Consider the following 115,343-nt stretch of genomic DNA (forward strand, 5'->3'; position numbering starts at 1 on the left):
CACCGGTAAATCCAAGTACACCGACAACCCCTACCACACCGACAACCCCTACAACTCCGATAAGAGTGGCAACCCCAAGCCAGATCACTATACCGGGAAGAGATGAGGATGTAGTTATAAGACCTACAAGACCTGTAGCGACCCCGTCAATAGCGACAAGCTCAAACACAAGCAGAGGTGGAAGCGGCAGTTCAAGTTCAGGTGGAAGCACAAGTGTAAGACCGGGAAAGGCAACTGTAAACAATAATACAACATCAATGAATGCAATCGAGAAGCCGGTAATCGTAACAGATGAGCCGAAAACTCCACAGCCACAGAAGGCACAACTGAGCAAGGATACAACAAAATCCATTTCAGATACAAGAGTGGCGCTGTCAGTTCCAAAGACTGAAGACAAAGATGCAACTCCGGTTTACGGTTTGATGTTGATTATGTCAAGTGCACTTGCTGCACTATGTATCTTCAAAAAGAGAAGAACTGAATAGTTTTATTTAGATAACAGAAGTTATCGAAAGATAAAATCAGGTCCGGAAGAAATACTTTGTATGACTTCCGGACTTTTTGATTGAAATATATTGAAAAAAATATATTTTGTATTATAATTTTAATATAAAGAAAATTCCTGAGGTGAGCGATAACTTTGCCAATTTTGAACCTACATTTTGATTTATGGGATTCCAAATAACCTTCGATGGATGTCAAGCTTCTATAGGTAGAAGGCAGATATCAAGGTGAGGTAACCCACCTAGCTTCGCTAGGCGTCAATAAGCAGAGCCGTCACTTTGGGGTTTAAAAAAGAGTAGTTTTTACTACTCTTTTGTTTTATATAAAAAAGTATATGGATGGTTTTATGGCAGAGACGCTTACAAGAGATGATATTAAAAAGATAGAGGCTGAGATAGAAGAAAGAAAACTTGTGCTTAGACCGAAACTTATAGAGGCTGTAAAGGAAGCCAGAGCACATGGAGATTTGTCTGAAAATTTTGAATATTATGCCGCAAAAAGAGAGAAAAACAAGAATGAGAGCAGAATCAATTATTTAGAGAGAATGCTTAGATTCTGTCATGTATATGAAGATAAGACAAAAGAAGATCAGGTCGGAATTGACAAGGTTGTAGAACTCTATTTTGAAGATGATGACGAGTGTGAAAAGTTCAAGATAGTTACTTCAATCAGAGGAGATTCACTGGAAGGCAGACTCAGTATAGAGTCACCGATAGGTAAGGCCATAATAGGTAAGAAAAAAGGTGACAGAGTACTTGTGCCTGTAGGCGACGGAGGATATTATGTAAAAATAATGTCCATAGAAATAAGCAATGAAGAAGACGAGATAAGATCGTTTTAGGAGGAAATATGAAGCTTGTAATACAAAGAGTAAATCATGCAAATGTAAAAATAGACGGTGAAGAAGTAGGAAAGATAAATAAAGGTCTTTTGGTTTTGGTAGGTGTAGCGGCAGATGATGATGAAAGAATCGTTGAAAAGTATTTTAATAAGCTTATCAAACTTAGAATATTTGAAGATGAAAACGGAAAAACAAACCTTTCATTAAAAGATGTGGGCGGTGAGCTTTTACTTGTATCACAGTTTACGCTGCTGGCAAATTGCAAAGAGGGAAACAGACCGAGCTTTATAGGTGCAGGCTCACCGGATGAGGCAAAGAGACTTTATGAGTATATGGTGGAACTTGGCAAGAAGTCGGATATTCATACAGAATGCGGAGTATTCGGTGCGGATATGAAGGTAAGCCTTGAAAATGACGGACCTTTCACTATAGTATTGGAACTTTAATATGAGAGAACTTTACAAAATTTTACTTGTGGATGACGAAGAAGAAGTCAGAAAAAGTATTATAAAAAAAATCAACTGGGAAGAAGAAGGTTTTTTAGTTGTTGGAGATGCCGAAAACGGTGTTGAAGCACTGGAGAAAATAGAAAATTTAAATCCGGACCTGGTATTTACCGATATCAGAATGCCATATATGGACGGACTTGAGCTGATAAATGAAATAAATATAAGATATCCTCTTATAAAGTCCATTATTTTTTCGGGATTTGATGATTTTGACTATGCAAAAGAAGCCATTAAGATGGGCGTAATAGAGTATGTGCTTAAGCCTGTTTCCGCCGTTGAGCTTACGGAGATCCTCAGAAAAGTACATAAAAGTATGGATGAGGAACTTGATAAAAAGAGAGATATTGAAAGACTCAGAAGAGGATACCAAGCCAGTATTCCTATACTCAGGGAGCAGTTTTTAAACGGTATTATACATGGAAGTATAAGTGCTTCGGAGATAGATTATGCTATGTCCGAATATGATATAAATTTAAACAATGCAGACAGATATATAGTTGCCGCCGTTCACATAGATGATATGGACAGCAGCATAGTGGATAAAGAACTTATACCTATATCTGTAAAGGTCAACCTCCTTGAAAACCTGAAATATAAATTACAGGCGGAGGTCTTTTCCATGTATTCGGAAACAAGTATAGTTATATTGACAGGACTTCCTGAGAAGATGTCAAAAAACTATATAATGTCCATACTTACAGAGGCGATACGAGATGTAAACAGAGCCATAGGTGTAAACCTTACCATAGGTCTGGGTATCAGTGTAAAGGATATCACAGATCTCCACAGGTCATATACTCTTGCAAAGGAGGCTCTCGGATACAGAGGTATTGTAGGAAGCGGCGAAGTTATTTATATAAAAGATATGGAGCCTGTAAAGTCTGATAAGCTGAAGTTTGAAGATATTGAAGCAAAGGAATATATCAATATATTAAAGTTCGGAAGTGATGAAAGTATAGCAGAATATGTGGAAAAAATAGCATCAAAGCTTAAGGAATCAAAGGTACATTCAAGTCAGTATCAGTCCTATATGATAAATGTTATAAATATTATTATAAGTCTGGTACAGGATTACGGACTTGAGCTTTCAGTACTTACAAAGACGGCTACAGATTATATAGATCTTTTGGATAAGATAAAGGATACAGGCGGTTTCAGAGAGTGGCTGCTTGAGGCAAGCATAAATATCGCTCATAAGATAAGAGAAGATCGAGCTTTCACATCAAAAAAGGTACTTGAAGAGGCTAAGGCCTATATAGAAGAGAACTTTGCGGATATGGATTTGTCGCTTGAAAAACTTTGTAAACATTTACATGTCTCCGTTGCCAGGTTTTCCACAAACTTTAAAAAGGATATGGGGATATCCTATGTAAATTTCCTGACCAATGTAAGATTGCAAAAGGCTGTGGAGCTTTTAAAGACTACAGATGAAAAGACATATATTATAGCGGAAATGGTGGGTTATGCGGATCAGAATTATTTCAGCTATGTGTTTAAGAAAAAGTATGGGGTTTCACCTTCAAAGTACAGACAGCAAGGTTAGTATATGGAAAAAGGGAAATTCAGTTTAAAAAACTTGAGTATAAAAAATTTGAGCATACAAAGCTCTATTTTCATGTACTTTACAGTTACAGCGATTATAGCCATAGCACTTATAAGCCTTATAATATTTCAAAGATTTACAAACAGCTTAAATGCTACCATTATTGAGGAAAACTCAGGTATTGTAGGACAGCTTGGAGAGTCTGTGGATTCATATCTTAGAAATGCCATGAAGGTATCCGATTCCATTTATTATAATGTTATCAAAAATACAGATATATCAAATGATGATATAAAAAGGGGTATGAACCTTATCTATGTCAACAATGACAATATGATAGATGATATAGCTTTGATATCCGGAAAGGGCGAGCTTATAGAGTCCATGCCTGCATTACGACTTAAAGATAACAGCAATGTTTTGGAAAAGGATTTTTTTAAAAAAAGTATGGCGGAAAGTGAATATATCAACTTTTCCATGCCACATATCAGAGATCTCTTTGACAGGAATGAAAGCAGCTATTCATGGGTGATTTCTCTTTCAAGAGCGGTGGAGGTGACTGATGAGGGTAAGGCCACACAGGCACTTCTTCTTATCAACTTAAACTATATGTATTTTGAGGAGATATTTTCAAATGTAAATTTGGGAAACGGAGGTTATGTGTATCTGACCAATGATAGTGGTGATATCATATGGCATCCGAAACAAAATGAGATATATTCGGGACGATTTAAGGAAGACAATAAATATGCCGCCACTTTAAAAGACGGAATAACAGTTGAAAATCTTGGCGGTAAAAATATTACACTCAATGTAAGGACAATAGGATATACAGGTTGGAAGCTTGTGGGGGTGACACCAAGTGCGGCACTTGGCGTAGACGGAATAAAATTCAGATTCTTTGTACTCTTCGTTGCCGATCTTTTCTTATTTTTACTGGCTATGATAAATGCCTTTATTTCCGATAAGATATCAAATCCTATAAAGAGTCTTGACGGCAGTGTAAGAGAGATTGAGAGCGGAAATCTGAATGTGGAGATAGTACCTAGCGGTTCTTATGAGGTGGAACATCTCGGCAAGTCAATTAAAAATATGCTTGGCAGGATAAAGGTATTGATGTCGGATCTTGTGGCTGAGCACAATGCCAAGAGAAAGAGCGAGTTTGATACATTGCAGTCTCAGATAAATCCGCATTTCTTATACAATACTTTGGACATTATCGTTTGGATGATTGAAAACGAGAACTCCGACAAGGCTGTAAATATTGTGACGGCACTTGCAAAGTTTTTCAGGATTTCATTAAGCAAGGGAAAGAATATAATCACTGTAAAAGATGAGGTGGAGCATGTAAGAAACTATCTGATGATACAGAATATGCGTTTCAAAAACAGGTTTGAATATAGCATAGATGTGGATGAGGAAGTGCTTTCTTATTCATCTTTAAAGCTTATGCTTCAGCCATTGGTGGAAAATGCGATATATCACGGAATGGAGTTTATGGACGGTGACGGTGAGATAGACGTAAAAGTATTTAAAGAGGATGACAGTCTTTATTTTACGATAACGGACAACGGACTTGGAATGAGTGAAGATATGGTTGAAACTTTACTGAGTAAAGACTTTGTTCCAAGTAAAAAAGGATCCGGTATCGGTGTAAAAAATGTAAATGAAAGAATAAAGCTGTATTTTGGAAGTGAATACGGGTTGAAAGTTGAATCGGAACCTGATGAAGGTACAAAGATTACAATTCATTTGCCTGCTGTAGTATATGGAGAGAATGATGAAGACAGATAAAATATATATATGGATAATATGGTTTGTATCAATTATCTTACTCTTTGTAATTTCGCAGACAAATTTGATATTAAAAGAAGAAACACCGAGAGTTTATCAGGTATCTTTGATACTTGACGGTGAGGATGAAAGTAAATACGCCAATCTTAAAAAGGGTGTGGATGATGCCGCAAAGAAATACAATATAGATATAAACCTGATTACATTAAATAATATAAATCAGAAGACGCTTATAGAATCCGAGGAGGAAAACGGTGCCGACGGTATTATTGTGCTGGCAAAAAATGATTTAAAAATCAATCTTATAAAGTCACCGGTGGTTGTATTAAAGTCAAAGGATACGGATGTATTTGATACGACTAAGATAGGAAGTGCAAATCCAAGTATAAATATCTCAAAGAGGACTATAAATATTGACTATACAGATATGATTGAAAGGCTTTACACGGCATTTGAAGAAAAGTATGACGGAAGTTCACCGGTTTATGTATTTGTAAATGATTTGAATCTTGCAGGTGTGTCAAAGGAAACAGATTTCTTGAAATCAAAACAATCTTCTAATATAATTCTTGTAGAGGGAGATGAAAAGGAGTTTCGGACGGCAATAGAAGATTTGGTGCACAGTAAGAAAAGCGCTTTTATATTCTCACTTGATAAGAAAAGCACTGAGAATATATGTAAGATACTTGGAGGCAGCAGCGTTTATAAGGAACATATACACGGGTTTTATTGCATAGGAGCCACCACATTCTTTTTAAATAAATTAAGTGAGGGCAGTATAGATGCAATAGCTACTTTAAATGAGTATGAAGAAGGATATTCGGCAGTGGAGATGCTTATGGCGGATTTAAAAAAGACAAATTATATGTCAAATATCGATATGGAAAATATGCTGGTGGATAAGGAAAGCCTGGAAAATGAGGATATAATAAAACAGCTTTTCCCTATTGACTAGCACTGTGGGAGGAAGATGAAAAAACATGGTTTTATAATAAGCATGGCGATTTTGGTAATTGTTCTTGTCGTCGGCTGTATATCTATGATGAGCAGGGTTGCATCGCCTAAGAAAAATGTCATCAAGATAGGACTTTGTCTGTACAGATTTGACGATACATTTATCTCAAATGTCAGGCAGGAAATAGAAGAGTATGTAAAGGAATATGAAAAAGAACATGATATCAAGATAAATCTTGAGGTGGTGGATGCCAGAGACAATCAAAATACTCAAAATCATCAGGTGGATAGATTTGTATCTCTTGACTATGATGTACTTCTTATAAATGTCGTTGACAGATTTGCCGCTTCAAATATGATTGAAACGGCTGTCGGCGCAAAAATACCGATAGTATTTTTTAACAGAAAACCGGTGGATGATGACTTAAACAGAGCGGACAATATTTATTATGTAGGTGCAGGACCGAAGTCCGCAGGAATCGAGCAGGCCAAGATAATAATAAATGCCTACAATGAAAATCCTCACAGTATAGATATAGACGGTGACGGTGTGATAAATTATGTGCTTTTAGAGGGTGAACCGAGTCATCAGGATTCTCTTGTAAGGACAGAATGGGTTATAAAAACTTTGCAGGAGAACAATATTCCGATAAATAAGCTAAACGGTGCTATCGGAAACTGGGAGAGAGCACAGGGCTCCGCGCTTATGGAAGAGTGGCTTAATAATTACGACAATATAGACCTTGTCATATCCAATAATGATGATATGGGACTCGGTGCCATAGATGCGATTGAAAGAAACAATAATATAAAAGGTATAAAGGTTGTCGGTATAGACGGAACAAAGGAGGCCCTTGAAGCAATCAATGAAGGTAAGCTTTTGGGTACTATCGAAAGTGATAAAAAGGAATATGCCAAGGCGGTAGTGGAAATAGCGATGCACAGCATAGGGAAATCGGATTTGCCTGATGATGTAAATGCTAAATTAATGGAGAATAGAACCTATGATGTTAGGCAAATTCCTAGGATAAAATAAATTTTTGTATAAAATTCACATTTATTCCATATATAAATTGTATATGAAATATTGAAAAGAGCATTGACTTTTATGCTCTTTTTTATTATGATAAAAGTCTAAAGATTAGAACACCTTTCTAAGAGGTGTTATGGGGACCTTTCTTTAAATAATTCTATAGGAGTTTTATGAGGCATATTATAGCGGTGATTGATACGGATATACGCTTTGCCTTAAAATTATCTGATTTTCTTTCTAAGGAGGATAGAATTCCTTTCAAAGCGGTCGCTTATACTTCATTCCAAATGTACAGTAATGAAAGCTCTTCTATGGAGACAGTGGCATTTATCACGGATATTGACAATGTGGATGAATGTATAGATACGGGACTTCCGGTCGTTCTCCTGTCAGATGATGCGATGGTAGAGTCTAAATATACCGGTTCTTCAGAACTTTTCTGTTCAATATTCAAATTTTGCGGTGTACATATAATAGTTGATGAACTGCTGGGATTTTTTTCGGGTAATAATTCTTTCGGACTTACGGCAGGTAATAAAAATACAAAAGTCTACGGTGTTTATTCTCCGATAAACAGATGTGGCAGAACAAGTCTTTCGGTGGCATTTCATTCTTACTTCTGTTCACAGGAAAACAGTTCTTTGCTTATTTCCTTTGATGAATATGATTCATTGTTCTCTGTTTTGAGAAAAGAAAACAGTAGAGATCTGTCTGATGTTTTCTATGGTTATAAAACCGGAGATTTAAACTTTGCTAAACTGGGAGAATGTATCAGCAGAGTTGAGGATTTGAATATTGTTCTACCTGCAAGGTACAATGAAGACTTGTTTTATTTATCCGATAATGAGCTTACAAAATTTATGAATGATATTCTTTCGGCAAATCTGTTTGAAGTTATTGTAATCGACTTTGGAAGTATAGGCCGCAGATCCATGCAGATTTTGGATATGTGTGAAAAGATATTCTGCCCGGTGATTGGAGAGAATAACAGTGTGGAGATGACAAAGATAAGTGAATTTAAATCACTTCTGGGGCGAAACGGATATGCTGAGATTATTCACAAAATATATGAGATGAGATTGCCGAAGGAGGATATTTCCGCAGATATATTTAATTTTACAAGATTAAAGCGGCGTGAATATTTTTCACAGGTTTCAAAGACAGCTGAGGGCCTATGATTTATTATATAGTGGGCAGTATGTTATTTGCTGCGGCAATGACGGATATACTTTGGAAGAAGGTTCCGAATATTATTATTTTCGGATATTTTCTTATAGGAGTATATATATTACATGTAGAGTTTGTATTCAGAGTTTTTGCTTCAATTATATTATTTTCAATTCTTTACAGGCTGAGATTTTTTGGGGCCGGAGATATAAAGTTGTTTTCTTTGGTTATAGGATTTTTAGGTACATATGACGGGGTGAATGTGACTGTTATAGCATTGGTGTTGGCAGGAGCGGGCGCATTACTTTATATGATTTTCACTAATCAGTTAGCAATCAGGATTACAATGCTTATAAACTATTGTATGAGAGTGCTTGCTGCCGGAAGAATTGAAAAATATTATGAATACAGAAAAAGTGACAAGCATTTGATACCTGTTTCTCCATATTTTTTGGCAGGCTTTATATTATGGAGGTGCTTTTGTTAAACAGAAAAATAACAGATGATGAGATTTTTAGAATACAGGTGGTTAAACGTGAAGATGAGAGCGCAAATCAGGGTGAAAGTATTTATGAGCAGCTGAAAAGAGAAATAAGAGATGAGCTCTCGGATCTTAGAAATATAGAAGATGAAGAATTATATGAAATAATAGATCGTGAAATAGTACATAAGGAACATTCTTTTTATATTCCTCTTGAAGAAAAAATAAATATAAGAAATTCTCTTTTTGATTCGTTCAGAAGGCTGGATATACTGCAGGAGTTATTGGATTCCAAAGACATTACAGAGATAATGGTAAACGGGAAAGATGATATATTTGTGGAAAAATGTGGAAAAGTCATGAAATGGGATAAGAGCTTTGTGAGTAATGAGGTTTTGGAGGATATGATTCAGCAGATTGTAAGTAAGGTGAACAGAGTTGTAAATGTGTCTTCACCTATTGCAGATGCCAGACTCTCAGATGGTTCAAGAGTACATATTGTATTGCCGCCAATATCTCTTGACGGTCCGATTATTACAATAAGAAAGTTTCCTGAAGTTATCAGTATGGAGAGAATGATATCATACGGAACAATATCTGAAGAATGTGCAAATTTTTTGGAGATGCTGGTTTGCTCAGGATATAATATTTTTATTTCAGGAGGCACAAACTCGGGAAAAACCACTTTTTTAAATGCACTCTCAAGCTATATACCTAAGGGGGAAAGAGTTATTACAATAGAGGATTCGGCGGAATTACAGCTGATGCATATAAAAAATATAGTAAGGCTTGAGACAAAAAATGCGACTTTAAGCGGTGACGGAAGTATCGGCATAGGAGATCTTATAAGGGCATCACTTAGAATGAATCCCGACAGGATAATAGTCGGAGAAGTCAGAGGAAGAGAAGCGCTTGATATGTTGCAGGCTATGAATACCGGACATGACGGTTCGCTCAGTACAGGACATGGTAACAGTGCAAAGGATATGCTCTCAAGACTTGAAACAATGGTGCTAAGCGGTGCGGATCTGCCGCTGGCCGCTATCAGATCGCAGATAGCAAGTGCATTGGATATTTTGATACATCTTGGAAGACTCAGAGAGGGAGAAAGAAGAATGCTTGAGATTTTGGAGGTTTTGCCCTATGAAAATGGGGAGATTGGGCTTAATAAGCTCTATGAGTTCGATATGGAAGAAAAGGTACATAAAAAAGTCGGAGAACTTAAAAACAAACAAAAATTGTTCGCAGCAGGCTATAGACTATAACAGCTACAGATTTAGCGTTTCGGAGTGGCTAAAATACAGCTTTTTAGCCGTATCGGCAGCAGCCATAGGTTCTTATGTATTCTATAAAAGCGTAATAATATTTTTCTGTCTTTTTCCATTCTGTTTTTTATACCCTAATTTAAAAAGAAAAGAATTGATTGCAGCAAAAAAACGCAGACTTGTAGTTGAGTTTAAGGAAGCGATAATGATACTTTCATCACTTTTAAATGCCGGATATTCATTGGAAAACTCCGTAAAAGAAGCTTTGGTGGAGTTAAGACTTTTATATACTAAAGATAATCTGATAATAAAAGAATTTGAATATATAAATCAGCTTATTTACATGAATATCAGTGTTGAAAGGGCATTTAACGATCTGGCTTACAGAAGTCACAGCGAAGATATAAGAAGCTTTGCAAAGGTTTTAAGGATCGCAAAAAGAAGCGGAGGTGAACTTGAAAACATTATCGCTCATACGGTAGGTGTTATAGGTGATAAGGTGAGAATAAAGGAAGAGATAATAACCATGACGACTGCAAAGAGGTTTGAACAGACCGTTATGAATATATTTCCTCTTTTTATAGTTTTATATATTGATATAAGTTCACCGGGTTTTTTCAATATTATGTATACAACCGTTATCGGAAGAGCCTGTATGAGTATAGGACTTATAGTCTATCTGTTTGCTATTTATATCTCGAAGAGACTTTTAAATATAGAGGTATAGCATATGAAAAAGTATTTGAGAGTAATCTTTTTAAATAATTTAAAGTGTTGGCTGATTGTAATAACAGGCTTTGTGATTTTTGGTATCTGCAATTCTTTTTTAAAGGTAAATACGGTAGAAAATAATTACATAAACAGACCGGGTGTGGATGAATATGATACCGAGATGGAAATAGAGGTTGAAGGTTTACTTGATAAGCCGCAAAGAATAGAGATACCTGTAACAAAGAGAACTTATTCAAAAGATGAGGCAAATGAGGCTATAAAGAAAGGTCTGGAAGAGATACTTTTAACACTTCCGGGTGAAAACTCTTCACTGCAAAATATTACCACGGATTTGAATTTGACAAATGAAATAAGCGATTTGGGACTCAGTGTAAGATGGGATTTCGGAGAAAGCGAACTTATAGACATCTTGGGAAGTGTACATAATGAAAACCTCAAAGAAAACAGAAATATTGATATAGAGGTGAGCTTAAGTTATGAAACTTACGAGGAAAGCTATATCATTCCCATAACAGTATGTCCGAAAATATTATCGGATGACGAAAGGCTTTTGAAGGGACTGATTGATAAAATAGCAAATGTCGATAAGGATTCAGTCCAAAAAGACGGTTATATTCTGCCGGATACTTATGAAGGAAAAAGGCTTATATACCACTACGGCGAAGCGTTTAACTTTAATATTATTCCGATTATGGGAGTAATTATAGCGATACTTTTATATTTACAGGAAAAGGAAAAAGAAAGGCGGAGCACAGAAAAGAGAAAAAGGGAGCTTATGAAGGATTATCCGGATATAGTTTCAAAACTGATAGTATTTATAGGTGCGGGACTTTCTGTCAGACAGTCATGGGAAAGCATAGTTATAGATTATGAGAATGAATGTAAAGAGAACAATGAAAGAAGATATGCCTATGAGGAAATGGTAAAGGCTCTGGCAAAGCTGAAAACCGGAATATATGAGAATACTGTATATAAGGATTTCGGCAGGAGCTGTGCTCTTAGGCAATATATGAAATTGGCATCACTTTTAGAACAAAACAGAAGGAACGGACTTGCAAATCTGCACAGTCTCTTGAGTATGGAGTCACAAAGTGCATGGGATGAGAGGATAAATTTGGCAAGAAGAGAAGGCGAGGAGTTAAATACAAAGCTGCTTTTACCGCTTTTTATGATGTTACTTATAGTGATGATGATAATAATTGTACCTGCATTGTTGATATTTTATTGATTTGATAAAAGCAATGTGAATTTTATAAAATTAGAAAGGGGTAGTAAATATGTTGGAGTTTTGGAAAGATTTTATGGAAAATGAAGACGGTGTCGGTGTAGTGGAGATTGTTTTGGTTTTAGTGGTTTTGATAGGTCTGGTACTTATATTTAAAGGAAATATCAGTAAGCTTATGAACAATATCTTCAAGGAAATCAATAAGAAATCAAAAGAGGTATATAATTGAGAAAAAGCGGTTCCGTTACCGTCTTTATATGTCTGATATTTGTCTGTATCAGTGCTTTAATATGCGGGCTTTTGGAGTCTGCAAGGACATCGGGAGCAAGATTTTATTTACAGGTGGCAGGAGACTCAGCAATTGATTCGGTCTTTAGCAGATATCATAGAAAGCTTTGGGAGAATTACAGGATATTCGGTCTGGAAAGTTACAGTGATGAGAATGTAAAAGATATGATGCTTTTATATATGGACCCTTATATAAAAAACAGCGGAATGTACAGGATTCAAAATCCGCACGTGAATTTAAATAAGAAAATATATTTAAATGACAATGGTGGAATGTATCTGGAGCAGGAGATTGTTGATTATATGGGCCTTGGAACTTTTGAATCCATATTTGACAGTTCTCCCGATAAGCTTTGGAAAGATATAGAAGATGCTAAGAGTATGGAAAAGGTTACTTCCGACTATGGTCTCAGTTCAAGGGAAGCAATTGAAGTTGAAAAGGTTTTAAAAAGGCTTTCTGAAAATATTTCGGAGCAGGAGAAAATAAGATCTGAAATGAAATCTTCACTTGGTGCAAGAAATCTCACAGAGATAAAAAAGCTTTGTAAGAATCTGAAAAAGGTATTAAAAAAAGTTCCGGATCTTATAAAAAAGTATGAAAAGAAAGCCGATAAATTATCGAAGAAAATCGGAGAAATAAAAGATAAGAATGCCGAAAGTATTTCAAAACTCTCAGAAAACAATAAGGCGTATATTGAAGGAGAAACGGAAAAGTTTAAAGATTACACAGATAAGGACGGAGAAAGAAGACTTGAGGTGGTAGCACTTGGCGGACTTTCTGAAAGTATGATAAGGGAAATCGAGCATCTGGAAGCCGATATTGAAATTCTTCAGGAAAGAATAGCTGAGGCATCAGATGATGAAGAAGATGACCACAGTAGTGAAATAAGCGAAGGATGGGATAATGTGAGTGATGATATAAATTCACTTACAGAAATGAGAATGAACTTCAGGCATGGAATATCTGATGAAGTTAAGGAAGATCAGCTAAAGCAACTGAAAGAACTGATTTCCGACGGCATATTCTCTCTCGTGATTCCTGAAAACAGAGAGGTTTCAAATAAAAGTATAAACAGACTCGCTCTTCCTTCAAATGCAGTCACAGGAGGATATACAGGCAGAAACCTTGCAGAAAGACTTCTTATAAATGAGTATATCGGAACATACTTTGCCGACTTTACAGATGATATAAAGACTCCGCTTTCATATGAGCTTGAATATATATTAAACGGAAAAGACTCGGACAGGGAGAATCTTGAAAACACGGTGGCGGCTCTTCTTGCAATAAGAGAGGGATTAAACTATATGCATATCATATCCGATGCCGATAAGATGCAAAGAGCCGGAGAGCTTGCCGAGGTAATCAGCGGTGTGATATGTCTGCCTGAAATAACGTTTCTTATCAAGTTTTTGATAATAGCGGTATGGGCTTTGGTGGAATCGGCTATAGATATCAAATGCCTTTTATCAGGGGGCAAGGTGCCTATAATAAAGACGAAAGATGATTGGAAGGCGGATCTTGACACGATATTTGAAGTTTTGGAAAACAGGGCTTTGGGCAATAAGGATTCCGAACGTGGTATTAACTATGAGGGATACTTGAAAATGCTTTTATATATAGAAGATCCCGTAAAAAGAAACTTCAGAATGATGGATATAATGCAGCTTGATATAGGTGTGAGCCAAAACGACTTTTTAATGCAGAATATGATATACGGTATTGATGCAAATATAAGCTGTGGTGCTGGAAGAGTATTCAGTGAAATATCATATTTTTCCAAAGAGTTTGCAGGTCTTAATTCAAGCTATGAGATGCAGGTTAAAGTGGAGAAAATATATTGAAGGGAGGTTTTGTATGTCCTCTTATAATGAAAAATTTGAAAACAAAAAAATGAAAGCTCTCCAAGCATGCAGGTATAAGAGGGCGCACAAAGCCTCTCTCAGTGTAGAGGCGGCCATGTGTTTTGGCCTGTTTATCATAGCTATGGCTGTACTTATAATGCCTTTTGATATGATGAACACCAATAGAAAAATCAGAGGAATTGCCGAAGCTGTATGTAAGGATTCCTGTCAGTATGCATATACATATTACCGATTTACGGGTAATGCAAGAGAAGAAGAAAATGAAAATTATGATCATGAAGCTATGGAAAATGTAAAGGGAGTATTTTCAGGTGGAGCAATAGGAAGCTTTGTGGTTGCGAAAATAAATACCGAGGTGAAAGATAAGAATATAAGTAATATTCACGGACTTTTATCAACCTGTATGTCTGACGGTGAGACTATATGTATAAGAATAGATTATAAATATTCACTTCCGATAGGGATATTTAAAAATTCAATCAATCAGACTGTGGTAGCTTCAAGAAGAGCGTGGATAGGGGCGGATGGTGGAAAAGGATCCGGAAATTCGGATGATGAAGAATATGTTTATATTGGCAGGAACTCGACCAGGTATCATTTAGATTCAAGATGCCACTATCTTTATAATGATTTGCGTTCCGTACCTTTGTCTGAAATAGCAGGTATAAGAAATGATAACGGAGCAAGGTATCAACCATGTGAAAGATGCGGAAACAGAGCAGGAACAACAGTTTATATAATGCCTTCAGGCACGAGATATCACAGTGATCCGGATTGCAGTGCAATCATAGCTTATGTACAAAGAGTTAAGCTCTCGGATGTGGAGCATTTGGGAGTATGTTCTTACTGTGGAGGTAGACATTGAGTATTGAACTTGTGGAAAAGATGATTTTAATAATATTTTTGCTTATTTTTACATTTCAGGATATCAGAAAAAAAGAGATATACACCTTTGGAGTGGTTTTATTTTATATAATGATTATAGATATTCAGATATATAAGTTTATTATGGGGAGCAGTATAGATATTAAGAATACAGTATTTGGAATATTTAGCGGTTTTTTATTATTGCCGCTTTCAAAGTTTAATATTTTGGGAGAGGGAGATGCTCTTGTATTTATAGGCTGCGGAGCGATTCTGGGGCTTAAAGGAAATATACTTTTGTTTTTTGTATCGGTTTTTATAGTTTCAATATATGCTCTTTTTATGAGCCTATATTACATGGTAAAAAAGCGTAGAATAAAAGGAGTCAGAGTGGCAATGCTTCCTTTTATAACTATGGCAAATTGCATTATATGGTTATGTGTATGAAGAAGATTTTGAGAGCAAGTTTTACAGTGGAGATAACTTATATTATATTTTTTATATTTATAGGTATCGCTTTTATAATAGGATACAGCATAGATAAACATACGGAAACAGTTGACAGTATTGAGATGCATCTACTGCTTGAGAGATTGGCACATGATGAGAAAAATATGGGATATGATACGGAAAGGTTAAAGTCTTTAGTTGAGTTAAAGGGCAATAAAGCTGTAAAAATAAAGGAACATAAATTTTCCGTGGAAGGAGAGCAGGGAAATCAGAGTATCAGAGTGGCTGTCTATGATCCCGAGGGCTATATAAGAGCGACTACAGCATTGGAGGGGATATATGAAAGACTTAAAGGTCAGTTATCAGAGGAATCTAAAGAGTAATCAGCTTATATTTGAGCCGGAGGAAAGTTTTTTGCTTGAGTTAAAAAGTAAATATGCCTTTGAACTGGGTATGATAGAGCATAACAATATTAAAAATTTCTTGAAGCCTTTTATAAAAAGGCTGAACTCTAAAATAGAGATTTGTTATGATATAAGCTCACTACAGCCGGTATCAAGAATTTTTGAAGTAAAAACATTGAATGTAGAAGAAATAAAATCATTTATTATCGAAATAATAACAGCCACAAAATCATTGGAAGAATTTTTACTTGAAGCATCATCAATAGTACTGGATCCCGAATATATTTTTTCAGATTTGGACCTTAAGAGATTCTCATTTCTATATATTCCAAGAAACGAAGATAATAAGGATGAGATGCAAGTATTATTGGAAAATATTTTAAATAATATCAATAAAGAAGATAAAGACTGTTTGATAACGGTATACGGGATGCTGAAGGAATGTCAAAAAAGAGATTTCACTATAAATGATTTAGAAGGAATTTTGGACTCTAATATAAAGAAAGCGGATAAGGAGCAGGTTACCTTTAAAGAAATAATTCCTGAGAATATTGATGAAAAAGAGAGGAATAAAACTAAATTCAATATCTTCGGAGGCATTTTTAAGAATCAAAAAGTGAAGTCTCAGGATGAGGAATCAAAATTCCTTGAAAAGGTATTTGAGGGTTATGAGTCAAATGTGAATGCAGCATATATAAATGAAGATAAGGCTTTATTTACAGTACCTGATGAAGAAATAGGAAGTACCGTACTGCTCACGGATATAAAGATAAAAAGTTCGGGAAGATTTTTAAGAACGGTAAACGGGAAGGAAGATATAGAGCTTTCATATTTACCGTTTATTATAGGAAAACAGGAAAGAGTATGTGATTATGTTCTTGATACGGACGGAGTAAGCAGAATGCATCTCAAATTCTTTGAAAAAGATAATGAAATTTATGCAAGAGATCTAAACTCAAGAAACGGAACATATGTCAACGGAAGGAAACTTGAAAATGAAGAAAATATAAGGCTGTATAATGGTGATTCCGTCAATATCTGCGGTATAAGTTATATATTGGAGATATAATTATTCTTGATAGTTTTCGTATCTATGTTATACTTTATAAAATCATTAAGAAAGTTGTTATGGCTTTTTATTTGTAAAGGGAATAATATTGTAAAAGGCTGTATAGTGATGATTAGGAGAAGAAAGTGAAGAACAAGATACGAATAGTGCTATGCTGTATATTTTTATCAATAGCGGTATATGCAGGATATAATATTATTAAGATACAAAGTGAATATAAAAAAGGTGTGGATACCTATAAGGAAATAGATAAGTATACCATAGAGCAGACAGCGACCCGGTCAAGTGACAATACGGAAGAGACTGTAGAGAAAACCGAAGAAGAAAAGCCTTATCCGCAGGTTGATTTTGCAGGATTAAAGTCTATAAACAGTGATGTTATAGGTTGGATTTATGTACCTGATACAGAAATAAATTATCCTATAGTACATACAACAGATAATGAATATTATCTGGATCATATGGTGGACAGAACCGAGAATCCGGCAGGTGCTATATTCTTAGATACCAGAAACCCAAGTGATTTGAGTGATCTGCACAGCATAATATACGGACATCATATGAAAAACGGAAGTATGTTTGCGGCACTAAAGGGCTATAAAAAGCAGGATTTCTTTGATGAACATAAGAACGGATATTTGATAACCGAAGATGCGGTATATAGAATTGATTTCTTTGCCGGACATGTGGCAAATGTGGAAGAGAACGCATGGCAGCTTGATTTTAGCGACGGTACGGAATTTGATAACTGGATAAAGTCATTAAAGGAAGTATCTGCATTTAAATCGGATGTGAATCCGGAATATGGTGACAAGGTATTTACCCTGTCAACCTGTAGTTATGAGTTTGATGATGCAAGATTTGTACTAAGCGGTAAGCTTACAAAAATTGAATAGCTTAAAAATCAATATAAAGGGTTAAGAGCATAAACTGTTCTTGACCCTTTTTTTAAAAGGTGGTAGTATAAATTAAAATCCTACTAATAGAGTAGGGATAAAGGGATAAAATGAAAAGAGGACTTTATGGATATATTAAATGAAGTAAAAGAGATACATGAAACTTTGGTGGAGCTTAGAAGAGATTTCCATTTACATCCGGAACTCAGTATGAAGGAGTATCGAACAGCTAAAAGAATAGAAGAAGAGCTTGATAAGCTGGGTATAGATCATTACAGAAGTGCCGAAACAGGAGTTATAGGAATTATTAAAGGAACAGGAAAGTCGGAGCCTGCAAAGAATACGGGAGTAGATGAATCTGAGAGCAATATAGGACATCAGGGCAGTACCAGAGAAGGTAAGGACAGAGTTGTGGCACTCAGAGCCGATATAGATGCTCTTCCAATACTTGAAAGAGATGACAGAGTTTATTGCTCAAAAACAGAAGGTGTTATGCATGCCTGCGGACATGATGTTCATAATGCGTCTTTACTGGGTGCGGCTATAATACTTGCCAATAACAGAGAAAAGTTTGCAGGAACAGTAAAACTTATCTTCCAGCCGGGTGAAGAAATAGGTGCAGGTGCACAAGCTATGATTGCAAACGGTGAAGTAAAAGGAGTTGAAAGAATTTTCGGACTCCATGTAGCTCCTGATTTAAGATGTGGAGAGGTCGGAGTGACTACAGGCATAAACAATGCGTCTGTGGATCATTTCAGGATAGAGATAGAGGGAAAGGCTACTCATGTATCAACTCCTCAGATGGGTATAGATGCACTTTATATAGCAGCACAGACTGTTGTGGCATTACAGGCATTGGTTACAAGGACCACATCACCGATAGACCCTGTGGTTATAGGTGTGGGAATATTAAACTCCGGAACATCTTACAATATAGTGTCAGGCAGCGGAGTTATAGAGGGTACAACAAGAACCACCTCTGCAAAAACCAGACAGGAAGTAAGAGACAAGGTGCAAGAGACTGCTGAAAATATTGCAAAGATTTACGGTGGAAGCGCAAAGGTTATCTGGACAGATTATACATCCGCACTTATAAATGATGAGAGGGTTTCAGAAGAAGTCAGAGGCATTGTAAAGGATATTTTTGGAGAAAAGGCGGCAAAGGTAAGACCGATATCTTTAGGCGGTGATAATTTTGCGGAATTTATTATGGAAATTCCGGGGGCATATGCTTATCTCGGAACTTCAAATGAGAGCATTCCAAACAGTTTGATTCAGCTTCATAATGAAGGTTTTGATGTAGATGAGAACGCTTTGGACATAGGAGCAACACTTTATGCGGAGTATGCGCTAAGGTGGTTGAATGATAAATTTTAAACGAAGATGTGCTTATTTAGGGCGTTTTTAAACTTTTTTTAACAGCGATATTATATTATTATTAAAGATTACTTACAAATAGATAACTTCTTTAATAAATCGTTGACATTTAGTCGCTCAATTAATATAATTCAAAAAATTAACAATTGTGTTAAAAAAGGAGAGACTTTATGCCAAGAATAACATCGCTTTTAAAGTCCATTTGTGGGAAGATTATGTCAATACCTATGAGGCTCACAAAGAAAATGTACAGACAGATGGCTCTGCTCACAATAGGTGGTGCAGTGATCAGTGTAGTTGCATTTTCAAGCAATGGATTTGCCGGAAGCGGAAAAAATGCTGTCAGTGCTAATGTCATAAATTCCGGAGAAAGTGAAAACTTTGAGGATGATATGGAAGACGAGGCAGACGATATTTTGGATAACGCCGGATTAGATAATACAACTGTTGATGAAGATATTGCAAATTTGCCCCGAATAGAGCAAAAGGAGACCGGAAATGAAAAGATGGAAAGACTTCTTGAGGAACGTAGGGTAGCACTTGGATTATCTTCACTTACAGTAGAGGATTATAATAATCTGCTAAGGATTGTTGAAGCTGAGGTAGGTGACAATGATGTCTATGGTAGAACGATAGTAGCCAATGTGGTTTTAAACAGGGTTCGTTCAAGCCATTTTGAAAACACTATAACAGAAGTTATATTCAGCAAGGGACAGTTTTCACCTATAAGGGATAAGAGATTTTTTAAAGTTAAGGTGAGCGAAGCCACTATCAAAGGTGTAAATAATGCACTGATGGGAGAGGATTATTCAAGAGGTGCACTTTACTTTATGGACAGAGCTTATTCTTCAAGCCATGCGGTAGGATGGTTTGATTCATCTTTAACTTATTTGTTTTCTTATGGAGGTCACGAATATTTTAAATAAATTATAGTTGAGCAGGTATATTTATGGGATTTAAGTTTTACAGTTCCCGATGGTAATAAAAGAGTTACCCGGGGATTGTAAAATTAAGCCTATATACTGCTGTTTGAGCTTTAGCTTTGAAACGATTTTTTATTTGAAAAAATCAAAAAAATGCTTGACATTGCAATGCCGCTCATATATAATGCTGTATGTGTCTGAGAGAGACATGTAAATAATCATCGGGGTGTGGCTCAGTTTGGCTAGAGTACCTGGTTTGGGACCAGGGGGTCGCAGGTTCGAATCCTGTCACCCCGATTTGTTTTCTAAAAACATAATATATGAGTCTGTAGCTCAGCTGGATAGAGCATCGGCCTTCTAAGCCGAGGGTCAGGGGTTCGAATCCCTTCAGGCTCACTGATATGCAGGTGTGGTTCAATGGTAGAACATCAGCCTTCCAAGCTGAATACGTGGGTTCGATTCCCATCACCTGCTTTTTATCATAATATATGATATATTATGGTGGGTATAGCGCAGTTGGTTAGCGCGCCAGATTGTGGCTCTGGAGGCCGTGGGTTCGAATCCCATTACCCACCCTTTAATGGGTCATCGCCAAGCGGTAAGGCACAGGACTTTGACTCCTGCATTCGCTGGTTCAAATCCAGCTGGCCCAGTTATATGGAATTGTTACGTAACACCTAAAGGGTGTTATTTTTAGAATAAGCGGTTATGCTTTGGGAGGTGCTTATGGACATTATGCCGATTTTTGCAGGTATTGTAGGACTTGTTATAGTAGTGGCGGTTGCGGTATCGGCCGGTACGATGGGGGCTGTATTCGGTGTCATAGCGGAAGAAGATGAAGACGATGAGTTTTAAAAAGTGGGGCAGAGATAAAAATCTCTGCTCTTTTTGATTTCCCTTAACTAAATGTTATGGCAAGTATAGAAAATATATATGCATAAAATAAAGAATAGTTAACAGTAAAGTTGAAAAAAGTTTTATTTTAAAGTATTATGATAAGAAAATCTTTTAAAATAAGGAAAGATGGAATATGAAAGCAAATATAACATTGATAAACGGTGACGGTATCGGACCTGAGATAGTAAGAGAAGCAAAAAAGGTTTTGGAGGCTGTCTCACAAAAATATAGTCATGAATTTATATATACGGATATAGATATGGGAGGATGCTCTATAGATAAATATGGAGTGCCTTTGACAGATGAAGCAATAGAGATTGCAAAGAGCAGCGATGCGGTACTTTTGGGAGCGGTCGGCGGCAATGTAGGAAATTCGAAATGGTATGACGTTGCGCCTAATCTAAGACCTGAGGCCGGACTTTTAAAGATAAGAAAAGAGCTTGGACTTTTTGCAAACTTAAGACCTGCACTTTTATATAAGGAACTTGCCGATGCCTGTCCTTTAAAGACAGAGATAAGCAAAGCAGGTTTTGATATGGTAATAGTCAGAGAGCTTACAGGAGGATTATATTTCGGAGAGAGATATACCAAAGAAACGGATGGTGTAAGAACTGCGGTGGATACTCTTGTTTACAATGAAAATGAGATAAGAAGAGTGGCTAAGGTTGCCTTTGATATCGCTTCAAAAAGAAGAAAGAAAGTGATAAGCGTAGACAAGGCAAATGTACTTGACAGCTCAAGGCTTTGGAGAAATGTGGTCGAAGAGGTGGCAAAGGATTATAAGGACATTACTTTAGAACATATGCTTGTAGATAATGCGGCCATGCAGCTTGTAATGAATCCGGGACAGTTTGATGTGGTGCTTACAGAAAATATGTTTGGTGATATTTTATCGGATGAAGCCAGTATGATCACAGGCTCAATAGGAATGCTGCCAAGCGCAAGCTTAAATGAGAGTAAGCTTGGACTTTATGAACCGAGTCACGGTTCAGCACCTGATATTGCAGGAAAGAATATTGCAAATCCTATAGCAACTATACTTTCGGCGGCAATGCTTTTAAAGTATTCACTTGGTCTTGATAAAGAAGCGGGTGATATTGAAAATGCGGTGGAGAAGGTATTAAAGGACGGATTCAGAACTGTAGATATTTATACTGAAGGAATGAATAAGCTTAGCACCTCTCAGATGGGTGACAAGATAGTTGAATATATAAAATGATTTCACAAAAGCAGATTGTGATAGAAAGAGGAAATATGGAAAATTTACGCTCAAATAATATGAAGTCGGGTATGCAGCAGGCACCGAGCAGATCGCTTTTAAATGCTGTAGGTATGACACCTGAGGAAATGAGAAAACCTATAATAGGTATTGTAAGTTCATTTAATGAGATAGTACCGGGACATATAAACCTAGATAAAATATCGGATGCCGTAAAGCTCGGCGTAGCGGAAGCCGGAGGAACACCTGTTGTATTCCCTGCGATTGCAGTATGCGACGGTATAGCAATGGGACATATAGGAATGAAGTACTCCCTTTGTTCAAGAGATTTGATAGCCGACTCTACAGAGACGGTAGCAATGGCACATCAGTTTGATGCGCTTGTAATGATCCCGAACTGTGACAAGACAGTACCGGGAATGCTGATGGCAGCGGCCAGACTAAATATACCGACAGTATTTGTATCGGGCGGCCCAATGCTTTCAGGACGAGTTAAGGGAAAGAATACATCACTTTCAAGTATGTTTGAAGCGGTTGGAGCATACGCGGCAGGTAAGATAAGTGAAGATGATGTAATGGAATTTGAGAATAAGACCTGTCCAACCTGCGGTTCATGTTCAGGTATGTACACTGCCAATTCAATGAACTGCCTTACAGAAGTTCTTGGAATGGGACTTAGAGGAAACGGTACAATACCTGCGGTATATTCGGAGAGAATCCGTCTTGCAAAAAGAGCGGGATATGCCGTAATGGAAATGTTAAAGAGAGATATCCGCCCAAGAGATATTATGACAAAAGAAGCATTTATAAATGCACTTACAATGGATATGGCACTCGGATGTTCCACAAACTCCATGCTTCACCTTCCTGCAATTGCTTATGAGGCGGGAGTTGAGCTGAATGTGGACATTGCAAATGAAATAAGTGCAAAGACACCGAACCTTTGTCACCTTGCGCCTGCAGGACATACTTATATAGAAGAGTTAGATGAGGCCGGCGGTATCTATGCGGTTATGAAGGAGATATCAAAGCTTGGACTTTTAAACCTTGACTGTATGACGGTTACAGGTAAGACAGTCGGTGAGAATATAAAGAATGCAGTAAATCTGGATACAGATGTTATAAGACCTGCCGAGAACCCATATTCAAAGGTTGGAGGAATTGCAGTACTTAAAGGTAATATAGCACCTGATTCATGTGTGGTAAAAAGAAGTGCCGTACTTCCTGAAATGCTTAAGCACTCAGGACCTGCAAGAGTATTTGATTGTGAGGAAGATGCAATTGCGGCAATCAAAGGCGGAAAGATAGTACCGGGAGATGTTGTGGTTATCAGATACGAGGGACCAAAGGGAGGTCCGGGTATGAGAGAAATGTTAAATCCTACATCTGCAATCGCCGGAATGGGACTTGATACTACCGTAGCACTTATAACTGACGGTAGATTTTCAGGCGCGTCCAGAGGCGCATCAATCGGACATGCTTCACCTGAGGCGGCTGTAGGCGGACCGATAGGACTTTTACAAGACGGTGATATTATTGATATTGATATCAATGCAAATACAATAAATGCCAGAGTAAGTGAAGAAGAGTTTGCAAAGAGAAGAGAAAACTGGAAGCCAAGAATTAATGAGGTAACAGGTTACCTGGCAAGATACAGAAAGCTTGTTTCAGGTGCTCCAAGGGGTGCGGTTTTAACAGTGGACGAGTTATAGGAGGATAGATGGCAAAATTAAGCGGATCACAAATAATAGTTGAATGTCTTTTAGAGCAGGGTGTTGATACCGTATTCGGATATCCGGGCGGCGCAATACTTAATCTATATGACGAATTATATAAAAATCAGGACAGAATAAGACATATACTTACCAGTCATGAGCAGGGAGCCTCACATGCCGCTGACGGATATGCAAGAGCAAGCGGAAAAGTAGGTGTTTGTCTGGCAACAAGCGGACCGGGAGCTACAAATCTGGTAACCGGTATTGCAAGTGCATATATGGATTCAATACCGGTAGTTGCCATCACCTGTAATGTAGGCAATAATCTTCTTGGAAAAGACTCTTTCCAGGAGGTGGATATATCAGGCATTGTAATGCCTGTGACCAAGTACAGCTTTATTGTAAGAGACGGAAACAAGCTTGCGGAGACTATAAGAAGAGCCTTTAAAATAGCTGTAAGCGGCAGACCGGGGCCTGTACTTATAGATATTACAAAGGATGTTACCGGAGACAGCTTTGAATACGAATATCAAAAGCCTGAAAAGGTAATGCCGACTACAAGTGTAAGTGAAGAAGAGATATTAAATGCCGTTTCACTTATAAGAGCTTCAAAGAAGCCATATGTTTTGGTAGGTGGCGGAGCAATCCTTTCAGGAGCAAGCGAAGAACTTAGAACCTTTGTTTCAAAGATAGATGCACCGGTAGCCGACACACTTATGGGTAAGGGAGCATTTGACGGCTCAGACCCGAAATATACCGGAATGGTGGGAATGCACGGAACAAAGACAAGTAATCTCGGAATAACCGAGTGCGACCTGCTTATTGTAATCGGAGCGAGATTCTCAGATCGAGTAATCGGTAATGCTAAGAAATTTGCAAAAAATGCAAAAATCCTTCATATAGATGTGGATGCGGCTGAAATAAGTAAAAACATCAAGGCACATTACAGTCTTATCGGTGATGCAAGATTGATTTTAAGAAAGCTTAACTCAAGACTTGATCCTATGCATCATGATGAATGGGTAGCACATATTGAAAGATTGAATGATATGTACCCTGTAAGAACAAATAAGACCGGACTTACAGGTGAGTACATAATAGAGACCATAGATGAAAAGACTGCAGATGATACAATAATCAGTACTGAAGTAGGACAGCATCAGATGTGGGCGGCACAGTTTTATAAGTTTAAGAATCCGAGAACATTCCTTACATCAGGCGGACTTGGAACTATGGGATACGGACTTGGTGCGGCTATCGGTGCAAAGATGGCAGAGCCTGATAAGACTGTAATAAATATAGCCGGTGACGGATGCTTCAGAATGAATATGAATGAAATAGCTACAGCCACAAGATATGATATTCCTCTTATTCAGGTTATTATAAATAACCATGTACTTGGAATGGTTAGACAGTGGCAGAATTTATTCTATGGAAAAAGATACTCACAAACAGTGTTAAGAGATAAGGTAGACTTTGTAAAATTGGCAGAGGCCATGGGAGCCAAGGCCAAAAGAGTTACTACAAAAGAGGAGTTTGATGCCGCTTTTGAAGAGGCATTAAAATCGAATACAACTTTTGTTATTGAGTGTGAAATTGATTCTGATGAAAAGGTATTTCCGATGGTATCGCCGGGAGCGGCTATATCAGATGCTTTTGATGAGAAGGATTTGAAATTAAATCCGGTTAAGTAAACAAAACGGTATTTTGCGAAAAGCAGATTGAAAATATTGTATTATAAGGAGATTATCATGGGTAGAGTATATAATTTTAGTGCGGGTCCCGCAGTACTTCCTGAAGAGGTTTTAAGAGATGCAGCTGCAGAAATGCTTGATTACAACGGTAGCGGAATGTCCGTTATGGAAATGAGCCATCGTTCCAAGGTATATGAAGAGATAATAGAGGAAGCCGAGAAGGATATAAGAGACCTTTTAAATATCCCTGATAATTATAAAGTGCTTTTCTTACAGGGCGGCGGACATACACAGTTTGCAATGGTTCCTATGAACCTTATGAAGAATAAAAAAGCGGATTACATAATCACAGGACAGTGGGCAAAAAAAGCCTTCCAGGAAGCAAAGATGTACGGCGATGTAGTAGCGGTGGCATCAAGCGAGGATGAGACTTACTCATACATTCCGGATTGCTCAGATTTACCTATAAGAGAAGATGCGGATTATGTATATATTTGCGAGAACAATACAATCTACGGAACAAAGTTTAAAACATTGCCGAACACCAAAGGCAAGGATTTGGTTGCAGATGTATCATCATGCTTTTTATCAGAGCCTATGGATATCAGCAAGTATGCTTTGGTTTGGGGAGGAGTTCAAAAGAATATCGGACCTGCAGGAGTGGTTATTGCAATTATAAGAGATGACCTTGTTACAGATGATGTACTTGAAGGCACACCTTCAATGCTCAGATATAAGATTCATGGGGACAACAAGTCACTTTATAATACACCTCCGACATACAATATTTATATTTGCGGCAAGGTATTTAAATGGATTAAATCTCTTGGCGGACTGGCCGCAATGAAGGAAAGAAATGAAGAGAAGGCAAAGATTCTTTATGATTTTCTTGATTCATCAAAGCTCTTTAAAGGAACTGTAAGAAAAGAGGACCGTTCACTTATGAATGTACCTTTTATTACAGGAGACAAAGAACTTGATGCGAAGTTTATCAAAGAGGCTGAGGCAAACGGATTTGTAAACTTAAAAGGCCACAGAAGTGTCGGCGGAATGAGAGCCAGCATCTACAATGCCATGCCGAAGGAAGGCGTAGAAAAACTGGTTGAGTTTATGAGAAATTTTGAGAAAGAGAATGCATAAGGAGTTATCATGAGAAAAATACATTGCTTAAATGCTATCGCAAATGTCGGAACGGATATATTTGACGAAAATTATAAGCTTACAGACAATATTGAAGAAGCGGATGCTATTATGGTAAGATCTGCCGCAATGGGTGACATGGACTTCTCAGAAAATCTTCTTGCTATAGCCAGAGCAGGTGCAGGTGTAAACAATATACCGCTTGAGCGATGTGCAGATGCCGGAATCGTGGTATTTAATACACCGGGAGCAAATGCAAACGGTGTAAAGGAACTTGTAATCTGCGGTATGCTTTTGGCTGCAAGAGATGTAGTCGGAGGTATCGAGTGGACAAGAAGCATTAAAGATTCGGATACTATTGCAAAGGATGTTGAAAAGGGAAAGAAAAACTTTGCAGGTGGTGAGATAAAGGGAAAGAAACTCGGAGTAATAGGACTCGGTGCGATAGGTGCCGAAGTTGCAAATGCCGCAGCCTCACTGGGGCTTGAAGTTTTGGGATACGACCCGTTTATTTCCGTAAATGCCGCATGGAGACTTTCAAGAAAGATAAAGCATATAACAGATATAAATGAAATATTCAAAGAGTGTGATTATATTACATTGCATGTTCCGCTCACAGATGATAACAGGGGCATGATAGGAAAAAATTCAATTCCTCAGATGAAGGACGGAGTTGTGATTTTAAACTTTGCAAGAGACCTGCTTGTAGATGATGATGAGATGGAAAAAGCGCTTGAGAGCGGTAAGGTTGCAAGATATGTTACAGACTTCCCGAACACAAAGTCTGCAAGGATGGAAAAGGCTATAGTTATACCTCATCTTGGTGCTTCCACACAGGAGAGTGAGGATAATTGTGCGGTTATGGCTGCAAATGAACTTGTAGACTATCTTGAGAACGGTAATATAAAAAATTCCGTAAATTTCCCAAGCTGTGATATGGGAGTATGTCAGGTAGAGGGAAGAGTCGCTCTTTTGCATCAGAATATTCCAAATATGATAGGTCAGATTACTTCAGCATTTGCAAAGAACGGATATAATATTTCTGATCTTACAAATAAATCAAAGGGCTCAAAGGCATATACTCTTATAGACATAGAAAACAAGGCAAGCGAAAGCCTTATAAATGAGTTAAATGCTATTGAAGGTATTTTAAAGGTAAGAGTTATAAAATAATAATGTAAAAAACGGTAAAGTCATTTCGACCTTGCCGTTTTTGCTTATTATTGAGATAATAAGAGCTATATGTAATGCGGTATTTATGATAGAATTATCTAATCAAGCAAAATGGAGGGTAAGATGGCAGTAGTAAAATCTTTCAAATGTGTCAGACCGGTTAAGGAACTTGCAGAGCAGGTGGCATCTTTGCCATATGATGTATATGACAGAAAAGAAGCAAAGGCTGCGGTATCAGGTAAGCCTTATGCATTTTTAAATATTGACAGACCTGAGACGGCTTTTGACGACAGCTTTGACATGTATTCAAAGGAAGCTTATGAAAAGGCAAAAAATCTCTATGAAGAATTTAAAAACAAGGGCATATATGAGAAGGACAATGAAGACGGTTATTATCTTTATGAGTTGACTATGAACGGCAGAAGCCAAACAGGTATAGTGGGACTTGCGAGTGTAGATGATTATTTAAACGATATTATAAAGAAACATGAGAATACCAGAGAAGAAAAAGAAATCGACAGGATAAAACATGTGGACACTGTAAATGCGCAGACCGGACCGATATTTTTGGCATATAAGAAAAATGACGATTTGAAAAAAATAATCTCAGATAATATTTCGGATGTCCCTATATATGATTTTGTATCGGATGACGGAATAGGCCATAGAGTATGGAAGGTGGATAAAGCTTATAATGAGCAGATAAGAGAATGCTTTGAAAATATAGAGTCTCTTTATATAGCTGACGGACATCACAGAGCCGCTTCCGCCGTAAAAGTGGCTCTAAAGAGAAGGCAAAATGAAAACAATCCGAATGCGGAGTACAATTATTTCCTGTCTGTAATATTTGATGAGAGACAGCTGCATATTTTGCCTTATAACAGAATAGTAATTGATCTTAACAAAAAAAGTGTGGAAGAAGTTATAAGCCTTATAGCCGAAAATTTTGATATAACAGAGAGTCCCGTACTTGAAGAGATAGGCGACAGAGGTGAGTTCGGAATGCTTGTTAAGGACAAATTCTATATTTTAAGTGCAAAGAAAAAAGTACTTGATTCGGTATCGGGTGATGTTATAAAGAGCCTTGATGTGTCAATATTGCAGGATTTGGTACTTGAACCCATATTCGGAATAAAAGACCCGAGAACGGACGAAAGAATAAAATTTGCAGGCGGAATAAGAGGAGTAGGATATTTAAAGTCCGAGATAGATAATGACAGAGGCAAGGTTGCCTTTTTGATGTATCCTACATCAATGGAAGAATTGTTTGCTGTAGCTGATGAAAATAAGCTTATGCCTCCGAAATCCACATGGTTTGAGCCTAAGCTTAGAAGCGGAATTTTTATACATGAAATTTGATGAAAATTATCATATTATTTTGCAGACTGACAAATATGAGGATATGGTAAGGCTTTGGATGCATTCTGACGGAAATAAAATATTTAAAGAGAAGTTGAATGATTTTGCAAAACAGATGAATGTTCATTTTAATATGGTTAGGATAAAAAATGTAAAGACTATATGGGGGAGCTGTTCCTCAAAGAAGAATCTTAATTTTAATTTTAGGTTATTCTTTTTACCTGAGGCATTGATAGATTATGTATTTGTACATGAACTTGCACATCTAAAACATATGAATCATTCCAAAGCTTTTTGGAGTGAGGTGGAAAAGCAGATACCTGATTACAAGAAAAGAAGAGAAGAACTGAAAAGATATATTTGATATGGAGTAAGATATGACAAAAGAGGAATTTTTGGACGGACTTATGAAAGCTCTGGCTTCCACAGGTTCACAATCTCTTATAACGGAAAATATAAGATTTTATTCGTCATATATTGATGATGAGCTTTCAAAGGGAAGAAGCATAGGTGAAATAATGGAAGAACTGGGAGAACCCAGACTTATTGCCAATTCTATAAAGGTTGCCGCGAGATATGACGATGTATTTGTAGGCATTGATAATGAGACGTATGAAAATACAGTCGAAAAAAACGGAAGTTATGAAGAGAATGAAAACTATAGTGACAGAAAAGATAACAGCTTTAAAACATATAACTTTTCAGGTAACAGCCTGATAATACCTATAATTATTGCGATAGCGGTTTTAGTAGTGATTGTAGCTGTGGTTGCTGCGGTATTTTCATTTTTGGCACCGGTATTGCTACCTGTGATAGGAGTACTGCTTTTGGTGGCTATAATAAAGGGGATTTTCGGAAAAGGGAATTATAAATTTTGAATTGTTACAAAAGTATTACAAAAATTAACTTTTGAAATAAAATCAAAACGTAAAAGTCACTTTACAAAATCTGCATTATCTTTGTTATAGCAGAAAAAAACAAAAAATATAAATATTTATTTCAAGTGAATAATTACTTCTTAACAACTTTGAGAGATTTAAAAAACTTCAAAATGGACTTTTATAGGATAAAACTTGTAAGAGATTAACAAATAAAGGTTATAAATACGATATTTACATGGTATTTATAACCTTTTTGCCATTATAAAAAGGTATAGGAAAAAGATATTAAAGCTTGAATAAAAAGCTTGACATATTCTCTTAGTGAGTTTATACTAAGTTTCGTAACATTTACTTAACAAACATAAATCGTTTGTAATTATTAAAGATTTAAATGCCGGACGGACCGGGTTTAGCATAGAAGAGATTTAAGGAGCCGAAAATGAAGAACACAAAAAGAATTATAATTGGAATATTATCAGCATTGACTATCAGCACAATTTCACCTGTTACATCTTTTGCAACAACATCAGTCAGAAAAGTTGCAAACTTTCATGAGGAAGTGTTGAGAGGACCGGCTCTTAAAAGCGGTACATATATAGTTACAGTACAGGCAAATACACTTGATATATATAAGAGCATGACATCAAACGATACAATCGGTAAGGCAAATAAGGGTGACGTATTCCAGATACTTGAGGATATGGGTGGCGGATACGCAAAAGTTTCATACAATGATGTAGAGGGATATATTTCTATAAAGGATGGAGATACTTCTATAGATGAGATGGATTCAGCGGAAGAGGCTGCCGCTTCAGCAACAAAGAGCATAGTTCAGGCTACAGCTTCAAATAAGAGAGAAGAAATCGCAAACTTTGCAAAGACTTTTGTAGGCGGTAGATATATCTACGGAGGAACAAATCCTTATATAGGTGCAGATTGCTCAGGATTTGTAAAATATATTCTTGCAAACGCTGCCGGTGTTTCACTTCCAAGAACATCTTCAGAGCAGTCAACAAGAGGTACTACAGTTGCAAGCGCAGACCAGCTTCAGCCGGGCGACCTTCTTTTCTACGGTTCAGGCAGATCTGTAAGTCATGTTGCTATGTATATCGGAGACGGTAAGGTGGTACATGCTTCATCATCAAGAACAGGAATAATTATTTCAAACTATAACTACAGACCTGTAATTCGTATGGCTAATGTTATAGGATAATGTTTGTATAATAAGAATCGGCTATCCATTGTAAAAGGCTTTGGGTAGCTTTTTTCGTCTAAATTTAAGAAAGAGATTCATATTTTTACTAATGTTATTGTAGTATTAACCAATTCTTTGTGTTAAACTATGCTTATGAAAGATAAAAAGAAAGAGTAGGCGAGGAAAGGTTATGATTGAACTTGGTTTAAATGAGAGGGAAGGTCTGTCGGAATTGGCCACAGATGATATATTGGTCAGGCTTGCACTTGCCGGCAAATGCGGAAAAGTATGGATACCGGCCACAGGCACAGCTTCATACTGTGTTATAAAGGTATATCACTATATGTATATAGTAGGAGTTACTCCAAAGAAGGACAGAGCGGTTTCTTTGTGGGGAACTATTGCAAGGCATGGAGACGGGGCTTATATAATTCCCACTTCAGAGTCATGGATAGACTGGCTTGTAGAAAATATAGATTGCAGATATAGAAATTTCTCAAGATATCTTTTGGCTTTTAAAGGTGTTGAGAACAGAGCACTGTTGGAAGAGTTAAACGGAGCGCTTGAGGAAGGTTTGAATATTGATAATGTCAGACCGGATGATTATGATGCCTTGTTAAAGGATATGTGGAGCGAAGATTTCGCCGCATGCTTTGATAACAGAGATGAATTTGCTAAAGATGCGATAGGATATATGGTTTATAAGGATGGAGTCGCGGTAAGCGGCTGCATGGGAAGATCATACGGTAAAGAATTTATGGAGCTTGTATTTGCTACAAATCCTGAGTATAGGAGAAGAAATCTTGCTCTGACAGCAGCATCAAATGTATCGCTTTATCTGGACGATGAAAAGATAAATCCCTATATAGATGTTAGAAATCAGCACTCTGTAGAGTTGGCTTCAAGACTTGGATTTGAATTTATAAAAGAATATCAGGTATACCAAATTTATAACACAGAGGATGAAATTTAAGTAAAAAAACTATAGAATATAGGGGTGGCGAAAGTCATCCCTATATTGATGTCAAAAGGTGGTAGTATGGACAAGATAAGCCTTGCAAAACGTCTTAATAATAATAAGAGAGGCTATTTGATAATTAATGCAAATCAGGGAAAACATAAGATTGCATTGATCGGGGATGTGAAAAATGAGTATGATACTCTTGCGAATTTATCAAGTGAAATTTTAAAGAACTCACTTGTAATCGGATTTGCAGAGACCGCAATAGCGATAGGTGCCTCTCTTGCAAGCAGTGCGGGAGCCTTTTTCATGCAGACAACCAGAGAAAATATATGCGCTCAAAATGAGTATATACATTTTACAGAGGCACACAGTCATGCTATGGAGCAAAGACTGGTACTTGCGGATATGGAAAAGATATATGGTCAGGTAGACAGAATAGTATTTGTTGAAGATGAGATCACCACAGGAAATACTATATGGCATTGTATAGAGGAGATAGAGAGCATATTTAATGGTGGAAAAAAATATGCCATAGCACCTCTTACAAACACATTGTCAGAGGAAAGAAGAAAATTCTTTAAAGAAAAGAATGTGGATATAGTTTATATAAGAGATATAGACAAAGAAGGCTTTGAAGATGAAGTGGTTGATACTTTGACCAATGGTGATGTGTACACAATCAACTCTACACCAAGGAATGATGATGTAAAAATAATAAATTTCAAGACGGATATCAGGACCAGAGGACTTTTAAATATAAAGGATCTGGATGCAGAGACTGACAGGCTTGGAGAGTTTTTAAAAGAAAAGATTGACCTAAAGAATTTGCTGAAAGATAAAAAGAGTGTCACCGTACTTGGAACTGAAGAATTTATTTATGTCCCGATAAAACTGGCAGAGTATATAGACACTTTTTCAGATGCAGATGTATATGTGCACTCATCCACAAGAAGCCCAATTGAGGTGTCAAAGTTAGAAGATTACCCTCTTCATACCAGATATGAGGTCAGAAGTATATACGATAAAAACAGACAGACCTATATATACGATTTGAAAGAATCGGATGTATTCTTTCTTGTTACAGACGGAAAAGAAACGGAGGGAGAGGCTGATATCCTGGAGGCAATCAGAATTTCAGGAAATAAAAATATATATTTGATCAGGTGGGATAATGAAGAGTAGTTACAAAGAAAGCGATGTCATTTTTCTCTTAAAGGATGTTACAGGACTTGTAGAGCCCTTGCCAAGCTTGGAGAGGGAAAAGCTTATACAATCAGGAATGCATTACAGTGAAATGCTGCCGATAGAATATATACCCACCGAGGAATATATGAAAATATATTTTGATTCATTCAAGGTTTTCGGACAGAAAATGGCGGATGCTCTTGCATCTTTGGCAGATAAAGTAATAGAAAAAAGAGGTAAAGATGTAGTTTTAGTCTCTCTGGCAAGAGCCGGTACCCCGATAGGAGTGCTGCTTAAAAGATATATAAAATGGAAGTATGAAACCGATGTGGCACATTATTCGGTTTCCATAATAAGAGACAGAGGCATTGATGACAATGCTATGAAGCATATACTTGCGCGTCACAAGGCCAAAGATATCCTGTTTGTTGACGGTTGGATAGGTAAGGGCGCAATACTTAAAGAACTGAAAACAGCCTGTGAAAATTATGAAGGGGTATCTGAGGAACTGGCAGTGGTATCGGATCCTGCAGGTGAAACTGAGTTGGCAGGTACTTATGATGATATATTTATTCCAAGCTCCGCACTAAATGCTACGGTATGCGGACTGGTAAGCAGAACATTTTTAAGAGATGATATAATCGGTAAAGATGACTTCCACGGTGCTATATACTACAAGGAATATGAAGACAATGATTTGAGCTATCATTTCATTGACAATATAGAAAAGCTCTTTAAAAAGGATGCAAGGGATGAGAGTATCAGAGGAGCAAGAGGAATTATTGAAGTAAAAAAGCAGGCGGAAAAATACGGTATAAAGGATATAAATCTTATAAAACCTGGGATAGGTGAGACTACCAGAGTGCTTCTTAGAAGAGTTCCGTGGAAGATACTTATAGATGAAAGATATAAAGATGATAAAGAACTTAGACATATAATAAAGCTTGCCGGTGAAAGAGAAAGTGAAATAGAATATACATGCTTAAATAATTATAAATGTATGGGAATAATAAAGAAAATGAAGGACATTTAAAAAATGTGTGAGTTGGAAAGACTCACACATTTTTAATATTTTTTTACACCGAAGTACTGCGCAAGTAAGATAACTTCCATTGCCCAACTGTAATGAATCTTCGGCTCATTTATTCTGGTATTGTTAACATTGGGACAGGAACGATACATTTTCTTGTCATCAAGTACACTTAAAGCATCATCATAGTCAATACTGGGAACTTTATAGGCATCGTTTACCACAAGTATCTGTTTCGGATGCACAACCGTTTTACCGACAAAACCGTTTAATTTATCCAGTTCAATTTCCTTTCCTAAACCTTCCTGCCAGCCGATACCGGCATAGTATTCATAGGCAGGTGCCGATATTATATAATCACTTGAAAGAGCCGAAATAATGTCGGACAGAAGTCCTGCAACCGGACTGCTTTGATATATGCTTTCATCAACTCTGTGCCTGACGCAGAGTATATTGAGTATACTGCCTGCCGCAACCAGAATATTTAAAACATAGTCCTCATAGGTGGCAAGTTTTTCTTTAATTGCATACAGATAATTATATCTGTTTCGAAGGTCAAGAAGTGATACGCAATCAAGCTCAGGTAATATATAAACAGGAGTGGAAAGAACCGAATTTATTCTTTGCATTTCATAAATATATATATCGGCATTTGATACGGAAAAATCGGGTAAAATAAAGCCGGTAATCATATCCAGTAAGCTGCCGAATTTTTTATATAAATGGGCTATATGTGAGGTGGAAAGCACTTTTATAAACAGTTTGGGTATATAGAATTCTCTCTCTTTTTTTGAAACAAACAGTTTATCCAAGGTCTTTATAAGTAAATTCTCAGCTTTATCCGCTTCGGCATCATTACTTGCCATGTCAAATGAAAAAGCTAAAGAAAATGGAATATTAAATCTTTCAAACATTATATCGTCTATAATACCCGTGTTATTTGCATCGGTATAAAGCAGTGCGCCCACGCTATAGTAAATACTGGAATCTTTCATGACTAACCCCTGTCAAAAAATATTGAATATAGGCTTATATTTTTCGCTAATATTGATATAATTATACCATATAATATATAATAAAAGAAAGACAGATTTTAATGGAGCAAGTATGCCAAAATACAGATTGAATCCTATAAATATAAACAGTATTACAGAGTTTGGAAGAGTAAGGGGTAACAGAGCAGGTGAAATAAGAAACACCTACATGGTAAAGTTTACAGGTGCAAATGCAAATACAAATAAGGAAATAAATGAATTAAGAAAATATTTGAGATCTGAGATGAAGCAGGGAAGGATATACTATAAATATCTTGACTCGCCGGATATAAAGAGTGATTGTATGGAGCAAAAAAGGGCTTATGAAGCTTTTATATCCACATGTCATTTTGATACGGCTTTAGTAAGACAAAATAATATAAGCGAAGATGAGCTTATAGAAGCGGTAAAGGAAATGCAAAAACTCCTGCAAAAGTACAAGAAGAATATTTCGGATACAATAGAAAAGAATATAATGGTAAAGCTCTTATATTGGCTTGAAAATAATTTTTCAGATATCAAAATAAACGGAGATAAGAATATAAAGGTAGTAGCGGAGAATATACAAAAGGAATCGGAAATCTATTTTTTTATTTTTCTTAATTTACTCGGTATGGATGTATGTTTGCTGCAGTACTCAAAAGATATCTCTGTACCGGATGAATATTATTACACAAAAAAACTTGGTGATTTTTATGACGGCAAGATGATATATGAACCGGATGAACCTGCACAAAATCATCAGATTCAACAGCCTGCCGATACCGGAGCAAACGGAATGAATGCAGCACCGGTAAATACCGGAGGCGAGAGAAAAACGGTTACCATAAGTCTGGAATCCACCAGAAGAAAAGACAGAGATTCTAAAACTAAAGCGGTTAGTGTTTCACCTGCAGTCGCACCGGTTAACAATCAACCGAATACAGGTACAAGGTCTTCGGGGAGCGCTCAGATACCTGCGGTAAATGTGAGCAGAGATAGAGAGTTAAGCTATGTGGAGCTTGCAAGACTGTCAACATCAATTGTAATGATAGCTGTATTTGACAACCGTAAGAAGCTTCTTGGTACAGGCTCGGGTATAATGATCGGAAGAGACGGTTTTATACTTACCAATAATCATGTTATAAGAGGCGGATATTATTTTGAGGTAAGAATAGAAGATGATGAGAGAATATATGAGACAAATGAGGTTATAAAATATCATAATCATCTGGACTTGGCAATAATAAGAATTTCAAGAGTGTTAAATCCGTTGAGGCTGTATAGCGGAAAAGAAAGTCTTGTAAGAGGGCAAAAGGTAGTGGCAATAGGAAGCCCTCTGGGTCTTTTTAATTCGGTTTCCGACGGTATTATATCAGGCTTTAGAAATATAGATAATGTGGATATGATACAGTTCAGCGCACCTACATCGCCGGGGTCATCAGGTGGAGCGGTACTAAACATGTACGGAGAGGTAATCGGCATAAGCACTTCAGGTTTCAGCGAGGGGCAAAATATAAATCTGGCTGTACCGTATGATGCAGTATATAATTTTACAAAGAGCTTTATAAGATAAGAAAAGTTTTGACTTGAAAGGGGATGAATGCATGTTATTGCATCAGAAGATAAAAGGGCTTGAAGACTTTTTTAAAAGGCAAAATGAAAGAAAACCGAAGGGAGTATATTTTTACAGAATAAATTCCTATGATGAAACAATACTTGAATTTATCAGAAAATACTATGATTTGGCCAAGAGAGAAGGGGCAATCATAGATAAAAATATAGAAAATCCCACTGCGGACAATATAGCATATTTTAATGAAATAATCGGAGATAAATATGTTCACGGTCCGGGATTTATGGCGGAGGCTTTAAAGAAATGGTTGCCGAGAATAAAAGATTATCAGAGGGCATCGATAGCCGACGGAATCTATGATACCTTGGAAGTTTTAAGGCGTCAGGGTAAAAATATAGATATCTTAAAGAATAATTTTATAAGGATAATGTGCTGGCTCTACTATAATTTTTATAATATTATGGAAAGACTCGGAAACGATGATGTACCTAAGATTATATTTTGGGGAAATGTAAATTTTTCAGAGCTGTCTACCTTAAAAATACTTTCTAATGCCGGTGCGGATATTATTCTGGTTCAACCGGGTGGTGATTCAAAGTATATGACAATAGATCCGAAATCCGAATACTCAATAGATTTGGGTATGGGAAGCGAGAGCTTCCCGGCAGGGTTTGATCTGCAGTGGCTTTTAAAGCAGCATGAGGAAGACAAAAGTAAAAGACTTTTGTACAGCAATAAAGCAAATGCAAAAGCCAATACAAATACATGGCTTAGCGGGGATCTATTTGAGGATTTAAAGAATACGAGAAGAGGTGAGAATACAAGCTTTTTCTACAATATGTTTGCAAGAATAAACGGTTGTGACAATAGAAACACCTATGTAAACAATCTGTATTTGCTGTATCAGGATTTGAAAAAAGCAAACAGAAGCATAAAGGTGATAAACAATAAAATAACAAATCCGAGTGTGGACGAGATTTCAAAAATAAAAAGGGGCAATTATGCCAATGAAAATCAGCTTATCATGGATCTGAAGAAGAATATCAATCTAAAGAGTAATACTTTTATAGATGTGGCAAGGGATGCCTTTGTGGATACCATGATAGAGACCGGCAAACTGATGAATATGGATCTCAATAAAATGATGAATAAGGGAATATATATTCTATGCTGGTTCCAAAGATATATACCGGATTTGCTTGGAAATACCGATATTCATTCACCTGCTCCCATACTTATATATTTCGGAAATGTGGAAACCGATACCGAGAGTCTGTTCTTAAATATGGTGGCAAAACTGCCGATAGATGTAATTATCTTTAATCCGGAGAAAAAGGGAGATAAACTTACCGGGGAAAGATTATATGAGGTACATTTTGAAGAGACTTTGAAAGTAAATGAGTATCCTACGGACGGAAACAATCTTTCAATGGGTACAATGGCATATAATGCGGAAAGAGATTTGGATACCATGATGTATTCGGATACCGGAATGTACAGAGATATGCAATTTTCGAAAGCAAATATTATAAAGCTTTCAACTACATATGAAGAGATTAACATTTACTGGAAGCAGGAGGCGAGGTTTAGACCGAACTTTTCAACAGTCGATGATATTGTAAATATCCCTGTAATGTTTGCCAAGATATCGGGTGTGGCAAACTCGGATACGAATACATATTTTCAAAATATTAAAGATCTTCTGACAGATACGACATTGATATATAAGAATGAAAATATTTATGACAGAAACTGCACTGTGGCAGCCGGTGTACCGTCTTTTTTTAAGAACGGAAGACTTGACAGAGAGGGCATAAAGCATTCACAAATCTACAAATACGACTATTTAAGAGCTGAGACTCAGGAGTATATTCTTGATAAATTATCGGAGCTTTTAAGAAGGAAGACTATAGCGGGAACAGGACAAAACGGTACAGAATACAAGATAATTACAATTGTTTTAGATTTACCTAAGGAAATTTTAAGATTTATACAAAGCTTTGATTTTACAAAATGTCCGCCAAAGCTTATAATAGTAAATACAACGGAAACAGTTATTTCGTTGGAAGACAGCATAATTGTTGCTTTTTTGAATCTGATAGGATTTGATATAGTATTTTTTATACCTACGGGATATGACAATGTAAATAAATACTTTAACAATCAGATAATGGAAGAGCATATAATCGGCAATTATCTTTATGATATAGCCATACCGGATTTCAATAGACTGAGGTCTGTGAAGGAAAAGAAAAAATCGTTTTTTTCAAGACTTTTTGGTTAATGAAAACTAATATTGAGCCTTTGTGACATTTTGAAACGGGGCATAGGAGGAAAGATGGGACTTGATTTTTCAAAAGCAAAAACCGTAGAAGCTGAAGCGGTGACAAGTGATGTTGCAGAGAATGAAGCATTACCTACCGTTCAAACCTTTGATATTGCAGTAGAGTCTGCAAAAATCAAGAATGAATTGGCGGATTCGGCAGAGGTTGATGCACTTGTAAGCAAGATAGAACTTGACAATCTTGACAGTATTGTTACATTTGGTGGCGAGGTTGCTACAGAGATATCAAAATCTTCAGATTTGGTACTCAACAGTATGAACATCGCTCAGATTGAAGAAACTTCAAAGATGTTGGGTGTCCTTACCAATATCATGAGCAAATTCGATATTGAAGAGATCAAACAGGAACCGGGTCTTTTTGACAAGCTGTTCGGCGGTATAAAAAAACAGCTGGATAAGATAATGACAAAATATCAGACCATGGGCGGTGAGATTGACAAGGTGTATGTGGAGCTTAAGGGCTATGAGGGTGAGATCAAAGAGACCAATAAAAAGCTCAATACCATGTTTGAATCAAATGTAAATTATTATCATGATCTTTTAAAATATATCATGGCAGGTGAGCAGGGATGTAAGGAACTGGAAGGTGCTATAGCAGAGAGAACTGCCGAGATGGAGCGTACAGGTGATAAGTCAATGCAATTTGAGCTTACAACTCTCAACAATGCACTTATGATGCTTGAGCAAAGAACACAGGACTTAAGAGTGGCTGAGAATGTGGCTATGCAGACTATTCCTATGTTAAAGACTATGGAGTTCAGTAATATAAATCTTATAAGAAAGATAAATTCGGCTTTTATTATTACATTGCCTATTTTCAAGCAGAGTCTTGCACAGGCTATTATGCTCAAACGTCAGAGATTACAGGCTGAGGCATTATCTGAGCTTGATAAAAAGACCAATGAAATGATATTAAAGAATGCCACAAATACTGTTGAGCAGGCAAAGCTTACAGCTCAGATGGCTTCGGGAAGTTCTATAAAGGTGGATACTTTGGAGAAGTCTTGGAGAACTATTGTAAACGGTATCGAAGAAACAAAGAGAATTCAGGACGATGCCAGAAGACAAAGAGTTGAAGATAAAGCTAAACTTGAAAATATTAAAAACGAATTTTATAAGAAATTCGGTGTATAATAAAGGAGGATTTTATGCCAATAAATTTATCTAAAGGACAAAAAGTAGATCTTACAAAGACAAATCCGGGACTTAAGAAAGTTATCGTAGGTCTTGGATGGGATGTAAATGCATTTGATTCAGGTGCGGACTTTGACTTGGATGCTGCGGCATTCATGGTAGATGCAAGTGGAAAATGCCCTACAGAAAAAGATTTTATTTTCTACGGCAACTTGGCTCATCCGTCAGAGAGTGTTACTCATATGGGTGATAACCTTACAGGAGAAGGTGACGGTGATGATGAGCAGATTAAGATAGATCTTTCAAAGGTGCCTGCAAATATTGAGAAGATTGCATTTACAGTTACTATATATGATGCAGATTCAAGAAGACAGAACTTCGGTCAGGTTTCAAATGCCTATATCAGAATTTTGGATGAAGTGACCGGCGCTGAAATCATCAGATATGACCTTGGTGAGGATTTCTCTATCGAAACAGCGGTAGTTGTAGGTGAGCTTTACAAGCATGCGGGCGAGTGGAAGTTCAATGCTATTGGAAGCGGATTCGGTGGCGGACTTGCCGCACTTTGCAATCATTACGGTATAGCGGTAGCTTAAGCCCTATACGCAGACATTAGGAGGATATATGTCTATCAGTTTACAAAAAGGACAAAAGGTAAGCCTGTCAAAGGAGAATGCAGGTTTAAAGAGAATAGTAGTCGGACTCGGATGGGATGAGGCTCCAAAGGGAGGCGGAGGATTTTTATCATCACTCTTTGGCAGCGGTCAAAGCCAGGAAGGCAATATAGACTGTGACGCATCAGCTTTCCTTTTACAGGGAGGCAAGATAGTAAATAAAGGTGATGTGATTTATTACGGAAACCTTCGCCACTCTTCAGGCACCGTTATGCATATGGGTGATAACCTGACAGGTGCGGGTGACGGGGACGACGAGCAGATAACTATCGATCTTGAAAATATACCTGCAGTTTATGACAGAATAGTTATTGTTGTAAATATTTATCAGGCGGTACAGAGACGTCAAGAATTTGGAATGATCAGAAATGCATTTATAAGACTTGTAGATGCTTCAACCAATAAAGAGATTCTTAAGTACAATCTTACAGAAAATTATTCAGGAATGACTGCAATGATCTTCGGTGAGGTATACAGACATAATGGCGAGTGGAAGTTCTCAGCTGTAGGACAGGGAACCACAGATCCGGGTCTTGGAGAATTGGCAAGTAGATATATGTAATTGGCAGTATAAAAATTAATACTTTAAATTATTATCTATTTGATATAAAATATCATTTGTAATAAATATTACGGGAGAGAGCATTTGCTGTCTCCCCAAAATTTTGAAAGAGGAAATTATATGAAATTTACCGGTTTGACTGAAAAGGAAGTTGAAAAGTCAAGGCAGGATCATGGCTCAAATGTAATACCTGATTCGGAACCTACCACCTTTTGGCAGGAGTTCAAGGAGACATTCAATGATCCTATGATCAGGATACTTCTTGCTATCGCAGTACTGATGATAGTGATGTTTTTCTTTGGCTATGCTGAAATTTATGAGCCGCTTGGAACTATTATTGCGGTAATAATAGTAGCCATTGTATCTGCAAAGACAGGTGTGGCAAGTGATACAAAGTATCGTGAGTTAAAGGACAACACAAAGAAGGATACTTGTAAGGTCTACAGAAACGGTCTTGTAACTGTTATAGATGTGGATGATGTGGTAGTAGGAGACTTTGTACTTTTACAATCGGGAGATAAGATACCTGCTGACGGTATTTTAATAGACGGAGATTTAAGAGTAGACAACTCAGCCCTAAACGGTGAGGCCGAGGAGTGCAAGAAAACTGCAGCAAAAGAGGGATTTGAGTTAAAAGAGGATATCACAGGTGATACATTTGTAGATGCTCATTCACTCTTTAGAGGTGCTGTAGTATTTGACGGAGAAGGTGTTTTAGAAGTTAAGAGAGTCGGACTTAAGTCAATGATGGGTAAGATGGCTCTTGAAATGAACGAAGACGATCCTGATTCACCACTTAAGGTAAAGCTTGGAAAGCTTGCGAATCAGATATCAATTTTCGGATATGTGGGTGCTACAGTAATAGCGATACTTTACTTTGCTTATTTTATAGTAAGAGCGGGGGGATTCGGCAACTATTTTGCTCTTGGAGCACAGACAATCGTGCAGGATCTTATAAGAGCTGTTACTCTTGCAATAGTTATTATCGTATGTGCCGTTCCTGAAGGATTGCCTTTAATGATATCCTTGGTACTTATGCAAAATACCAGCAGAATGCTTGATCATAATGTACTTGTAAGAAAGGCTGAAGGTATCGAGACTGCTGGCTCACTGAATATACTTTTCAGTGATAAGACAGGAACTATTACAAAGGGAAGTCTTGAAGTAGTGGATTTCTTCCTTGCAAACGGAAACTCCATTTCCATACCGGATCTTAGCAATCACAGCAAGGTAAAAGGTCTTATAGATATCGCAATCGGTAAGAATACTCAGTCATTGTTTGATGACAGAGGTGTGGTAATAGGTGGTAATGCAACAGATCAGGCATTGATGAAATTTATAGGACATGCTACTTTTGATGCATTGCAAAATGAAAAGAGTCTGGTAGTAGGAGCACATCAGGGATTTAACTCAACAAATAAATTCAGCCAGGCAAGAATAGATTCTATTGATAAGACATTCTATAAGGGTGCGCCTGAGAGACTTCTTGCAAAGGCTAAGAAGTTCTTGGATGAGAACGGAGAAGTAAAGACAATTGATAAGGCGGTTCTTGACAGAAAGATTGACGAGCTTGCAGCAAGAGCTATGAGAGTTTTGGCATTCGGATATTCGGAGAAGGCTCTTGTAGAAAATACTATAAATGATGATATAGTTATCATAGGTCTGGTAGGTATCAGAGATGATGTAAGACCTGAGGCTAAGGATGCTATAGCCGAGGTTATGGGAGCAGGTATCCAGGTAGTAATGATTACAGGTGACAGACTTGAAACAGCTATTGCTATCGCAAAAGATGCAGGTCTTATACAATCTAATTCAGACAGAGCACTTTCATCGGCAGAACTCAATGAAATGAGTGATGATGAAGTAAAGAAACTTATACCTCATATCAGAGTTATCGCAAGAGCTCTTCCTACAGATAAGTCAAGAATGGTAAGACTTTGCCAGGAGATGAACCTTGTTGTAGGTATGACGGGAGACGGAGTAAACGATTCACCTGCACTTAAGAGAGCAGATGTAGGATTTGCTATGGGTAACGGTACAGAGGCTGCCAAGGAAGCAGGTGAGATAGTAATTCTTGATGACAACTTCAGATCTATAAAGGACGCTATACTCTATGGTAGAACTATCTATCACAATATCCTTAAGTTCTGTAAGTTCCAGTTGGTTATAAATGTTACTGCGGTTATAGTAAGTGCTATCGCCCCGTTCTTCGGAGTGGAAGAGCCGCTTAAAGTAACTCACCTTCTTTTTGTAAACCTTGTAATGGACGGTCTTGGCGCAATAATGCTTGGAAATGAGCCGGCTAAAGAAAGCTACATGATGGAAAAGCCAAGAAGAAGAGATGAGAATATCATCAGCAAAAATATGGCTGTTCAAATTTTAAGTATGGGACTCTGGCTTACAGTACTCAGTTTTATATATCTTAAGGTTCCGTTCTTTGCAAATCTGTTTGACGGCAATGAGGAAGAACTTCTTACAGGATATTTTGTACTCTTTATAGCAAGTGCACTCTTTAACGGATTTAATGTAAGAGATGAAGGCTTCGGAATATTTAAGGGACTTAATGAAAATACAGGCTTCCTTAAAGTGTTCTTTGCAATCATCATAGTTCAGGCGCTTATCGTAAATGCAGGTGCCGTACCTTTTGCACCTTTCCAATTTATCGGAAAGATGTTTAGCTGTGTACCGTTTAGTATACAGGGATGGATAGTAATATTCATACTTGCATTCACAATGATACCTGTAGATATACTCAGAAAAGTTGTAATGAAAACATATAAGGATGCTTAATAAGTAATATGGGGCTGTCGCTTGCGACAGTCCTTTTTTATTGGAATATAAGTATATCCGTTATTGTATTTTAGACATATATACGGTAAAATGAGATTATTATATACAATCTAAATTCTAAAAGTTCTAAATTTCAAAAATGATCAAAGAATAATCCAACAGTAAAAATTTTTGGTATAATGAAGAACTTCTGACATTAATTTCTGCAATGACCGGTGATAACAGATTTGAAGAAACTATAAACGAATTGAAAGGGAAGGAGAAAGTTAATATGTGCGAAGTGCTGGATAGAGTAGAGGCCAGAGGATTAGAAAAAGGAATGGAAAAAGGAATGGAAAAAGGAATGGAGAAAGGTAGGGCGGTAGGAAGACAGGAAGGTGTTATAAGCATACTTGCATCTTTGGTCAATGACGGAATACTAAGTATTGATGAGGCTGCTGTCAGAGCAAATATGAGTGTTAAAGATTTTGAGGAGTTTATAAAGTGATATTTCTAAACACAATCTGTATACAATCCTTAGCGACTTTACTTTTTGTTCATTTTTTGTTAAAATTAAAATGTTGTTTTGAACAATGAAAATTGAATAAGGAGGTGCTTTTATGTCACAACTGGGAAGTATAATAATAGCGGTAATACTCTCAATAGTTGTTGTGGCGCCTCTAAGTTGGAGTTTAGCGATTGCTCATCGTAAGAAGTCATATGAAGATAAGATCGGATCAGCAGAGATTAAATCCAGAGAAATAATAGAGGAAGCCTTAAAAACAGCCGAGACAAAGAAACGTGAAGCTCTCTTGGAAGCAAAAGAAGAGTCTATAAAGACAAAAAATGAGCTTGATAGAGAGGTGAAAGAAAGAAGGGCAGAGTTAGCCCGCTATGAGAAAAGAGTACTTAGTAAAGAAGAGAACTTGGACAAGAAGCAGGATCTACTTGAAAAGAAAGAAGAGAGTGTTCTTGCAAGAGAGGAGAAGATATTGGCAAGGAGCAAGGAAGTTGAATCCCTGTATGATAAGGGAATTGCCGAGCTTGAGAAAATATCCGGACTCACAAGTGACCAGGCTAAGGAATTTTTGTTACAATCAGTTGAAGATGAAGTAAAACATGACAAGGCAAAGCTTATTAAAGAGCTTGAGAATGCCGCAAAGGATGAAGCCGAGAAAAAGGCTAAGGAATATGTGGTCACTGCAATTCAAAGATGTGCGGCAGACCATGTAGCGGAAACGACGGTTTCAGTAGTGGCTTTACCTAACGACGATATGAAGGGTAGAATCATAGGTCGTGAGGGTAGAAATATACGTACACTGGAACAGCTTACAGGAGTAGAGCTTATCATTGACGATACCCCTGAGGCGGTAGTTTTATCCTGTTTTGATCCTGTAAGAAGAGAAGTGGCCAGAGTAGCACTTGAGAAGTTGATTGTTGACGGTCGTATTCACCCTGCAAGAATTGAAGAGATGGTGGATAGGGCAAAGAAAGAAGTTGACGGTATTATGAGAGAGGAAGGCGAGAATGCGGCACTCGAAGTAGGTGTGCACGGTATACATCCTGAGCTCATAAAATTACTTGGAAGAATGAAATTTAGGACCAGTTATGGTCAGAATGCTTTAAAACATTCTATTGAAGTGGCACAATTGTCAGGACTTTTGGCAGCAGAAGTTGGAGTGGATATCAGATTGGCGAAGAGAGCCGGTTTACTACATGATATTGGAAAAGCCATCGACCATGAGGTGGAGGGTTCACATGTACAGATTGGTGTGGAGCTTTGTAAGAAGTACAAGGAACATCCGGTTGTAATCAATTCTGTAGAATCACATCATGGAGATGTTGATCCGGATTCACTTATTGCATGTTTGGTACAGGCGGCAGATACTATTTCCGCAGCAAGACCGGGTGCAAGAAGAGAAACACTGGAGACATATACTAACAGACTGAGTCAGCTTGAGGAAATCACTACATCATTTGACGGAGTTGAGAAGTCATTTGCTATCCAAGCAGGCCGTGAGGTAAGAATCATGGTATTGCCTGAGAAAGTAAGTGATGACGATATGGTTATTTTAGCCAGAAACATCTCAAAGAGGATAGAAGAAGATATGCAATATCCGGGTCAAATAAAAGTAAATGTAATCAGAGAATCAAGAGTGGCAGATGTTGCAAGATAATAATAGGGCGATAGCGGGTAGCTGTCGCCTTTTTTAGTGTAAAATTACAAATTTTGATTGTAACCTTTTGGTAAGGATTTTAAAGAAAATATCATATAATAGTAATTGACTGAAACTCTAATATAGTATTTAATAGTATGAAGAGAATAATATATAAACATATAGATATGAGTGAAAGGAAATATATGAGAAATTTTGGAAGAAAATTTGCCGTAGCGGCAATAAGCGGAATAATAAGTTTGGCGGCATCTATGACTGCATTTGCAGCATCGGGAATCAAATCTGTAAAGATAAATATAAAATCGGATGCTATTACAGTAGGTAAAGAAAGAGATATAAATGATATTACGGTAAATGTATCAGGCAGCAGCTACAGTATTGACGGCGTTGATTTTATGGATATGGGTACTACATGGGAGATTACAGATACTCCTAAGATTACAGTGCATTTGGCTGCAGACGACAATTATTACTTCAGTGTGTATAAGGCTGAAGATTTTAAAATAACAGGTGGAGAGCTTATAGAAGCAAGAAGAGAGAACAGCTCAAATGATTTATACGTAGATATTCAGTTACCGGCGTTGATAAATCAGGTATCACCTATAGAAACGGTAAATTTAAGTAATAACGGTCAGGCTGCATGGAGTATATCTCAGGGAGCTTCAGGTTATCAGGTGAAGCTTATAAGAGACAACACATCCACAGTCGGTGGAGTGCAGAGTTTTACTACAAACAGTGCAAACTTTAAGTCACTTATGACAAAGTCGGGTACATACACATTGAAGGTTAGAGCTGTAAACAGTGACGGTACAAAGAACAGTGCATGGGTATCATCAAGCACGGTAACAATAAGTCAGGCTGAGGCTGCAAACAATTACAATGAGAGTAAGAATGCTACAACACTTCAAGGCACATGGCAGAGAAATGCTACAGGTTGGTGGTATGCATTCTCTGACGGTACATATGTAACTTCATCATGGAAGCAGATAGGCGGTGAATGGTACTATTTCAATGCTGACGGATATATGCTTGTAGGCTGGCAGAATATCGGCGGCAACTGGTACTATATGGATCTTAACAGAGGAAACATGCTTTCAAATACCACAACACCTGACGGATACTTTGTAAATGAGTCAGGCGTATATGTTGCAAGATAATAAATAATATATTGTATAGAAAAAGAAACTCCGAACTGTAAGACAGTTTAGAGTTTCTTTTTAAGTTAATGTGAATTTACTTTAATATCGGCAAATCTCCTTGAAATATTTATATTCCCTTTATAACAAAGCTGAATTTCAAATTGCCTTCACCCTTTATCAGGTAATCTTCAAGAGTAGGTGCGCCCCAGGTATCATCACCTCCAATACCAATCTGTGCAAGATTTACACGAAGTACAGTCTTTGTAACAGGCGGTAATTCAAAATCATGTCTTGCCTCTTCAATCTCACTCGGAGTATAGGCAAGAGCTGAAACATTAATACAATTTCCTGCAACTATAAGGCCGCGTCCCTTCTTATCGGTAAGCTTTGCAAATCTTACATGAGATTTATTGCCGCTCTCCTGTGGTGAGAGATATTTAGCAAGCTGATTTGCTACCTTACCTTCAAAAAGGTCAATCTTTGCACCCGGTAATCTGTCTGAGTAAGTTTCCATAGGACCTGCACCATACCATGAAATATTTTCATATTCTGGCTTTAACTTAAACATTGTACCGAACTCAGGTAAATCATAGTGACCTGTTTCACTCTTATAGTCCATGTTTATCTTTATACTGCCGTCACCATAAACTTCATATTCCACAGTGAGCTCATCGGCACAAGCAGGCAGGGCATATTTATAAGTAACAGATACATAAGTATCATATTCCTTTATAACAGGTCTGAATGCAGGCCAGTAAGTACTGTCTTCACGTGGAACTTTTGTAGTGGCATACAGTGAAGCGGTTTTCCATTTGGAATACCTGAAAGGCATATTGTTGCCGAAATCATTGTCTGTAGGCGGTCTCCAGAAATTAGGTCTTGGTATAGCTTTAAGCAACTCTTTTCCTGCATATCTGTAAGAAACAAGTCCGCCGAAATTCTGAGAGAACAGAGCCTCAAAATTATCCCCCTTTATTCCGAAGTTCATAACTCCCATTGTGAGTTTATAGGGTTTATTTTCACAGAGAGGAGTATCGCAAATAACGGTATTATCAAATTTTGAGAAAAGAGCATCATATGCCTTATTACCTTCTCTTAAAACAACTTCTGTAAATGAAACTTCGCCAAGGTTATATAAGGTTTCAATATTAAAAACGGCCTTAACACCTATAACTAGCTCATCACCATATATATCAAAAAGCTTTCCGGCTTTTTCTTTTATATTTAGAGAATGCTCAGTCTTTGACAATCCTTCACCTTTCAAAGAAAAACTGTTTTCATATAAAGTCTTTCCGAATTTCTTTATATAAATAACAAATTTATAGTCATTCAAATCTCTGAAAAGATTTCTGTTATGTACATATAATAAGTCTTTGTCAAAATCTATCTTTAAATCAACAGGTCTGTAATTATATCTTACCGCCTGAATTTTAGGAGATATATCCCTGTCGCCTCCGTACACTATACCGTTTCCGCTGAAGTTATAGTCGGTAGGAGAGTCATCAAAATCTCCTCCGTAGTACTGAGTGTCATTGCCGAAAGGATCCTTACCGGTAATGCTTTGATCGATGTAGTCCCAGATAAATCCACCTTGGAAAAGCTCCTCTTCCCATGCAAGCTCGGTATAAAGCTGCATACCTCCACATGAGTTGCCCATCGCATGAGTATATTCACATTCAATAAAAGGTTTATCTCTGTGAGTTTTCAAAAATTCCTTTACATCAGCTACCTTGGCATACATTCTGCTTTCGATATCTGAGGTATCATTATAGCGACGGTCATTAAAAACTCCCTCATAGTGGACAAGTCTGCTTGAATCTTTTTTCCTGAAGAACTCGCTCATCTCATATATATCGCTACCGCCATAACTCTCATTTCCACATGACCAGATAAGAATTGAAGAGTGATTTCTGTCCCTCATATACATGGAGTTTGCTCTGTCAAGAAGTAGAGGCATCCACTCTTTTTTATCGCCCGGAACCACCATATTATAGTCTGAAACACCGCTAAGAAGACCGTCCCAGCTGCCGTGAGACTCAAGATTACATTCATCCATAAGATAGATGCCGTAGATATCACAGAGCTCATATAGTGCGGAGCAGTTTGGATAATGGCTTGTTCTTATAGCATTGATATTGTTTTCCTTCATTGTAACTATATCTTTTTTAACTTCCGCATAGCTTATTGCACGACCTGATTTGGAGCTGAAATCATGTCTGTCCACACCGGCAAACACAATTCTTTTACCGTTAACAGTCATTATATTAGCTGAATTTTTTTCAAATAATCTAATACCGATTTTCACAGAGGTTACTTCAAGTAAATTATCACCGTCATATATTTCAATATACAGAGTATAAAGATTAGGAATTTCGGCACTCCAAAGCTTCGGATTATTTATCTCAAGGAAAACGTTATTTTCACCGGAAACCTGATCCTTATCAAGCTCTGCCACAACAGTTTCATCAAAGAAGCACTTAAACTCGTTTGACTTTAAAGTCATATCAAAAGCGTCATATAATCTGAGTTTGACTTTGGCACTTTGGCTTAGAGTCAATGATATATTAAGTTTGACTTTATCAAGATTATTATTTTCAAATATCTGATTTACACCTATATCCTGTAAATGGCATTTCGGCCTTGCATATAGACAGATATCTCTAAAAATTCCTGAGAATCTGAAGAAATCCTGATCCTCAAGCCAGCTGCCTGAACACCATTTTGCAACCTGTATTGCAAGTTTGTTCTCACCCTTAACTATATATTTACTTAAATCAAACTCGGAAGGAGTAAAACTGTCCTCACAGTAGCCTATATAGTGTCCGTTTAACCATACGGCGGCCGCACTCTCAACACCTTCCATTCTTAAAACAATATCCTTGCCTGTGAAACTTTCAGGTAATGTAAAGTATTTTACATAGCTTGCAACAGGATTAAAGTCCACAGGAGACTGACCTGATTTAAGCTCCTGTCTACCGTCCCATGGGTATGCAACATTGGCATAGTGAGGTCTGTCATAGCCTTCCATTTGTATATGTGCAGGAACTCGGATATCCTCCCAGTTTCTGCAGTCAAAGCTTAAAAGTTCAAATCCGTCAGGAGTGGAATCGGGATTGATGGAGTAATCAAATTTCCATATACCTTTCAAATCATAGTATAAAGAAGACTCGCCCCGTATAAGTTCATTCCTATTTGCAAATACCTTATGATCTGAATGTGCCGGAAGTCTGTTTTCCTCAAAAACAGTGGGTTCTAAAAGGTTTTTTAAAATATCTTTATTCATTTTTACCTCTCTTAAAATTATATTTTATCAATAAAAGGTATGAAATCTTGATACAAGTTTTCACACCTTTAAAAAAGCATATTATATATTACTTTACAGCACCTGTAATTCCTTCAGCAAATTGCTTTTGGAGTACGAAGAATATGATAACTGTAGGTATACTGCAAAGAAGTACAGCAAGCATCAGTACACCGTAGTCGGTTACATAACCTTCTTTTAAGTTTGCTACAAGCATAGGCATTGTAATGGATGTTTTCTCAGTCATTATTACCTTTGGCCAAAGATATGAGTTCCATGCACCCATGAATGTAATGATGGCTGCAGAAGCATAGGTGGACTTCATAGTAGGAATAAATATTCTAAGGAATATATTAAATTCATTTAATCCGTCAAGTCTTGCAGCTTCAAGAATATCATGTGGGAATGATCTGGCACTCTGTCTAAACAGCATTATCAAAAACGGAGTGGACAATGTAGGAAGTAAAAATCCTAAAGTTGTGTTTAAAAGTCCCCATTTTGAAAACATCTGAAAGAGCGGGATCATAATGGCTACAAAAGGAACCATCATTGCCAACAAAAGTACAGCCATGATAGCATCCTTTGCCTTATCATGATAGATTTCAAAACCGTATCCGGCAAGTGAGCAAATAAATAGTGCCAATATTGTCATCATTATTGAGTATTTAAATGAGTTTATCATAGCACCTCTTACATCACTTGCTGCAAGCAGGTTTGAAAGGTTTTTAAAGAGATAGTTTCCGGGAAGGAGAGCACCTCTTATTACATCTATACTGGCATGAGTGGCACTGACTGCCATCCAGTACAGAGGGAAAATCGATATAAGTGAAACAATGGTCAAAAATACATATTTTGCAACAGTTCTTATCTTAGTCACGCTTGTCACCTACTTTCATCTGTATTGCGGCGAGTACCGCCACCAAAATCAAAATAAAGAATGACATGGCGGCTGAATAGCCGAAATTAGGTACATACTTAAACGAAGAGTTATAAATATAATGAGACATTGTTATAGTTGCATTAGCCGGACCGCCGCTTGTAAGGTTGACGGACTCGTCAAACAACTGCAATGTACCGTTTGTTGACATGATAGCAGTAAGTAAAATCATCGGCTTTAAAAGCGGGATGGTTATCTTTCTGAGTATCTGGAAATATGTTGCACCGTCAATCTTTGCGGCTTCATATATGGAATACTCTATATTTTGAAGTCCTGCAAGATAGAAAACCATATTGTAGCCTGTCCATCTCCAAAGCAGAGCGATTATAATAACAATTCTCGCCGCAAAAGGATTTGAAAGGAAATTATAGCCTGTGTGCAAAATTCCAAGATTGACAAGAGCGGTATTTATATATCCGTCAACGGCAAAGAGCGATCTGAATATAATGGCATATGATACAAGAGATGTAGCACATGGCAGGAAAATACAGGTTCTGAAAAGCCCCTTAAATCTTAAATGCTTATCATTAAGTAAAGATGCCAAAAGAAGAGCAAATAAAAGCATTATAGGTACCTGAACTATCAGGTATATAAAGGTGTTTTTCAAAGACTGCATAAAGATTGCATCAGCAAACATTCTCTTATAATTTGTCAATCCGGCAAAAGAAATTTTTGCGCCCACACCGCTTTGCATAGACAAAATTATGGCTCTTATCATAGGATAAAAACTCATAACGGCTATAAGCACGGTAGCAGGAGTCAAAAATATCCAACCTGATATATTTTGTTTTTGTGAGAGTGAAAGTTTTTTCTTATTCCCCATAAATTTCTCCTTCGATTAAACAAGGGGCAGACTTGACCATGGCCAAACCTACCCCCTGACAAAATCTTAAAATATTATTTACCCATTGCAAAATTAACAGTGTCCTGTACAGTTTTAAGCTCGCTGTCAACATCAGCGCCTGCAATGATATTTGTTGCAGCAGCAGCTACGGCATCTCTTGCTTCATAGTAGTAAACACCTGTATTGTTCTTTGGTGTCTTTGAGGCGAAGTCTGTAAGGAGTTTATAAACTTCCTGTCCGCCGAAGAACTCAACCTTCTCTGAATAAGCCGCTGTACCTCCTGCAGGTAACCATGTAGCCAATGCACCGCTTGGAAGAATGTTGTCATAAAGATCTGTGCTTCCGGCAAATGTCTTTGCAAGGAAATCAACTGCCAAATCTTTCTTCTTTGAACCTGCATTTACAGCCCAGCTTGAACCACCGTTGTTTGAATAGTTTGTCTGCTCGCCTACGCCTGCAAGTTTAGGCAGATTTGTCACAGCCCATTTTCCCGATTGATCCTTTGCAGCTCTGATAGAACCCATAATCCAACAACCGTTTATTGTTCCGGCTACAGTTTCTGTATTCATTGTGGTGATATACTGATCCCAGTCGTTTACAAGAACCATAACACCTGATTCTTTAAGCTTTTTATATGTCTCAAGAGCCTTCTTCAATGTTTCGTTTCCTACGATATTCGGGTCACCCTTGTCATCAAAAAGTGAAGCACCTGTAGACTGAAGTATGATCATTATAATGTCGGATTCATTAGCCATAGATGAAAGTAAAGGCTTTCCTGTCTTTGCAAGCACATCTTTACCGATTTCTATATATCTGTCCCAGTCGATATCTGTAAGATCGTCTACAGTATAGCCTGCCTGCTCAAGGATATCTGTTCTGTAAGCCGATATAACGGTTCCGTTATCAAAAGGAACACCGTAGTTTACATTGTTTACTGTTGAATAAGCTAACTTACCCGGTGCAAACTGTGTAAAGTCAAAAGCCTTTGTTTCAGTCAAGTTTGCAAAAACATCAGGGAATGAAATCTGATTCTTCCAGAATGCGTTATCCTGCATAAGGAAAATATCAGGCAATGTGGATAAATCACCGGCAACACCAGCAGTGTTTAGCTTTGTCTGTAAATCAGCCCATGGAGTTTCCACTACATTGAGCTTGAAATCAGGGTGATCTTTCTGATAAACTTTTGCCGCCTCATTCATTGCATTGATATTGAATGCCGGGTCCCAACACCATACTGTAAGAGTATTGTCATCTGTAGCGGTTGCCGCATTGTTTGCAGCTGCTGAATCGCCTGTGGAAGCTTCTTTGCCGCCGCCACATCCTGCAAGTAAGCCTGTGCACAATGCACCTGCCATAAGAACACTTAAAATTTTCTTTTTCACAAAAAGTCCTCCTTATCGTTACAATCAGTTGAGTCAGCTATAAAAAGTGGGCTGAAAGCCTGTAAAACTCAACCTGAATTGTCATCATTTTCAAAAATTATACAATATTGTGAAAATAATTGTCTATGGTAGTTTTATACTATTATAAAATATAAAATTGTTTATATTGTATATCAAAAAAAGTAAAAACAATAGAATAAGCTAAAACAATTAAGTAATTAAAAAATATGTATTTGATATATAGAAAAGCTCTCTGAAAATTGAAAAAACTTTCAAAGAGCTTAAGTATTTGTGATTATAGAATCTTAAGTAGACGCTTTGTCGGGTTTGGATGAAAATTCTAGCTATACTGCTTTATCAAATTGATAATATTTTCCACACCGTTTGTGGCATCCGAGTTTGACATGGCATCTATATACTTTTGTCTGTTTTTATAAAGTTCCGATATTTCCACGGCAAGTGAAATATTTGTAAGTGCCTCTTCATCTATGACTTTAGAATAACCGGCATTTTCAAAAGATTCGGCATTAAGTATCTGATCACCTCTTGAAGCGGCACCTGAGAGCGGTATCAAAAGATTCGGCTTTCTGAGTGCCAAAAGCTCGCATATTGTATTTGCACCCGCTCTTGATACGACCACATCGGCAAGAGCAAAGAAATCCTTCAGCTCCTTATCCACATATTCATATTGAAGATAACCTTCTCTTCCCACAAGTTTTTCGTCTACATTACCTTTGCCGCAGATATGTATTACATTAAACTCTTTCAATATATCATCCAGAGATTTTCTGATTGCCGTATTTACTATAACGGAGCCGAGACTTCCTCCTATGATAAGAAGAGTCGGTTTGTTGTCAAATCCTGTCAGTTTGAGAGCTTCTTCTTTGTTACCGCTTAAAAGCTCTTTCCTAATTGGAGAACCTGTAAGTACAGCCTTGTTTTTAGGAAGATACTGCAATGTTTCAGGGAAATTGGTACATATCCTTGTAGCAAACTTGGTGGCTATTTTATTTGCAAGTCCCGGTGTAATATCCGATTCATGTATAATAACCGGAATCTTTAAAAAAGCCGCAGCCATTACTACAGGAACACTGACAAAGCCACCCTTTGAAAAGACAATATCGGGTGAGTATTTTTTTATTATACTTTTTGCTTCAAAGAGTCCTTTAAGGACCTTGAAAGGATCGCTGAAGTTTTTTAAGTCAAAGTATCTTCTGAGCTTTCCGGAAGATATTCCTTCATATGGAATATTCTGAGCTTTTATAAGACCTTCTTCCATACCGTTTTTACTGCCTATATATTTGATATCAAATCCGGCTTCTTTTAATGCAGGCAAGAGAGCGATGTTCGGTGTGATATGTCCTGCGGTACCGCCACCTGTTAATATTATTTTTTTCATATTATTTCCATTCTTTATGTTATAATTAAACCTATATATTAAGTATAATTTAACAAGTATAAATATTCAAGTGAGGAGAATGTAATGATTGGTATAATCGGTGCTATGGAAGAGGAAATCTCAAAGTTAAAAGAAATTATGGAAAATAAAGAGACAAAAGTCATAGCCGGTATGGAGTTTGTACAGGGAAAGATAAGCGGAAAGTCTGTCACCGTGGTACGCTCAGGTATAGGAAAAGTGAATGCGGCGGCATGTACTCAGATACTGGCGGACAGATTCGGAGTGGGAACGGTAATAAATACCGGAATTGCCGGTTCACTGAAGAATGAGATAAATATAGGAGATATAGTGCTCTCCACAGATACCGTAATTCATGATATGAATGTTGAAGGCTTCGGATATCCGAGAGGACAGGTACCGAGAATGGATGTATTTGCATTCCCTACAGATGACGGACTTAGAAGTATCGCAAAGGAAATCTGTGAGAAAGAGCTTAAAGATATTTCAGTGTTTGAAGGAAGAGTACTCAGCGGTGATATTTTTGTATCGGATAAAGAGACAAAGGAAGATTTGAAAAAAACTTTTGGCGGATACTGTACGGAGATGGAGGGTGCTGCAATAGCACAGGTTGCATATTTGAACGGAATGAAAGCACTTATAGTGAGAGCCATATCCGATAAGGCGGATGACAGTGCAAGTATGGACTATGCCGAGTTTGAAAGAAAGGCAATAGAAAATTGTGTGAAGCTTACTACAAGATTAATAGAAACTATTGATACTTCCTACTATTGCCAATAGTATATAGTTGTTATAAAATAAAAACAATATATTGTTTTAGAACATTACGGTTATATATGACCGTAACACATTATAAATACAGAAAGGCGTGTAATATGAACAAGACAGTAAGTTTTGATTATTCAAAAGCAATGGCATTTTTGGGGGAGGATGAGCTTCAAAATTTTAAAACAACCACATTGAATGCCAGAGATACATTATTATCAAAGTCGGGAGCAGGATCAGATTTTCTTGGTTGGATCGATCTTCCTATATACTATGATAAGGAAGAGTTTGAGAGAATAAAGACTACAGCAAAGAAGATACAAAATGATTCCGATGTACTTTTGGTAGTGGGAATCGGAGGCTCATACCTTGGTGCCAGAGCCGCAATAGAGTTTTTGAGTCACAGCTTCTATAACTGCTTGGATAAATCACAGAGAAAAACACCACAGATAATATTCTGCGGAAATTCAATATCATCAAAGTATATAGCAGATTTGAAGGATGTTTTGAAAGATAAGGATTTTTCTATAAATATAATATCAAAGTCGGGAACTACAACAGAACCTGCTATCAGTTTTAGAGTATTTAAAGAACTTCTTATAGAAAAGTATGGAAGAGAAGAAGCAAATAAAAGAATTTATGCAACTACAGATAAGGCAAGGGGTGCACTTAAATCACTTGCTAACGAAGAAGGGTATGAGAGCTTCGTAGTACCTGATGATATAGGTGGAAGATTCTCGGTACTTACAGCTGTAGGCCTGCTTCCGATAGCTGTTGCGGGAATAGATATTGATGAGCTTATGGCAGGTGCCGCAGCTATGAGAGAAGAAGTAATCGGAAAGCCTTTTGAGGAAAATCCTTCACTTTTATATGCAGCAATCAGAAATATATTCCTTAGAAAAGGAAAGAATGTGGAAGTTACGGCAAATTATGAGCCGAGTCTTCACTATGTTTCTGAATGGGTAAAGCAGCTCTTTGGTGAGAGTGAGGGTAAGGACGGAAGAGGTATTTTCCCTGCTGCTGTGGATTTGACAACAGACTTACATTCTATGGGACAGTATATTCAGGACGGTGGAAGAATGTTGTTTGAAACCGTACTTGATATTGAAGAGTCACCTGTAGAGATTCTTTTAAAAGAAGAAAAGACGGATACAGACGGCATGAATTACCTGGCAGGAAAGAGTGTGGATTTTGTAAACAAGTCTGCAATGAACGGAACAATACTTGCACATACAGACGGTGACGTTCCGAATCTTAAAATAAATATACCTGATGAGAGTCCGTTCTCACTTGGAAGTTTGTTCTATTTCTATGAGTTCGCATGCGGAGTAAGCGGATATATACTCGGTGTAAATCCGTTCAATCAGCCGGGAGTTGAAAGCTATAAGAGCAATATGTTTGCACTGCTTGGAAAACCGGGATATGAAAGTCAGAGAGAAGAACTTCTAAAGAGGCTTAACTAAATATGTTCAGGCTTTGGGGCAAGATATTCACAGACAACCGTATGGAAAAAGACCATGTTGCAACAGATGGAGATTACAGTAAAGACAGAAAGACAATGGTATTTGATGCGATTAGAGAGATATGTCATGAATTTGATATAGCAGAACCTATATGGCTTTTGCCGAATATAGATGACTTTGCTTATAGAGGTAAAGTCAGATTTAATGCTGACAACTTTATAGAACAAATAGATTTTGACTATCTGGAAATACAAATAATAGAAGAATAATAAAATGGAGAGTGTATTATGGCAGAACCTATTTTAGACTATGACAGTTTTTTTGAAGGTGCAAAAAGTGCCCTGCTGGAGCTTGATACATTAAGCACGGAAGAGGAAAGGCTCAGAGCGGAAGGCGAGAGGATATCAAAAGCTATAGAAGCTGAAAAGAAAGCTGTGGAAGGCAGAATATCCGAGACCACATCTAAAAGATTAAAAGAGATAACTTCCACATATGATGCCGAGATTAAAAAGGCTGAAGATATCCGAAAATCTTTGGAGGCAAAGAAGGGTAAGGCAAAGAGTAAAAAGGTAAGCGAAAGAATTGCCGACGAAACCAAAGAACTGCACGATCATATAGCGAATACAAAATCTGAAATAAAAAGTGAGATAAAAAAAGAAAAATTGCCGGGATTTTGCGGAGGAAGATTGTATCACACATTTTATTTTCCACACAAATTCTTTGATTTTGTAAAAATAGTTTTAGCGGTACTTGTAACATTCCTTGCAATACCTATGGTGATTTATAAATTGATACCGAATCACAGAACTATATATTTACCTTTTATTTGCTTTGCGGTTATTATTTTGATAGGCGGATTGTATATTTTGATAGGAAATCTCACAAAAGCAAGACATAGAGACAGCTTACTTAGGATAAGAGCCATGAGAGATACTATCGACAATGATTTTAAGAGAATCAAGTTGATAACAAAAGAGATAAATAACGACTCGTCAGAGGAAAAGTATGATTTGGGAGCTTATGATGCCGAGATAGAAGAAGCAAAGATTAATGTACAGAGTATAAAGGATAAGAAAACTGCAGCTGTAAGCGAGTTTGAAAACAGCACAAAGAAAATTATTGCAGATGAGATAACGAATAATTCAAGAGAAAAACTTGAGAGTCTGAACAATGAACTTGAAGTCGCAAAGCAAAGTCTTGGGAATATAGCTGCAAGAAGATCTGAGATAAACTTGGACATATCCGATAAGTATGAATCATATCTTGGAAGAGACTTTTTACAGCCGTCAAAGATAGAGGCTTTACAAAAGCTTATAAATGACAAAGAGGCGTCCAATCTGATTGAGGCTATAGATCTGTACCAAAGAAGACAAAACGGATAAGAGATGATAGAAGATAAGGAAATAAAGAAGCGGGAGCTTAAAGACAGAATAATAGTAACTGCCGATCTTGATGAGAAAGATGCTCCAAGATCCAGAAGAAGACAAAATGTCAACTTTTTTGTAGAAAGGGGGAGGTTTATCCTCCTCCTGCTTGCTTTAATAACTGCTTTCACAGTTGTATTTGCATTAATAAACCGCTATAAGAGTTATGATAAATTTAAACTGAAATGGATTCATGAACTCAGTGAGGGCAGCCTTGTAGGTTATGAAAAGCTTGATAATGGTTTTTTAAAGTATTCAAAAGACGGTGCATTGTATTTAAAGCCCGGCGGAAAAGAAGTGTGGATAGAAAGCTATGAGATGTCAAATCCAAAGACTGATAATAACGGTAAATATGTGATAATATTTGATGTCGGAGGAAATGATCTTGAAAGCTATACAAAAGACGGCAGGGTGGCGACGATAGGTACCGATTTACCGATACTTAAGGCTGTCGTATCAAAAACCGGTATAATTACCATATTGGTAGAAGATTCAAATTCCACATATATATTTTTCTATAACAAGGAGGGGGAACTGCTTAACATAAGTATAAAGTCAAAGCTTGCCGGAGACGGCTTTCCTACAGATATAGCATTGTCGCCTGACGGAACCGCGCTTATGGCAACATTCCAGTACTTAAAGGGCAGCTCAATGATGGGAAGAGTCGTTTTTTATGATTTCTCGGATATCGGACAAAATATGCCGAATAGAGTCGTAGGCGGCTTTGATGAAGAGTTTGTTTCTTCAATGGTGGCAAGAGTAAGGTATTTTGATAAAATAAATTCGGTAGCAATTGCATCTGACGGACTTTATTTCTTCTCGTCAAAGAATGTTGCTTCTCCGAAGCTTATTAAGACAATAAAGGCCGAAGAAGATATTGAAGCTGTGGACTTTGAGGGAAATAAACTTTGTGTAGTATATAAAAACACATCGGAAAAATTTAATCACACATTATATATATACTCGAAAACCGGAGATGTTATCTTGAAAAAAGAGTTTTTGGGAGATTTTTCAAATCTTGATATGCAAAAAGGGTATATTTATCTGACAAAGGATGATAAGGCGATAATAATGAACACGGCAGGTGTAATAAAATACAGCGGCAGCCTTGATTCAAATATACATAAGATCGTAAAAAGAGGTTTGTTATCAGGATTTACAATACTTGGAGATAATGACTTTAGAGGAATAGTACTTAAGTAATATAAAGGAGAAAATATGGAACAGGTATGCGTAGGAGTTGACATTGGAGGAACAAGTGTAAAGCTGGGTATATTCACACTTAACGGAAATCTTTTAAAAAAGTGGGAAATACCTACGGAGCCTAAAAACGATCCTAAGGCACTTATCGAAAAAATAGGAAAGTCTATAAAAGAAACATTGAAAGAGGCAAGACTTACTCTTACAGATTGTGTAGGTGTAGGAATGGGGGTTCCGGGACCTGTAATGCCGAACGGATTTATAGAGGTAGTGGTAAATATAGGATGGAGAGAAGTTTTTCCTGCCAGAATACTGTCAGATTTACTTGCAGGTATGCCTGTGGCACTTGGTAACGATGCAAATGTGGCGGCACTTGGAGAAGCATGGATGGGAGGCGCAAAGCATCAGCAGGATTCCGTAATGGTAACTCTTGGAACCGGAGTAGGTGGAGGAATTATAATAGACGGGAAAATTGTTCCGGGAAAGCACGGTCTTGGCGGAGAGATAGGGCATATGCATGTCAGAGAGTCTGAGACTGAAAAATGCAATTGTGGCGGAAAGGGTTGTCTTGAACAGATATCAAGTGCTACAGGAATAGTAAGAGAGGCAAAAAGGCTTCTTGCAACAAAGAAAGTTGCATCAAGACTTGCTTTACTGGAGGATATAACCGCAAAGGACGTACTTGATGCGGCCAAGGCGGGTGATGCTATAGCACTTGAAGTTGTGGATACGGTTTCAAAGTATCTCGGAATAGCGCTTTCACACTTGGCAATGACTGTAGATCCGGAAGTATTTGTTATAGGTGGCGGAGTATCAAAAGCAGGAGATTTCCTTATAGATAAAATAAGAGAAAAATTTGAGTATTATACACCTATAACAAAGAACAAGGCGGATATAGTTCTTGCAAAGCTTGGAAACGACGCCGGAATATACGGTGCGGCAAAGTTGGTATTGGGATAAAAGAATATAAATCATTTCTTAAAAAATACTTTCATATTAAAAACTTGTTTTTATAAGTTTCAAGTGATATAGTGTCAGATATCAAAATGATGTTTAAATAGCATAAAGTCATTTGACTTAGGAGGAATTAGATATGAAGAAAAGATTTTTGATAACAGTTTTAGGATTGACAATGGGAAGTGCATTATTATTCAGTGCATGCGGTTCAAAAAAAGAAACTGCAGAAACAACACAGTCAGTTGCAGAAACCACTACAAAGGCTGAAGAAAGCACTACTGCAGAGACAACTACAGCTGCAAGTGTAAAAGTGGACATAAACTACGATATAGCAAATCACCTTGATGAGTCATTTGATGATGTAGGAAGTGCATTCGGAACAGCCGCATCTGATGAGAAGGCTGAAGCAGGTGAGAGAATTGTAAAGTATGCAGATCCTGAGAGAGTTTTACATTACTATGATGACAAGTCGGGCGGATATGTACTTGAAGCTGTAAGTGCCAAGGCCGGTGATCTTTTAAGCTTCACTGCAGACAGCGTTAAGCTTAATGACATTTTGGAACAGATGGAAGGTGAGAAAGCCGCAGGACTTGAGTCAAACGATGCATACCTTACAGTAGGTGTGAAGGGAGACAGCAATATCGTATTCCAGTCTGAAGGATATTACTTCATAGTATCTGTAGGTAAGGACAATGTGGTTTCAAAGGACAGCGCCGCAGCAATAGTAACAGAGGACAGAGCGGGAGTTGATACTGCAGGTGAAACAACAAAGGCACCTTCAGAAATCAAGACACCGGAAACAACAGCGGCAAAGAAATAATTCTCTTTCAAGAAAAATATAAATAACAAACAAAAAGTCGAAGGAATATTACGAGATATGTCAGGAAAGTATCGTATGTTCTTTCGGCTTTTTTTGCTGCAAAAAGTAATAAAGCAAAAACTCAAAAAAATAAAATGAAGATAAATGAAATTTATCATTGATAAACAATAAAAATATGATAAAATATTAATAAATATATATAATATAACTACTAATCTATGACCACTTGGTTCGGACTCATATATAAAAATAATAAAAATATCTCCCATTCATCGTATTGGCTTATTTGACAAAGACACCATTCAATAATATTATATTGTTGTATTATACCAATTAAAATAGTATAATTAACGCTTAAGTGTAGGGACTTGTTTTTATTACGCACAAAATCGCATATAATACGACATAAGACGAGAAATTGATACGAGTTTTTACATATTAAATACGATATAAATTTCTTTAATGATAATAAGAGACTTACGAAAATATAATGGGCAAATATTTTTGTGGGTTATTTTGTTTGCATTGAAGAAATATATATAAATATTCTGACTGGATATAATAGAGTGACTGATTTAATGACAATACATTAAGCAGTGATATGGGAGTATGCATGTTGAACATAGTATAGGACCTTATATTCCGGCAGACAAACAATCAAGGAGGTAGTTTGATGAACAAAAAGAGCATAGTAAGTCAAGCAGGCTTGCTGGCGGTTTCCGCTCTGTTCCTTTGGGCAAACCCTTCTACTGCACATGCAGAAGGATGGGATAACTCAAACGGTGAGTGGAGATATCTGGACAATGCCAATAACGCAGTGTCTGAGGCTTGGAGAAAGTCGGGTGACGCATGGTATTATCTGGGTGATGACGGCAACATGGTAAAGGATTCAATTGTTACCGTAGGTGACGGCATTTATTATTTGAATGCCGACGGTGTAATGGCAGCTAATCGTTGGGTTCTTGCAAAAGATATCGACGATAATGATGCATGGTATTACTTCGGTGCCGACGGAAAAGCGTACAAGGGCAGAGACGGAAGAGTATATACTCGTGAAATTAACGGAAAGAGATATCTTTTTGATGAAGAGGGAGTAATGCTTACAGGATTCTTCGATGCAGAGGGCAATGCGGTAGAAGATGACAATCCGTTTAAGAGTGCAATATACTACTTCGGTGATGACGGAGCAATGTATGCGGATCAGTGGTTGCTTTATTCACAGGTAGGAGAGAATCCGGGATATTCAGAGCTTGGACAGAGAAACTATAGTGAGTATGATGAGATGTGGCTGTACTTCGGGGCTAACGGAAGAAAGTACGCTGCACGCAGTACAGATCAGTCAAAGCAGAGAGAGATAAACGGTAAGGCATACCTGTTTGATGAGAACGGTGTAATGATACCTCAGCTTTCTGTAACTAACGCAAACATAAGAGCTACAGCAAGCAATGCTAAAGTAAAATACGGTTCACTTGATACAGACGGTGAACTTAAAGATGATTACTGGACATTTACAGTACCGAATGAAGTGATGAGTCAGTATGACTATGATACTGAAGAGCACAGCTGGTTCAGAACAAAGAAAGACGGTAGTGTAATTAAGGATAAAATAGCTACAGTACTTGGAAGAAGATACGCTTTCGATGAGATCGGACGTATGCAGACAGGTTTTGTAATTATGTTGGAAGATGATACTTTCGGTATCAAATATGATGTAGATGAGTGGACAAAGGAAGATTTCCTTACAGACGCAGTTAACTCACCTATAGCTGCAATCGACAGAGGAAGCTTATATCTCTTCGGTACAGATGAGCTTAATGACGGTTCAATGATTACCGGTGAGGTTACAGTATCTCTTAGAGATCAAAATGCGGTATTCGGTTTCAGGGACAACGGTAAGGCTATCGGAGCAAGATGCACACTTGCAAAGAGCGACGGTAAGTTCTACTTCAACGGCTTGAGACTGGATGCTGACGCAAGCCTTAAGTACGGTATTCTTAAGGATACAAGAACAGGTCACGGCGAGTATGTAGTCGTAGACTCAAACGGTAAAGTAGTCAAAGGCACAAAGATTCTTAGAGACGGAGAGGGAAACTGGATAATAGTTTCAAACTCAAAGTTCGTAGCAAGAGTAAGTGATAGTGACAGACCGAGAAAGAAGAACGGAAGATTCTATCACTACGATTCAAGTGCTGACAGACATGACAGATGGGGAGCTGAAATCACATATGCCACAGACGGATTGAACAACTTGGACAGTGATTTTGTTCTCTTTGACAGATAGTTAGAGGAGAGATATGAAGAAAAATAATTTAATAAGGACAATCAAGCAGGCGACTGCCGGATTGCTTGCAGGAGCCATGGTCCTTACAGGGGCTCCGCTGGGCAATATGACGGCGCAGGCGGCAGGATTATCACCGAACTCAAACCTAAGTCCCGGAAATGGACAAAGCAATAAGTGGGTAAGTCAGGTTGACGGATTTACTTACGGTTCGTCAGATTCCACGACCTTTGCATTTGGTAATGCCAACGGGCATAATAGTACAGATGGTTATGGATCTCGAGGTGGAGAAGATACATTTACCTTTGGACTTGGCGGTTTAAAGAGTTCAAAAGACAGAACCAATAATACAAGAGGATATTATCCGGGTGCTACATCTGTTCATTCAGGTGCACCTGGAACAAGACCGGATATATTTACACAGTATGGTAGTAACTGGTGGCATGGATACTACTCATTTGGTAAACCATACCGTATAGGAACTAATGCAGAGCTTACAGATTATGAAGCATCAGGTGCTACTGTATACACAGAGCCGAATGCAGCTAATCCTGCAGTAGGTCCTGCAGATGTATATACAACTGTATGGAACGGCGCTCAGCCACAGACATCAGCCTTCCAGGGTTCTTCAAGAAAGAAGGAACTTCATACAGGACCAAATCATTATAACGGTGAAGTTCTTACATTAACTGACGGTTCCGGAAAGACTGTTGAACTCAGACAGGAGATAAAACCGTCAGATGACGATCAGTATATTGCGGTACAGTATACTGCATACAACCCTAGTGCAACAGATACCATAGATTTTATGGTCGGTAATGAGACAGATACAATGCTTCCGTCTCAGGACAACGTCCCTATTTTCACTACAAGACATGGTGCAGGAGAGAAATTTGAAGGACTTCATTTCCAAAGTCATACATCTTCAACCTATCCATTAACCGTTTTTGATGTATATTCATCAGGAAACGGAGCCGGAATGGTAAAGAGAAATAGTACTGACCCTAGTGAAAACCGTGTTTGGGGTATGAGATATATACAGACAGGAAGTCATTATCATACAGATTGGGTATTTTCACAGGGATTCCCAGGAATGGTAAATGCCGGTGACAGTGCTGCGGCATTTTCAGCATACTTTAACTTAAAGCCGAGAGAGCAAAAAACTGCTACATTTATGATAGCTATCAAGCCGTCAGTGTACTATGTATCGGACAGCTCTGGTAATACAGGTTCAGATCCTTCAACTGGTATTATAGCCGGATTTATGGGTAGACCTATAAACTCTGTAAAGGATGCAATAGCTGATATTGAGAATAGAAATATAAAGAAGGCATATATTTATTTGCAAAGTGATGCACAAATTGGTGAAACATTAACTATTCCAAACGGTACTGAGATAACTATTCAAACAGCAGACTTTAACAATCCGGGATTATCAACTTATAGTGGATATCATAAATTTAATCCATCTATAAAATCGGATACAGCTACTTTAAAGAGAGCTGACGGTTTTACAGGCGAGTTGTTTAAGATGGGTGATGATAACTCAATGCTTAACTTCCGTGACGTTATAGTTGACGGAAATAAGGACCATGCTACAGCCACAGCACCTGCTTTTAAATTAGATAAAGGTAAGGTAAGTGTAAAAGCCGGTACAGTAATACAAAACTTTAAGGTAACCGGTGCAAAGGTTCCTTCAGTATTTGAGATTTCAGGATCGGGTGTTCTTGATATAAATGCTGCGGGCGGAACAGCTGCAATTAAAGACAATATATCTTTGGATGACGGTGCAGCTATTGACTCTACAAAGTCTAATTTACCGGCAGGAAAATATCCTATCACAGTAAACGGAAGTTTGGATGTTACAGGCTCAAAGATGTACAACGGTACATTTGGTACTGCAGATGTAAAGACAAAAGACGGAAACGTTTTAATAAGTAAGAAGCCTATTTTTGTAGAATCGGGAAATTCTATAACAGGAACTATCGGAATAGGAATGACAGGAGATGCACTTCCTACAGCAAACAGTGAGGGTAGTGTATTGGCAGATTATGCGGACAGAGCTTCCGGCGGTTCATTGCCATATTCACCTGCAAACTTCCAATCAGACATTTCAGGTCAGACTATAGGAGCCGGAGACGGTGTAAAGAATGTGGCACATGTAACTGCAGGAACATTAGAGGATGCAAAGGTTATATATCTTCATGCAACTGTATATACATTTGCTTTGACATATTTAAAGCCTGACGGTTCATCATTTAACTTTGCAGATCTTACAATACCTGCACCTGTACCGTCTACAGAAAAATATGTAGATGCAAACCCTTACTCAAAGGGAATACCTGCAGGAGGAGAAGTAAAATACAACATACCTACAATAAACGGATATAAATATGATGTAAGTGCAAATACTGCAATCAACCTTCCGGATTCTATATCAATAGATGCAAACGGAAACTTAACAGGTACAATGCCGGGTGAAAATGTAAGTATTAGAATCAATCTTATTAAAGATGAGGCTACATATAAGTTTGATCCACGAAGTGGTTCGGCAGTACCTGACAGAACAGAGCCTACAGGAGCTACATCAAATGTATCGGTTCCACAAAGTACAAGACTTGGATATGATCTTGTTGGATGGCAGCAGTACAATGATGTAAACGGAAACAATATATTTGATTCAGGTGATACCGATATAGGTCCTGTGATATCTTATCCAAGCGGATCTTTCCCTACACCTGTTGTAACAGGAGTTAAAAAGTTCTATGCAAAGTGGACACCGGGATCGGGAACATTTGCAATTACAAGAAAGTTTACAAACAAGAGTTTGACAACTCCTATTACATTCTTTACAGATGTTGACAACACACATCATGTGAATGACAACTTTACAAAAGACCCTATAGGACCTATACCGGGATATATGTATGACAGTGGAACAAAGACACCTAATACAGCGGCTACAGGAACTATAGCGCCGGCTACCGATGCGCATCCGGGAAGACTTACTATAACAAGTATGCCACCGCTTGCAATAGCACTTTATTATAAGTATTCGGTAGATCCTTCACAGAGATTTACATTTGAAGTAAGACATGAAGATCTTGCAGGTAATGTAATAGCACCTACAACAACGGTAACAAGACTTGCAGAGCAGCAAATCAGTGCGGCAAAGAAGAATGATATTACAGGATTCTCATATTCTACATTTACAGTTACACAGGGTAGAACAGCTCCTTCAACACCGCTATATACAATCGGTATTGATGACGGAGTGAATAACCTTATAATTGATGAAGATTTGGCAAACGGTAACTTTGTTGCAAAGATGCCTAACCAGAATGTAACAATAGTATTTAAGTATACAAATGATTCAGGAAACAACCTGATAAAGAGATACTTTGACAGAGTCGATAATACCGTACTTGCAAGTGAGGTTGTACCACATATGGCGGGAACAACATTTGTAGAGGGATTACCGACATCAGGAACAAATCTTGAAAGAATTTACGGATATGTTTGGGATGCAAGCTCAAGCGTAGATCAAAATCCTACAACACTCGGAAGTATAACAAATAATACAACCGGAGAGTTTACAGGAACAATGCCTGTACTTCCACCTGCAACACCTACAAAGGTAGACTGGATGTTAAGCAGAGATGCATCAAAGTGGACAAGTATCAACTTTGCGGTAGCATCTGCACCATATAACAACGGTAGCGTAGGTGCAGCTACAGCAAACAGCATCTTATTAAGTGACGGAACAAGCGCAGGAGATGCAAGAGCATATAAGTTCAGCAAGATAAAGGCATTAAACTATGTACCAAGTGTAACACCTAACCGTTACTATATGTTTGACGGATGGTATAAAGATGCGGCATGTACACAGCCTGTAGGAGATACAGACTTCTTTAGAACAACAGATCCTACACCTTTAACTGTGTATGCCAAGTTTGTAGAAGACCCAAGTCAGTGGTTTGATATCAACTTTGCGGCAGGAAGCAACGGTTCTATCACAGCTCCTGCAACACTTCATATACCGTTTGATTACACATGGAGTCAGATAACAGGACAACTTCCTACAGCTACACCTGTAGCAAACTACTTGTTTAACGGCTGGAAGGATCCAAACGGTGCCTTCATGCAGGGAAGCAGCACACTTACAAATCACGCAACATATACAGCATACTTCAGCCAGGATCCAAACGTATTCGGTACTATCGGATCTATCACACCGACAGGTCGTATAGGAAATGACGGAAGCGGTGAGATAGTAATAGACGGTACAACACCGGGTAATGTATATGTAATAAGTGATCCTGACGGAAATATCGTAGCAGTGGTACCGGGAGATTCAACAGGAAACAGAACTGTAGTTCCAAACCTTATACCGGGAGCACACTACAATGTACAGGAAGGAAGCCCTGATACAGTAGCAACTGTAGGTCAGCCGATTTCTTCTATAACAGGTACATCCGTATCAACACCACAGGATGTATATGTTCCTACAGTAGATAATAACTACAACATAGGATATGATCCTGAAAATGACGGTATGGCACAGATCATTATAAATCCGGCAGATCCTGACGCAGACTATGCGCTTATAGATGAGAACGGAAATGTAGTGCAGTACCCCGGAAGTGACAACGGATGGATGACTCCTGTAGGAAACAATCCTTCAACAGTTACTTTCAACAACTTAAATCCAAATGAGACCTACACTGTAGTGGCAAGAAAGAAGGGCGACAGCTCAATTCCTAATCCGCTTACAAAGTTACCTGACGGAAATCAGATAATAGCAAATCCGGGAGATATGGCGGACGCACCTAAGTATGTAGTGGAAACAAAGGGCGGAAGCGTAGTAACGGTAGGAACAACAAGTGTAGGAAATGACACATACGATCAGGCAAAAGCAGGAGAAGAAGTGGTAATCCATGCAGATCCTGTAGATGCAAACGGCAAGAACTTCCTTTACTGGCAGGTACTTGCAGGAAGAGCCGTAGGAGTCAGCGGAAATATAACACAGGCTGATTACTCATTCACTCTTTCAAATTCAAACATTGTACTTAAGGCTGTATACGAACCTACCAAGGTAGCGGGAGATGATGCGGATCTTACAGAGACAATAAGAGGCGGTGGAGTAGGAGAGTTCGGATTGACACCTGATCAGATACCGGGACTTGCACATGATCTTACAACACCACTTGACAGATCACTTATCGGAGTGAACGGTGCAACAGTAGAATACAAGGTAGTATTTAACAAGAGAGATGCAAAACCGAATGAGAAAACAGCTGTAAAGCCTGTTTCAGTATCGGGAGTTGATCATCCGGATGCACATACAACAGCATACGGACTTGATATCCAGCTTGAAAGATATGTAAACGGAAGACTTGTAAATAACGGAATACTTGCAACAGCATCAAATGCGACAGTAGATGTTATAGCACAGCTTCCTGCAGAAGACGTTGATCAGCTTGACTATCAGTTATTTGATGTGACACCTGACAGCTTAGGTAATATCAATCCTGTAGATATAACAATTACAACAGATGTAGCAAACAATGCGGGACTTCTTAAGTTCACAGGTAACTTGCAGCATTCATATGTACTTGTTTATTCAAAGACATTTAAGGTAACCTTTGTAGATAATAAGCCTGTACTTGATCATTTACACTTAAATGATACAAGCAGAAACTTCTACAAGAAGTTTAAGGTAAGAAGAAAAGAGAATGTAGAGGATGCTTACTACTCAAGTGATTATGCGGTAGTAACAGCATATGCACAAAATGATGTAGCAAACGGACTTGTAACACCGTTTGAAGATATCTATGGTGTACAGTATGACTATGTTAACTGGTCAAAGAAGGAAGATAAGCTTTCAGTATATGACACAACAAGTCCTGTAACAAAGAGAACAATTGTTTATGCATACTATTCAGACAACAGAAAAGAAGTTGCAAAGGCAAGAGTAGATCTTGGTGATACTATAGAAGAGGCAAAGATCCTCACAGGAGACCCATACCTTAAGGTAGCAGAGGTGGCAGAGCTTAATGAGGCTATAGCACATGCACTTGAGACACTTAGACAGGCAAGAGATCTTGTATCTCCTGACGGAACAACATATCTCAGACAGGCAAACTATGCAGAGCTTCAGCAGGCAATAGATGCACTTAGAAGACTTATTGACAAGTATTCAAAGATAGCAGCCGACAGAGCCGGAGACAGAAACAGAAGAACCGGCGGTGCCAGCGGTGGCGGTAACTCTTCAAGTGGTAGAGGAAGTAGACTTTTGACACCCGGAGAGAAGTCACAGCAAAATACAGCTATCAATGAAAACAGTAATGTAAGAGCATTCGTACTTGGTGTAGACGGTGCTTGGGAGACAAACCCTGTAACAGGCGGATGGTCATTCGTACTTAACGGTGGAACACCACTTAACGATATGTGGGGAATGATTACATTCAACGACAATACAGGTAAGAAGGTATCACGTTGGTATTACTTTGACGGTCGCTCAACAATGGCAACAGGTTGGGTATATGACTCAAAGAACGGCAACTGGTATTATATGAACACAACACCGGGACCTGAGCTTGGCCAGATGGTATTAGGTTGGGTAAAGGATGAAAAGACAAATAAGTGGTATTACATGAATGATAATACGGGTATCCTTAAGACAGGATGGCATAAAGATCCGCAGGACGGAAGATGGTACTATCTGAATTCAAACGGTGAGATGCTTGTCGGATGGCAAAAGATTGACGGAAAGTGGTATTACTTTAATACCAATACTCCGCAAAATACTTATACATGGGATGCCAATGCTTTCAAGTGGAACTACTTGAGCAATAGTGGAAGACCATTTGGATCTATGTATGCAGGAGAGAAAACTCCTGACGGATATAATGTAGATGCAAACGGTGCTTGGTACTAAGTGACGTAGGAGAAAAAATGAAAAGAAAGACAATAAAAGCAAAATTAACTGCCGCATTGTCTGCGAGTATGGCTCTTGCCATACTCGCACCGGCAATGCCGGCATATGCAGCTGCTCCCGGAGCAGGAGAGATACAGTTTAATTTTACTGAGAAAAATGAATCGGTAGATCGCTTTGCAAGTGATTTAACATTGAGTGGAACTGCAGGAGATGTTATTTCTACAGCACCGGCACCTGCAGGACTTCAGGTAAATACCGGAACAGGTGCTATAGCACTGCCATATATGAATGACAGCGGAGCTTTTGATGCAACCAAAACATTCCAGGCAACCGGTGATACATCGGCACTTAACTGGGATCAAAGAGGGTTAACCGGATATTTGATTACAGCATGGTATCCAAGAAAGAATAACGGTATAGCAAGTCCTTATATGAATCAGGTACCTGCAATATATCCTTATGGCGGTCAGACATACTATGCAGAGCTTGGACCTGATAATACAAAGACTTATTATTATAAGGTTAATCATTTAAAGTCAAGTGCAGCAAGCGGATACTATATACCGGGTCTTGATGATGCAAGTGCAACTCCTGCATTTAAGAATGTGCCTGATAGAAATGTACCTGTAATGTCAGGTATATCCGTAGCACCTCTTACAATCCCGGGATATAAAGTAGTAAATGTAAATACTACAGATGACGGAGATGGCGGTAAGACAGTTGTTTTACAGGATAACTTTGACGTATCAAAAACACATATAGCATATGATACGGACTCAAAGTATGTTACAGGAACATCTATAAACAAGGGTGTTGAAATAACATACAAGTATGTTGTTGACCCTACTCAGACAAACGGTATTACAGTACAGGATTCAGTATATAAGTCATCAGCAGCCGTAGCTACATATCATGCAGGATTACCTGCGGGAACAACACAGACAGCTGACAACTCACCATTGTATACAGTGCCACGTACGGTTAGCGAAGTGGCTGCAATTGAGGCCGGAAAGAAGATAGAGACTATCACAAATATACCGGCAACAATATACGGAACAAATCAGAATGTACCGCTTCAGGGTAATTTAAACCTTATCTTACCAAAGAAGGTTCAAGATCCTGCAACAGGAGCAACAAACTATACTCCTGCAAGATATATTCTTGATGCTGCAAACCCTATAACGGTAACATATGGTAACGGAAAACCTAATTCCGACGGATATTTTACATCACCTGCAGTAGGTGGCGGAACACCAACTGTTATAAGAAACTTGATTCCTGCAAAGGATGATGCGGCAAATAATCTTAGAAAGATTACTACCGAAGCAAATATGGTAGGAGATGCCGGACATGATGTAGATGCAAGAAAAGTAGTGGGAACAATGCTTAATCAGCCTGTTACAATTACTTTCAACTACATACCGAACCCTGCATACTTTGTAACATTAAAGGTAAAGTATGAGGATGATCAGGGAAATAACATAACACAGAAGGTACTTGATAAGTTGGCTGATGCCGGAAATGCAGTGCCTGATGCCCCTGCAACAGAAGTAACAGGAACATTCTATAAAGAAGCAAACGGAACAGATCCTGTACAGATGATTTATGCAAAGGCAAACAATACAGGTTCAGCATACAACATGACAATAGAGGCACCTGAGCTTACAAGCTATCTGACTCACCCAAGTATAGAGGTAGATGATGCTGCAAACTGGTCATCATCATATACAACTCCTATATCAAGCTTATACGCCACATGGAGTGCTACAAGCCCTAAGTATGTGGTATCAACAGGCGGACCTACAGACAACTTTGTACTTACAGTGAAGTATACTCAAGATCCTAATGCCGTTACAGAGTTATCGGCAGCATCTTTGGAAGGTGGAGATCTTTATGTAACAAGCGGTGGAAGCAGTGTTACATATGACAACTATCTTACAAACGGAGGAACATTCCCAAGGTTGATAAGAAAGAATATCAATCCTGCTACACTTAAGTACGATCTTGATATAAAGAGAAGCGACTTACCTACACCTGTTCCTAATGCAGGATACTTATTTGATAAATGGACATATAAGGGTCAGGAAGTAAGCTTTGATTCAAACGGTGAGGCAACTTTAACACAGATAACACCGGGAACTACAAATATAATCTCTCTTATAGCTAACTTTAAGAAAGATCAAAATGCATGGTATAAGTTTACTCTCCATGAGGGAGACAGCAATGTAGGTTTGTTAAACGGTAGTGTGGCCGAAATACCTAGAAAAGATGCTTCAGGAGTGGATAGAGTTAATATTCCGTGGAGTGAGATTCAGGATTATACAGAAGAGGCTCATAACGGTATAAGTGTTGCAGCCGGATATACACCGAAGTGGTATGAGGGTACAGTAGATCCTTCAACAGGAAGATTGAACCTTACACCGATAGATACTGCAACTGTAGATCTTTCAACACTTGCAGGAAAAGACTTATATGTTTATGGAGAGAGCACAACACCGGTAGCACCATATGTACCTGATGTTACAGGAAGCTTAAATCCTACTACAGGAGAGCCTACAATAACTATAGATCCTGCAACACCTGCACAGATGGATTCAAGACTTACATATGTTATAACAGATCCTTCAGGAAATGTTGTAGCAACAATATCGGGTGCAGATGTAATGAGAGAGGGCGGTTTGGTTACAGACCCTGCAATACAGGCCGGAAATACTTATCATGTAAGTACAGTTCCTACAACAGATGCGGGAAGTATAGTAGTAGGAGCACCGATACCTTCAAGTATAACAAGTGTAGCAGGACCTTCAGCACCGGCTACAATACCTGTAGCTGTTACACCTACAGTATCACAGGATCCTTCAAATGCGGGACAGGCGATGATAACAATAAATCCTACATCACCTAATACAGACTATGCATTGGTAGATCCTTCAGGAAATGTAGTGCACCCGTTTACAACACCAAGTGCACCGGGAGCACCTATAACATTTAATAACTTAAATCCGAATACAATATACAGAGTTGTACCAAGAACAACAGGAACAAATGCAACACCTGCAGCACGTATAGCTGACGGAGCATCATTACCTGTTGATACATCAAACATCGGATTGGCGGTAAACAGATTTAATATAACAGCTGTTGCAAATGATGCACCGGCAATAAGTAACTTCAAGATAAACGGAGTTGCATCAACAGATCCTGCAGTTTTACAGGGACTGTCAGCAGGTACACAGGTAGAGATAGAGGCAAGCGGTCTTGACAATAACAGCCAATTATTTGATCATTGGAATATCATCAGCGGCGGACCTCTGCCAAATATGAATGCGGCAACAAATCAGCGTTTGACATTTGATATGCCGAACAACCCTGTAACAATACAGGCGGTATATTCAACACCGGGACAGACATGGGCTCCTGTACAGTATAATAATGGAGTAAGTCCAAGCAGAAATGTGGGAATTATCCAGCCGATTATTACAGACTCAGGAAACTTCCGTATAGTAATAGATAAGACACCTGTAGGAAGTACTTTGAGAACTCAGATGGCTGATGCTATAGGAGATGACTCATATAGAGGAGAATTCCAGGTAAGTGCAAGAGTACAAAAGGAAAATCCTTTAACAAGTACATGGGAAGATTATGCTTTACCAAGTGGAACAAAGTTATCAGGAGTAGTTGAGACAGGTGTATTGATGCAGGATAGAGAGTATAAGTTCTATTCAGCAACACCTTCAAATGCAACAGCAACAGCTCCTACATTTAATGAGGAACATGGAGATTATGAGAATGCAGGAAGTGCATACACAGGAGAGTTCAACTTTGAATTTGAGAGTGGAATGAACTATGTATTCGGATATGTTTTACCTGCAAGCACATTTAAGGTAAAAGTAATAGACGGAAGAGATAATCACCTTGTAACAAGACTTACAATAGCAAGTAATAAGGTAGTAAACGATTATGCGTCACTCTATGCAAGCGCAATACAGTCAGACTATGTAGATAATGACGGTATTACATGGCATTATGAAGGATTAAGTAAGGACAGAGGAATGTATGATCCTTATGATCCGACTCTTCGTGTAACAGCGGATGAGACAATCTATGTTTACTATTCAAATGATAAGGCTGAGCGTAGAAAAGCTGAGGCTGATTTAAAGGCGGCTATCAAGAATGCAAACAATCAGTTAAACAGAATCAATGATCCGGCAAAGAGAGCAGCCCTTCAGGCGGCTATCAATGCGGCACAGGCTGTAATTGACAGAATGAACAGAAAGTCATCTACACCTGAGCTTATAGCAGCACTTCAGGCACTTAATGATGCAGTAGTTGATGCAGGCGGAAGAGTACCGAACGGTGGCGGCGGTCGTGGTGGCCGTGGCGGTTCAGGCGGCGGTTCAGGAAATGCAAGCAGAAGATCAAGCGGATATACATCAGGTCTTAGAGTAGGTTACGACGGTAACTGGGAGCTTACAAATCCTGTAGAAGCTACAGCAAATCCTGACAGCAGCAAGTGGGTATTCAACCTTGCAAATGGCGGAAGAGCTAAGGGTTGGGCATACTTAAGCTACACCTACGAAGGAAAGACAAAGTCTGAGTGGTATCACTTCGCTGAGGACGGCATCATGGATTCAGGATGGTTCTTAGACGGAAGTACATGGTATTATCTGTCAATGAATCATAACGGATTCTTTGGTGAGATGATTAAGGGATGGCATCATGACGGCCAGGACGGAAGATGGTATTACCTTGATCCTTCAAGCGGTGCTATGCATACAAACTGGAGCAAGATAGGAGGAGAGTACTACTTCTTGAATCCTACAGCACCTGCACAGACATGGTTCTTTGATAATGCAACAGGTAGATGGAATTTTGGTAATGTAAACTCAAGACCTCTTGGTTCAATGTATCAGAATGAAACCACACCTGACGGTTATCATGTAAATGAAAGCGGAGCTTGGAGATAATCTATAGTTTATAAAACTTGTAGATATTCTCAGTCCGAAAATAATAATGGGGAGTCACACGAAAGTGTGGCTCCCCTATTTACATATATTGGAATAACATGTAATATAGTAATATAAATACAGTACGTAGATAGTGTCAGAATACAATGTAGAAAAACAGTATTTTTAGACAAAACATTAAAATTTAGGAGGGTTTATTATATGAGTAATTTTGAACTTAAAGATTTTGAACAAAAAATGAATGAATTACTTGACTTTGACGGCATTGTGCTTGCTGTATGGGGTATGAAGCCGAATCACAATAAAGAAAAGTTTGCTGTAAGTTTTGATATCGGCATAGATCTGATTTTTGATTTATTATCATTCACAGAGTATGATTTTGAAGAGAAAACTTATGAGCCTAATGTAAGCGATATATTCATAGTAAATACATTCTATGAATGTCTTATGAATTTTTCCGATATGACAGTAGAATATGTATGTGAAAATGAAATAAATATATATGTACCGGTAGGAGATGCGTATGCACAACTTGAGATAAGGGATATAGAGTATCTTACTGTGACTGTTACAAGTTATAAAAAAGTGGCATTTTGTAAAGGTGAAAAGCCGGTCAAGATAGGAATATATGATTTTGATGCAATGAGATATGAAAAGTTCCCTGAAAACTTTGTTAAGGGAGATTCTAAATTTTATTGCTTCGGATAGAAGCAGAACAGAATAAAAAGGTAGCAAAAAGGCTTTTTTAAGCCTTTTTTGCTACACTGTCTCTGATAATCAAGTTTCCGGTAATTAAAGTTTTTACCGATTTATTCTTGGGGTCTTTTTTTATTTTCAAGAGTTGTTCCACAGCAAGTTTTCCTATTTGCTTTCTTTGCACATGAACTGTAGTAAGAGCAGGCGAAGAAACTGCAGAATACGGTATATCATCAAAACCTATTATTGAGATATCTTTCGGTATTTTTACTCCCTTTTCTTTTAAGGCCTTTATAGCGCCGAGAGCAAGAGTATCATTGTCAGCAAAGAAGCAGTCGGGAAGAGTATTTAAATCGCCAAGTTGTTCTAACATATCATTATAAGCTCCGATCATAGTTGGAGAGATCATATAGGTATGCTCTTTTACATAATCCATTTCAAGCCTTTCCACACTCTCTGTGAATCCTTTTTTCCTCAGTTGAAAATTTTCAGAATATATATTTCCACCGATGTATCCTATGCTTGTGTGTCCGCATTTTTTCAGATAATCAAGAGCAATATAGACATTCTCTTCATTATTCATACAAACACTGTTGCAGGTGGTATATGGGCAAACATTGTCTACGACCACATAGGGAATGGAGATGGAATCAAATAGTGGATACAGTTCCGGAGTAAACTCGGTACCTATCAGTATAATACCTTCATACTGACTAAGATCCGTTTCTGACAGAAATTTTTCAAAGCTTTCCTTATGTACTCTCAGAACCATATTTAAATTTTCTTTTTGAAGTCTGCTCTCTATTGCGTCCAGTATTCCGGCTATAAACCCTTGATTTTCTTCAACAAAAACACCGCTTCTGTAATATTTGAGAACCAGTACATTTTTATTTTCTGTAATTCTTTTTCTTTGCTGAGGGTAATAATTATATTCCTTCATTGCCGCCAACACTTTTTCTCTTGTTTCTTCACTGACGCCTTTTTTTTCATTTATTACTATGGAAATAGTGGCAGGAGAAACATTTATCAGTTTTGATAACTCTCTAATGGTCATAGTATTCTCCAAAGAAATATTGTTCACTAAACAATAATTGTTTTCAGTAATCATAATACTATTTCAAAAAAATATTGTCAAATCAGAATATATAAAAAACTGAACATGAGATGTGCAGAACCATGCATGAAAAATTTATCTTTGGTGATTATATACTATAAAAAATATTATTTTTGTTTATAAAAACATGTTAAACAGTTTGAGTTTAAGTTTATTAAACGATAAAAGGAGATTAAAAACAGTTGCTATACAATATGTATAAAAATATTATAATAATATATGCATAAGATAGAAATAATCAGATTGTATTGACATTTAAACATAATAATATTATTGTTTATATAAACGATAGTTATTGATTTGTTAAATATTTAGTAAACAAGGAGGATGATATGAGAAAGGTCAAGAAATTAGTTAGTGCGTTGTTAATCGGTGCAATGGTTAGTGCTCCACTGATCGGATGTGGCGGAGGAGCTACAAAGAGTGCAGATACTACTACTGCAACTGTAGCGGACTCTAAGGCTGAGGAGAGCAAGACAACTGACGGAAGCAATCCTGTAGCGGGCAAGAAGGTAGCGTATATTATGATTATGCCTTCAGCTACTATCTTCCAGATGTGGAAGGATTCATGTAAGAAGCTTTGTGATGAGCTTGGAGTACAGTTTGATTTCTTCTTCTGTGACGGTGATTTTAATAAGTGGCAGGACACTATAAGAACATGTGCATCTGCAGGCTATGACGGACTTATAGTAAGTCATGGAAACCAGGACGGTTCATATGTATTCTTAAAGGGCATCTTGGATGAGTACAAGGATTTAAAGATTGTTACATTCGATACACAGTTCTATGCGGACGGTGAATACAAGAAGCTTGACGGTGTTACTCAGATGTTCCAGCAGGATAAATCTTTGGTAACCGTTCTTCTTGATGAGATGGTAGCTAAGTACGGTGAAGGTGTAAGACTTGTAAAGGTATGGAGAGGCCCTAACTACAACAGCCCGTTTGACAGAAGAGAAGAAGGTTGGCAGGAGTATGAGAAGGCCGGAAAGATCGTAACTGTAGGTGAGGTACAGCCTTTACAGGATTCTGTAGACTCTGCAAACACTGTAACGGCAGCATATCTTCAGAGCTTAAAGAGAGAAGATGTTGACGGTGTTATTGCATACTACGATATGTACGGACAGGGTGTATATAATGCACTTATCGAAAACGACAATATGAACGGTAAGAACGGTGATGCACTTCCTATGGCATCGGTAGATATAGATCCTGTTGATATTACAAATATGCAGACAAGACCTGATATATGGACAGCGGCAGGAACAACAGACTGGACATTAAACGGTGAGATCGCTATGAGACTTCTTTTACTTGAGATGGCAGGAGAGTATGACAAGATCTATGATCCGGCAACAGGAGAAATGGGAGTCGATGTTGTAGAGGTTCCGGGTACAGCTATTAAGGCATCAGACTTAAAGACAGATTCAAATGTAGAGAATCTTGGAAATGTAGCAGGAGAAACTTATGGTAATCTTAACTATCTCTCAGAAGCAGATTGGATGCCAAAGGATCTTTTACACAAATAATAGGGATGTAAATATAAGTCTACCAAAGATTAGCGACTTATAAAATTAATGAATGAGGTGAGTTTATCAGATACATTTACTTTTATTTTTAAAAGTCATTGAAATTTTGATGACTCACCTGTTTTAGATTGGATGATTATGGACAGAATAAAGTTAAGCACAAAAAATGTGTCGATAGAATTCCCGGGAGTAAAGGCCTTAGAGGATATAAACTTTGAGGTAAGTACGGGAGAAATAAGGGCTGTTGTAGGAGCAAATGGTGCCGGAAAGTCCACACTTATGAAGGTATTATCAGGTGCCAATCCTACATATACCGGAGAAGTATTATTAAATGATAAAGATGTGGAGCTTAGAACTCCTGTAGATGCAAAAAAATGTGGTGTTCAGATAGTGTATCAGGAAGTAGATACGGCACTGTTTCCAAACCTTACCGTAGCTGAGAATATCATTCAGGGTGATTTGGTAATGGATAAGGGAAATGCCATCTTAAACTGGGGTGAGGTCTATAAAGAGGGTAGAAAAGCTCTTGACAGACTTCATATCAGTAAGGAAAGGATAAATGAAAGGAATCTGGTTTCGAAGCTTTCACTTGCAGATAAGCAGATGGTACTTATAGCAAAGGCAATCAGAAGAAAGTGTAATTTTCTGATACTTGATGAGCCGACGGCTCCACTTAGTAATCAGGAGACAAAAGAGCTTTTTGAAGTTGTTGAGCATTTACACAAAACGGAGAATATAGCAATACTGTTTATTTCCCACAGATTGAATGAGATACTGGAGATATGTGAAAGTTATACGGTAATGAGAAACGGAAAGTTGATCGGTACATATCCTATAGAAGAGTCAACTACCACAAAAGAAATAGTGGAACTTATGCTTGGAAGAACTTTTGAGGAAGCATACAAAAGAGAAGAAATTTCTATAGGTGACACTATTTTTAAAACAGAGAATTTGAGTGAAATCAACGGAAGAATAAAAGATATAAACTTACATGTAAGAAAAGGTGAAATACTTGGTATAGCAGGGCTTGTCGGAGCGGGTAAGTCTGAACTTTGTAAAACTCTTTTCGGAGCATATAAGAGTACCGGAAAAATCATATTAAACGGTAAAGAACTGAATCTAAAAAATCCTGCACTTGCAGTTAAAAATAAAATAGCACTGGTACCTGAGGAGAGAAGAAAAGAAGGTGTACTTGTAGAAGAGAGTGTAAGCTTTAATTTATCTGCGGCATCTTTGGAAAAGTTTTGTAAATTGTCTTTCATAGACAAGAAAAAGGTAACAGATAATGCAAAGAGTTATATACAAAGCCTTAATATATCAACACCAAGTCCAAGACAGCTTGTAAAGAAACTTTCAGGCGGAAATCAGCAAAAGGTTGCTGTAGGAAAATGGTTGGCTGCAGATTGCGAGCTTTATATATTTGATGAACCTACAAAGGGTGTTGATGTAGGTGCAAAGCAGGATATTTTTGATCTTATTCATGAGATAGCAAAAAAAGGAAATGCAGTTATATATGCAACTTGTGAGAACCAGGAGCTTTTGGCCCTCACAGACAGAATTTATGTAATGTACAATGGCGGTATAAGTGCAGAACTTATTACAAAAAATACAAATGAAGATGAAATAATGTTTTACAGCGTAGGTGGTAAGCAAAGTCAAGAGGAGGTAGTTTGATGGAACGCAAAAAATTAATAAAATTTGGTATAGATTGGGCTGCTATCCTGGCACTTGCTCTATGTTTTATAGCATTTACAGCAATTAAAGGCACTGCGTTCATGTCACAGAGCAATATGGTAAATATTCTAAGAGCAATGGCAATAACCACGGTATTCGGTATTGCAGCTACAATTACCATGGCACCTGACGGATTTGATATGTCGGCCGGTACTTTGGGAAGCTGTTCAGCTTACGCATTTGTATCATCATACCTTTGGTTTGGACAGTCACTGTTTATGTCGGTAGTAATAACTATAGTGACAACTTTGATTTTATATCAGCTTACCATGTTTCTTATTCTGGTTTGTAAGATACCGGATATGCTTGCGACTTGTGCTTTGATGTTTGTTCATCAGGGACTCGGACAGTGGTATATAGGCGGTGGTGCAGTATCCACAGGTATGAGAACACCATGGAATGCAGAACCCCTCAGAACAGCTCTTTCAGATTCGTTTTCGGCAATAGGAAGAGCACCTTGGATTATTATAATTATGCTTGGATGTGTGCTTGCAGCATATATTTTCCTTGATTTTACAAAGTTTGGCAGATATTTGTATGCAATGGGTGGAAATAAGGAAGCTGCAAAACTTTCAGGTATTGATATTAAGAAATACAGATATGTAGCAGGTATGATAACTGCTGTATTTATAGCTATCGGTGGTATTTTAGTTTCATCAAGAGGAAGTTCTGCACAGGTTATGTGTTGTGACAACTATTTGATGCCTTCACTTGCAGCGGTTTTCGTTGGAAGAACTGTAGGAGGTGCTGAAAAACCTAATGCTCTTGGAACAATGATAGGCTCAATGCTTGTATCTACACTCGAAAACGGACTTACTATCTGTGCAGTACCTTTCTTTGTATTGCCGGCGGTAAAGGGTGCGGTACTTGCTTTAGCACTTATAGCGGCATATGCATATAAGAGAGAATAATATAAAAGGGAGTCAGTATGAGTAGATTTGACACATATTTTCAGATGGAAGAAAAGGATATAGTTGAGTATACTTTATTAAAGGCAACATCTATAGACTGGGATAAGGACAGCATGAAGGCTGTTATACCTAAAGAACATGGGAATTTAAACTATGTCTACAGAGTAACGGATGATAAGGGACATTCGATTTATATAAAGCAGGCAGGTACCGAAACAAGAATCTCAAAGGATATGAAGCCTTCCAGAGACAGAAACAGGCTGGAATCGGAGATTTTAATGTTACAGGAAAAATTTGCAAGCGGAATGGTACCATACATTTATTTTTATGATACTGTGATGTGTGCCTGCGGTATGGAGGACTGTTCAGACTTTTTAGTAATGCGTCAGGCAATGCTTGAGCATAAAATATATCCTCATTTTACAGAAAAGATAACGGACTTTTTGATAGAGACATTACTAAAGAGCAGTGATGTGGTAATAGACCATAAAGAGAAGAAGGTAATCGGAGGGAAACTCGTTTCACCTGATCTTTGTGATATTACGGAAAAGCTTGTTTTTATGGAGCCATACAATGATCTCAATCATAGAAATAATGTTTTTCCTCCAAATGCAGACTTTGTAAATAAGGAGCTTTATGAGGATAAGGCATTGCATTTTGAAGTTGCAAAGCTTAAATTCAATTTCATGACAAATGCACAGGCGTTGATTCATGGAGATTTGCATACAGGTTCTATTTTTATAAAAGAAGACGGCTTAAAAGTATTTGATCCGGAGTTCGGTATACTTGGACCTTGTGGATATGATATCGGAAATGTTATAGCAAATCTTATTTTTGCCTATGACAACGGAATTGCTTACGAAAAGAAAGAGTTCACTGATTGGATTCTTAAATCAGTGGAAGAGGTCATAGATTTATTCATAGAAAAGTATAATAAATATTATGACGAGTGGGTAAGTGAGCCGATGGCAATGGTAGAAGGCTTTAAAGAGTACTATCTTGACGGTATTCTTAGAGACACGGCAGGATTTACCGGAACAGAGCTTCACAGAAGAACTGTAGGAATGGCCAATGTTACAGATGTAACTACAATTGAAGATGAGAAAAAGAGACTTGTGGCTGAAAGAATAAATATTTTGGCAGGTAAGGAGTTTATAATGAAAGCGGACAGCTTTAAAAGTGGTAAAGATTATGTAGATACTATACTAAAGTGCAAAGCTTTGGCAGAGGAGTTATAAATGGGTATTGAAGAATTTTTTGATAAAATAATCTCTGTGAAAATGACGGAAGATAAGGAGCTGAATATTATTGACCAAACGCTTCTGCCGGGAGAGATAAAGAGAATAAACTTAAATACAAAGGAAGAAATCTGGGAAGCTATAAAGAAGCTTAGAGTACGTGGGGCTCCTGCAATAGGAGTATGTGCGGCATATGGTATTGCAAAGACGGCTTCACAGATAGAGGCAGACAACTATGCTGATTTTGAAAAAGAGTTTTTGGAATTAAAAGAGTATTTTGCCTCTTCCAGACCTACAGCAGTAAATCTTTTTTGGGCACTTAATAGAATGGAAGATGCCCTGAAAGCAAATAAAGAAAAAAGCATTGATGAGATAAAGGAAGCTTTATTTAAAGAAGCTGAGGATATCAGAAATGAGGATGTTGAAATAAGCCGTGGAATAGGAGCTTTGGGATTTAAGCTTTTAAAAAAGCTTAAAAGAAACGGTAAAGAGATCGGTATAATGACTCACTGCAATGCCGGAACATTGGCGACAGCAAAGTACGGTACGGCGACAGCGCCGATGTATATGGCACTTGAAAACGGATTTAACGGTGATGATATGCATGTCTACTGTGATGAGACCAGACCTCTCTTGCAGGGTGCAAGGCTTACAGCATTTGAGCTTAGTAATGCCGGAATAAAGACGACATTACAATGTGACAATATGGCATCTATTTTAATGAAATCGGGTAAGATAGATATTATATTTGTAGGTTGTGACAGAGTGGCAAGAAACGGTGATGCGGCAAACAAGATCGGTACATCAGGACTCGCTATTATAGCAAAGCATTACGGCATTCCATTCTATGTATGTGCACCTACATCAACTATTGATATGAAGGCTGAAAGTGATAAGGACATCCCTATAGAGATAAGAGATGGGGAAGAGATTACAGATATGTGGTATAAAGAGAGGATGGCACCTGAGAATATAGGTGTATATAATCCTGCATTTGATGTTACCGATCATTCACTTATAACAGGTATTATTACCGAAAAGGGTATTTGTAAATATCCATTTGATAAGGCATTTAAGGAATTGGGACTTTAGGACAGATAGGAGATAATATGAAGAAGATAATCAATGTTCCTGAGAATTATACAGATGATATGTTAAAAGGCATTTATAGTGCACATAAGCAGGTTAAGTATGTAGCAGATGACCTCAGATGCTATTGTATAGCAGATAAAAAACCCGGTAAGGTGGCAATCGTAACAGGTGGAGGTACCGGACATTTACCGCTATTCCTCGGATATGTAGGTGAAAACCTGCTTGACGGTTGTGGTGTGGGAAGCGTTTTCCAGTCACCTTCGGCAGAGCAGATATATGAGATATCAAAGGAAGTGGAAGCGGGAAGCGGAATACTCTATCTATACGGAAATTATACCGGAGATATTATGAACTTTGATATGGCGGCTGAAATGCTTGAGATGGATGATATAAAGACCAGAAGCATTGTAGGTGCCGATGATGTACTCTCAAACAAGCTCCCTGAAACCAGAAGAGGTGTTGCGGGCATATTCTTTATGTATAAGTATGCAGGTGCGGCAGCGGCAAATATGGGAAGCCTTGATGAAGTATATGAGGCGGCAAATACAGCTAAACAAAATACAAGGACTGTGGGATTTGCATTGACACCATGTGTTATACCTGAGCTTGGACATGCCAATTTCTCTTTGGCGGAGAATGAAATGGCATTCGGTATGGGAATTCACGGTGAGCCGGGAGTTTGGAACGGAGATATAAAGAGCGCAAAAGAACTTGCAGATGAAGCCGTGGGAGAAATCCTTGATGATATAGAAATAGGAAACGGTGATGAAGTTGCAGTACTTATAAACGGACTTGGTGCAAGCAGCATAGAAGAGCTTTATATACTTTCAGGAGAAGTGAGCGGGATATTGGCCTCAAAGGGTATAAAGATCTATAAAACATTTGTAGGTGAGTATGCAACAAGTATGGAGATGGCAGGTGCATCCATATCTATTTGTAAGTTAAACAGTGACAAGGAAAAGGCTTGGCTTGATATGGAAGTAAAGACTCCATTTATCAGATTATAGGAGTTGTTATGACAGAGATTAGAATAGAGGATCTTCCGGAATTATTTGAGTCTATAGCTAAGGTGTTTGTCGAGAAAAAAGATGAACTATGTGCAATGGATGCAAATATGGGCGACGGTGATCTTGGGCTTACTATGAGTAAGGGCTACAGTGCAATGCCTGATCTTATAAGAGAAAATACGGTAGAAAATAATGTGGGAAAGACATTGTTTAAGGCAGGCATGAAGATGGCTTCAGTGGTACCCTCAACAATGGGCACATTGATGGCAAGCGGTATAATGGAAGCCGGCAAGTCATTAAATGAAAAGGATAAAATAGACGCCAAAGATTTGGCGGTTTATTTTGAAAGCTTTGCAGCAGGAATCAAGAAAAGAGGAAAATGTGAGGCAGGAGACAGAACAATATATGATGCACTTGTATTGGCAGGTGAAAGAGCAAAAGAAGCAGCAGACGGAAGTTTGCTTGATGTAGCAAGTGCGGCACTAAAGGGTGCGGATGAAGGTGTTGAAGCTACAAAAGATATGTTGCCTAAGTTTGGCAAGGCTGCGGTATTTTCTGCTAAAGCAAAAGGCATTGCAGATCAGGGAGCTGTAGCGGGATACCTGATGGTAAAAGGGGTATGTCTATTTTTAGAAAGTAAGAGTTGATAATGAAGGTACTTAATTTCGGTTCACTAAATCTGGATTATGTATATGATGTAGATCATTTTGTGAGAGAGGGAGAGACCATATCCTCAGCAGACATGAATGTATTTTGTGGAGGAAAAGGGCTTAACCAGTCTGTGGCATTGGCAAAGGCAGGTGTTAAAGTATACCATGCAGGAGCGGTGGGAAGTGCAGACGGAGCTATGCTTTTGGAGGCGCTTTCAGAGGTAGGAGTAGATATATCTTACATAAAAAGGTACGATATGCCATCAGGACATGCCATCATACAAAAAAACAGAGCAGGTAATAATTGCATACTTTTATATGGAGGTGCAAATCAAAATATAGACATTGACTTTATCAAAGAGGTATTAAAGGATTTTGATAAAGGAGATATACTTTTACTTCAAAATGAGGTGAGTAATCTTTCATTTATTATAGATGAGGGATATAAAAGGGGAATGAGCATTGTATTAAACCCTTCACCTATAAATGAAAAGATATTTGAATGTGATTTGGAAAAGGTGGAATACCTTATACTCAATGAGATAGAGGCTGCGGATATACTTGGAGCCTCAGACACCGGTGAAGATGAGCTGATAGAGAAGTTGACAAAAAGATTCCCGGGAATGAAGATAGTGTTGACTTTGGGAGAGAAGGGCTCTGTATATGTGGACAAGACTCAGAAGATAAGACAGGAAATATACAAGGCTGATGTAGTTGACACTACGGCAGCAGGTGATACCTTCACAGGCTATTTTATAGCAGGGCTGGTTGCAGGCACAGATGTTGCAGGAGCACTCAAACAAGCGGCAAAGGCTGCAAGTATTACAGTAAGCAGAAAAGGTGCATCACCAAGTATCCCTTTTGCCAAAGAGGTTTGCGAAAGATAATATATTTCATCGTTGTTGAAGAGCAACGTATTCATGATTCAGATATGGCTTAAAATTTATATAGTGGGTATAGTATAAACGGGTGATAAAATCGTTAAGAAATATGATTTTATCACCCGTTTATCAGTTCCAATATTTTATATAAATTTATTTAGTACATTTACAGGAAATAATATATTAAAACATCACTGCAAAATATTATATTCCATTAACAACTTATATCTGTAATCTTTGTCGGTGTTGGCTCTGCGAAGCTTATCAATATCACCTTCATTTAACAGCAGTTCATTAAGTTTACTGACCATATCGGCACCTTCCTGCCTGCCTTTTTCAAGACCTTTTTCCAATCCTTTTTCTAATCCTTTTTCTAATCCTTTTTCAATTCCTCTATTTTCAATAATATCAAGAACTTCACACATATATTTGGCCTCCTTTTCATTAGCTTCATTTATTGAATTTTCAAATCTTTTATCACCTGTCATAACGGACATAAGGGTAAGCAATTCATTTATATGCTTTATTGTATAATCTTTTGGATTATATGAGTTGTTTGTACGTAATTGATGTAAATAATCCACCAGTATCCTGAAATCACTTTTAAATAATGCTGTCTTCTCTTCATCCAGGTATGCTATCTCAAAAAGATTGATTCTATAATCATTTACAAAAGGTTTTAATCTGTCATCAACTTTAACTATGTCGATTATATTAATCGGATAGTTCCATCTTTTTTTGTATCCTAAATATAATACCAAGGTAATCACAGGGTATTTGGTTTTATATCTGTATCGCTTTTTTGTTTGTCGTCCATACTCGGTACCGTCATAGCTGATTACTCTTAAAGGCATCAGCTTATCCGGCACGGTCTGATTTTCAAAACCGAATAAAGCAATATTTATACGATTGTGTTGCCAAAACTTGGAAACATCTCTATCCTGAGAATGGACGCTACCGTCAATCTTTAACATGCTGCTTGTAGGTGTATCAAGTAGAGAATTTTCATCCACTACATTTTCGCCATTAAATAAAAGTACATTTACTATGTCGGAAAAGACATCATTGAATTGTTCCAACATCTTTTGTGATATATCTTTCTCTTGCATAATCTGCTCCTTTATTATATCAAAGAAATATTTTAGAATCCACGTTACGATAAAACTTAAGAATATAAGTATAGAAATTTTATAAAAAAGCCATGTGGGATTATTGTTAAATCCTTTTATATCTTTATTATACCAATTAAAAATCTTATTACAATACTGTGATTGAAGACTAAAGTTATTTTTATATAGTAAATAAATTACAAGAATAAATATAAATAAAAATATAGAAATGCAGGTATTTTTAAAGGACAGCTAGTGTAGTAAAATAAAATTATAGAAAAAAGATAAGAGGAGGAGATATGCTGGAGGCTTTGTGGGCAAAGAAAGAAGAAAAAGACGGATTAATGTATTGGTTACCGCTCACGGTTCATTTAGAAGATACCGGAAGAATTATGGGACTTTTGTGGGAACATTGGATGAGTGAGGGGCAAAAGATAACTATTGCGGATGATACGGATATTGGAAAGCAGATTGCAATATTTACAGGTGCAATTCATGATATCGGCAAGGCAAGTCCGGCTTTTCAGCTAAAGAAAGGTTTTGCAAATTCTAAAGACTTAGATAATGAGCTGACAGAAAAACTGGTAAGGGCAGGGTTTATAGGCATTGACTCACCTGATTTGCTCTCATCACCTGAAAAAACACCGCACGGACTTGCAGGAGAGGTGATACTAAGTGTATTAAGCGACAGATTTAAAAAGGAAAATGACATAGGTTCTATTGTAGGCGGACATCATGGCAGACCTATAGACAATAAAAGCATTATATCTGAAACACTTGCATCATATAAGAAAAATCTCTTCCAAAGTGAAAATGAGGACAGTGATATATATAAAAAATGGTTAGGTCTGCATACAGAAATTTTAAACAATGCATTAAAAAGCAGCAGTTTTAAAAGATGTGAGGATGTACCGGTACTCTCACAGCCTGCACAGGCAATGCTTCTTGGGCTTTTGACAATGGCAGACTGGATCGCCAGTAATACATACTTCTTCCCACTGATTGGGATTTTTGATGATACTGATATTGATATGGACAAGAGATGCGAGCATGGTTTTACAAAATGGAGATATTCAAATCAAAGTGATATGTGGTTGCCGGAAATATATGCTGATTGTAATGGCTTGTTTAAGGAGAGATTCGGTTTTGAACCAAGAGATGTGCAATCAATATTTGCACAGACAATCAGTGACGCTAAAAATCCGGGGCTTGTAATACTGGAGGCTCCTATGGGACTTGGGAAAACAGAAGCAGCACTTGTGGGTGCTGAAGAGCTTGCTGTAAAGTCAGGAAGATGCGGACTGTTTTTCGGATTACCGACACAGGCGACATCAAATGGTATATTTCCAAGAATAATCAGTTGGCTAAAAAATCAGAGCGTGGAATTAGGTGAAAAAAGAGGATTAAGACTGGTACATGGCAAGGCTTTTTTAAATGAGGAATATAATAATCTTACGAGTGCTTCAAATATAGATGTTGATGGAGATAATGAAGGCAGAGAAGGTTTTGTAGTAAATCAGTGGTTTTGTGGTAAGAAGACAGCTATAATGGATGATTTTGTAGTAGGTACTGTAGATCAGCTTTTGATGATGGCACTGAGACAGAAGCATTTGGCACTAAGGCATCTTGGACTCAGTAAAAAGGTTGTAGTAATTGATGAGGTACATGCTTATGATGCATATATGGATCAATATTTAAATATGGCACTTGAATGGCTTGGAGCTTACAATGTACCGGTAATACTGTTATCGGCAACATTACCGAAGAAGAGTAGAGTGGATTTTATAATGCATTACTTGACGGGTAAGGGGGTTAAGTTTAGCAAAGAGGATATGAGCAGTCTGATGGTAGAAGATTACCCTTTGATTACTTACACTGATAATGATAAAGCATTAAATGTAAAGGACTTTGAACCGATAGAAGATAAGAGAATCGAGATAAAATATACGGATACCGAGAATTTGCCTAAGCTAATGGACTCCCTGCTTGACGGGGGAGGTAATGCCGGTGTTATTGTAAATACAGTGAAAAAAGCACAGGATATTGCCAAAGAGCTGTCGGAAAAGTTTGGTGATGAAAAAGTTATGTTACTTCATTCTTCGTTTATAGCTACGGACAGAGTGAAAAATGAAGAAAAGTTGATGAAATATCTTGGTAAATACGGAGATAGACCAAAGAAGCTAATTGTAGTAGGAACACAGGTTATAGAGCAGTCTTTAGACATTGATTTTGATGTAATGATAAGTGATATTGCACCGGTAGACTTATTGATACAAAGAATGGGAAGACTCCATAGACATACAAGAGATAATAGACCAAAGAAGCATGAAAAACCTGTGATATATGTTGTAGGTAATGACAAGAACCTAGAATTTGAAACAGGCTCAAAAGCAGTATATGGAGGATATTTATTGACAAGGACAGGTTACTTTCTTGGAGATAACATAAGGCTTCCAAGTGATATATCAAGATTTGTACAAGTAGTCTATGATGAGAATATAGAACCGGATCTACCTGATGAATTGAGAGCAAAGTATTATGAATATAAAAAAGAATATGAGGATGTTATAAAAGGCAAAAAGGACAGAGCAACAAGCTATAGACTCAAGAGCCCGAGGCTGAAAAAACATAGAGTCAATGGGATGGATTTGATAGGTTGGCTAGAAAATAACAGTAAGAATTACGGTGATGAAGACGGTAACTCACAAGTCAGAGATACACAGGATACCATAGAAGTAATTGCATTAAAGAAGATTAGAGACGGTTATACTACTTTTGACAGTAGTGAGGACATATCAAATAGTATAGAAGATGTAAAAACAGCAAAAAAACTTGCAAGTTGTACAATAAAACTTCCAAACAGACTCTCAAAGACCTATAATATAGACAAGACTATACGAGAGTTAGAAGATTTTTACATAAACAATTTGCAAAAATGGGATAATTCGGCATGGCTAAAGGGAACTTTATGTGCAATGTTTGATGAGAATAACGAGTGCAGTATAAATGGAGTAAATATGGTATATGACAAAAAATATGGTTTGATATTAAAGGGGGAAGATGATGCCAAGGTATAATTTATTGGATGAAAAATGGATTCAGGTCGTAAGTAAGGATACTGTAGAAAAGATTTCTATAAAAGAACTTTTTGCCGGTGCAGCTAAGTACAAAGAGTTAGCCGGAGATATGAAGACTCAGGATTTCGCAGTAATGAGAGTTATGTTGGCAATCCTTCATACAGTCTTTTCAAGGTTTGATTCAAACGGAGATCCATATGAGTTTTTTGAAATGGATAAGGAGAGCTTTTTACAGATTGGAGAGCTTGAAGAAAATTATTTGGAAGATTATGAAGATGCATTGTATCAGACTTGGATAGATATATGGAATGCAAAAGAGTTTCCCAAAGTGTTGTATGAGTATTTGGAGAAATGGAGAGAAAGGTTTTTCCTATATGATGACAAATATCCTTTCTTTCAAGTAACAAAAGAGGTATTCAAGGAAAATACAGGTATCGACCCTGAGGGTAAAAAATGTGGCGGAAATTTTTTTGGAAAAAATATAAATAGACTTATATCCGAAAGTGATAATAAAACAAAGTATGCAATATTTTCACCTAAAGATGAGTCTTATAAGGAATATATTGATGATGATGAATTGGCAAGATGGCTTATAACATTACAGGGTTATATAGGTACATCTGATAAACAAAAGGTTGGATCTGCAAAGACATATTCCAAGGGGTGGTTATATGATTTGGGAGGAGTATATCTTCAAGGAAATAATGTGTTTGAAACATTGATGCTAAATTTTGTAATTGCTCATAATGAAAACAACAACTTATTGAAAATACAGAAACCATGTTGGGAAGCAGAGACAATAGAGAAAAATATAGAGTTGTATTTTCATAATGGAATTGACAATATTGCTTCACTCTATACTGCTTGGTGTAGAGAGATATTTATAGATCCTAATAGAACAAAGGAAGATAAGTTTGCATGCTTTATAGCAAAGTTGCCTGAGATAGAACATTCAGATGCTTTTTTGGAGCCAATGACAGTTTGGAGGTATAACAAAGATGGAGAGTATAAGGAGAAATACAGGCCAAGAAAACATGATGCAAATAAGGCAATGTGGAGAAATTTCGGATTATTGACAGGAGTGGGAGAGGGTGCAAGAAAGCCTGGAGTTATAGAATGGCTAAATAAACTGGGTGATATATCAGAGTCGGAAGAGTTGGGATTGTATAAAGAAAATATTAAATTATGTGCAGTAAGTATGATTGATGATGGGAATTCTGCATCATGGGTGCCAATAGATGAGGTGAAAGATACTCTTAACCTTAAAGAAAGAGTATTGGTAGACACCAAAGATACAGGTTGGATAATTAGAATAAATAAAACTGTTACAGATACTAAAGTAACCATTGATAGGGCATTAAAAGTATTTATAAAGGATTTGTTAGAGATAAGGAAAATGGAGAAGGCAGATGTATCAAAATATGTTGAACAGTTCTATTTTAGAATAGACCTATCATTTAGAAATTGGATTGAAAGCATTGATATTGATAATGACAAGGATACAAAAGAGATCGAATGGCGGAATATTTTAAAAAAAGCTATGAAAGAGTATGTGGATGAGTTAGTCTCAAATGCCGGTTTAAGAGACTATAAAGGAATAGGAAAAGGTTCCGGTGTAAAGAATATTGCAACGATATATAATTCATTTTTATATAGATTAAATCAAAATTAAGGAGGTTAGATGGAGAGTGTAAAAAGTGTTTGTTGGAGAATTCTTAAAGAGCTGTATGCTATGCAGGAATATTCCATAGGAAAGGCAATACTTTCAAGGCTAAGGAATTCTATTGGAAGAGATTATGCCGATATGGCGGATATAATGCCTATTATTTTTGAGAAATTACCTGAAAGCTTTCTTGGAAACAGTAAGAAGATGACTGATGAAGAAATTTGTATATTGAACTGTCTACAGTTATATGCAATACATCAACAGGGTGAAGATCTTTGTGTCAATACTGCTGAAGACGGATACAGTAATGTAGGAACGAGTCTAAAGTTACTTAGAGTGGGTGATGATACTACAGCAGTGGACAGAAGATTTAATGCAATGATTACATCAACGGATTTTGATGAATTGACAGTACATTTAAGGCATTTGATAAGGTTATTAAAGTCAAAGCAAAAAGGTGCAAGGATTGACTATGGCAGACTTGCAGAAGATTTGTATCGGATAAGGAAGAATAAAAATAAAGACAATATTATTTTAAATTGGGCAAGAGAATATTATAAGTTCAATAGTAAAGGAGAATCAAATGAACAGTAGATTATTTTTGGATATGCATATTATACAGACATTACCACCTTCAAATATTAATAGAGATGATACAGGAAGTCCAAAGACAGCTCTATATGGTGGGGTAAGAAGAGCAAGAGTGAGTTCACAGTCATGGAAGGCTGCAATGAGAAATTACTTCAAGGAAATTGGAGCAGCAGCTAATGTAGGTATAAGAACAAAAGATATAGTAAGCTATGTTGCAAAGAAGATTCTAGAGATAGATAGTACAATTCTTGAGAAAGAAGCACTAGATAAGGCAGCACAGGTTATAGAACTTGCCGGAATAGGTCTAAAAGAAAAGAAAGATAAAAGTGGTAAAGAAGCTAAAGCACTTTTTTTTATTGGAGATAGCCAAGCAACTGAACTTGCAAAAATGGCAGTAGATGCAGAGGAGGGCAATAAAGGTAAATTACTACTTGATGAAAAAGAAGTGAAGAATGTTTTAAAGGATAAAGTGCCTATTGATATAGCTTTGTTTGGAAGAATGGTAGCGTCAGATAAAACAAGTTCAGGTTTAAATGAAGATGCCTCTTCACAGGTAGCACATGCGATTTCTACACATGCTGTGCAGACAGAGTTTGATTACTTTACGGCTACAGATGATTTGTTACCGGAAGATGAAAGTGGCGCAGGTATGATTGGAAATGTTGAGTACAATTCATCAACACTTTATAGGTATGCAAATGTTGCACTTCATGAGTTTTTACATCAACTTAAGGACAAAGGTAGTATGATAAATGCTACAAAGTTATTTTTAGAAGCTTTTGCTAAGTCATTGCCTACAGGTAAGATAAATACATTTGCCAATCAGACATTGCCAAGTATATTGGTGATTAATTTGAGAGAAGATAGACCGGTAAGTCTTGTAAGTGCATTTGAATCTCCTGTAAAATCAGAAGAAGGATATGTTGCAGGTTCTATAAAAAGAATGTCGGATGAGATGGAAAAGATACAAAAGTTCGTACAGAAGCCTATAAAGACACTTTATTTAGCGATAGATAATGTGGATATTGCAGATGGTGAGGAAGTAGATTCACTTGATGAATTACTTGAAAAGCTTGGAGCAGAAATAGAAAATTATCAATTTGTCTAAGAGGTGAAAATGTGAAAACTATATTATTGAAGTTTGCAGGACCTATGCAGTCTTGGGGAACTGACTCACATTTTGAAACCAGACATACAGATTTATATCCGTCAAAAAGTGCTGCTATAGGACTAATAGGGGCAGCTCTTGGAATAAGGAGAGATGATGATATCAAAGAACTGGTAGATATAAAATTTGCAGTGAGAGTTGATCAAGAGGGCGGCCTTTTGAAAGATTACCATATTGCGAGAAAATATAAGACTAGTGGAGATATTGAAGGAACTTATGTTACAGAGAGGTATTATCTTGAAGATGCGGTATTTGTAGTAGCTATATCACATGAGGATGATAATTTTATAGAGAAAATATATGAAGCACTAAAGAGACCATATTTTCAAATGTTCTTAGGAAGAAGATCAATACCGGTTTTGGCGGATTTTATTCTTGGAAATTTTGACTGTGATATAAGGGATGCATTAGAAAAATGTGAGTGGCAGGCAAAAGATTATTATAAGAAAAGATATAATAAAAGTCAGAAATTATTGGATGTATATTGTGACAAGGGTGTTTTTGATAATGCTGACAGAGAAATACTAAGGCAGGATAAGGTTATATCTTTTTCAAATAAACATAGACAATTCAGTTTTAGATACGAAGATCATGCAAAGATTTATGTAAAAAACAGTATGTTTGAAGATGAAGATACAAACCACAATATTTTTGATTTGGTAGGTGAATGATATGTATATTTCAAGAGTTGAGTTAGATATATACAATAGGCAGAAGATAAGAGATTTGACGCATCTGGGAGCTTATCATAATTGGGTAGAACAAAGCTTTAGAGAAGAGAGCGGAGTAAGAAGCAGGAAGCTTTGGAGACTTGATAAGATAAATGATAAGAATTATTTATTGCTGGTAAGTGAAGAAAAGCCAGACTTAAATCTGCTGGAAAAATATGGTGTGGATGGCAGTGCAGTAACAAAGGAGTATGATGCATATATAAGCAAGATAAAAAACGATATGAAGCTACGCTTTAGACTTGTAACAAATCCCGTACATGCAGTGATGGAGGATGGTAAGCGAGGCAGTGAAAAGCCACACATTACAGCAGAGTTTCAAAAGAAATTCTTTATGGAAAGAACTATAAAAAACGGTTTTGAAGTAAATGAAGATGAGGTGAATATTGTAGAGAGGGGATTTGAGCTACTAAGAAAATCCGGTTCAAAACCGGTAAAAGTGGTAAAGGCAACATTTGAAGGGGTGCTAACTGTAGTTGATGAGGATAAGTTCAAATTACTATTGGAGAATGGATTCGGTAAGAAAAAAGCTTATGGATTTGGACTTATGACAGTTATACCGATATGATAGTAGGTGGGAGTATGGAAAAAGCCGAAATAAATGAGCTGCCTAGAATAAGTGACAGGGTTACATTTATCTACATTGAACATGCCAAAGTAAACATACAAGATGGAGCTATAGTGGTATCTGACAGTAGAGGTACTGTCAGAATACCGGTAGCAATGATTGGAGCATTGATGTTGGGACCCGGAACAGACATTACCCATAGAGCAATGGAGCTGATAGGAGATATGGGTACAGGCATAATATGGGTAGGAGAAAAAGGTGTAAGACATTATGCACATGGTAGAGCATTGACTCATTCTACCAGATTTTTAGAAAGTCAGGCAAGATTGGTTACAAATGTGAGAAGTAGAGTAGATGTTGCAAGAAAAATGTATATGATGAGATTTCAAGGAGAAGATGTTTCATCATATACTATGCAGCAGCTTAGAGGACATGAGGGTACAAGAGTCAGGAGATTATATACTGGATTATCAAAAAAATATGATGTTGAATGGACCGGTAGAGATTATAAGGTTGATGATTTTACAGATGGAGATGTGGTGAATCAGGCATTGTCTGCAGGTAATGTAGCATTATATGGACTTGTATACAGTGTAGTATCAGCACTTGGAATATCTCCAGGACTTGGCTTTGTACACACAGGTCATGATCTGTCATTTGTATATGATATTGCAGATTTGTATAAAGCAGATACAACGATTCCATTAGCATTTGAAATAGCAAGTGAGTTTGGAAAAGAAGATGATATTGGAAGCATTACCAGAAAAAAGGCAAGGGATATATTTGAAGAAAAAAAGCTTGTAAAGCAGATTGTATCAGACTTACAGTATTTATTGGATATAGGTGATGACGAAAAGCTTGAAGGGGAATTTTTGGGACTTTGGGATAATAAGGAGCAACTTGTAAGTTATGGTGTAAGTTATACTGAGGTGATGTGATATGCCATTTACAGTAATTACATTAAAAAAGGTACCACAGGCTCTTAGAGGTGATTTGACCAAATGGATGCAGGAGATAACTACAGGGGTTTATATCGGAAATTTCAACACAAAAGTAAGAGAAAAGCTTTGGAAGAGGGTTAAGGAGAATGTAAAGGATGGAGAGGCGACTTTAAGTTTTGCATATAGAAATGAAATTGGATATCAGTTTGATACTCATAATACAAATTTTTCATATATTGATATGGATGGTATACCTTTAGTTTTTATTCCAAATGAGAATGTAAATGAACAAATAGAAATAAAACATGGATTCAGCAATGCGGCAAAGTTTAGAAATGCTAAAAGATATATGGCACATAGGACCAAGCTGGACAGTAAGGACTTTGTGATAATAGATATAGAAACTGATGGCTTGGATAAAGAGAAAGACTATATTATTGAAATAGGTGTGGTAAAGTCTGTAGGTGGAATAATAAGTGAGTTTCAAAGCTTGATAAGCTATGAAGGTACATTGCCAAAGCATATAGTGGCAATGACAGGTATTACCACTAATATGTTACAAAACAATGGGAAGAATTCAAAGTCGGTATTAAAGGAGTTCCTGGATTTTATAGGTGATAGAGATATTATAGGGTATAATGTGAACTTTGATATCGAGTTTATAGATATTGCTCTATCAAAACTTCAGCTTGAAAAATTAAAAAATAAGAGATATGATCTAATGAAGTTTGTAAAAAATGAAAAACTTTTTCTGGCAAATTATAAATTACAAACTGTAATAAAGGAATATGGGGTTGGCAACGAAGTACCACATAGGGCATTGGAAGATGCAAGGTTAATATACAAGCTTGCTGTAAAAGTAAATAAATTCAGGGATTTATATAGTCTGACATAGCGTGTTTAAGGGATCCTATTACTGTGTTCCCCGCGTAGGCGGGGGTGATCCCTATTAAGTTGTTGGTCGAAACCTCTTCGATTTGTGTTCCCCGCGTAGGCGGGGGTGATCCCTACCTGACGGCAGTTTTTTTGCTGTAGCCATTGTGTTCCCCGCGTAGGCGGGGGTGATCCCGGCAATCAGCTTGAGTTTTTCCGTGATAATGCGTGTTCCCTGCGTATGCGAGGGTGATCCTATATCTGAGATAAATTCTGCAAGTGATTTAGCGTGTTCTCCGCATAGGCGGGGGGTGATCCCAGGTATTGAAGAAGTATAAGATTACTTTGGAGGTGTTCCCCGCGTAGGCGAGGGTGATCCCATGATTAAAATTGGACAGGCAAGTAGAGATGAGTGTTCTCCGCGTAGGCGGGGGTGATCCTAAAAATGAACTTGGTATTTTAATGGAGTTTGCGTGTTCCCTGCGTATGCGTGGGTGATCCTGAAGGAGCAGGCCGAACATGATGAACTAATCAGTGTTCCCCGCGTAGGCGGGGGTGATCCCACCTGATGCGCTGAATAATACTTTGACATTTCGTGTTCCCCGCGTAGGCGGGGGTGATCCTGATTTTGATATTGATATGATATCAGAGTGTTCCCCGCGTAGGCGGTGTGATCCCAAATGAAGCTATTGCTTCTGCTGAAAGATATGGTGTTCCACAAGCATGCAGGTGATTTAGTTTTATTGGACTTGGAGAAGTTTTATAGAAGTTACTATTGTATATTATGATGAGAATAAAAAATGATAGGAATATATACCGGAGAAATAGATGAAATTAGGCTTTAAATGGGGAAAATATGAAATTATGGTGGAAGACAAAGATCTTGATATGGTATACAGTAATCTATGAAACAGAAGATGATTATATGTATCATATGAATGATTTTATTATTATTGATAAACAAGATATTCACAATTCAGCTATACGTGGTTCAAAATTCATATAGTAAGTATAAAATAACCGGATAATAAAATCGTTAAGAAATTGGTTTTATTATCCGTTTATTAATTCTAATATTTCATAGAAACACATCGGTTGGACAAAAAATATTAAATTTAAAGGAAATAATAAATTGAAAAATTACTTCAATATATTATATTCCCTTAACAACTTATACCTGTAATCTTTGTCGGTGTTGGCTCTGCGAAGTTTATCAATATTCCCTTCGTTTAACAGTAACTCATTAAGCTTACTTACCATATCGGCACCTTCCTGCCTGCCCTTCTCCAGACCTCTTTCTATTCCTCTATTTTCAATAATATCAAGAACTTCGCACATATATTTAGCCTCCTTTTCATTAGCTTCATTTATTGAATCTTCAAATCTATTATCCCCTGTCATAACGGACATAAGGGTTAGCAGTTCATTTATATGCTTTATTGTATAATCTTTTGGATTATATGAGTTGTTTGTTCGTAATTGATGCAAATAATCAACCAGTATCCGGAAATCACTTTTAAATAATGCTGTCTTTTCATTATCCAAATATGCTATCTCAAAAAGATTGATTTTATAATCATTGACAAAAGGTTTTAATCTGTCATCAACTTTAACAATATCGAGTATATTAATCGGATAGTTCCATCTCTTTTTGTATCCTAAATATAATACCAAGGTAATCACGGGATATTTAGTCTTATATATATGTCGTTTTTTAGTTTGTCTTCCATACTCTATACCGTCATAACTGATTACTCTTAAAGGCATCAGCTTATCGGGTACAGTTTGATTTTCAAAACCGAATAAAGCAATATTTATACGGCTGTGTTGCCAATACTTGGAAACATCTCTATCCTGAGAATGGACGCTACCGTCAATCTTTAGCATGCTGGTTGTAGGTGTATCAAGTAGAGAATTTTCATCCACTACATTTTCGCCATTAAATAAAAGTACATTTACTATGTCGGAAAAGACATCATTGAATTGTTCCAACATCTTTTGTGATATATCTTTCTCTTGCATAATCTGCTCCTTTATTATATCAAAGAAATATTTTAGAATCCACGTTAGGGTGAAACTTAAGAATATAAGTATAGAAATTTTATAAAAAAGCCATGCAGGATTATTGTTAAATCCTTTTATATCTTTATTATACCAATTAAAAATCTTATTACAATACTGTGATTGTCTAAACATAAATGTCCGGTATGTGGAAAATTTGAATTTGAATTATCCCTGCTTTTTTTGATGAACATTTATACCGTCACAAGATATTTTAGATAATATTTATATTATTATATGTTATAATATGGACATGATTCTATATAGAAGGAGGATGATATGGCAAAGTATTTTCCGCTGTTTATTGATATAAGTAAAAAGACATTTTTGGTGGTAGGGGCCGGAAATATAGCTGCAAGAAGAATTCTAAAACTTAAGGAGTTCGGTTGCAAGATAATAGTAGTAGCAAAGTCTATAGCGGTAACTATAATGGATTTGCAGGACGACAGGCTGATTTTAAAGGAAAGAGCTTATGACAGTTCGGATGTTGTAGGTGTTGACTATGTTATAGCCGCTACCAATGACAAGGAGCTGAATGAAAAGATAGTATGGGATTGTAAAAAAGCCGGTGTTATAGTAAATGATGCCTCGAATTATAAGAATTGTGATTTCTATTTTCCGGGGATTGTTACAGAGGAAGAGATGGTGATAGGAGTAACATCATCCGGAAGTAACCATAAATTGGCAAGAAGGGTGGCAAGTGCAATCAGATACAATATAAAAGATATAGTTGAGGAATGCAGGAAAGAACAGGAAGAAAATCCGAAGCAGGAAGATTTTGACTGAAGCAGGGAGGACATATGTTTAGGACCAGAAGACTGAGAGCAAATACGGGTATAAGAAATATGGTCAGAGAAACAAGGATAAGCAAGGATGCCCTTATTTATCCTATGTTTTTTGAAGAGGGAGAAAATATATTTGAAGAAATAGAGTCCATGCCGGGACAGTATAGAATGAGTATAGACCGATGTGACAGTGTAATAGAAGAACTTTTAGATGCAGGAGTCGGTGCCGTAATGCTCTTTGGCATACCGAAGCATAAAGATGAAGTAGGTAGTGAGGCATACCATAACCATGGTATTATTCAGGAGGCAATCAGATATATAAAGAAAAAATATCCGGGGATTTATGTAATAGGTGATGTATGTATGTGTGAGTATACTTCACATGGACATTGCGGAATATTAAACGGAAGTGATGTAGATAACGACACAACTATAAAGTATATTGCAAAGATTGCGCTTTCACAGGTAGAAGCCGGAGCCGACATGGTGGCTCCTTCAGATATGATGGATGGCAGGGTTGAAGAGATAAGAGCAATTTTAGATGATAACGGATATAAAAATATTCCTATAATGGCATATTCAGCAAAGTATGCTTCTGCATTTTATGGTCCGTTCAGAGCGGCGGCAGATTCCGCACCTGCTTTCGGTGACAGGAAGAGCTATCAGATGGATGTGCACAATGTAAGAGAAGCACTAAAGGAAGTGGAAGAGGATATTTTAGAAGGTGCCGATATTGTAATGGTAAAACCGGCTATGAGCTTTTTGGATATAGTGACAAAAGTCAAGGAGATTACGAATGTTCCGGTAGCCGCATATTCTGTAAGCGGTGAGTATTCCATGGTGAAATCCGCGGCAAAGAACGGCTTTATAGATGAAGAAAAGATAATGTGTGAGATGGCGGTATCGGCATTCAGAGCGGGAGCTGATATTTATATTACATATTATGCAAAAGAACTGGCAAAATGTATTGACAAGGGGGTAATCGGATGAAAAAGGGAGTTATAGTTGCAAGTTTTGGAACAACACATGAGGACACCAGAAAAAAGACAATAGATGTGATAGAAAATGATATAAGAGAAGCCTTTAATGACAGTATCTTTATCAGAGCTTGGACAAGCGATATTATCAGAGCAAAATTAAAACGTCGTGAGAACTTACATATCAACAACATAAAAGAGGCACTGGATGAGGCTGTACAAGAAGGTGTGGAAGAATTATTGGTAATAAGTACTCATATTATAAACGGCGTGGAACATAATAAAGTCAAGGATGCAGTATTAAGCTATAAGGATAGATTTAAAAAAATAAGGATTGGCGATGCACTCTTGGAAAAGGATGCTGACTTTAAGTGTATAATAGATGAACTGGATGAGATATACAATAAAGAAGCTGACAGTGCATATCTTTTGATGGGGCATGGTTCAGACCATGAAGCTAATGAAATATATGAACAGCTTAGGAACAGATTTGTAGATACAGGGAGAGATGATATACATATAGCCTGTGTAGAGGGTTATCCGTATATTGAAGATATTCTGCCACAGCTTTCGGAATACAAGTCCGTTCATCTGTCACCTTTTATGATAGTGGCAGGAGATCATGCAAAGAATGATATGGCAGGTGATGAGGACAGCTTCAAAACGATTCTTGAAGAAAGAGGAAAAAATGTAAGTTTTGAACTTAAAGGACTTGGAGAATATGATTTTGTAAGAAGTCTTATACTTAAGCACGCAAATGAGGCGGTATATGTTTCATAAAGATACAATAAGAATAGGTACAAGAAAAAGTGCTCTGGCACTGGCGCAGAGCAAATTGGTGGGGGATGCTATAATAGATAGCTTCCCCCATATAAAAATAGAGTATGTTCCTATGAATACGGTAGGTGATAAAAGGCTTGATATTTCATTACAGGAAATAGGCGGAAAAGGTTTATTTACAAAGGAGCTGGAAGAAGCACTGATAAATGGAGATATAGATCTGGCGGTGCATTCAGCGAAGGATTTGCCTTTAGAGTTTGACAACAGGCTAAAAATTATGCCGGTTTTAAAAAGAGCGGCAGTCAATGATATTCTTGTGGTAAATAAAGATTCAAATACAGATATAAGAAACTTAACAAAGGGTTTTAGAATAGGTACAAGCTCAAAAAGAAGGTCCGAACAGTTGAGGCTTTTAAACAAGGATATTGAAATACTGCCTGTCAGAGGGAATGTAATCACCAGAATAGGAAAGATATTTTCAGGTGAGGTGGATGGTGTTATCTTGGCAGGTGCAGGAATTGACAGACTTCTTGAAGATAATAAATATGCCGCGGAATATAGCGATATTTTTGATAAGATAAGCATTTTTGTTATAAAAGAATGTGATATATTGCCGGCACCTGCACAAGGAATATTATGTGCAGAATATGCAAATGATGATATGGCAGAGATACTTGAAAAAATACAGGATAAAGAATGTGAGTCTTTATTTATTGCAGAGAGAAGGTATTTAAGTGTATTACAGGCCGATTGCCATACAAGTGCAGGTATTTATATATCCGATAACCGAAAAAAATATAGTATAAGAGCTTACTTTGACGGTAAATATATGGAAGCCGATAATATAGAAAAGACATTAGAAAAATTGCTGATTGCCATAGAGGAATTGGCGGGCAAATTAAAGAGGTAAAATGTTTGATAAAAAAATAAATAGTGTATCACTGGTAGGTGTTGGACCCGGAGATGAAAAACTGCTTACATTAAGGGCATGTGAATGTATAGAAACTGCCGATGTTATAGTATATGACAATCTGGTGAATCCAACTATATTAAACAGGGCAAAGATGAGTGCAAAGCTTATATATGCAGGTAAGATATCAGGAAAGCATTATCTTACACAGGATAAAATAAATGAGACTATTGCAGAACATGCTCTTACAGGTGAATATGTAGTAAGACTAAAAGGGGGTGACCCCTATATTTTCGGGCGAGGCGGTGAAGAGGCCGAGTATCTCTTGGAAAGAGGTATTGATTTTGAAATAGTGCATGGAATCAGCTCATTCTATGCAGGTCTTGGCTATGCCGGAATACCTGTTACATTCAGAGGGGAAGCCGCAGAGTTTCATGTCTTTACCGGCCATAAAAAACAGGGAGAAGAACTTGATTTAAATTTTACAAATATAGCAAAGCTTGAGGGAAGTTTGGTATTTTTAATGGGAATATCAAACTTAAGTTTGATAGTACAAGGTCTGCTGTCAAACGGAATGAATCATGATATCGGAGCCGCTGTTATTGAAAACGGAACAAGGTATAATCAAAGAGTATTCAGAGGGAAGCTTTCAAATATAGAAGAGATTGCAAAAAGAGAAAATATTATTTCTCCGGCTCTTATAGTGGTTGGCAATGTATGTGAAAAGAATCTTGCTTTCTTTCAAAAAAATATACTGCCGCTTTCAGGTAAAAATATACTCCTTACTGCAACCAAGGGTTTGGTGGAAAAGATGTCACCTGAATTTAAAAAGCTTGGAGCAAATACTTGTGAGATGAGTCTTATCGCTACAAAAGAGATGGAAATTGATAAGGAAAGATTTGTTTCGGAGCTTGAGCTTGCCACACATGTTTTATTTACAAGCTCAAACGGTGTGGATATATTTTTTGATAAGATAAAAAAATATGATATAGATATCAGAAGCCTATATAATAAAAAAATATGCGTTATAGGTAGCGGAAGCGGTGAAGCTTTGAAAAAGTACGGAGTGAACGCGGACTTTATTCCGAGCAAGTTTGACTCAAAAAGTTTTGTGGAAGAAATTTTGCCAAAGCTTGATAAAAGCAGTAAAGTACTTATGCTAAGAGCCAAGCTTGGAAATGACAATCTTCCAAACGGACTTAAAACGGCAGGTATAGAATTCAGCGATATTCCAATATATGACACAATTATTGACTACAGAAGAAGTTTCGAGCTCAATAAGGAAATAAAGAAATTTGATTATGTGGTAGTGGCAAGTGCCAGTGCGGCAAGGGCTTTGTGTGAGATGATAGAGGATAAATCGGCTCTTTTAAACAGAGTGGTATCTATAGGGCCTGTGACCACAAAGGCTCTTAGGGAATTTGGTATAGAGGAATTGATTACAGCAAAACAATATGATGTAAAGGGGATAGTAGATGCAATCAAGGGATTATAAAAAATCGGAAAAATATTTCGTTATATCTCAAAAGTATATTCCGGGCGGTGTAAACTCACCGGTTCGTGCGGCAAGGGCGGTACACAGGGATCCGGTATTTATAAAGTCGGGCTTAGGATCAAAGATATTTGATGTAGACGGAAATGAATATATAGATTATGTATGCTCATGGGGACCGGCAATACTTGGGCATGCTCATCCGTATGTACTTGAAAAGGTAAAAAAAGCATTAAAAAAAGGCCTCAGCTTCGGTGCTCCTACAAAGAAGGAGTATATACTTGCTGAAATGATAAATGAAGCAATGCCTGTTATGGAGCAGGTAAGACTGGTAAATTCAGGTACGGAAGCTACAATGAGCGCCATTAGACTTGCAAGAGGATATACAAATAAGGATCTTATTTTAAAATTTACAGGTTGCTATCATGGACATTCGGACGGACTTTTGGTAAAAGCCGGAAGCGGTGTACTTACAGAGGCAATTTCTTCAAGCGGTGGAGTACCTAATGACTATGCAAAAAATACTGTTGTTGCGGAGTTTAATGATAAAGAAAGCGTCAAAGCATTATTTGATAAATATAATGACAAGATTGCTGCAGTTATTGTGGAGCCTGTAGCGGCAAATATGGGTGTTATTCCTCCAAAGGACGGATTTCTTGAATTTCTTAGAGAAATCACAAAAAAGAATAATGCTCTTTTGATATTTGATGAAGTAATAACAGGTTTCAGACTGGCAAAGGGAGGAGCCTGTGAATACTTTAAAATAAGGCCTGATTTAGTTACTGTAGGCAAGATAGTAGGTGGAGGTATGCCACTGGCGGCGTATGGTGGAAAGAAAGAGATAATGGCTCATATCAGTCCTCTTGGAGATGTGTATCAGGCGGGTACTCTGAGTGGAAATCCTATAGCGACAACAGCCGGTATTGCAACTCTTGAAGTACTTTTTCAAAATCCTGAGATTTATGCAAATATAGATGAAAATGCTAAACTTTTGGCTGAAGGCATAGAAAAGATAATGAATGAGGGAGAGAAAAAAGTACATATAAACAGAGTGGGTTCTTTGTTATCGGTATTTTTCACATCAAAGAAAGTTGAGTGCTATGAGGATGTATTAAGCTGTGATCTTGACAAATATGCAAGTTATTACAGCTTTTTAAGAGAGAACGGTATTTATGTGGCACCCAGTCAATTTGAGGCGGCATTTATATCCAATGCACATACAGCTGAGGATATAAAGAATACTTTGGATGTAATAGCCGAGTTTGGGGGAAAAGAATGATTTTACTCCTAAGCTTAAGCTTTCGAAATACACCGCAAAAGATAAGAGAGTATTTTGCATTCGGAACTGAGGACAAAAAGAGACTTTTAAAATCATTATGCAGTGAAGAACTGATAGATGAAGCCGCAGTACTTATCACATGTAACAGAACCGAAATATATGTAAGTGCGGGAAATGACAAGAGTACCGGCAGTATAATAAACATTATTTTGGAAAAATGTGAAGAGATAATAGGTATAAATATAGAAAACCTCAGAGATTATTTGCTTTTCTATACCGGAAAGAGTGCAGTTTCTCATCTGTATAAGGTCAGTGCAGGTTTGGATTCAATGCTTATAGGTGAAGACCAGATACTTGGGCAGGTAAAGGATGCTATAGAATTTGCAAGAGAGTGCGATACAGCACATTTATATCTTAATACATTGTTCAGAGACGCCGTCACAGAGGCTAAGAAGATAAAAACAGAAACTTTAATCTCAAAATCAGGAGTATCTACAGCTACATTGGCACTGAGAGCGGCAAAGGATGTACTTAATTCGTTTTCAGGAAAAAATATACTTGTGATAGGTGCATCCGGAAAAATCGGAGATATCGTATTAAAGAATGCGATAAGCTACGATTTTTCACAGATATATGTTACAAGAAGAAGGCATAATATAGATATGTCTCCAAATGTGATGGACAGGGTGAGAATTATAGAATATAACGACAGATATGATTATATAAATGATGCGGATGTTATTGTTTCGGCTACAAGCGGACCTCATTTCACTCTGACAAAAGAACATATTCAGGAGAATATTGTGCCGGGAAGTAAAAAAGTATTCATTGATTTGGCGGTTCCATGTGATATAGATGAAAGAGTAAGAAGCCTTGATAATGTATATTATTACAATATGGATGACATGAAAAAGTTTGCAGATGAAAACAATGAGAAAAAGAAGATAAGTATTGAAAAAGCAAATGCAATGACGGATGAAGGTGTGGAGAAATTTTTAAAATGGGCATTGTTTCAGGAAAATTTAAAAGTGTTTTCAGACGCAACGGAAAATCTTGAAAAAGAGATGGCAAGAATCGGAGAAAAAAAGACTTTGGAACATCTGTTTTATAAGATAAGAGATAACGGAAGTTTGGAAGCATTGCAGTCTATCATTGATGTTCTTTCAACATGATACAGCAGATTGTATAATTGTTTAATAGCTGAACTATAATTTTCCATATTGAACAAATATATCTTATATATATGTTTATATAGTAAAATTACTTTTTTTGAAATCATTTTGTGAATAAAAAAACGCATAAAAAATATAAATCAAATAATAAAATATTGAAAAATAGCCTAAAAGTATGTTATTATAGAGTTGCAGAAGAATTTGCAAATTGACATTAGATTGACTTGATATGTAAAGACAGAAAAGAAGGATTGACCGATCCTTATATCAGAACATTTTTAATGGGACGTAGATGATGTTTTGGTATCAAATTCCATTTGGTTGGGTCACAAAAAAACGTTAGGAGGTATAGTCATGGAGGACTATATTTTATCATGCAGCTCCACCGCAGATATGACTAACGGGTATTACTCTAGTAGGGATATTCATCATATAGACTGTAAATACACTATAGGTGGCAAGACATATGATGAAAGTATGGGAGAGAGCGTGCCTTTGTCGGAGTTCTACGAAAGAATGAGAAACGGTGAAAGTCCGACAACAAGTCAAATCGACATGGCAGAATACAAGGAATACTTTAAAAAATTCTTGGAAGATGGCAAGGATGTATTGCATATTTGCTTATCATCAAGTATATCCGAATCGTATCTATCAGCGATGGCAGCAGTTAAGGAACTTAAAGGGGAGTATCCTGAAAGACAGTTATATGTAGTAGACTCTTTGTCTGCATCAGCCGGTATGGGACTGCTGGTAGACATCCTGGCAGACAAAAGAGATGAGGGAATGCCTATTGACAAGCTGAAAAGTTATGCGGAGAATTCCAAGAAGTATATCAATCACTGGTTCTTTTCCACAGACTTAACTACCTACTTGAGAGAAGAAAGTCTTGCCAATTTTACTTTTAAGATTGGAAAGACATTGAATTTCTGTCCGCTTATGTGTGTTGACGGAGAGGGTAAGTTGGTAGTTATTGAAAAAGTAAAGACCAAGAAAAAGACCATGGAGGCTATAGTTTCAAGAATGGAAACACAGGCCGTAGATGGAAAGAGATATACCGGAAAATGTTTTATCAGCCATGCAGATTCAGAAAAAGAAGCAAACAAGTTGGCAAGTATGCTTGAGGCTCGTTTCCCGAATTTAAAGGGAAATGTAGAAGTAAAAGATATAGGCCATGTGAACGGTGCACACACAGGTCCCGGAACAGTTGCAGTATTTTTTGTCGGTGACAAAAGATAATTAATTAGAATTTTGATGATTTTAAAAGAATGAAAAAGATGCTTATGCCGCTATTGAAAGATTTCTTCTTAGTATGTCGGTATAAGCATTTTTTGTTTATATTAACACTATTGTTCCATTTGCATTTAAGATATATAATTAGATAAGAAATATTATTGAAAGGATATATCATGGAGGCATTTGCGCTTATAAGGAGAAACGAAGCAAAAATTATAGATTTGCCAAGCCCGAAACTTTCAGATCCATATAATGCTATATTGACACCGGTAGCGATATCGGTTTGCACATCTGATGTAAATACCGTATACGGATCCGGATCAAAGAAACCGGATAATCTTATTTTGGGACATGAAGCAGTTGCAAGGATTGTAAAAGTCGGTGAAAAAGTCAAAGACTTTAAAGAAGGGGATGTAGTTGTTGTTCCGTCTATGACACCGAATTTTCATGACAAAGATATACAGGACGGAAATTTTTTACATGCAGGAGCAAACTTCAGTGCAAATACTTTGGGAAGAAGTACGCCGGGAGTTTTTGCAAGAGAATTTGAAGTGGCTGATGCGGATTTAAACTTGGCTATTTTGCCTGAGGGTGTAAGTCTTGGAAACGGGCTTATGTGTACAGATATGGCCACTACAGGCTTTACAGGTGCGGAAACGGTAAATTTCGGAGATACAGTTGTTGTGCTTGGAATCGGTGGTGTAGGGCTTATGGCAATATGCGGTGCCGCCCTTCGAGGTGCCGGAAAAATCATTGCGGTCGGAAGCAGAGGTGTAAGTATTCCACTGGCATATGAGTACGGTGCAAGCGAGGTTATTTCATATAAGGATAACAATGTTACGGAATATGTTCTTAAAGCAACAAAAGGCAAGGGCGCAGATGTGGTAATAATTGCAGGTGGCAATGATAAGTCTTTTTCAGATGCCATAGATATGGTAAGATATGGTGTCGGGAAGGTTGTAAATTTGAAACTTTTTACAGGTGACGGAAGTATGGAGATACCGAAGTTTTCTTCAGGTAGAGGTATGTCAGGAAAAACCGTATATATGGAGCTTGGAAAAGGCGGCAGAGTCAGAATGGAGAGACTTCTTTCAATGGTAAAGCATAAAAGATTTACACCTGAAAAACTGATTACACATACATTTGAAGGCTTTGAAAATGTAGAACAGGCTCTTGAACTTATGAGGGACAAGGGCAATACTGTTATAAAGACAATGATACTTACGGGATGGTAGAATGAAAAAAATAAGTATAGTTGTACCATGTTTTAATGAAGAGGAAAATGTGGTACCTATGGCGGATGCCATAAGAGAAGAGTTTAAGAAAAATCTTTCATCATATGAGTATGAAATTATTTTTATTGATAATGATTCAAAAGATAATACAAGAGAGTTGATAAGAGAACTCTGCAAATCGGATAAGGGTATTAAAGGTATATTTAATGCGAAAAATTTCGGACAGTTTAATTCACCTTATTACGGAATGCTGCAAAGTACCGGAGATGCCACAGTGCTGATGGCTGCAGATTTTCAAGATCCGGTGGAGATGATACCAAAATATGTAAAAGCCTGGGAAGAGGGCTATAAAATAGCTATCGGAATCAAGAAGTCCAGTCAGGAAAATAAGATAATGTATCATCTTAGAAGTCTGTATTACAAAACTATAAAGAAACTTTCAGAAGTTGAGCAGATAGAACATTTTACAGGTTTCGGACTGTATGATAAGGCGTTTATAAATGTTATGAGAAATCTTGACGATCCGGTTCCTTTCCTGAGAGGAATAGTTGCGGAACTTGGATTCAGAAGAAAAGAGATTCCATATGAGCAACCGCAAAGAAGAGCCGGAATTACAAGCAATAATTTATACAGATTGTACGATGCGGCAATGCTTTCGGTTACGGCATATACCAAGGTAGGACTGCGACTTGCCACATTTGCGGGAGTCATACTTTCAGGTATATCAATGATTATTGCGGTAATATATTTGATTTTGAAATTGGTATACTGGGACAGATTTCCGGCAGGTATGGCCCCGATACTTATAGGGATGCTTTTCCTAGGTTCAATACAGATATTCTTTATAGGACTTATAGGCGAGTACATACTTACAATAAATCAAAGAGTGATGAAGAGACCCTTGGTTGTTGAAGAGGAAAGACTCAATTTTGATGAATAAAGGCTGCACTAAAGCACAGAATATTATAAAAAGGATAATACTTTATGAAATATAAGGTGGACTATGTTCGCATACGCGAGAATTATATCACATTAAACGGTTGGGTAGTGGGTAAAAAACCCGGTTCACAGCCTTCTTTTCATGTATATAACAGTAAAATGGAAAGTGTTGACTTCAAATATGTAAAGACCAGAAGAGATGATGTATGTCAGGTATATTTCGGTAAAATATATGATGAAGATTACGGTTTTGATATTAAGTTTGATTATAAAAGGGGTGAAGACTATTATCTTGAGATAAAAGTCGACAATCAAAAGAAGAAAATCAAATATAATGAGGAGCTTATATATAAGCGTTCAAGTGTGGCCTATAAAAGGATGGAAAAACTTAAAGACCTTTGCAATATGGAAACTGTAAGGGTTGCTTTTAACTTCATGAAAAAGAACGGACTGAGAGCTCTTATCAGAAAGTCAAAGAGTAAAATACAGGGAATGGACAATGATTACGAATATACGGAATGGTATGAAAAGACCAAGCCTACAAAGGAAGAGTTGGCAGCACAAAGAGAAGTTAAATTTGACTACTCACCTTTATTTTCAATAGTAATACCTCTTTATGCGACTCCTGATAATTTCCTCAGAGAGTTGCTTGACTCAATTCTTGCACAGACTTATTCAAACTTTGAGATTTGCCTTGCGGACGGAAGTGAAAACGGCAAGGACAAGGAAGATTTCATAAAAAAATATATTGAAGAAAAAAACACGGGAAGCAAGATAAAATATAATAAACTTGGCAAAAACTTGGGCATTGCCGGAAATACAAATGAAGCACTTAAGATGGCAAGCGGTGATTATATAGTACTTGCAGATCATGATGATGTTATTACCGAAAATGCATTGTATGAATGTGCAAAGGCAATAAATGAAGAAAACTGTGACTGCTTATACTCCGATGAGGATAAGCTGGATATGGACGGAGGTTCATTATTCGATCCTCATTTTAAGCCTGATTTTAATATCGACTTACTTGAAAGTGTGAATTATATCTGTCATCTCTTTGTAGTAAAGAAGGAGCTTGTGGATGTAGCAGGAATGTTTGATGCGGCATTTGACGGAGCACAGGACTATGATTTTATATTCAGAGTGACTGAGAATGCAAAAAAGATTGTACATATACCGAAGGTTTTATACCATTGGAGATGCCATATGAATTCAACAGCTTCAAATCCGCAAAGTAAATTATACGCATTTGAAGCGGGAGCAAGAGCAATAAAGGCACATATTGAAAGAGTAGGGATTTCATTACCTTTAGAAAAGATAGAAAAGGGTGTTGATTACGGTATTTATCACAAATACTTTATTATGGAAGATAAACCTTTGCTTTCAATTATTATTCCTAACAAGGACCACAGAGAGGATCTTGATTTGGCGATTCGCTCTATAATGACAAAGAGCAGTTATAAGAATATTGAGTTTATTGTTGTGGAAAATAATTCTACCGATAAAAAGACTTTTGAGTACTATGATAAGATTCAAAAGGAGTTTGACAATGTAAAGGTTGTGCGTTGGGAGAGAGAATTTAACTATTCTCTTATCAATAATTTTGGAGTAAACTTTGCAAACGGTGAATATCTTTTCTTTTTAAACAATGATATAGAACTTATAAATCCGACTTCAATAGAAGAGATGATGTGGTATGCGGTGAGAAAGGATGTCGGTATAGTGGGTGCAAGACTTCTCTACAATGATGATACAATACAGCATGCAGGTGTTGTAGTCGGATTTGGAGGAGTGGCGGGACATACCTTTATAGGACTTTCAGAGGTTGAAAACAGCTATTTCCACAGAGCACTTACATTACAGGATTATTCCGCCGTAACGGCTGCAGCACTTATTACGAAGAAATCGGTGTTTGAAGAAGTTGGCGGATTCAGTGAAGAATTGGCGGTTGCATTTAATGATATCGATTTTTGTATGAAGGTAAGGGATAAAAACTATCTTGTAGTCTATAATCCTTATGCACTTTTCTATCATTATGAGTCAAAGTCAAGAGGACTTGAGGACAGCCCTGAAAAAATCGAAAGATTTAACAGAGAGACCGCTATATTTATGAAAAGATGGCCCAAAATACTGGAAAAGGGAGACCCGTATTATAATCCTAATCTTACATTACGTAAGTCAAACTTTGCACTTAGAGATTTGTTGAATGAAAAAATAGGTGAACCGTTTATTGACGAGAAGATAAAAAAATACCTTTAGGTATCCGGGAGAAAGATGAGTAAAGTAACAATAATAATACCGAACTATAACGGTATAAAGTTTATGAAGGATTGCATTGAATCGCTTAGAACTCAAACTTATAAAAATTTTGAAATTTTGGTGGTAGACAACGGTTCAAAGGATGAGTCCGTAGATTATTTGAGAGATCTTGAAAGTTATGAAAGCAATCTGAATATAAAAGTGATTTATCTGGATGAAAACCTTGGGTTTGCAGGTGGAGTAAATGTAGGACTTGCAGCCTGTGACAGTAAATATGTTATCTTGTTGAACAATGATACCGAAGTATTTCCGGACTATGTGGAAATGCTTGTTAATGCAATAGAAAAGTCTGAAAAGATATTTGCAATAAATCCACTGATGATAAATGCTCATGACAAGGAACTTGTGGATGATGCCGGAGACGGATATTCTCTCCTAGGCTGGGGGTATCAGATAGGTGTCGGAGAAAAGGTAGCGGATTTTACAAAAAGAAGAGCTGTATTTTCGGCATGTGCCGGTGCAAGTATATACAGAAAGAGCATCTTGGATGAAATAGGTTATTTTGATGAAATGCATTTTGCATATTTGGAGGATATGGACTTAAGTTTCAGAGCAAGACTTAGAGGATATATTATCGGTTTTGAGCCAATGGCCAAGGTATATCATCTCGGAAGTGCAACTTCAGGATCAAAATACAATTCCTTTAAGGTAAGACTTGCAGCAAGAAATAATATTTATTTGATTTATAAAAATATGACAAACCTGCAGATTGCATTTAACTTTTTCCCACTTTTACTGGGAACTTTAATTAAAACGGCATTTTTCTTTAAAAAAGGATTTCTGACAGATTATATAAGCGGACTTAAAGAAGGCTTTAAAAATCTTGGAGAATGTGAAAGAGTTGATTTTTCGGAAATCAGAAAAACGGATATATTGGCGCTGGAGGGCGAGATAATAGCCGGAACATTTGAATATGTGTATAGATTTATAAAAAGACATAGCAGTTGAGAACTGTTACTAAAGATTAAGTAAAATGTAATAAATGATTTTGCGTTTGGTTGTAAAATTGATATATGATTTTACGAATAATGAAAAGAAGTCTATCGCATAAGATTGTGATATGGAGCAATATATGATTAAAGAAAACCAGAAGAGATTAAACAGGCTGCATATACTCTTAGATGCTCTGGTTATATTTTTAAGTTATTTAATAGCTTATCTTATAATGTATTATAATGATGATGCCTTGCTTGCATTGTCGGCACAGGAGTATTTCAGTGCTCTGATAATAATTATACCCGGTTTTTTGATATTATATGAATTCTTTGAACTGTATACACCTAAGAGAGTTTCGGGAAGAAGAAGCGAGATAGCAAATATATTCAAAGCCAATTCCATAGGATGGTTGATATTTACATTGACACTCTATTTGGGTGGTAAAAATATGAATATGCATCACTTCTCAAGAAGATTGGTAATTATCTTCTATATTCTGGCAAATGTACTTATGATAGTTGAGAGAACTTCAATACGAATTTTCTTAATGAACATAAGACAGAAGGGGTATAATCAGAAGCATATTTTATTAATCGGGTATTCAAGGGCTGCTGAAGGATATATAGACAGAGTAAAACAAAATCCTGAGTGGGGATATAATATCAGGGGTATCTTGGATGATAATAAAGAACGAGGATTCAGCTATAACGGTGTAAAGGTGATAGGAACTATAGCGAATCTTCATATGATATTAGAGATGAATGTGCTTGATGAAATAGCGATAACTCTCAGTATAAAAGAATATGAACATCTGGAAGCCATAGTAAATGACTGTGAGAAATCCGGTGTTCATACAAAGTTTATACCTGATTACAATAATTTTATTCCTACTATTCCATACATAGAGGACTTACAGGGATTGCCGGTAATAAATATCA

The 115,343-nt window shown here is 37.3% G+C and carries 91 protein-coding genes, 5 tRNA genes, 1 other RNA gene, 2 pseudogenes and 1 CRISPR repeat array (1 of these 100 running past the window's edge); of the genes and pseudogenes, 90 read left to right on the forward strand and 9 right to left on the reverse strand.

Annotation, left to right across the window (positions count from 1 at the left end; translation table 11 throughout):
* From SBH76_RS07255 to SBH76_RS07450, 40 genes and pseudogenes are all read left to right on the forward strand, one after another.
* Positions 1 to 485, forward strand: a pseudogene (locus tag SBH76_RS07255) (hypothetical protein); the annotation flags it as partial.
* A 131-nt stretch (positions 486 to 616) separates the two neighbouring features.
* Positions 617 to 793, forward strand: a non-coding RNA gene (gene ssrS, locus SBH76_RS07260) — 6S RNA.
* A 57-nt stretch (positions 794 to 850) separates the two neighbouring features.
* On the forward strand, positions 851 to 1,345 hold the full coding sequence (greA, locus tag SBH76_RS07265; RefSeq protein WP_009662241.1) for a transcription elongation factor GreA: 495 nt from the start codon (positions 851 to 853) through the stop codon (positions 1,343 to 1,345).
* Between the two features lie 8 nt (positions 1,346 to 1,353).
* On the forward strand, positions 1,354 to 1,791 hold the full coding sequence (gene dtd / locus SBH76_RS07270) for a D-aminoacyl-tRNA deacylase (protein ID WP_007594754.1): 438 nt from the start codon (positions 1,354 to 1,356) through the stop codon (positions 1,789 to 1,791).
* Between the two features lies 1 nt (position 1,792).
* The gene (locus SBH76_RS07275; protein ID WP_317977329.1) at positions 1,793 to 3,397 is read left to right on the forward strand and encodes a response regulator; all 1,605 of its coding nucleotides are present in this window, start codon (positions 1,793 to 1,795) and stop codon (positions 3,395 to 3,397) included.
* Between the two features lie 3 nt (positions 3,398 to 3,400).
* On the forward strand, positions 3,401 to 5,191 hold the full coding sequence (locus SBH76_RS07280) for a cache domain-containing sensor histidine kinase (RefSeq protein ID WP_317977330.1): 1,791 nt from the start codon (positions 3,401 to 3,403) through the stop codon (positions 5,189 to 5,191).
* Positions 5,178 to 6,146 (forward strand): type 1 periplasmic-binding domain-containing protein, encoded by a 969-nt coding sequence (locus SBH76_RS07285; RefSeq protein ID WP_317977331.1) that lies wholly within the window; start codon positions 5,178 to 5,180, stop codon positions 6,144 to 6,146. The genes SBH76_RS07280 and SBH76_RS07285 overlap by 14 nt, the downstream gene beginning before the upstream one ends.
* 15 nt (positions 6,147 to 6,161) lie before the next feature.
* Positions 6,162 to 7,181: a galactose ABC transporter substrate-binding protein gene (locus SBH76_RS07290; RefSeq protein ID WP_317977332.1), complete on the forward strand. Its 1,020-nt coding sequence runs from the start codon at positions 6,162 to 6,164 to the stop codon at positions 7,179 to 7,181.
* Between the two features lie 167 nt (positions 7,182 to 7,348).
* On the forward strand, positions 7,349 to 8,356 hold the full coding sequence (locus SBH76_RS07295; protein WP_317977333.1) for an AAA family ATPase: 1,008 nt from the start codon (positions 7,349 to 7,351) through the stop codon (positions 8,354 to 8,356).
* Positions 8,353 to 8,832 (forward strand): prepilin peptidase, encoded by a 480-nt coding sequence (locus SBH76_RS07300; RefSeq protein ID WP_315035288.1) that lies wholly within the window; start codon positions 8,353 to 8,355, stop codon positions 8,830 to 8,832. Before SBH76_RS07295 ends, SBH76_RS07300 begins: the two co-directional genes overlap by 4 nt.
* Entirely contained in the window at positions 8,826 to 10,091 is a 1,266-nt protein-coding gene (locus SBH76_RS07305) for a TadA family conjugal transfer-associated ATPase (protein ID WP_290648718.1), read from the forward strand. Before SBH76_RS07300 ends, SBH76_RS07305 begins: the two co-directional genes overlap by 7 nt.
* A gap of 154 nt (positions 10,092 to 10,245) precedes the next feature.
* On the forward strand, positions 10,246 to 10,818 hold the full coding sequence (locus SBH76_RS07310; RefSeq protein ID WP_317977334.1) for a type II secretion system F family protein: 573 nt from the start codon (positions 10,246 to 10,248) through the stop codon (positions 10,816 to 10,818).
* Between the two features lie 3 nt (positions 10,819 to 10,821).
* Complete coding sequence (locus tag SBH76_RS07315; RefSeq protein ID WP_317977335.1) at positions 10,822 to 12,051, forward strand: hypothetical protein; 1,230 nt, start codon at positions 10,822 to 10,824, stop codon at positions 12,049 to 12,051.
* A 49-nt stretch (positions 12,052 to 12,100) separates the two neighbouring features.
* On the forward strand, positions 12,101 to 12,277 hold the full coding sequence (locus SBH76_RS07320; RefSeq protein ID WP_007594732.1) for a Flp1 family type IVb pilin: 177 nt from the start codon (positions 12,101 to 12,103) through the stop codon (positions 12,275 to 12,277).
* A complete protein-coding gene (locus SBH76_RS07325; protein WP_317977336.1) occupies positions 12,274 to 14,178 on the forward strand; it encodes a DUF5702 domain-containing protein in 1,905 nt (634 codons plus the stop codon). Before SBH76_RS07320 ends, SBH76_RS07325 begins: the two co-directional genes overlap by 4 nt.
* Before the next feature lie 13 nt (positions 14,179 to 14,191).
* Complete coding sequence (locus tag SBH76_RS07330) at positions 14,192 to 15,064, forward strand: hypothetical protein (RefSeq protein WP_317977337.1); 873 nt, start codon at positions 14,192 to 14,194, stop codon at positions 15,062 to 15,064.
* Positions 15,061 to 15,510 (forward strand): prepilin peptidase, encoded by a 450-nt coding sequence (locus SBH76_RS07335; RefSeq protein ID WP_009662253.1) that lies wholly within the window; start codon positions 15,061 to 15,063, stop codon positions 15,508 to 15,510. Before SBH76_RS07330 ends, SBH76_RS07335 begins: the two co-directional genes overlap by 4 nt.
* On the forward strand, positions 15,507 to 15,896 hold the full coding sequence (locus SBH76_RS07340; protein WP_317977338.1) for a hypothetical protein: 390 nt from the start codon (positions 15,507 to 15,509) through the stop codon (positions 15,894 to 15,896). The genes SBH76_RS07335 and SBH76_RS07340 overlap by 4 nt, the downstream gene beginning before the upstream one ends.
* Complete coding sequence (locus SBH76_RS07345) at positions 15,853 to 16,986, forward strand: DUF6382 and FHA domain-containing protein (protein ID WP_317977339.1); 1,134 nt, start codon at positions 15,853 to 15,855, stop codon at positions 16,984 to 16,986. Before SBH76_RS07340 ends, SBH76_RS07345 begins: the two co-directional genes overlap by 44 nt.
* A gap of 125 nt (positions 16,987 to 17,111) precedes the next feature.
* Positions 17,112 to 17,882, forward strand: a complete 771-nt coding sequence (srtB, locus tag SBH76_RS07350; RefSeq protein ID WP_317977340.1) for a class B sortase — start codon at positions 17,112 to 17,114, stop codon at positions 17,880 to 17,882.
* Positions 17,883 to 18,008: 126 nt separating this feature from the next.
* Complete coding sequence (locus SBH76_RS07355; protein ID WP_317977341.1) at positions 18,009 to 19,259, forward strand: M20 metallopeptidase family protein; 1,251 nt, start codon at positions 18,009 to 18,011, stop codon at positions 19,257 to 19,259.
* Between the two features lie 170 nt (positions 19,260 to 19,429).
* Positions 19,430 to 20,185, forward strand: coding sequence for a cell wall hydrolase (locus SBH76_RS07360; RefSeq protein ID WP_009662257.1), 756 nt, complete (start codon positions 19,430 to 19,432; stop codon positions 20,183 to 20,185).
* A 219-nt stretch (positions 20,186 to 20,404) separates the two neighbouring features.
* Positions 20,405 to 20,479: transfer RNA gene (locus SBH76_RS07365), tRNA-Pro, on the forward strand.
* Between the two features lie 25 nt (positions 20,480 to 20,504).
* Positions 20,505 to 20,578 (forward strand) — tRNA-Arg (locus SBH76_RS07370).
* 7 nt (positions 20,579 to 20,585) lie between these two features.
* Positions 20,586 to 20,656, forward strand: a tRNA-Gly gene (locus tag SBH76_RS07375).
* A gap of 27 nt (positions 20,657 to 20,683) precedes the next feature.
* Positions 20,684 to 20,757 (forward strand) — tRNA-His (locus tag SBH76_RS07380).
* Positions 20,758 to 20,763: 6 nt separating this feature from the next.
* A tRNA-Gln gene (locus SBH76_RS07385) sits at positions 20,764 to 20,835 on the forward strand.
* 73 nt (positions 20,836 to 20,908) lie between these two features.
* Positions 20,909 to 21,037: a hypothetical protein gene (locus SBH76_RS07390; RefSeq protein WP_009662261.1), complete on the forward strand. Its 129-nt coding sequence runs from the start codon at positions 20,909 to 20,911 to the stop codon at positions 21,035 to 21,037.
* A gap of 175 nt (positions 21,038 to 21,212) precedes the next feature.
* Positions 21,213 to 22,298 carry a 3-isopropylmalate dehydrogenase gene (leuB, locus tag SBH76_RS07395; RefSeq protein ID WP_317977342.1) on the forward strand — a complete coding sequence of 362 codons (1,086 nt, stop codon included), beginning with the start codon at positions 21,213 to 21,215 and terminating at the stop codon, positions 22,296 to 22,298.
* A 35-nt stretch (positions 22,299 to 22,333) separates the two neighbouring features.
* Positions 22,334 to 24,010 (forward strand): dihydroxy-acid dehydratase, encoded by a 1,677-nt coding sequence (gene ilvD / locus SBH76_RS07400; protein ID WP_317977343.1) that lies wholly within the window; start codon positions 22,334 to 22,336, stop codon positions 24,008 to 24,010.
* A gap of 8 nt (positions 24,011 to 24,018) precedes the next feature.
* Positions 24,019 to 25,707, forward strand: coding sequence for a biosynthetic-type acetolactate synthase large subunit (gene ilvB, locus SBH76_RS07405; RefSeq protein WP_317977344.1), 1,689 nt, complete (start codon positions 24,019 to 24,021; stop codon positions 25,705 to 25,707).
* Between the two features lie 57 nt (positions 25,708 to 25,764).
* Entirely contained in the window at positions 25,765 to 26,847 is a 1,083-nt protein-coding gene (gene serC / locus SBH76_RS07410) for a 3-phosphoserine/phosphohydroxythreonine transaminase (protein WP_317977345.1), read from the forward strand.
* Positions 26,848 to 26,856: 9 nt separating this feature from the next.
* Positions 26,857 to 28,020: a phosphoglycerate dehydrogenase gene (locus SBH76_RS07415; protein ID WP_317977346.1), complete on the forward strand. Its 1,164-nt coding sequence runs from the start codon at positions 26,857 to 26,859 to the stop codon at positions 28,018 to 28,020.
* 123 nt (positions 28,021 to 28,143) lie between these two features.
* Positions 28,144 to 29,379: a DUF1015 domain-containing protein gene (locus tag SBH76_RS07420; protein WP_317977347.1), complete on the forward strand. Its 1,236-nt coding sequence runs from the start codon at positions 28,144 to 28,146 to the stop codon at positions 29,377 to 29,379.
* Entirely contained in the window at positions 29,369 to 29,743 is a 375-nt protein-coding gene (locus SBH76_RS07425) for a M48 metallopeptidase family protein (protein ID WP_290648778.1), read from the forward strand. The genes SBH76_RS07420 and SBH76_RS07425 overlap by 11 nt, the downstream gene beginning before the upstream one ends.
* Positions 29,744 to 29,756: 13 nt before the next feature.
* A complete protein-coding gene (locus tag SBH76_RS07430) occupies positions 29,757 to 30,257 on the forward strand; it encodes an HAAS signaling domain-containing protein (protein ID WP_317977348.1) in 501 nt (166 codons plus the stop codon).
* A gap of 442 nt (positions 30,258 to 30,699) precedes the next feature.
* Entirely contained in the window at positions 30,700 to 31,473 is a 774-nt protein-coding gene (locus SBH76_RS07435; RefSeq protein WP_009662281.1) for a C40 family peptidase, read from the forward strand.
* Between the two features lie 172 nt (positions 31,474 to 31,645).
* The gene (locus SBH76_RS07440) at positions 31,646 to 32,428 is read left to right on the forward strand and encodes a GNAT family N-acetyltransferase (protein ID WP_317977349.1); all 783 of its coding nucleotides are present in this window, start codon (positions 31,646 to 31,648) and stop codon (positions 32,426 to 32,428) included.
* Positions 32,429 to 32,494: 66 nt separating this feature from the next.
* Positions 32,495 to 33,601 carry a phosphoribosyltransferase domain-containing protein gene (locus tag SBH76_RS07445; RefSeq protein ID WP_317977350.1) on the forward strand — a complete coding sequence of 369 codons (1,107 nt, stop codon included), beginning with the start codon at positions 32,495 to 32,497 and terminating at the stop codon, positions 33,599 to 33,601.
* Positions 33,591 to 34,637 carry a cysteine protease StiP family protein gene (locus SBH76_RS07450; protein ID WP_317977351.1) on the forward strand — a complete coding sequence of 349 codons (1,047 nt, stop codon included), beginning with the start codon at positions 33,591 to 33,593 and terminating at the stop codon, positions 34,635 to 34,637. The genes SBH76_RS07445 and SBH76_RS07450 overlap by 11 nt, the downstream gene beginning before the upstream one ends.
* A gap of 32 nt (positions 34,638 to 34,669) precedes the next feature.
* Here SBH76_RS07450 and SBH76_RS07455 read toward each other — a convergent pair whose 3' ends face one another.
* A complete protein-coding gene (locus SBH76_RS07455) occupies positions 34,670 to 35,629 on the reverse strand; it encodes an HpcH/HpaI aldolase/citrate lyase family protein (protein ID WP_317977352.1) in 960 nt (319 codons plus the stop codon).
* 112 nt (positions 35,630 to 35,741) lie between these two features.
* Here SBH76_RS07455 and SBH76_RS07460 point away from each other — a divergent pair, with 112 nt between their 5' ends.
* The 9 genes and pseudogenes from SBH76_RS07460 (at position 35,742) to SBH76_RS07500 (ending at position 48,040) form a co-directional block, all read left to right on the forward strand.
* Positions 35,742 to 37,223 carry a S1C family serine protease gene (locus SBH76_RS07460; protein ID WP_317977353.1) on the forward strand — a complete coding sequence of 494 codons (1,482 nt, stop codon included), beginning with the start codon at positions 35,742 to 35,744 and terminating at the stop codon, positions 37,221 to 37,223.
* A gap of 31 nt (positions 37,224 to 37,254) precedes the next feature.
* Positions 37,255 to 39,507, forward strand: a complete 2,253-nt coding sequence (locus SBH76_RS07465; protein WP_317977354.1) for a YceG family protein — start codon at positions 37,255 to 37,257, stop codon at positions 39,505 to 39,507.
* A 54-nt stretch (positions 39,508 to 39,561) separates the two neighbouring features.
* Positions 39,562 to 40,701 (forward strand): toxic anion resistance protein, encoded by a 1,140-nt coding sequence (locus SBH76_RS07470; protein WP_009662242.1) that lies wholly within the window; start codon positions 39,562 to 39,564, stop codon positions 40,699 to 40,701.
* A gap of 14 nt (positions 40,702 to 40,715) precedes the next feature.
* Positions 40,716 to 41,297 carry a TerD family protein gene (locus SBH76_RS07475; RefSeq protein ID WP_290648796.1) on the forward strand — a complete coding sequence of 194 codons (582 nt, stop codon included), beginning with the start codon at positions 40,716 to 40,718 and terminating at the stop codon, positions 41,295 to 41,297.
* Positions 41,298 to 41,325: 28 nt separating this feature from the next.
* Positions 41,326 to 41,937, forward strand: coding sequence for a TerD family protein (locus SBH76_RS07480; protein ID WP_317977355.1), 612 nt, complete (start codon positions 41,326 to 41,328; stop codon positions 41,935 to 41,937).
* 120 nt (positions 41,938 to 42,057) lie between these two features.
* Entirely contained in the window at positions 42,058 to 44,727 is a 2,670-nt protein-coding gene (locus tag SBH76_RS07485; RefSeq protein WP_317977356.1) for a calcium-translocating P-type ATPase, PMCA-type, read from the forward strand.
* A 181-nt stretch (positions 44,728 to 44,908) separates the two neighbouring features.
* Positions 44,909 to 45,214 (forward strand): annotated as a pseudogene (locus tag SBH76_RS07490) (Rpn family recombination-promoting nuclease/putative transposase); the annotation flags it as partial.
* 112 nt (positions 45,215 to 45,326) lie between these two features.
* Positions 45,327 to 46,883 (forward strand): ribonuclease Y, encoded by a 1,557-nt coding sequence (gene rny / locus SBH76_RS07495; RefSeq protein WP_317977357.1) that lies wholly within the window; start codon positions 45,327 to 45,329, stop codon positions 46,881 to 46,883.
* Between the two features lie 185 nt (positions 46,884 to 47,068).
* Positions 47,069 to 48,040: a cell wall-binding protein gene (locus SBH76_RS07500; RefSeq protein WP_317977398.1), complete on the forward strand. Its 972-nt coding sequence runs from the start codon at positions 47,069 to 47,071 to the stop codon at positions 48,038 to 48,040.
* Between the two features lie 109 nt (positions 48,041 to 48,149).
* Here the strand turns inward: SBH76_RS07500 and lacZ are convergent, their stop codons facing one another.
* The 5 genes from lacZ to murG all read right to left on the reverse strand — a co-directional run bounded on the left by lacZ (position 48,150) and on the right by murG (position 55,885).
* On the reverse strand, positions 48,150 to 51,305 hold the full coding sequence (gene lacZ / locus SBH76_RS07505) for a beta-galactosidase, LacZ type (RefSeq protein WP_317977358.1): 3,156 nt from the start codon (positions 51,303 to 51,305) through the stop codon (positions 48,150 to 48,152).
* A gap of 88 nt (positions 51,306 to 51,393) precedes the next feature.
* The gene (locus tag SBH76_RS07510) at positions 51,394 to 52,200 is read right to left on the reverse strand and encodes a carbohydrate ABC transporter permease (RefSeq protein WP_007594656.1); all 807 of its coding nucleotides are present in this window, start codon (positions 52,198 to 52,200) and stop codon (positions 51,394 to 51,396) included.
* On the reverse strand, positions 52,193 to 53,083 hold the full coding sequence (locus SBH76_RS07515) for a carbohydrate ABC transporter permease (protein ID WP_007594654.1): 891 nt from the start codon (positions 53,081 to 53,083) through the stop codon (positions 52,193 to 52,195). The genes SBH76_RS07510 and SBH76_RS07515 overlap by 8 nt, the downstream gene beginning before the upstream one ends.
* A gap of 74 nt (positions 53,084 to 53,157) precedes the next feature.
* Positions 53,158 to 54,486: an ABC transporter substrate-binding protein gene (locus SBH76_RS07520; RefSeq protein WP_317977359.1), complete on the reverse strand. Its 1,329-nt coding sequence runs from the start codon at positions 54,484 to 54,486 to the stop codon at positions 53,158 to 53,160.
* A 340-nt stretch (positions 54,487 to 54,826) separates the two neighbouring features.
* Positions 54,827 to 55,885 carry an undecaprenyldiphospho-muramoylpentapeptide beta-N-acetylglucosaminyltransferase gene (murG, locus tag SBH76_RS07525; RefSeq protein WP_317977360.1) on the reverse strand — a complete coding sequence of 353 codons (1,059 nt, stop codon included), beginning with the start codon at positions 55,883 to 55,885 and terminating at the stop codon, positions 54,827 to 54,829.
* A gap of 84 nt (positions 55,886 to 55,969) precedes the next feature.
* On the opposite strand from murG, the gene SBH76_RS07530 reads away from it, so the two are divergent.
* The 11 genes from SBH76_RS07530 (at position 55,970) to SBH76_RS07580 (ending at position 77,425) form a co-directional block, all read left to right on the forward strand.
* Positions 55,970 to 56,683, forward strand: coding sequence for a 5'-methylthioadenosine/adenosylhomocysteine nucleosidase (locus SBH76_RS07530; protein WP_317977361.1), 714 nt, complete (start codon positions 55,970 to 55,972; stop codon positions 56,681 to 56,683).
* A 95-nt stretch (positions 56,684 to 56,778) separates the two neighbouring features.
* The gene (locus SBH76_RS07535; protein ID WP_317977362.1) at positions 56,779 to 58,131 is read left to right on the forward strand and encodes a glucose-6-phosphate isomerase; all 1,353 of its coding nucleotides are present in this window, start codon (positions 56,779 to 56,781) and stop codon (positions 58,129 to 58,131) included.
* Between the two features lie 2 nt (positions 58,132 to 58,133).
* Positions 58,134 to 58,400, forward strand: a complete 267-nt coding sequence (locus tag SBH76_RS07540; protein WP_007594637.1) for a hypothetical protein — start codon at positions 58,134 to 58,136, stop codon at positions 58,398 to 58,400.
* 18 nt (positions 58,401 to 58,418) lie between these two features.
* A complete protein-coding gene (locus SBH76_RS07545) occupies positions 58,419 to 59,513 on the forward strand; it encodes a hypothetical protein (protein WP_317977363.1) in 1,095 nt (364 codons plus the stop codon).
* A gap of 3 nt (positions 59,514 to 59,516) precedes the next feature.
* Entirely contained in the window at positions 59,517 to 60,758 is a 1,242-nt protein-coding gene (locus SBH76_RS07550; RefSeq protein ID WP_317977364.1) for a DUF5711 family protein, read from the forward strand.
* A 15-nt stretch (positions 60,759 to 60,773) separates the two neighbouring features.
* A complete protein-coding gene (locus tag SBH76_RS07555; protein ID WP_007594634.1) occupies positions 60,774 to 61,715 on the forward strand; it encodes an ROK family glucokinase in 942 nt (313 codons plus the stop codon).
* A gap of 133 nt (positions 61,716 to 61,848) precedes the next feature.
* Positions 61,849 to 62,532 carry a hypothetical protein gene (locus SBH76_RS07560; protein ID WP_317977365.1) on the forward strand — a complete coding sequence of 228 codons (684 nt, stop codon included), beginning with the start codon at positions 61,849 to 61,851 and terminating at the stop codon, positions 62,530 to 62,532.
* A 673-nt stretch (positions 62,533 to 63,205) separates the two neighbouring features.
* Positions 63,206 to 64,813: an N-acetylmuramoyl-L-alanine amidase family protein gene (locus tag SBH76_RS07565; RefSeq protein ID WP_317977366.1), complete on the forward strand. Its 1,608-nt coding sequence runs from the start codon at positions 63,206 to 63,208 to the stop codon at positions 64,811 to 64,813.
* Positions 64,814 to 64,826: 13 nt separating this feature from the next.
* On the forward strand, positions 64,827 to 71,750 hold the full coding sequence (locus tag SBH76_RS07570; RefSeq protein WP_317977367.1) for an N-acetylmuramoyl-L-alanine amidase family protein: 6,924 nt from the start codon (positions 64,827 to 64,829) through the stop codon (positions 71,748 to 71,750).
* Positions 71,751 to 71,767: 17 nt separating this feature from the next.
* Positions 71,768 to 76,717, forward strand: coding sequence for an InlB B-repeat-containing protein (locus SBH76_RS07575; protein WP_317977368.1), 4,950 nt, complete (start codon positions 71,768 to 71,770; stop codon positions 76,715 to 76,717).
* 201 nt (positions 76,718 to 76,918) lie between these two features.
* Positions 76,919 to 77,425 carry a hypothetical protein gene (locus SBH76_RS07580; protein WP_317977369.1) on the forward strand — a complete coding sequence of 169 codons (507 nt, stop codon included), beginning with the start codon at positions 76,919 to 76,921 and terminating at the stop codon, positions 77,423 to 77,425.
* Positions 77,426 to 77,462: 37 nt separating this feature from the next.
* Here the strand turns inward: SBH76_RS07580 and SBH76_RS07585 are convergent, their stop codons facing one another.
* Positions 77,463 to 78,467 carry a LacI family DNA-binding transcriptional regulator gene (locus tag SBH76_RS07585; protein ID WP_314098886.1) on the reverse strand — a complete coding sequence of 335 codons (1,005 nt, stop codon included), beginning with the start codon at positions 78,465 to 78,467 and terminating at the stop codon, positions 77,463 to 77,465.
* A gap of 392 nt (positions 78,468 to 78,859) precedes the next feature.
* On the opposite strand from SBH76_RS07585, the gene SBH76_RS07590 reads away from it, so the two are divergent.
* The 8 genes from SBH76_RS07590 to SBH76_RS07625 all read left to right on the forward strand — a co-directional run bounded on the left by SBH76_RS07590 (position 78,860) and on the right by SBH76_RS07625 (position 87,572).
* The gene (locus SBH76_RS07590) at positions 78,860 to 80,053 is read left to right on the forward strand and encodes a substrate-binding domain-containing protein (RefSeq protein ID WP_315051995.1); all 1,194 of its coding nucleotides are present in this window, start codon (positions 78,860 to 78,862) and stop codon (positions 80,051 to 80,053) included.
* 138 nt (positions 80,054 to 80,191) lie between these two features.
* Complete coding sequence (locus SBH76_RS07595) at positions 80,192 to 81,727, forward strand: sugar ABC transporter ATP-binding protein (protein ID WP_317977370.1); 1,536 nt, start codon at positions 80,192 to 80,194, stop codon at positions 81,725 to 81,727.
* Entirely contained in the window at positions 81,727 to 82,698 is a 972-nt protein-coding gene (locus tag SBH76_RS07600; RefSeq protein WP_034213846.1) for an ABC transporter permease, read from the forward strand. Before SBH76_RS07595 ends, SBH76_RS07600 begins: the two co-directional genes overlap by 1 nt.
* 17 nt (positions 82,699 to 82,715) lie before the next feature.
* Positions 82,716 to 83,936, forward strand: coding sequence for an S-methyl-5-thioribose kinase (mtnK, locus tag SBH76_RS07605; protein ID WP_317977371.1), 1,221 nt, complete (start codon positions 82,716 to 82,718; stop codon positions 83,934 to 83,936).
* Entirely contained in the window at positions 83,937 to 85,028 is a 1,092-nt protein-coding gene (gene mtnA / locus SBH76_RS07610) for an S-methyl-5-thioribose-1-phosphate isomerase (protein ID WP_317977372.1), read from the forward strand.
* Between the two features lie 17 nt (positions 85,029 to 85,045).
* Entirely contained in the window at positions 85,046 to 86,035 is a 990-nt protein-coding gene (locus SBH76_RS07615; protein ID WP_009663628.1) for a dihydroxyacetone kinase subunit DhaK, read from the forward strand.
* Between the two features lie 8 nt (positions 86,036 to 86,043).
* Entirely contained in the window at positions 86,044 to 86,682 is a 639-nt protein-coding gene (locus SBH76_RS07620) for a dihydroxyacetone kinase subunit L (protein WP_288914907.1), read from the forward strand.
* A gap of 2 nt (positions 86,683 to 86,684) precedes the next feature.
* A complete protein-coding gene (locus tag SBH76_RS07625) occupies positions 86,685 to 87,572 on the forward strand; it encodes a ribokinase (RefSeq protein WP_317977373.1) in 888 nt (295 codons plus the stop codon).
* Positions 87,573 to 87,757: 185 nt separating this feature from the next.
* Here SBH76_RS07625 and SBH76_RS07630 read toward each other — a convergent pair whose 3' ends face one another.
* Complete coding sequence (locus tag SBH76_RS07630; protein WP_317977374.1) at positions 87,758 to 88,675, reverse strand: Rpn family recombination-promoting nuclease/putative transposase; 918 nt, start codon at positions 88,673 to 88,675, stop codon at positions 87,758 to 87,760.
* A 299-nt stretch (positions 88,676 to 88,974) separates the two neighbouring features.
* Between SBH76_RS07630 and cas3 the strand changes: the two genes are divergently transcribed.
* From cas3 to SBH76_RS07675, 9 genes are all read left to right on the forward strand, one after another.
* Positions 88,975 to 91,752, forward strand: coding sequence for a CRISPR-associated helicase Cas3' (gene cas3, locus SBH76_RS07635; RefSeq protein WP_317977375.1), 2,778 nt, complete (start codon positions 88,975 to 88,977; stop codon positions 91,750 to 91,752).
* On the forward strand, positions 91,739 to 93,424 hold the full coding sequence (locus tag SBH76_RS07640) for a type I-E CRISPR-associated protein Cse1/CasA (protein WP_317977376.1): 1,686 nt from the start codon (positions 91,739 to 91,741) through the stop codon (positions 93,422 to 93,424). The genes cas3 and SBH76_RS07640 overlap by 14 nt, the downstream gene beginning before the upstream one ends.
* A 9-nt stretch (positions 93,425 to 93,433) precedes the next feature.
* Positions 93,434 to 94,012, forward strand: coding sequence for a type I-E CRISPR-associated protein Cse2/CasB (casB, locus tag SBH76_RS07645; RefSeq protein WP_317977377.1), 579 nt, complete (start codon positions 93,434 to 93,436; stop codon positions 94,010 to 94,012).
* Entirely contained in the window at positions 94,002 to 95,117 is a 1,116-nt protein-coding gene (gene cas7e / locus SBH76_RS07650; protein WP_317977378.1) for a type I-E CRISPR-associated protein Cas7/Cse4/CasC, read from the forward strand. The genes casB and cas7e overlap by 11 nt, the downstream gene beginning before the upstream one ends.
* A gap of 11 nt (positions 95,118 to 95,128) precedes the next feature.
* Positions 95,129 to 95,848: a type I-E CRISPR-associated protein Cas5/CasD gene (gene cas5e / locus SBH76_RS07655; protein WP_317977379.1), complete on the forward strand. Its 720-nt coding sequence runs from the start codon at positions 95,129 to 95,131 to the stop codon at positions 95,846 to 95,848.
* A gap of 1 nt (position 95,849) precedes the next feature.
* Positions 95,850 to 96,473, forward strand: a complete 624-nt coding sequence (gene cas6e / locus SBH76_RS07660) for a type I-E CRISPR-associated protein Cas6/Cse3/CasE (protein WP_317977380.1) — start codon at positions 95,850 to 95,852, stop codon at positions 96,471 to 96,473.
* Positions 96,474 to 96,487: 14 nt separating this feature from the next.
* Complete coding sequence (cas1e, locus tag SBH76_RS07665; protein ID WP_317977381.1) at positions 96,488 to 97,411, forward strand: type I-E CRISPR-associated endonuclease Cas1e; 924 nt, start codon at positions 96,488 to 96,490, stop codon at positions 97,409 to 97,411.
* Position 97,412: 1 nt separating this feature from the next.
* Entirely contained in the window at positions 97,413 to 98,309 is an 897-nt protein-coding gene (gene cas2e, locus SBH76_RS07670; RefSeq protein WP_317977382.1) for a type I-E CRISPR-associated endoribonuclease Cas2e, read from the forward strand.
* A 329-nt stretch (positions 98,310 to 98,638) separates the two neighbouring features.
* A CRISPR array of direct repeats spans positions 98,639 to 98,910; the repeat unit is 28 nt; unit sequence GTGTTCCCCGCGTAGGCGGGGGTGATCC.
* Positions 98,911 to 99,143: 233 nt separating this feature from the next.
* The gene (locus tag SBH76_RS07675; protein ID WP_317977383.1) at positions 99,144 to 99,293 is read left to right on the forward strand and encodes a hypothetical protein; all 150 of its coding nucleotides are present in this window, start codon (positions 99,144 to 99,146) and stop codon (positions 99,291 to 99,293) included.
* 134 nt (positions 99,294 to 99,427) lie between these two features.
* Here the strand turns inward: SBH76_RS07675 and SBH76_RS07680 are convergent, their stop codons facing one another.
* Positions 99,428 to 100,309, reverse strand: a complete 882-nt coding sequence (locus tag SBH76_RS07680) for an Rpn family recombination-promoting nuclease/putative transposase (RefSeq protein WP_317977384.1) — start codon at positions 100,307 to 100,309, stop codon at positions 99,428 to 99,430.
* 318 nt (positions 100,310 to 100,627) lie between these two features.
* Between SBH76_RS07680 and SBH76_RS07685 the strand changes: the two genes are divergently transcribed.
* The 13 genes from SBH76_RS07685 to SBH76_RS07745 form a co-directional block, all read left to right on the forward strand.
* A complete protein-coding gene (locus SBH76_RS07685) occupies positions 100,628 to 101,134 on the forward strand; it encodes a precorrin-2 dehydrogenase/sirohydrochlorin ferrochelatase family protein (RefSeq protein ID WP_315051196.1) in 507 nt (168 codons plus the stop codon).
* Between the two features lie 14 nt (positions 101,135 to 101,148).
* Complete coding sequence (hemB, locus tag SBH76_RS07690) at positions 101,149 to 102,123, forward strand: porphobilinogen synthase (RefSeq protein WP_317977385.1); 975 nt, start codon at positions 101,149 to 101,151, stop codon at positions 102,121 to 102,123.
* The gene (locus SBH76_RS07695; RefSeq protein ID WP_317977386.1) at positions 102,120 to 102,890 is read left to right on the forward strand and encodes a sirohydrochlorin cobaltochelatase; all 771 of its coding nucleotides are present in this window, start codon (positions 102,120 to 102,122) and stop codon (positions 102,888 to 102,890) included. The genes hemB and SBH76_RS07695 overlap by 4 nt, the downstream gene beginning before the upstream one ends.
* Positions 102,880 to 103,800 (forward strand): hydroxymethylbilane synthase, encoded by a 921-nt coding sequence (gene hemC / locus SBH76_RS07700; RefSeq protein WP_317977387.1) that lies wholly within the window; start codon positions 102,880 to 102,882, stop codon positions 103,798 to 103,800. The genes SBH76_RS07695 and hemC overlap by 11 nt, the downstream gene beginning before the upstream one ends.
* A 1-nt stretch (position 103,801) precedes the next feature.
* The gene (gene cobA / locus SBH76_RS07705) at positions 103,802 to 105,295 is read left to right on the forward strand and encodes a uroporphyrinogen-III C-methyltransferase (protein WP_317977388.1); all 1,494 of its coding nucleotides are present in this window, start codon (positions 103,802 to 103,804) and stop codon (positions 105,293 to 105,295) included.
* Positions 105,276 to 106,571 (forward strand): glutamate-1-semialdehyde 2,1-aminomutase, encoded by a 1,296-nt coding sequence (gene hemL / locus SBH76_RS07710; RefSeq protein ID WP_317977389.1) that lies wholly within the window; start codon positions 105,276 to 105,278, stop codon positions 106,569 to 106,571. Before cobA ends, hemL begins: the two co-directional genes overlap by 20 nt.
* Positions 106,568 to 107,743 (forward strand): glutamyl-tRNA reductase, encoded by a 1,176-nt coding sequence (hemA, locus tag SBH76_RS07715; RefSeq protein ID WP_317977390.1) that lies wholly within the window; start codon positions 106,568 to 106,570, stop codon positions 107,741 to 107,743. The genes hemL and hemA overlap by 4 nt, the downstream gene beginning before the upstream one ends.
* A 354-nt stretch (positions 107,744 to 108,097) precedes the next feature.
* The gene (locus SBH76_RS07720; RefSeq protein ID WP_007594545.1) at positions 108,098 to 108,979 is read left to right on the forward strand and encodes a DegV family protein; all 882 of its coding nucleotides are present in this window, start codon (positions 108,098 to 108,100) and stop codon (positions 108,977 to 108,979) included.
* 170 nt (positions 108,980 to 109,149) lie between these two features.
* Entirely contained in the window at positions 109,150 to 110,211 is a 1,062-nt protein-coding gene (locus SBH76_RS07725) for a zinc-binding dehydrogenase (RefSeq protein WP_290649243.1), read from the forward strand.
* A gap of 1 nt (position 110,212) precedes the next feature.
* Positions 110,213 to 111,151 carry a glycosyltransferase family 2 protein gene (locus SBH76_RS07730; RefSeq protein WP_317977391.1) on the forward strand — a complete coding sequence of 313 codons (939 nt, stop codon included), beginning with the start codon at positions 110,213 to 110,215 and terminating at the stop codon, positions 111,149 to 111,151.
* 44 nt (positions 111,152 to 111,195) lie between these two features.
* Positions 111,196 to 113,409, forward strand: coding sequence for a glycosyltransferase family 2 protein (locus tag SBH76_RS07735; RefSeq protein ID WP_317977392.1), 2,214 nt, complete (start codon positions 111,196 to 111,198; stop codon positions 113,407 to 113,409).
* Between the two features lie 15 nt (positions 113,410 to 113,424).
* Positions 113,425 to 114,417: a glycosyltransferase family 2 protein gene (locus tag SBH76_RS07740; protein WP_317977393.1), complete on the forward strand. Its 993-nt coding sequence runs from the start codon at positions 113,425 to 113,427 to the stop codon at positions 114,415 to 114,417.
* Between the two features lie 124 nt (positions 114,418 to 114,541).
* Positions 114,542 to 115,343, forward strand: the 5' portion of a protein-coding gene (locus SBH76_RS07745; protein WP_314163848.1) for an undecaprenyl-phosphate glucose phosphotransferase. 605 nt of this gene lie beyond the right edge of the window; only the first 802 of its 1,407 coding nucleotides appear in the window; it begins with the start codon at positions 114,542 to 114,544; its stop codon lies beyond the right edge, outside the window.

Source organism: Lachnoanaerobaculum sanguinis, assembly GCF_033242365.1.
Classification (GTDB): Bacteria; Bacillota; Clostridia; order Lachnospirales; family Lachnospiraceae; genus Lachnoanaerobaculum; species Lachnoanaerobaculum sanguinis.

What these genes read in the sequence shown, in the direction of transcription:
- SBH76_RS07390 (WP_009662261.1), top strand. Translation starts at nt 20,909, where the DNA reads ATGGACATTATGCCGATTTTTGCAGGTATTGTAGGACTTGTTATAGTA.
- SBH76_RS07285 (WP_317977331.1), top strand. Translation starts at nt 5,178, where the DNA reads ATGAAGACAGATAAAATATATATATGGATAATATGGTTTGTATCAATT.
- SBH76_RS07445 (WP_317977350.1), top strand. Translation starts at nt 32,495, where the DNA reads ATGGACAAGATAAGCCTTGCAAAACGTCTTAATAATAATAAGAGAGGC.
- SBH76_RS07475 (WP_290648796.1), top strand. Translation starts at nt 40,716, where the DNA reads ATGCCAATAAATTTATCTAAAGGACAAAAAGTAGATCTTACAAAGACA.
- SBH76_RS07620 (WP_288914907.1), top strand. Translation starts at nt 86,044, where the DNA reads ATGACAGAGATTAGAATAGAGGATCTTCCGGAATTATTTGAGTCTATA.
- SBH76_RS07300 (WP_315035288.1), top strand. Translation starts at nt 8,353, where the DNA reads ATGATTTATTATATAGTGGGCAGTATGTTATTTGCTGCGGCAATGACG.
- murG (WP_317977360.1), bottom strand. Translation starts at nt 55,885, where the DNA reads ATGAAAAAAATAATATTAACAGGTGGCGGTACCGCAGGACATATCACA.
- SBH76_RS07550 (WP_317977364.1), top strand. Translation starts at nt 59,517, where the DNA reads ATGATAGAAGATAAGGAAATAAAGAAGCGGGAGCTTAAAGACAGAATA.
- SBH76_RS07585 (WP_314098886.1), bottom strand. Translation starts at nt 78,467, where the DNA reads ATGACCATTAGAGAGTTATCAAAACTGATAAATGTTTCTCCTGCCACT.
- SBH76_RS07685 (WP_315051196.1), top strand. Translation starts at nt 100,628, where the DNA reads ATGGCAAAGTATTTTCCGCTGTTTATTGATATAAGTAAAAAGACATTT.
- SBH76_RS07340 (WP_317977338.1), top strand. Translation starts at nt 15,507, where the DNA reads ATGAAGAAGATTTTGAGAGCAAGTTTTACAGTGGAGATAACTTATATT.
- SBH76_RS07320 (WP_007594732.1), top strand. Translation starts at nt 12,101, where the DNA reads ATGTTGGAGTTTTGGAAAGATTTTATGGAAAATGAAGACGGTGTCGGT.
- SBH76_RS07430 (WP_317977348.1), top strand. Translation starts at nt 29,757, where the DNA reads ATGACAAAAGAGGAATTTTTGGACGGACTTATGAAAGCTCTGGCTTCC.
- SBH76_RS07625 (WP_317977373.1), top strand. Translation starts at nt 86,685, where the DNA reads ATGAAGGTACTTAATTTCGGTTCACTAAATCTGGATTATGTATATGAT.
- rny (WP_317977357.1), top strand. Translation starts at nt 45,327, where the DNA reads ATGTCACAACTGGGAAGTATAATAATAGCGGTAATACTCTCAATAGTT.
- SBH76_RS07540 (WP_007594637.1), top strand. Translation starts at nt 58,134, where the DNA reads ATGTTCAGGCTTTGGGGCAAGATATTCACAGACAACCGTATGGAAAAA.
- SBH76_RS07680 (WP_317977384.1), bottom strand. Translation starts at nt 100,309, where the DNA reads ATGCAAGAGAAAGATATATCACAAAAGATGTTGGAACAATTCAATGAT.
- SBH76_RS07590 (WP_315051995.1), top strand. Translation starts at nt 78,860, where the DNA reads ATGAGAAAGGTCAAGAAATTAGTTAGTGCGTTGTTAATCGGTGCAATG.
- SBH76_RS07720 (WP_007594545.1), top strand. Translation starts at nt 108,098, where the DNA reads ATGGAGGACTATATTTTATCATGCAGCTCCACCGCAGATATGACTAAC.
- SBH76_RS07460 (WP_317977353.1), top strand. Translation starts at nt 35,742, where the DNA reads ATGCCAAAATACAGATTGAATCCTATAAATATAAACAGTATTACAGAG.
- cas7e (WP_317977378.1), top strand. Translation starts at nt 94,002, where the DNA reads ATGAACAGTAGATTATTTTTGGATATGCATATTATACAGACATTACCA.
- SBH76_RS07600 (WP_034213846.1), top strand. Translation starts at nt 81,727, where the DNA reads ATGGAACGCAAAAAATTAATAAAATTTGGTATAGATTGGGCTGCTATC.
- cas1e (WP_317977381.1), top strand. Translation starts at nt 96,488, where the DNA reads ATGGAAAAAGCCGAAATAAATGAGCTGCCTAGAATAAGTGACAGGGTT.
- SBH76_RS07730 (WP_317977391.1), top strand. Translation starts at nt 110,213, where the DNA reads ATGAAAAAAATAAGTATAGTTGTACCATGTTTTAATGAAGAGGAAAAT.
- SBH76_RS07360 (WP_009662257.1), top strand. Translation starts at nt 19,430, where the DNA reads ATGCCAAGAATAACATCGCTTTTAAAGTCCATTTGTGGGAAGATTATG.
- SBH76_RS07295 (WP_317977333.1), top strand. Translation starts at nt 7,349, where the DNA reads ATGAGGCATATTATAGCGGTGATTGATACGGATATACGCTTTGCCTTA.
- SBH76_RS07565 (WP_317977366.1), top strand. Translation starts at nt 63,206, where the DNA reads ATGAACAAAAAGAGCATAGTAAGTCAAGCAGGCTTGCTGGCGGTTTCC.
- dtd (WP_007594754.1), top strand. Translation starts at nt 1,354, where the DNA reads ATGAAGCTTGTAATACAAAGAGTAAATCATGCAAATGTAAAAATAGAC.
- SBH76_RS07450 (WP_317977351.1), top strand. Translation starts at nt 33,591, where the DNA reads ATGAAGAGTAGTTACAAAGAAAGCGATGTCATTTTTCTCTTAAAGGAT.
- SBH76_RS07420 (WP_317977347.1), top strand. Translation starts at nt 28,144, where the DNA reads ATGGCAGTAGTAAAATCTTTCAAATGTGTCAGACCGGTTAAGGAACTT.
- SBH76_RS07480 (WP_317977355.1), top strand. Translation starts at nt 41,326, where the DNA reads ATGTCTATCAGTTTACAAAAAGGACAAAAGGTAAGCCTGTCAAAGGAG.
- SBH76_RS07675 (WP_317977383.1), top strand. Translation starts at nt 99,144, where the DNA reads ATGAAATTATGGTGGAAGACAAAGATCTTGATATGGTATACAGTAATC.
- SBH76_RS07580 (WP_317977369.1), top strand. Translation starts at nt 76,919, where the DNA reads ATGAGTAATTTTGAACTTAAAGATTTTGAACAAAAAATGAATGAATTA.
- SBH76_RS07455 (WP_317977352.1), bottom strand. Translation starts at nt 35,629, where the DNA reads ATGAAAGATTCCAGTATTTACTATAGCGTGGGCGCACTGCTTTATACC.
- SBH76_RS07740 (WP_317977393.1), top strand. Translation starts at nt 113,425, where the DNA reads ATGAGTAAAGTAACAATAATAATACCGAACTATAACGGTATAAAGTTT.
- SBH76_RS07595 (WP_317977370.1), top strand. Translation starts at nt 80,192, where the DNA reads ATGGACAGAATAAAGTTAAGCACAAAAAATGTGTCGATAGAATTCCCG.
- greA (WP_009662241.1), top strand. Translation starts at nt 851, where the DNA reads ATGGCAGAGACGCTTACAAGAGATGATATTAAAAAGATAGAGGCTGAG.
- SBH76_RS07630 (WP_317977374.1), bottom strand. Translation starts at nt 88,675, where the DNA reads ATGCAAGAGAAAGATATATCACAAAAGATGTTGGAACAATTCAATGAT.
- SBH76_RS07575 (WP_317977368.1), top strand. Translation starts at nt 71,768, where the DNA reads ATGAAAAGAAAGACAATAAAAGCAAAATTAACTGCCGCATTGTCTGCG.
- SBH76_RS07345 (WP_317977339.1), top strand. Translation starts at nt 15,853, where the DNA reads ATGAAAGACTTAAAGGTCAGTTATCAGAGGAATCTAAAGAGTAATCAG.
- SBH76_RS07545 (WP_317977363.1), top strand. Translation starts at nt 58,419, where the DNA reads ATGGCAGAACCTATTTTAGACTATGACAGTTTTTTTGAAGGTGCAAAA.
- hemL (WP_317977389.1), top strand. Translation starts at nt 105,276, where the DNA reads ATGCAATCAAGGGATTATAAAAAATCGGAAAAATATTTCGTTATATCT.
- lacZ (WP_317977358.1), bottom strand. Translation starts at nt 51,305, where the DNA reads ATGAATAAAGATATTTTAAAAAACCTTTTAGAACCCACTGTTTTTGAG.
- serC (WP_317977345.1), top strand. Translation starts at nt 25,765, where the DNA reads ATGGGTAGAGTATATAATTTTAGTGCGGGTCCCGCAGTACTTCCTGAA.
- mtnK (WP_317977371.1), top strand. Translation starts at nt 82,716, where the DNA reads ATGAGTAGATTTGACACATATTTTCAGATGGAAGAAAAGGATATAGTT.
- SBH76_RS07485 (WP_317977356.1), top strand. Translation starts at nt 42,058, where the DNA reads ATGAAATTTACCGGTTTGACTGAAAAGGAAGTTGAAAAGTCAAGGCAG.
- casB (WP_317977377.1), top strand. Translation starts at nt 93,434, where the DNA reads ATGGAGAGTGTAAAAAGTGTTTGTTGGAGAATTCTTAAAGAGCTGTAT.
- hemB (WP_317977385.1), top strand. Translation starts at nt 101,149, where the DNA reads ATGTTTAGGACCAGAAGACTGAGAGCAAATACGGGTATAAGAAATATG.
- SBH76_RS07570 (WP_317977367.1), top strand. Translation starts at nt 64,827, where the DNA reads ATGAAGAAAAATAATTTAATAAGGACAATCAAGCAGGCGACTGCCGGA.
- cas3 (WP_317977375.1), top strand. Translation starts at nt 88,975, where the DNA reads ATGCTGGAGGCTTTGTGGGCAAAGAAAGAAGAAAAAGACGGATTAATG.
- SBH76_RS07275 (WP_317977329.1), top strand. Translation starts at nt 1,793, where the DNA reads ATGAGAGAACTTTACAAAATTTTACTTGTGGATGACGAAGAAGAAGTC.
- SBH76_RS07535 (WP_317977362.1), top strand. Translation starts at nt 56,779, where the DNA reads ATGAACAAGACAGTAAGTTTTGATTATTCAAAAGCAATGGCATTTTTG.
- SBH76_RS07555 (WP_007594634.1), top strand. Translation starts at nt 60,774, where the DNA reads ATGGAACAGGTATGCGTAGGAGTTGACATTGGAGGAACAAGTGTAAAG.
- mtnA (WP_317977372.1), top strand. Translation starts at nt 83,937, where the DNA reads ATGGGTATTGAAGAATTTTTTGATAAAATAATCTCTGTGAAAATGACG.
- SBH76_RS07290 (WP_317977332.1), top strand. Translation starts at nt 6,162, where the DNA reads ATGAAAAAACATGGTTTTATAATAAGCATGGCGATTTTGGTAATTGTT.
- SBH76_RS07560 (WP_317977365.1), top strand. Translation starts at nt 61,849, where the DNA reads ATGAAGAAAAGATTTTTGATAACAGTTTTAGGATTGACAATGGGAAGT.
- SBH76_RS07640 (WP_317977376.1), top strand. Translation starts at nt 91,739, where the DNA reads ATGCCAAGGTATAATTTATTGGATGAAAAATGGATTCAGGTCGTAAGT.
- SBH76_RS07415 (WP_317977346.1), top strand. Translation starts at nt 26,857, where the DNA reads ATGAGAAAAATACATTGCTTAAATGCTATCGCAAATGTCGGAACGGAT.
- cas2e (WP_317977382.1), top strand. Translation starts at nt 97,413, where the DNA reads ATGCCATTTACAGTAATTACATTAAAAAAGGTACCACAGGCTCTTAGA.
- ilvD (WP_317977343.1), top strand. Translation starts at nt 22,334, where the DNA reads ATGGAAAATTTACGCTCAAATAATATGAAGTCGGGTATGCAGCAGGCA.
- SBH76_RS07515 (WP_007594654.1), bottom strand. Translation starts at nt 53,083, where the DNA reads ATGGGGAATAAGAAAAAACTTTCACTCTCACAAAAACAAAATATATCA.
- SBH76_RS07435 (WP_009662281.1), top strand. Translation starts at nt 30,700, where the DNA reads ATGAAGAACACAAAAAGAATTATAATTGGAATATTATCAGCATTGACT.
- SBH76_RS07725 (WP_290649243.1), top strand. Translation starts at nt 109,150, where the DNA reads ATGGAGGCATTTGCGCTTATAAGGAGAAACGAAGCAAAAATTATAGAT.
- cas6e (WP_317977380.1), top strand. Translation starts at nt 95,850, where the DNA reads ATGTATATTTCAAGAGTTGAGTTAGATATATACAATAGGCAGAAGATA.
- SBH76_RS07470 (WP_009662242.1), top strand. Translation starts at nt 39,562, where the DNA reads ATGGGACTTGATTTTTCAAAAGCAAAAACCGTAGAAGCTGAAGCGGTG.
- leuB (WP_317977342.1), top strand. Translation starts at nt 21,213, where the DNA reads ATGAAAGCAAATATAACATTGATAAACGGTGACGGTATCGGACCTGAG.
- hemC (WP_317977387.1), top strand. Translation starts at nt 102,880, where the DNA reads ATGTTTCATAAAGATACAATAAGAATAGGTACAAGAAAAAGTGCTCTG.
- SBH76_RS07355 (WP_317977341.1), top strand. Translation starts at nt 18,009, where the DNA reads ATGGATATATTAAATGAAGTAAAAGAGATACATGAAACTTTGGTGGAG.
- SBH76_RS07315 (WP_317977335.1), top strand. Translation starts at nt 10,822, where the DNA reads ATGAAAAAGTATTTGAGAGTAATCTTTTTAAATAATTTAAAGTGTTGG.
- SBH76_RS07330 (WP_317977337.1), top strand. Translation starts at nt 14,192, where the DNA reads ATGTCCTCTTATAATGAAAAATTTGAAAACAAAAAAATGAAAGCTCTC.
- SBH76_RS07280 (WP_317977330.1), top strand. Translation starts at nt 3,401, where the DNA reads ATGGAAAAAGGGAAATTCAGTTTAAAAAACTTGAGTATAAAAAATTTG.
- SBH76_RS07465 (WP_317977354.1), top strand. Translation starts at nt 37,255, where the DNA reads ATGTTATTGCATCAGAAGATAAAAGGGCTTGAAGACTTTTTTAAAAGG.
- SBH76_RS07440 (WP_317977349.1), top strand. Translation starts at nt 31,646, where the DNA reads ATGATTGAACTTGGTTTAAATGAGAGGGAAGGTCTGTCGGAATTGGCC.
- hemA (WP_317977390.1), top strand. Translation starts at nt 106,568, where the DNA reads ATGATTTTACTCCTAAGCTTAAGCTTTCGAAATACACCGCAAAAGATA.
- SBH76_RS07530 (WP_317977361.1), top strand. Translation starts at nt 55,970, where the DNA reads ATGATTGGTATAATCGGTGCTATGGAAGAGGAAATCTCAAAGTTAAAA.
- SBH76_RS07425 (WP_290648778.1), top strand. Translation starts at nt 29,369, where the DNA reads ATGAAATTTGATGAAAATTATCATATTATTTTGCAGACTGACAAATAT.
- SBH76_RS07615 (WP_009663628.1), top strand. Translation starts at nt 85,046, where the DNA reads ATGAAGAAGATAATCAATGTTCCTGAGAATTATACAGATGATATGTTA.
- SBH76_RS07695 (WP_317977386.1), top strand. Translation starts at nt 102,120, where the DNA reads ATGAAAAAGGGAGTTATAGTTGCAAGTTTTGGAACAACACATGAGGAC.
- cobA (WP_317977388.1), top strand. Translation starts at nt 103,802, where the DNA reads ATGTTTGATAAAAAAATAAATAGTGTATCACTGGTAGGTGTTGGACCC.
- SBH76_RS07735 (WP_317977392.1), top strand. Translation starts at nt 111,196, where the DNA reads ATGAAATATAAGGTGGACTATGTTCGCATACGCGAGAATTATATCACA.
- SBH76_RS07500 (WP_317977398.1), top strand. Translation starts at nt 47,069, where the DNA reads ATGAGAAATTTTGGAAGAAAATTTGCCGTAGCGGCAATAAGCGGAATA.
- ilvB (WP_317977344.1), top strand. Translation starts at nt 24,019, where the DNA reads ATGGCAAAATTAAGCGGATCACAAATAATAGTTGAATGTCTTTTAGAG.